The 112,979-nt window shown below is 71.1% G+C and carries 102 protein-coding genes and 1 pseudogene; 44 read left to right on the top strand and 59 right to left on the bottom strand.

Features of this window, described 5'->3' with window-relative positions:
- Nucleotides 1–298: 298 nt before the first annotated feature.
- On the bottom strand, nt 299–1,096 hold the full coding sequence (locus ACFXGX_RS04055; protein ID WP_384784412.1) for a maleylpyruvate isomerase family mycothiol-dependent enzyme: 798 nt from the start codon (nt 1,094–1,096) through the stop codon (nt 299–301).
- A gap of 139 nt (nt 1,097–1,235) precedes the next feature.
- Nucleotides 1,236–2,810: an MFS transporter gene (locus ACFXGX_RS04050; protein WP_384784411.1), complete on the bottom strand. Its 1,575-nt coding sequence runs from the start codon at nt 2,808–2,810 to the stop codon at nt 1,236–1,238.
- Between the two features lie 113 nt (nt 2,811–2,923).
- Between ACFXGX_RS04050 and ACFXGX_RS04045 the strand changes: the two genes are divergently transcribed.
- The 5 genes and pseudogenes from ACFXGX_RS04045 (at nt 2,924) to ACFXGX_RS04025 (ending at nt 6,926) form a co-directional block, all read left to right on the top strand.
- Nucleotides 2,924–3,373, top strand: coding sequence for a MarR family winged helix-turn-helix transcriptional regulator (locus ACFXGX_RS04045; RefSeq protein WP_384784409.1), 450 nt, complete (start codon nt 2,924–2,926; stop codon nt 3,371–3,373).
- 67 nt (nt 3,374–3,440) lie between these two features.
- Nucleotides 3,441–4,106, top strand: a complete 666-nt coding sequence (locus tag ACFXGX_RS04040) for a DUF4328 domain-containing protein (RefSeq protein ID WP_384784407.1) — start codon at nt 3,441–3,443, stop codon at nt 4,104–4,106.
- Between the two features lie 7 nt (nt 4,107–4,113).
- Nucleotides 4,114–4,797, top strand: a pseudogene (locus ACFXGX_RS04035) (DUF3626 domain-containing protein); the annotation flags it as partial.
- A 315-nt stretch (nt 4,798–5,112) separates the two neighbouring features.
- A complete protein-coding gene (locus ACFXGX_RS04030; protein ID WP_384784405.1) occupies nt 5,113–6,186 on the top strand; it encodes a glycoside hydrolase family 19 protein in 1,074 nt (357 codons plus the stop codon).
- Nucleotides 6,187–6,389: 203 nt separating this feature from the next.
- A complete protein-coding gene (locus tag ACFXGX_RS04025) occupies nt 6,390–6,926 on the top strand; it encodes a DUF2231 domain-containing protein (RefSeq protein ID WP_384784403.1) in 537 nt (178 codons plus the stop codon).
- A gap of 61 nt (nt 6,927–6,987) precedes the next feature.
- Here the strand turns inward: ACFXGX_RS04025 and ACFXGX_RS04020 are convergent, their stop codons facing one another.
- The 3 genes from ACFXGX_RS04020 to ACFXGX_RS04010 all read right to left on the bottom strand — a co-directional run bounded on the left by ACFXGX_RS04020 (nt 6,988) and on the right by ACFXGX_RS04010 (nt 8,716).
- Nucleotides 6,988–7,338, bottom strand: a complete 351-nt coding sequence (locus ACFXGX_RS04020) for a hypothetical protein (protein WP_384784401.1) — start codon at nt 7,336–7,338, stop codon at nt 6,988–6,990.
- Nucleotides 7,339–7,436: 98 nt separating this feature from the next.
- Nucleotides 7,437–7,883 (bottom strand): hypothetical protein, encoded by a 447-nt coding sequence (locus tag ACFXGX_RS04015; RefSeq protein WP_384784399.1) that lies wholly within the window; start codon nt 7,881–7,883, stop codon nt 7,437–7,439.
- On the bottom strand, nt 7,880–8,716 hold the full coding sequence (locus ACFXGX_RS04010) for an RNA polymerase sigma factor SigF (RefSeq protein WP_384784398.1): 837 nt from the start codon (nt 8,714–8,716) through the stop codon (nt 7,880–7,882). The genes ACFXGX_RS04015 and ACFXGX_RS04010 overlap by 4 nt, the downstream gene beginning before the upstream one ends.
- 476 nt (nt 8,717–9,192) lie before the next feature.
- On the opposite strand from ACFXGX_RS04010, the gene ACFXGX_RS04005 reads away from it, so the two are divergent.
- The gene (locus ACFXGX_RS04005; RefSeq protein WP_384784396.1) at nt 9,193–10,677 is read left to right on the top strand and encodes a PepSY-associated TM helix domain-containing protein; all 1,485 of its coding nucleotides are present in this window, start codon (nt 9,193–9,195) and stop codon (nt 10,675–10,677) included.
- 102 nt (nt 10,678–10,779) lie between these two features.
- Here the strand turns inward: ACFXGX_RS04005 and ACFXGX_RS04000 are convergent, their stop codons facing one another.
- Both ACFXGX_RS04000 and ACFXGX_RS03995 read right to left on the bottom strand, forming a co-directional pair.
- Nucleotides 10,780–11,862, bottom strand: a complete 1,083-nt coding sequence (locus ACFXGX_RS04000; protein WP_384784394.1) for a protein kinase family protein — start codon at nt 11,860–11,862, stop codon at nt 10,780–10,782.
- Nucleotides 11,863–11,919: 57 nt separating this feature from the next.
- Nucleotides 11,920–12,921 (bottom strand): methyltransferase, encoded by a 1,002-nt coding sequence (locus tag ACFXGX_RS03995; protein WP_384784392.1) that lies wholly within the window; start codon nt 12,919–12,921, stop codon nt 11,920–11,922.
- 225 nt (nt 12,922–13,146) lie between these two features.
- On the opposite strand from ACFXGX_RS03995, the gene ACFXGX_RS03990 reads away from it, so the two are divergent.
- From ACFXGX_RS03990 to ACFXGX_RS03970, 5 genes are all read left to right on the top strand, one after another.
- Entirely contained in the window at nt 13,147–14,145 is a 999-nt protein-coding gene (locus tag ACFXGX_RS03990) for a hypothetical protein (RefSeq protein ID WP_384784390.1), read from the top strand.
- A 130-nt stretch (nt 14,146–14,275) separates the two neighbouring features.
- The gene (locus ACFXGX_RS03985; protein WP_384784388.1) at nt 14,276–15,766 is read left to right on the top strand and encodes an FAD-binding oxidoreductase; all 1,491 of its coding nucleotides are present in this window, start codon (nt 14,276–14,278) and stop codon (nt 15,764–15,766) included.
- A 164-nt stretch (nt 15,767–15,930) separates the two neighbouring features.
- A complete protein-coding gene (locus ACFXGX_RS03980) occupies nt 15,931–17,820 on the top strand; it encodes a GAF domain-containing SpoIIE family protein phosphatase (protein WP_384784386.1) in 1,890 nt (629 codons plus the stop codon).
- 106 nt (nt 17,821–17,926) lie between these two features.
- The gene (locus ACFXGX_RS03975) at nt 17,927–19,432 is read left to right on the top strand and encodes a cryptochrome/photolyase family protein (protein WP_384784384.1); all 1,506 of its coding nucleotides are present in this window, start codon (nt 17,927–17,929) and stop codon (nt 19,430–19,432) included.
- Between the two features lie 295 nt (nt 19,433–19,727).
- Entirely contained in the window at nt 19,728–21,059 is a 1,332-nt protein-coding gene (locus tag ACFXGX_RS03970) for a Rieske 2Fe-2S domain-containing protein (protein ID WP_384784382.1), read from the top strand.
- Between the two features lie 119 nt (nt 21,060–21,178).
- Here the strand turns inward: ACFXGX_RS03970 and ACFXGX_RS03965 are convergent, their stop codons facing one another.
- The 3 genes from ACFXGX_RS03965 to ACFXGX_RS03955 all read right to left on the bottom strand — a co-directional run bounded on the left by ACFXGX_RS03965 (nt 21,179) and on the right by ACFXGX_RS03955 (nt 26,085).
- Entirely contained in the window at nt 21,179–22,393 is a 1,215-nt protein-coding gene (locus tag ACFXGX_RS03965; RefSeq protein WP_384784380.1) for an MFS transporter, read from the bottom strand.
- A 658-nt stretch (nt 22,394–23,051) separates the two neighbouring features.
- Nucleotides 23,052–25,157, bottom strand: a complete 2,106-nt coding sequence (locus ACFXGX_RS03960) for a glycosyl hydrolase family 28-related protein (RefSeq protein ID WP_384784378.1) — start codon at nt 25,155–25,157, stop codon at nt 23,052–23,054.
- A gap of 385 nt (nt 25,158–25,542) precedes the next feature.
- Nucleotides 25,543–26,085, bottom strand: coding sequence for a GNAT family N-acetyltransferase (locus ACFXGX_RS03955; protein WP_384784376.1), 543 nt, complete (start codon nt 26,083–26,085; stop codon nt 25,543–25,545).
- A gap of 111 nt (nt 26,086–26,196) precedes the next feature.
- On the opposite strand from ACFXGX_RS03955, the gene ACFXGX_RS03950 reads away from it, so the two are divergent.
- A complete protein-coding gene (locus tag ACFXGX_RS03950) occupies nt 26,197–27,084 on the top strand; it encodes a GNAT family N-acetyltransferase (RefSeq protein WP_384784374.1) in 888 nt (295 codons plus the stop codon).
- Between the two features lie 77 nt (nt 27,085–27,161).
- Nucleotides 27,162–28,775: a multicopper oxidase family protein gene (locus tag ACFXGX_RS03945; RefSeq protein WP_384784373.1), complete on the top strand. Its 1,614-nt coding sequence runs from the start codon at nt 27,162–27,164 to the stop codon at nt 28,773–28,775.
- A gap of 33 nt (nt 28,776–28,808) precedes the next feature.
- Here the strand turns inward: ACFXGX_RS03945 and ACFXGX_RS03940 are convergent, their stop codons facing one another.
- From ACFXGX_RS03940 to ACFXGX_RS03915, 6 genes are all read right to left on the bottom strand, one after another.
- Entirely contained in the window at nt 28,809–29,126 is a 318-nt protein-coding gene (locus ACFXGX_RS03940) for a hypothetical protein (protein ID WP_384784371.1), read from the bottom strand.
- Between the two features lie 207 nt (nt 29,127–29,333).
- Nucleotides 29,334–30,353 (bottom strand): 3-oxoacyl-ACP synthase III family protein, encoded by a 1,020-nt coding sequence (locus tag ACFXGX_RS03935; protein WP_384784369.1) that lies wholly within the window; start codon nt 30,351–30,353, stop codon nt 29,334–29,336.
- Nucleotides 30,350–31,003 (bottom strand): SRPBCC family protein, encoded by a 654-nt coding sequence (locus tag ACFXGX_RS03930; protein ID WP_384784367.1) that lies wholly within the window; start codon nt 31,001–31,003, stop codon nt 30,350–30,352. Before ACFXGX_RS03930 ends, ACFXGX_RS03935 begins: the two co-directional genes overlap by 4 nt.
- A complete protein-coding gene (locus tag ACFXGX_RS03925) occupies nt 30,975–32,867 on the bottom strand; it encodes a thiamine pyrophosphate-binding protein (RefSeq protein ID WP_384784366.1) in 1,893 nt (630 codons plus the stop codon). The genes ACFXGX_RS03930 and ACFXGX_RS03925 overlap by 29 nt, the downstream gene beginning before the upstream one ends.
- Nucleotides 32,864–33,880, bottom strand: a complete 1,017-nt coding sequence (locus ACFXGX_RS03920) for a GlxA family transcriptional regulator (RefSeq protein WP_384784364.1) — start codon at nt 33,878–33,880, stop codon at nt 32,864–32,866. Before ACFXGX_RS03920 ends, ACFXGX_RS03925 begins: the two co-directional genes overlap by 4 nt.
- A 274-nt stretch (nt 33,881–34,154) precedes the next feature.
- Nucleotides 34,155–34,784, bottom strand: coding sequence for a class I SAM-dependent methyltransferase (locus tag ACFXGX_RS03915; protein ID WP_384784362.1), 630 nt, complete (start codon nt 34,782–34,784; stop codon nt 34,155–34,157).
- Nucleotides 34,785–35,240: 456 nt separating this feature from the next.
- Here ACFXGX_RS03915 and ACFXGX_RS03910 point away from each other — a divergent pair, with 456 nt between their 5' ends.
- From ACFXGX_RS03910 to ACFXGX_RS03895, 4 genes are all read left to right on the top strand, one after another.
- Nucleotides 35,241–35,453 carry a hypothetical protein gene (locus ACFXGX_RS03910; RefSeq protein ID WP_384784360.1) on the top strand — a complete coding sequence of 71 codons (213 nt, stop codon included), beginning with the start codon at nt 35,241–35,243 and terminating at the stop codon, nt 35,451–35,453.
- Between the two features lie 369 nt (nt 35,454–35,822).
- The gene (locus ACFXGX_RS03905; RefSeq protein ID WP_384784358.1) at nt 35,823–36,485 is read left to right on the top strand and encodes a DUF4328 domain-containing protein; all 663 of its coding nucleotides are present in this window, start codon (nt 35,823–35,825) and stop codon (nt 36,483–36,485) included.
- Between the two features lie 34 nt (nt 36,486–36,519).
- The gene (locus ACFXGX_RS03900; protein WP_384784356.1) at nt 36,520–36,966 is read left to right on the top strand and encodes a hypothetical protein; all 447 of its coding nucleotides are present in this window, start codon (nt 36,520–36,522) and stop codon (nt 36,964–36,966) included.
- A 140-nt stretch (nt 36,967–37,106) separates the two neighbouring features.
- Nucleotides 37,107–37,838 carry a tetratricopeptide repeat protein gene (locus tag ACFXGX_RS03895; RefSeq protein WP_384784354.1) on the top strand — a complete coding sequence of 244 codons (732 nt, stop codon included), beginning with the start codon at nt 37,107–37,109 and terminating at the stop codon, nt 37,836–37,838.
- Between the two features lie 9 nt (nt 37,839–37,847).
- Here ACFXGX_RS03895 and ACFXGX_RS03890 read toward each other — a convergent pair whose 3' ends face one another.
- Complete coding sequence (locus ACFXGX_RS03890) at nt 37,848–38,900, bottom strand: hypothetical protein (protein WP_384784352.1); 1,053 nt, start codon at nt 38,898–38,900, stop codon at nt 37,848–37,850.
- Nucleotides 38,901–39,058: 158 nt separating this feature from the next.
- On the opposite strand from ACFXGX_RS03890, the gene ACFXGX_RS03885 reads away from it, so the two are divergent.
- Nucleotides 39,059–39,409 (top strand): PRC-barrel domain-containing protein, encoded by a 351-nt coding sequence (locus tag ACFXGX_RS03885; protein ID WP_384784351.1) that lies wholly within the window; start codon nt 39,059–39,061, stop codon nt 39,407–39,409.
- A gap of 85 nt (nt 39,410–39,494) precedes the next feature.
- Here ACFXGX_RS03885 and ACFXGX_RS03880 read toward each other — a convergent pair whose 3' ends face one another.
- Together ACFXGX_RS03880 and ACFXGX_RS03875 are read right to left on the bottom strand one after the other, a co-directional pair.
- On the bottom strand, nt 39,495–40,319 hold the full coding sequence (locus ACFXGX_RS03880; protein WP_384784349.1) for an SDR family oxidoreductase: 825 nt from the start codon (nt 40,317–40,319) through the stop codon (nt 39,495–39,497).
- Nucleotides 40,320–40,478: 159 nt separating this feature from the next.
- Entirely contained in the window at nt 40,479–41,750 is a 1,272-nt protein-coding gene (locus tag ACFXGX_RS03875) for a phosphatase PAP2 family protein (protein ID WP_384784586.1), read from the bottom strand.
- A gap of 379 nt (nt 41,751–42,129) precedes the next feature.
- Between ACFXGX_RS03875 and ACFXGX_RS03870 the strand changes: the two genes are divergently transcribed.
- Complete coding sequence (locus tag ACFXGX_RS03870; RefSeq protein ID WP_384784347.1) at nt 42,130–42,930, top strand: class I SAM-dependent methyltransferase; 801 nt, start codon at nt 42,130–42,132, stop codon at nt 42,928–42,930.
- A gap of 34 nt (nt 42,931–42,964) precedes the next feature.
- On the opposite strand, the gene ACFXGX_RS03865 is transcribed toward ACFXGX_RS03870, so the two are convergent.
- Both ACFXGX_RS03865 and ACFXGX_RS03860 read right to left on the bottom strand, forming a co-directional pair.
- On the bottom strand, nt 42,965–43,993 hold the full coding sequence (locus ACFXGX_RS03865; RefSeq protein ID WP_384784345.1) for a DUF6745 domain-containing protein: 1,029 nt from the start codon (nt 43,991–43,993) through the stop codon (nt 42,965–42,967).
- 135 nt (nt 43,994–44,128) lie between these two features.
- Nucleotides 44,129–44,455: a hypothetical protein gene (locus tag ACFXGX_RS03860; RefSeq protein ID WP_384784343.1), complete on the bottom strand. Its 327-nt coding sequence runs from the start codon at nt 44,453–44,455 to the stop codon at nt 44,129–44,131.
- A gap of 323 nt (nt 44,456–44,778) precedes the next feature.
- On the opposite strand from ACFXGX_RS03860, the gene ACFXGX_RS03855 reads away from it, so the two are divergent.
- The 5 genes from ACFXGX_RS03855 to ACFXGX_RS03835 are packed head-to-tail and all read left to right on the top strand — an operon-like array spanning nt 44,779 to nt 50,069.
- Nucleotides 44,779–45,747, top strand: a complete 969-nt coding sequence (locus ACFXGX_RS03855) for an STM4015 family protein (protein ID WP_384784341.1) — start codon at nt 44,779–44,781, stop codon at nt 45,745–45,747.
- A 37-nt stretch (nt 45,748–45,784) separates the two neighbouring features.
- Nucleotides 45,785–46,948, top strand: coding sequence for an STM4014 family protein (locus tag ACFXGX_RS03850; protein WP_384784339.1), 1,164 nt, complete (start codon nt 45,785–45,787; stop codon nt 46,946–46,948).
- Nucleotides 46,949–47,006: 58 nt separating this feature from the next.
- Entirely contained in the window at nt 47,007–47,813 is an 807-nt protein-coding gene (locus ACFXGX_RS03845; RefSeq protein ID WP_384784337.1) for an STM4013/SEN3800 family hydrolase, read from the top strand.
- On the top strand, nt 47,810–49,165 hold the full coding sequence (locus tag ACFXGX_RS03840; protein WP_384784335.1) for an STM4012 family radical SAM protein: 1,356 nt from the start codon (nt 47,810–47,812) through the stop codon (nt 49,163–49,165). Before ACFXGX_RS03845 ends, ACFXGX_RS03840 begins: the two co-directional genes overlap by 4 nt.
- Nucleotides 49,166–49,172: 7 nt before the next feature.
- Entirely contained in the window at nt 49,173–50,069 is an 897-nt protein-coding gene (locus ACFXGX_RS03835) for an STM4011 family radical SAM protein (protein WP_384784333.1), read from the top strand.
- A gap of 40 nt (nt 50,070–50,109) precedes the next feature.
- On the opposite strand, the gene ACFXGX_RS03830 is transcribed toward ACFXGX_RS03835, so the two are convergent.
- Nucleotides 50,110–50,835 carry a spermidine synthase gene (locus ACFXGX_RS03830; protein ID WP_384784331.1) on the bottom strand — a complete coding sequence of 242 codons (726 nt, stop codon included), beginning with the start codon at nt 50,833–50,835 and terminating at the stop codon, nt 50,110–50,112.
- Nucleotides 50,836–51,063: 228 nt separating this feature from the next.
- Entirely contained in the window at nt 51,064–51,714 is a 651-nt protein-coding gene (locus ACFXGX_RS03825; protein WP_384784584.1) for a hypothetical protein, read from the bottom strand.
- A gap of 20 nt (nt 51,715–51,734) precedes the next feature.
- Here ACFXGX_RS03825 and ACFXGX_RS03820 point away from each other — a divergent pair, with 20 nt between their 5' ends.
- Nucleotides 51,735–51,908, top strand: a complete 174-nt coding sequence (locus ACFXGX_RS03820) for a hypothetical protein (protein WP_384784329.1) — start codon at nt 51,735–51,737, stop codon at nt 51,906–51,908.
- Nucleotides 51,909–52,078: 170 nt separating this feature from the next.
- Here ACFXGX_RS03820 and ACFXGX_RS03815 read toward each other — a convergent pair whose 3' ends face one another.
- The 14 genes from ACFXGX_RS03815 to ACFXGX_RS03750 all read right to left on the bottom strand — a co-directional run bounded on the left by ACFXGX_RS03815 (nt 52,079) and on the right by ACFXGX_RS03750 (nt 65,872).
- A complete protein-coding gene (locus ACFXGX_RS03815; protein WP_384784327.1) occupies nt 52,079–52,822 on the bottom strand; it encodes a class I SAM-dependent methyltransferase in 744 nt (247 codons plus the stop codon).
- Nucleotides 52,823–53,143: 321 nt separating this feature from the next.
- Complete coding sequence (locus ACFXGX_RS03810) at nt 53,144–54,124, bottom strand: patatin-like phospholipase family protein (protein ID WP_384784325.1); 981 nt, start codon at nt 54,122–54,124, stop codon at nt 53,144–53,146.
- A gap of 151 nt (nt 54,125–54,275) precedes the next feature.
- Entirely contained in the window at nt 54,276–54,935 is a 660-nt protein-coding gene (locus ACFXGX_RS03805) for a TetR/AcrR family transcriptional regulator (RefSeq protein ID WP_384784323.1), read from the bottom strand.
- A 261-nt stretch (nt 54,936–55,196) separates the two neighbouring features.
- Nucleotides 55,197–57,152: an FHA domain-containing protein gene (locus ACFXGX_RS03800; protein WP_384784321.1), complete on the bottom strand. Its 1,956-nt coding sequence runs from the start codon at nt 57,150–57,152 to the stop codon at nt 55,197–55,199.
- A 254-nt stretch (nt 57,153–57,406) separates the two neighbouring features.
- On the bottom strand, nt 57,407–58,210 hold the full coding sequence (locus ACFXGX_RS03795) for an SAM-dependent methyltransferase (protein ID WP_384784319.1): 804 nt from the start codon (nt 58,208–58,210) through the stop codon (nt 57,407–57,409).
- A gap of 79 nt (nt 58,211–58,289) precedes the next feature.
- Complete coding sequence (locus tag ACFXGX_RS03790; protein ID WP_384784317.1) at nt 58,290–58,520, bottom strand: DUF397 domain-containing protein; 231 nt, start codon at nt 58,518–58,520, stop codon at nt 58,290–58,292.
- A gap of 557 nt (nt 58,521–59,077) precedes the next feature.
- Nucleotides 59,078–60,079: an ACP S-malonyltransferase gene (locus ACFXGX_RS03785; RefSeq protein WP_384784315.1), complete on the bottom strand. Its 1,002-nt coding sequence runs from the start codon at nt 60,077–60,079 to the stop codon at nt 59,078–59,080.
- A gap of 111 nt (nt 60,080–60,190) precedes the next feature.
- On the bottom strand, nt 60,191–60,913 hold the full coding sequence (locus tag ACFXGX_RS03780; protein ID WP_384784313.1) for an alpha/beta hydrolase: 723 nt from the start codon (nt 60,911–60,913) through the stop codon (nt 60,191–60,193).
- Complete coding sequence (locus ACFXGX_RS03775) at nt 60,910–62,223, bottom strand: beta-ketoacyl-[acyl-carrier-protein] synthase family protein (protein WP_384784311.1); 1,314 nt, start codon at nt 62,221–62,223, stop codon at nt 60,910–60,912. The genes ACFXGX_RS03780 and ACFXGX_RS03775 overlap by 4 nt, the downstream gene beginning before the upstream one ends.
- Complete coding sequence (locus ACFXGX_RS03770) at nt 62,220–63,548, bottom strand: beta-ketoacyl synthase N-terminal-like domain-containing protein (RefSeq protein WP_384784309.1); 1,329 nt, start codon at nt 63,546–63,548, stop codon at nt 62,220–62,222. Before ACFXGX_RS03770 ends, ACFXGX_RS03775 begins: the two co-directional genes overlap by 4 nt.
- On the bottom strand, nt 63,538–64,344 hold the full coding sequence (locus ACFXGX_RS03765; RefSeq protein WP_384784307.1) for an SDR family NAD(P)-dependent oxidoreductase: 807 nt from the start codon (nt 64,342–64,344) through the stop codon (nt 63,538–63,540). The genes ACFXGX_RS03770 and ACFXGX_RS03765 overlap by 11 nt, the downstream gene beginning before the upstream one ends.
- A complete protein-coding gene (locus tag ACFXGX_RS03760; protein WP_384784305.1) occupies nt 64,344–64,817 on the bottom strand; it encodes a hypothetical protein in 474 nt (157 codons plus the stop codon). The genes ACFXGX_RS03765 and ACFXGX_RS03760 overlap by 1 nt, the downstream gene beginning before the upstream one ends.
- A 25-nt stretch (nt 64,818–64,842) precedes the next feature.
- Nucleotides 64,843–65,610: an SDR family NAD(P)-dependent oxidoreductase gene (locus ACFXGX_RS03755; RefSeq protein ID WP_384784303.1), complete on the bottom strand. Its 768-nt coding sequence runs from the start codon at nt 65,608–65,610 to the stop codon at nt 64,843–64,845.
- Nucleotides 65,603–65,872 (bottom strand): phosphopantetheine-binding protein, encoded by a 270-nt coding sequence (locus ACFXGX_RS03750; protein ID WP_384784302.1) that lies wholly within the window; start codon nt 65,870–65,872, stop codon nt 65,603–65,605. The genes ACFXGX_RS03755 and ACFXGX_RS03750 overlap by 8 nt, the downstream gene beginning before the upstream one ends.
- 441 nt (nt 65,873–66,313) lie before the next feature.
- Here ACFXGX_RS03750 and ACFXGX_RS03745 point away from each other — a divergent pair, with 441 nt between their 5' ends.
- Nucleotides 66,314–66,928, top strand: coding sequence for a helix-turn-helix domain-containing protein (locus tag ACFXGX_RS03745; protein WP_384784300.1), 615 nt, complete (start codon nt 66,314–66,316; stop codon nt 66,926–66,928).
- 141 nt (nt 66,929–67,069) lie between these two features.
- Here ACFXGX_RS03745 and ACFXGX_RS03740 read toward each other — a convergent pair whose 3' ends face one another.
- Together ACFXGX_RS03740 and ACFXGX_RS03735 are read right to left on the bottom strand one after the other, a co-directional pair.
- On the bottom strand, nt 67,070–68,386 hold the full coding sequence (locus tag ACFXGX_RS03740; protein ID WP_384784298.1) for an alpha-amylase family glycosyl hydrolase: 1,317 nt from the start codon (nt 68,384–68,386) through the stop codon (nt 67,070–67,072).
- Between the two features lie 11 nt (nt 68,387–68,397).
- On the bottom strand, nt 68,398–68,901 hold the full coding sequence (locus tag ACFXGX_RS03735) for a MarR family winged helix-turn-helix transcriptional regulator (protein WP_384784296.1): 504 nt from the start codon (nt 68,899–68,901) through the stop codon (nt 68,398–68,400).
- Between the two features lie 171 nt (nt 68,902–69,072).
- On the opposite strand from ACFXGX_RS03735, the gene ACFXGX_RS03730 reads away from it, so the two are divergent.
- From ACFXGX_RS03730 to ACFXGX_RS03715, 4 genes are all read left to right on the top strand, one after another.
- A complete protein-coding gene (locus tag ACFXGX_RS03730) occupies nt 69,073–70,623 on the top strand; it encodes an FUSC family protein (protein WP_384784294.1) in 1,551 nt (516 codons plus the stop codon).
- Nucleotides 70,624–70,698: 75 nt separating this feature from the next.
- Nucleotides 70,699–70,830, top strand: a complete 132-nt coding sequence (locus tag ACFXGX_RS03725) for a hypothetical protein (RefSeq protein ID WP_384784292.1) — start codon at nt 70,699–70,701, stop codon at nt 70,828–70,830.
- Between the two features lie 31 nt (nt 70,831–70,861).
- Nucleotides 70,862–71,530 carry an alpha/beta fold hydrolase gene (locus tag ACFXGX_RS03720; RefSeq protein WP_384784290.1) on the top strand — a complete coding sequence of 223 codons (669 nt, stop codon included), beginning with the start codon at nt 70,862–70,864 and terminating at the stop codon, nt 71,528–71,530.
- 248 nt (nt 71,531–71,778) lie between these two features.
- Nucleotides 71,779–72,498: a hypothetical protein gene (locus ACFXGX_RS03715; RefSeq protein ID WP_384784289.1), complete on the top strand. Its 720-nt coding sequence runs from the start codon at nt 71,779–71,781 to the stop codon at nt 72,496–72,498.
- A 35-nt stretch (nt 72,499–72,533) separates the two neighbouring features.
- On the opposite strand, the gene ACFXGX_RS03710 is transcribed toward ACFXGX_RS03715, so the two are convergent.
- Complete coding sequence (locus tag ACFXGX_RS03710; protein WP_384784287.1) at nt 72,534–73,028, bottom strand: DUF4188 domain-containing protein; 495 nt, start codon at nt 73,026–73,028, stop codon at nt 72,534–72,536.
- A gap of 79 nt (nt 73,029–73,107) precedes the next feature.
- Here ACFXGX_RS03710 and ACFXGX_RS03705 point away from each other — a divergent pair, with 79 nt between their 5' ends.
- The gene (locus ACFXGX_RS03705) at nt 73,108–73,743 is read left to right on the top strand and encodes a MerR family transcriptional regulator (RefSeq protein ID WP_384784285.1); all 636 of its coding nucleotides are present in this window, start codon (nt 73,108–73,110) and stop codon (nt 73,741–73,743) included.
- Nucleotides 73,744–73,942: 199 nt separating this feature from the next.
- Here the strand turns inward: ACFXGX_RS03705 and ACFXGX_RS03700 are convergent, their stop codons facing one another.
- The 4 genes from ACFXGX_RS03700 to ACFXGX_RS03685 form a co-directional block, all read right to left on the bottom strand.
- Nucleotides 73,943–75,862 (bottom strand): glycoside hydrolase family 5 protein, encoded by a 1,920-nt coding sequence (locus ACFXGX_RS03700; protein ID WP_384784283.1) that lies wholly within the window; start codon nt 75,860–75,862, stop codon nt 73,943–73,945.
- A 180-nt stretch (nt 75,863–76,042) separates the two neighbouring features.
- Nucleotides 76,043–77,593, bottom strand: a complete 1,551-nt coding sequence (locus ACFXGX_RS03695; RefSeq protein ID WP_384784281.1) for a peptidoglycan-binding protein — start codon at nt 77,591–77,593, stop codon at nt 76,043–76,045.
- Nucleotides 77,594–78,279: 686 nt separating this feature from the next.
- A complete protein-coding gene (locus tag ACFXGX_RS03690) occupies nt 78,280–78,615 on the bottom strand; it encodes a hypothetical protein (protein WP_384784279.1) in 336 nt (111 codons plus the stop codon).
- 113 nt (nt 78,616–78,728) lie between these two features.
- Entirely contained in the window at nt 78,729–79,040 is a 312-nt protein-coding gene (locus tag ACFXGX_RS03685) for a WhiB family transcriptional regulator (protein WP_384784277.1), read from the bottom strand.
- 254 nt (nt 79,041–79,294) lie between these two features.
- Here ACFXGX_RS03685 and ACFXGX_RS03680 point away from each other — a divergent pair, with 254 nt between their 5' ends.
- Nucleotides 79,295–79,660: a nuclear transport factor 2 family protein gene (locus tag ACFXGX_RS03680; RefSeq protein WP_384784275.1), complete on the top strand. Its 366-nt coding sequence runs from the start codon at nt 79,295–79,297 to the stop codon at nt 79,658–79,660.
- Nucleotides 79,661–79,680: 20 nt separating this feature from the next.
- Here ACFXGX_RS03680 and ACFXGX_RS03675 read toward each other — a convergent pair whose 3' ends face one another.
- On the bottom strand, nt 79,681–80,694 hold the full coding sequence (locus ACFXGX_RS03675; RefSeq protein WP_384784273.1) for an Lrp/AsnC family transcriptional regulator: 1,014 nt from the start codon (nt 80,692–80,694) through the stop codon (nt 79,681–79,683).
- 180 nt (nt 80,695–80,874) lie between these two features.
- Between ACFXGX_RS03675 and ACFXGX_RS03670 the strand changes: the two genes are divergently transcribed.
- Nucleotides 80,875–82,317 carry an MFS transporter gene (locus tag ACFXGX_RS03670; RefSeq protein ID WP_384784271.1) on the top strand — a complete coding sequence of 481 codons (1,443 nt, stop codon included), beginning with the start codon at nt 80,875–80,877 and terminating at the stop codon, nt 82,315–82,317.
- A gap of 246 nt (nt 82,318–82,563) precedes the next feature.
- On the opposite strand, the gene msrA is transcribed toward ACFXGX_RS03670, so the two are convergent.
- Nucleotides 82,564–83,076: a peptide-methionine (S)-S-oxide reductase MsrA gene (msrA, locus tag ACFXGX_RS03665; protein ID WP_384784269.1), complete on the bottom strand. Its 513-nt coding sequence runs from the start codon at nt 83,074–83,076 to the stop codon at nt 82,564–82,566.
- 334 nt (nt 83,077–83,410) lie between these two features.
- Here msrA and ACFXGX_RS03660 point away from each other — a divergent pair, with 334 nt between their 5' ends.
- Together ACFXGX_RS03660 and ACFXGX_RS03655 are read left to right on the top strand one after the other, a co-directional pair.
- A complete protein-coding gene (locus tag ACFXGX_RS03660; RefSeq protein ID WP_384784267.1) occupies nt 83,411–84,382 on the top strand; it encodes an MHYT domain-containing protein in 972 nt (323 codons plus the stop codon).
- Nucleotides 84,383–84,725: 343 nt separating this feature from the next.
- On the top strand, nt 84,726–85,541 hold the full coding sequence (locus tag ACFXGX_RS03655) for an alpha/beta fold hydrolase (protein WP_384784265.1): 816 nt from the start codon (nt 84,726–84,728) through the stop codon (nt 85,539–85,541).
- A gap of 54 nt (nt 85,542–85,595) precedes the next feature.
- Here the strand turns inward: ACFXGX_RS03655 and ACFXGX_RS03650 are convergent, their stop codons facing one another.
- Nucleotides 85,596–86,204, bottom strand: coding sequence for an ATP-binding protein (locus ACFXGX_RS03650; RefSeq protein WP_384784263.1), 609 nt, complete (start codon nt 86,202–86,204; stop codon nt 85,596–85,598).
- Nucleotides 86,205–86,447: 243 nt separating this feature from the next.
- Between ACFXGX_RS03650 and ACFXGX_RS03645 the strand changes: the two genes are divergently transcribed.
- Nucleotides 86,448–87,044 carry a TetR/AcrR family transcriptional regulator gene (locus ACFXGX_RS03645; RefSeq protein WP_384784261.1) on the top strand — a complete coding sequence of 199 codons (597 nt, stop codon included), beginning with the start codon at nt 86,448–86,450 and terminating at the stop codon, nt 87,042–87,044.
- 82 nt (nt 87,045–87,126) lie between these two features.
- Here the strand turns inward: ACFXGX_RS03645 and ACFXGX_RS03640 are convergent, their stop codons facing one another.
- Nucleotides 87,127–88,779: a sigma-70 family RNA polymerase sigma factor gene (locus ACFXGX_RS03640; protein WP_384784259.1), complete on the bottom strand. Its 1,653-nt coding sequence runs from the start codon at nt 88,777–88,779 to the stop codon at nt 87,127–87,129.
- A 271-nt stretch (nt 88,780–89,050) separates the two neighbouring features.
- Here ACFXGX_RS03640 and ACFXGX_RS03635 point away from each other — a divergent pair, with 271 nt between their 5' ends.
- Nucleotides 89,051–89,389 (top strand): DUF2516 family protein, encoded by a 339-nt coding sequence (locus tag ACFXGX_RS03635; protein ID WP_384784582.1) that lies wholly within the window; start codon nt 89,051–89,053, stop codon nt 89,387–89,389.
- Between the two features lie 141 nt (nt 89,390–89,530).
- Here ACFXGX_RS03635 and ACFXGX_RS03630 read toward each other — a convergent pair whose 3' ends face one another.
- The 3 genes from ACFXGX_RS03630 to ACFXGX_RS03620 form a co-directional block, all read right to left on the bottom strand.
- Nucleotides 89,531–90,859, bottom strand: coding sequence for a PP2C family protein-serine/threonine phosphatase (locus ACFXGX_RS03630; RefSeq protein ID WP_384784257.1), 1,329 nt, complete (start codon nt 90,857–90,859; stop codon nt 89,531–89,533).
- Nucleotides 90,860–91,369: 510 nt separating this feature from the next.
- Nucleotides 91,370–92,512, bottom strand: coding sequence for an NlpC/P60 family protein (locus tag ACFXGX_RS03625; protein ID WP_384784255.1), 1,143 nt, complete (start codon nt 92,510–92,512; stop codon nt 91,370–91,372).
- Between the two features lie 253 nt (nt 92,513–92,765).
- Nucleotides 92,766–93,578 carry a class I SAM-dependent methyltransferase gene (locus ACFXGX_RS03620; RefSeq protein ID WP_384784253.1) on the bottom strand — a complete coding sequence of 271 codons (813 nt, stop codon included), beginning with the start codon at nt 93,576–93,578 and terminating at the stop codon, nt 92,766–92,768.
- Nucleotides 93,579–93,972: 394 nt separating this feature from the next.
- Here ACFXGX_RS03620 and mshA point away from each other — a divergent pair, with 394 nt between their 5' ends.
- The 3 genes from mshA to ACFXGX_RS03605 all read left to right on the top strand — a co-directional run bounded on the left by mshA (nt 93,973) and on the right by ACFXGX_RS03605 (nt 97,879).
- Nucleotides 93,973–95,310 carry a D-inositol-3-phosphate glycosyltransferase gene (gene mshA / locus ACFXGX_RS03615; RefSeq protein WP_384784580.1) on the top strand — a complete coding sequence of 446 codons (1,338 nt, stop codon included), beginning with the start codon at nt 93,973–93,975 and terminating at the stop codon, nt 95,308–95,310.
- A gap of 142 nt (nt 95,311–95,452) precedes the next feature.
- The gene (locus tag ACFXGX_RS03610; protein ID WP_384784251.1) at nt 95,453–95,944 is read left to right on the top strand and encodes a YbjN domain-containing protein; all 492 of its coding nucleotides are present in this window, start codon (nt 95,453–95,455) and stop codon (nt 95,942–95,944) included.
- Between the two features lie 174 nt (nt 95,945–96,118).
- The gene (locus tag ACFXGX_RS03605; protein WP_384784249.1) at nt 96,119–97,879 is read left to right on the top strand and encodes a glycosyl hydrolase family 28-related protein; all 1,761 of its coding nucleotides are present in this window, start codon (nt 96,119–96,121) and stop codon (nt 97,877–97,879) included.
- Nucleotides 97,880–97,989: 110 nt separating this feature from the next.
- Here the strand turns inward: ACFXGX_RS03605 and ACFXGX_RS03600 are convergent, their stop codons facing one another.
- A complete protein-coding gene (locus ACFXGX_RS03600) occupies nt 97,990–98,781 on the bottom strand; it encodes an AraC family transcriptional regulator (RefSeq protein WP_384784247.1) in 792 nt (263 codons plus the stop codon).
- 138 nt (nt 98,782–98,919) lie between these two features.
- On the opposite strand from ACFXGX_RS03600, the gene ACFXGX_RS03595 reads away from it, so the two are divergent.
- On the top strand, nt 98,920–99,381 hold the full coding sequence (locus tag ACFXGX_RS03595) for a DUF2000 family protein (RefSeq protein ID WP_384784578.1): 462 nt from the start codon (nt 98,920–98,922) through the stop codon (nt 99,379–99,381).
- An 89-nt stretch (nt 99,382–99,470) separates the two neighbouring features.
- Here ACFXGX_RS03595 and ACFXGX_RS03590 read toward each other — a convergent pair whose 3' ends face one another.
- Nucleotides 99,471–100,811 (bottom strand): MDR family MFS transporter, encoded by a 1,341-nt coding sequence (locus ACFXGX_RS03590; RefSeq protein WP_384784245.1) that lies wholly within the window; start codon nt 100,809–100,811, stop codon nt 99,471–99,473.
- A 195-nt stretch (nt 100,812–101,006) separates the two neighbouring features.
- On the opposite strand from ACFXGX_RS03590, the gene ACFXGX_RS03585 reads away from it, so the two are divergent.
- Nucleotides 101,007–101,768 (top strand): phosphoglyceromutase, encoded by a 762-nt coding sequence (locus ACFXGX_RS03585; RefSeq protein ID WP_384784243.1) that lies wholly within the window; start codon nt 101,007–101,009, stop codon nt 101,766–101,768.
- A 428-nt stretch (nt 101,769–102,196) separates the two neighbouring features.
- On the opposite strand, the gene ACFXGX_RS03580 is transcribed toward ACFXGX_RS03585, so the two are convergent.
- From ACFXGX_RS03580 to phoU, 6 genes are all read right to left on the bottom strand, one after another.
- The gene (locus tag ACFXGX_RS03580; RefSeq protein ID WP_384784241.1) at nt 102,197–103,834 is read right to left on the bottom strand and encodes an alpha/beta hydrolase; all 1,638 of its coding nucleotides are present in this window, start codon (nt 103,832–103,834) and stop codon (nt 102,197–102,199) included.
- 76 nt (nt 103,835–103,910) lie between these two features.
- A complete protein-coding gene (locus ACFXGX_RS03575) occupies nt 103,911–104,072 on the bottom strand; it encodes a hypothetical protein (RefSeq protein WP_384784239.1) in 162 nt (53 codons plus the stop codon).
- A gap of 234 nt (nt 104,073–104,306) precedes the next feature.
- Nucleotides 104,307–104,831 carry an HAD domain-containing protein gene (locus tag ACFXGX_RS03570; RefSeq protein WP_384784237.1) on the bottom strand — a complete coding sequence of 175 codons (525 nt, stop codon included), beginning with the start codon at nt 104,829–104,831 and terminating at the stop codon, nt 104,307–104,309.
- 110 nt (nt 104,832–104,941) lie between these two features.
- Nucleotides 104,942–108,799, bottom strand: coding sequence for an ATP-binding domain-containing protein (locus ACFXGX_RS03565; protein WP_384784235.1), 3,858 nt, complete (start codon nt 108,797–108,799; stop codon nt 104,942–104,944).
- Nucleotides 108,800–109,085: 286 nt separating this feature from the next.
- Nucleotides 109,086–109,238: a hypothetical protein gene (locus tag ACFXGX_RS03560; RefSeq protein WP_328451008.1), complete on the bottom strand. Its 153-nt coding sequence runs from the start codon at nt 109,236–109,238 to the stop codon at nt 109,086–109,088.
- 764 nt (nt 109,239–110,002) lie between these two features.
- Entirely contained in the window at nt 110,003–110,692 is a 690-nt protein-coding gene (gene phoU, locus ACFXGX_RS03555) for a phosphate signaling complex protein PhoU (RefSeq protein ID WP_384784233.1), read from the bottom strand.
- Nucleotides 110,693–110,934: 242 nt separating this feature from the next.
- On the opposite strand from phoU, the gene ACFXGX_RS03550 reads away from it, so the two are divergent.
- The gene (locus ACFXGX_RS03550) at nt 110,935–112,215 is read left to right on the top strand and encodes a sensor histidine kinase (protein WP_384784231.1); all 1,281 of its coding nucleotides are present in this window, start codon (nt 110,935–110,937) and stop codon (nt 112,213–112,215) included.
- The gene (locus ACFXGX_RS03545; RefSeq protein ID WP_037622332.1) at nt 112,212–112,892 is read left to right on the top strand and encodes a response regulator transcription factor; all 681 of its coding nucleotides are present in this window, start codon (nt 112,212–112,214) and stop codon (nt 112,890–112,892) included. The genes ACFXGX_RS03550 and ACFXGX_RS03545 overlap by 4 nt, the downstream gene beginning before the upstream one ends.
- The last annotated feature ends 87 nt before the right edge of the window (nt 112,893–112,979 follow it).

The raw sequence follows: 112,979 nt of genomic DNA, 5'->3' as shown, positions 1-112,979 counted from the left end.
CGGGGGTGGGGGGGGGGGGCGGGGGGGCGGCCGCCCGGCCCCCGCGGGCGGCCCCGGCGGCGGGGGGGCCCGCCGCCCCGCGCGCCCCCCCCCCCCCCCACGACCGCGCCGACACCGGCCATCGTCAGGGCGGCAAGCACCGCCATGGATCGTCTCGTACGCATGGTTCCCCCTTGGGGTCGCGGCTCTCGGTCTGCCTGCCATGTACGACATGACGGTCACGGTTTTGGTTGTACGGACCGCCCCGAATCGTGGACTGTCGCCCGGGCCCCGCCGATCACTCGCCCCAACGGGTCTCTCAGAAGGCCGAGTTGTCGAACCAGAGGGTCAGAAGGTCCTCGTCCCCGTCGTGTTCGACGGCCTCCGCTTCGCGGTCGAGGCGGCCGTAGACGAGGAGCAACAGGTCGGCCGCGGTTCCCCGAACGGTCGCGTCGGCCGCTCCAGTTGCCGCTCCGGACCTGTCGAGACCGAAGCCGTCGGACCGCAGGCGCACCAGCCAGTCGCCGTCACCGTCGGTCGTCCGGAAGCGGATGGTCCGGTCGGGACCGCGCAGGTTGGCGACATCGGGTGCGAACGATGTGGCGAAGGGCAGATTGACGAGGAACTCGTCGATGCCGTCGACCGCGACCGCACGGTCGATCGTGGCCGGCAGGCCGAGTGCCAGCTCGGCGTCGACCCGGTGCACCAGGGTCTCGAAGAGCATGCGGCGCGCCCAGAAGCGGGCGTGCTGGTCGACGCCCCAGGCCCACATGGGCAGGTCCGGGCCGGTGGCCGCGAAGGCCTCCGCGGCCACCGTCGCGCTCTCGGCCAGCCAGTCCGCGTATCCGTCCCACTGCTCCGGAAGTCGCAGGTCCACGTCGCGAGTTCGCGGCGGTGCCTGGAGGCGGGCGTGCAGGAGGGCCGAGAACCAGCGCTGGACGCTGCCGGTGTGCCGGACCAGGTCCGCGAGCGTCCAGCCGGGGCAACTCGGCACCGCGGTCGCCGGATCGGCGTTCTCGAGCGCCGTCACGAATCGCGCGGTCTCCACCGCGATCGCCGCACGGTGGTCGAGCGGAGTCGCTCCAAGTTGGTGACGGTCCGAGGACATCATCGTCATGCCTTTCTACGAGGGTACGGACGGTTCCGCCGAGCAGCCGGTCCCGCGGTGGCGCCGGACCGGCGACCTCGGACGGATGCCGGTCCAGCGCTGCCGAACAGGCCGATTTACTAGGGGTGTTGAGCGAGGAGGGACCCGATCACACGGACGCGGTCTCGGACTTGGTCTCCGACTCGGACTCGGATTCGGCCTTGGTCTCGGACTCGGACTCGGACTCGGACTTGGTCTCGGCCGTCACGAGTTCCTGGGTCTCGGGGTCGGCACTCTTGCGCACCACGGGAGTACGCGGCGCGTGGGCCGCCTTGAGCCCGAGCAGGGCGACGACGACGACCAGGACGAAGGCTCCTCCGGCGATGGCGAAGCTCAACGTGAACTGGCTCTCCTGGGGGAGGGTGGGCATGCCCGCCGGCAGCGGTACGGACTTCGACGCCAGGAGCGAGGTGATCACCGCGCTCGCGACGGCGCTGCCGACCGAACGGGAGATGGAGTTGATGCCGTTGGCGATACCGGTCTGGTGGGCCGGGACGCCGGCGACGATGAGGGCGGGCATGGAGGCGTAGCCGAAGCTGATCGCCAGACCGATGAGCATGCCCGCGCTGATGACGGAGGCGCTGGTGTCATGGGCGGCGGTGAGCCAGGCGAAGCCGAGCACTCCGAAGCAGGCCCCGGCGGCCAGCGTGACGCGTGCGCCGAGCCTGCGCACGAGCACCCCGCCGAACTGGGCGCCCGCCAGGGAGACGAGCGTGGTCGGCAGCAGATAGACGACGGAGGCGGCGAGCACCGAGGCGCCGAAGCCGTAACCGACCAGGTCGTCGGGCATCTGCACGAGGTAGGAGACGCCGATGAACTGGGTGAACATCGCGAAGCCCAGCAGCAGTCCCGCCAGGTTGGTGAAGAGAACGGGCCGGTGGACGAACATCTTCATGTCCACCATCGGTTCCTTGACCCGGTTCTCGGTGAACACCCAGACGCCCGCCATGACGACCGCGCCGGCGAACGCGCCGAGGGTCCGGCCGGACGTCCAGCCCCATTCGTGTCCCTGCGAAATGGGCAGCAGGAGGAGCACCAGCAGCAGCCCGAGGGTCAGCGCACCCAGCCAGTCCGTCCGTCCACCCGTCTTCGTCCGGGAAGCGGGCACCATGAACAGCACGCCGACCAGGGCCACCACCGCGAGCACGACGGCCAGCCAGAAGGGCCGGTGGTAGTCGGGGTGCGAACCCTGGGTGAGGAGGCCCGCACCGACCAGGGCGAGCCCGCTGCCGAACGCGAGCGTGCCGCTGACCAGGGCCATCGCTCCGTGCAGCTTCTCCGGCGCGATCTCCTCACGCAGTACGGAGAGGGCGAGCGGGAAGATCGCGGTCGCCGCTCCCTGCATCACGCGCCCGACGATCAGCCAGGTCAGCGAGGTCGTGGTGGCGGCCAGCACCGATCCGGCGATCATCACGACGAGCACGCCGACGAGCGTGGGCTTCTTGCCGTGCTGGTCGCCGAAGCGGCCGAGCAGCGGGGTGAACACGGCGGCTGACAGCAGGGTCGCGGTGGTCACCCAGCTCACGTTGGCCGTACTGGCCTTCAGGTCGCTCTGGATCATCCCCAGGATCGGGACGACCAGGGTCTGCATCATCGAGACGACCATGGCGGCGAGCCCGAGCACCAGGACGATCCCGGTCTGCCCGGAGGACCTCGTCGACGCCGCTTGCTGTGTGTGAGACACGGAAAGTCTGCCCTAACTAGTTAACAACCTCGATGCTTGAGAACTTCAAGCAATAGCTGACCGTAGCCGTGAATATTTGAGATGGTCAAACTTCCTGGCGTAGGGTGACCCACATGACAGGAACCAGCGGTGTGGACACGGACCAGCTCATGGAGCTCCTGTCGGTCTCACTCGGGGCCTACTACGGCGACTTCACGGTGGCCGCGGCGAGCGAGAACCTCACGGCGAGCCAGGGCAAGACGCTGAACGTGCTGCGCCGGGGACCGGCCGCGATGCGGGCCCTCGCCACCATCCTGACCTGCGACGCCTCCAACATGACGGGGATCGTCGACCGGCTGGAGAAGCGCGATCTGGTGCGGCGCGAGCCCAGCCCCACAGACCGGCGCGTCAAGAACGTCGTCCTCACCACCGAGGGGCAGCGCGTGATCGACGTGATCCGCGCCAAGATGGACACCACGCGTGCGGGGCTGAACAGGCTGAGCGAGGAGGAGCGGGACACGCTCTACACCCTGTTGCAACGCGCCTTCACCACGGAGCCCGCCACGCTTCGACCGGGCGCCTGAGGAAGCCCGGTCCCGGCGCAACGCCGAGCCGCCTGGATACCGCACGCGCGTGCGATGATCCGGCACTATGATCACTCCGCCCCAGCACCCGCCGAGCGCCCTCGCACGCACTTCCCGGACGGGCCACACGGACAGGGCGCGTACCGCCCGCAAGGCTCCCCTGACGCTTGCCCGCTGTGCGCAGGCGGCGATAGCGGTGGCCACGGTCGCGGACGTGTTCCGGGCGGTGGCCCTCAGGGACCACAGGCTGCACCCCTTGGACGCGTCCAAGGACTCGGGCTCCGTCTCCAGAGTGTTCGTCGATCTGATGGCGCTCGCGATCGTGCTGTTCCTCGTGTGGCTCGCCCGGACCCGGCGCAACGCCGAGCTGTTGTCCCCCCACAGCCCCGTCCCGACCGCGGGCTGGACGATCGGCGCCTGGTTCATCCCGGTGGCCAACCTCTTCGCCCCCCGCGAGACGGTCCTCCACATCGGGCGCGCGAGCTCCCGGTCGTGGGACGAGAAGCGGGACGTCACGTTGGTGAATCTGTGGTGGGGCGCCTGGATCGCCCACGGGCTCACGGCCGTGACGGCGACCCAGGTGGCCCCGAAGTCGATGGCTCTGCTCGTGGTGACCGAAGCGCTCATGATCGCGGCGGCTGTCTCCCTGGGACTCGTCATCGAGCGCATCACCACACTGCAGACCGACGCGATCCGCGCCGCCGCCCACGCCGAATCCCCGCCCGAGGGATGAGCGAGCCCGCTCCCCGACACCAGTAGGTGGCGAGCACGGCGGAAGCGACGTTCCTGATGCCGGCCGAAGACGTCTTTCGTCCACCACAGGGCCGACTGGCTTTGCCGGCGCCTACGACGACGCCGCTCCCGAACTGCGCCCCGTCTACGGCGCGTTGAACTACCACCGCACCCCGGCAGGCGGCGCTCCGCGCTTCGGTTCCTCGTACTTCAGGCTCACCTCCGAGACCCTTGCGCGCGCCACGTTCTGCTACCCGGACAGTTCCGCCGAGCCGTCCGCCTTCGCGATCGCGGACCGCTGTTCGCTCGTGGACCTCGCCGAGGCGGCGAACGCGGACGCCCTGGACGACCACATCGAGGCACACCTCCACGGGCCCGTCAGATTCGACCGCGACGTGGAAGCCCTTGTGCTGGACCCCAGCTATCGCGGGACCGAGGTACATGACGCGGCGCGACGCCTCCCGTGTCCCGTCGAATGGCATCCCGGCTTCCGGCTCGGGGTGGCCGAACTGCGGCGTCATCCGCACTACCGGGGCGGGGAGTACGTGGATCTGGGAGCCGAGATCGCCGTCGGCGGCCGGCTCACTCCCCGGGTCGTCGGAGACGCCGCCCGCACCGGCCGGTACGAGCCGCAGGATCTCAAGAAGGTCTGGCACTGCCTCGCCCGGTTCGGGAACCTCGGCACCCGCTGATCCGGGCGGCCACGGGCCCGATCGAGCGGTCCTCCTGGTCGAGAACCACCGCCGACGAGAGATCACGGCCACCGGGCCCGATCAACTGCCGAGGCTCGTACAGCAGTTGGGCGTCTGGCGGCACGTGGCGCTTTTTCGCCAATGACCCGAACCCCGATTGGTCTACACCTTGACTGGTACAGACCAAAGCGGTTGAGTGTGGTCCACACCCCCCACCACGGTCGCCCGGACTCCGCGGCACCGGCGTTCCGTCGGCGTACGCGCATGGCTCCCCCCGCCTCCGCAGCGGCCCCCGCTCCGCAAAGGACTGATCCCGTGTCACAACGCCGCGCCGCTTACCTCCTGGCCGCGATACTGATCGGAGGCTCCGCACCGGTGCTGCTGCCGGCCGCCGGCGCCTCCGCCGCATCCTGTTCGAGCTACCCGGACTGGGTGGCGGGCAGGTCCTACGCCACCGGCAACATCATCCGGTACACCGACGGCAAGACCTACATAGCCGAACACGACAACCCGGGCTACGACCCCACCATCAGCACCTGGTACTGGGACCCGTACTCCTGTGACAGCGGCCCGACGAACCCGCCCGGCGGGTCCTGTTCGAGCTACCCGGACTGGGTGCCCGGCAGGTCCTACGTGACCGGCAACATCGTCCGGTACACCGACGGGAAGGCCTACATAGCGGAGCACGACAACCCGGGGTACGACCCCACCATCAGCACCTGGTTCTGGGACCCGTACTCCTGTGACGGCGGCACGACCAACCCCTCCGACGGATTCGTCGTGAGCGAGGCGCAGTTCAACCAGATGTTCCCGAACCGGAATTCCTTCTACACCTACAACGGCCTCAAGGCGGCGCTGAGTTCGTTCCCCGGCTTCGCCAACAGCGGCAGCGACACCGTCAAGAAGCAGGAAGCCGCGGCGTTCCTCGCCAACGTGAACCACGAGACCGGCGGTCTGGTCTACGTGGTGGAACAGAACACCGCCAACTACTCGCACTACTGCGACTGGAGCCAGCCCTACGGCTGCCCGGCCGGTCAGTCGGCCTACTACGGGCGCGGGCCGATCCAGCTCAGCTGGAACTTCAACTACAAGGCCGCGGGTGACGCGCTCGGCATCGACCTGCTGGGCAACCCCAACCTCGTCCAGACCGACGCCGCCGTCGCCTGGAAGACCGGCCTCTGGTACTGGAACACGCAGTCGGGCCCCGGCACCATGACGCCCCACAACGCGATGGTCAACAGCGCCGGCTTCGGCCAGACCATCCGCAGCATCAACGGCTCGCTGGAATGCGACGGCAAGAACCCCGCGCAGGTGCAGAGCCGTGTCGACGCCTACCAGCGCTTCACGTCGATCCTCGGTGTCACGCCGGGAGCCAACCTCTACTGCTGACAGACCGAGGGGTGAGCGCGGAAAGCCGGAGGTGCGTCGCCGCCGCGGCGCGCCCTCGGTCTGCCGGGCCCTTCCCCGACCGCGGCACCACTCGGAATCACCCCACGCCACACGAGCGGCGGGTGGGAAAGTGCCGTCGCTCCGGGTAGTCGTTTGGTATGAACGCATACGATCCGGATACTTCCCTGGATTCTCGGACGATTTTGGCGTCGGACGGCGTCTCGGCCCGATGGCTGGCCGGGCTGGCCCGCATCGAGCGGTCGGAAGCGGCGGACGCCGTGATCCGGAAGCTGCAGCGGGGAATCCGTTCGCTGCCGCTGGGCACGGCCCGCGATCTGCTGCACGGCCGGCCCTTGGGCCATCCGGTGCATCCGGTCCTGGTGCAGGTCCCGATCGGCTGCTGGCTGTCGGCCGCCGTCATGGACGTCACGCCGGCGGGGCAACGCGCCGCGACGACGCTGACGGCCGTAGGACTGGCCGGGATCGCCCCGGCGGCGATCACGGGGTGGGTCGACTGGGCGGACCTGCCGCCCGAGCAGGCGCGTGTCGGACTGGCCCACGCCGTCGCGAACGTGACCGCGGTGGCGCTCTTCGCCGCCTCCCTGACGGCGCGGCTCCGCCACCACCCGGCGAAGGCGAGGCTGTGGTCGCTGGGCGGGCTGGTGGCGGTCGGCGTCACCGGCGCGCTGGGCGGACACGTGGCCTACCGACAGGCCGTGGGAGCCTGGCCGGCGGACTGAAGGCCGCGGCGGGCAACGCTTGCCCGCCGCGGCACTGGCGATGCCCGCGCCGGTGAGCCGGTCACGCCGTGACGGTGTACGCGGTGGTCACGGCGACGTCGATGCGGGAGTGGACGACGAGCCGGGAGCCGCCCCGGTCCGCGGCGACCTCGAACAGCCTCCTCGCGGACGCGCTGTGGGTGGCCACCGACGCGAGGACACCGAGGTCGCCGCACTCGCCGAAGGCGTCCACGAGGGCACGGACCACACCGGGTGTGGCCGCGGCCTCGTCGATGACCACGACGACCGGCGTCGGCTCGTGCGCGCGGACGAGGTCGCGGACTTGCGCGGTGAACTCGACCCGCAGCCCTGTGCCGGGGTCCTCGTGGACCGTGACGACCAGGACACCGTGGTCGAGGCTGCGGGACAACATCAGGGCCTCCCTGTCGGGGCCTTGGCCGCGGAACGGCTTCCGCGTATCAACAGCGGGTTCCCATGTGCTCGTTCTCCATGCGGCACCTGGCCCACCCGTCAGGCCTCAAGTGGACCTCGGCGCTGTTCCTTCAGCCGAGCTTCGAACAAGTGGTCCGCGCCGTCGGCGAGTTCCTCTCGGATCTCGGCCTCGACGCTCTTGAAGGCCTCGTAATAGGTGGCGTTGTAGGCCTCGATGATCTGGAATGTCCAGTGCCCGGGGATGACATTGCGTCCCAGGATCTCCCGTTCGACGCGGTCGGCGCACCCGGCATGTCCGGCCTCGCGCAACAGCCGCACGGCGCGGTCCAGTTCGAAGTCGGCTCCACCCGTGAGCTGGTGGAAGTCGTACAGGTGCCCGCGGGCCCGTTCGGTCGTCTCCAAGGCCTTCGACAAGGCGCCCAAAGCCTCCACGGTGGCGTCCGAGACACCATCGTGAGGCTGGTGCGCCTCATCGCTCCCGTGTCGGCAGTCCGCCTCATCGGGGCTCCCATGCCGCTGCTTCATGAGCGGGAGGAATCTCCGGCCCCGGACGCCTCCGCGGTCCCGGACGTCTCCGCGAGAACGTCCTCGCGCAGCGTGGCGCAGCAACTGCTGAGCAGGCGCGAGACGTGCATCTGCGAGACGCCCAGCCGCTCCGCGATACGGCTCTGCGTCATGTCGCGGAAGAACCGCAGGTAGAGGATCGTCTGCTCGCGCTCGGGCAGCCTGGCCAGGGCGGGCTTCAGGGCCTCCCGGTTCACGACGAGGTCGAAGCCCGTATCGGCTACTCCCAGTGCGTCCGCCAGGGAGTAGCCGTCGTCGCCGTCGGTGAGCTGGGCGTCCAGCGACAGGGTCGCGAAACTGTCCAGGGCCTCCAGGCCGACGCGTACGTCGTCCTCGCTGAGCTGCGCGTACTCGGCTATGGCGGCGACGCTGGGCTGTCGGTCCGCGTTGGTGGGCGTGAGGTCCTTCACGGCGCCGCGGACCCGGTTGCGTGCCTCCTGGACACGGCGGGGTACGTGCACGGCCCACATGTGGTCACGGAAGTGGCGCTTGATCTCGCCGACGATGGTCGGGACCGCGTAGCTCTCGAAGGCGTTGCCCCGACCGGGGTCGTAGCGGTCCACGGACTTCACCAGGCCCAGAGCGGCGACCTGGGCCAGATCCTCGACGGATTCACCCCTGCCGCGGTACTTGCCGGCGATGCGTTCCGCCATCGGCATCCAGGCCTCGACGATCTCCTCGCGCAGCGCCTGCCGCTCGGGCCCGTCGGGAAGCCCCGACAGGTGCGAGAAGGCGGCGTCGGTGTCGGGGGCGTCGTCGTGCCGACGGCGCTGCGCGGCAATAGTGCAGGTCATGTACTGACAGCTCCCTCAAGGGTTGCCGACTGGGCGAAACACCATGGGGGCGCGCACACTTTCGGTGACACGTGCTGGAGCGAACGCTCTCACGGACGTGCCTTTTATCCGAAGCACTGTTGTGTAACTCCCCGGACACCGGGACGATAAACCCATATCTGGACAATATGCCCCTGTGTGAACGGCTGGTCGTGAAGCGTGACGCCAAAGCCGTTCTTTGGCGTCGCTTCGTGTCGGACCGGCTCGCTGCCGTGACAGGCCGTGCGTGGTGTCCGCGAGGCCGATGTCCGAGGGATTCCTCGCGCACATTTCTGGATCGTCACGGGAACTGAACGGGCCGCCTGTCCGACTGCCTCACCACACGGCCACAAGCAGGCCGCTGGAGAGACGCCGCGGCTCGGTCGTCGGCCGGGGCGCCCGCCGCCCCGGACCGAGGAGCGGCGTCGCGCGCGGCCGACACAGAACGAGGTGGGATTTTGTCCGTCAACTCCGACGCCCCCGAACTGCCTGCTCCAGGCGAACAGTTCACCGATCCGCCCGAGGGCGCGGAATCCGCGGCCGTGACGCCCGGACCGGAGCGACGGCCTTCGGGCTTCGGGCCGTTGATGGCGCGACTGCACTTCTACGCCGGTGTTCTGGTGGCACCGTTCCTGCTCGTCGCGGCGGTGACCGGACTGCTCTACACCTTCACCCCCCAACTGGACTCGTTCGTCTACGACAAGGAGCTCACCGTCGCGCACAAGGCCGACGCCACCCGGCCGCTGGCCGAACAGGTGGCCGCAGCGCGGGCCGGTCATCCGAAGGGCACGCTCGTCGCCGTCCGCCCGGGAAGCGGGGAGGAGACGACGCAGGTGGACTTCGCGCTGCCGGAACTGGGCGAGCGGGCGCACACCGTCTACGTGGACCCGTACACGGGCAAGGTGACCGGACAGCTCACCACCTGGTACGGATCCACGCCCTTGAAGACCTGGCTGGACGACCTGCACCGCAATCTGCACCTGGGCACGACCGGCCGCTACTACTCGGAGATCGCGGCGAGTTGGCTGTGGGTCCTCGTCCTCGGCGGCCTGGTCCTCTGGTGGCGCCGGCAGCGTCGCAACCGGACCGCGCGACGCCTGCTGCTGCCGGACCTCGCCGCCAAGAAGGGCGTGCGCCGCACCCGAAGCCGGCACGCGGTGACGGGTGTGTGGCTCGCGGTCGGTCTGCTGGTCCTGTCCGCGACCGGTCTGACCTGGTCCCGTTTCGCGGGCGCTCACTTCGGTGAGGCGCTGGACGCGCTGCGCTCCGGCACGCCCGGAGTGTCGACCGCCCTGCCCGGCGGATCCGCCGACGAGCAGGGCGGCCACCACCACAGCGGTGGAACAGGCGCCCACACCACGCGGGTTGCTGACCCGAAGGCCATCGACGGGGTCCTCGACGCGGCGCGGCGCGACGGTCTGTCGGGCCCCGTGGCCATCAGCGTGCCGCAGGACGCCACCACCGCGTGGACCGTCTCGCAGACCCGTAATCTCTGGCCGGTCGGACGCGACAGCGTCGCCGTCGACGCCTCGACCGCGAAGGTGGTCGACCGGGTGGACTTCGAGGACTGGCCCGTCCTGTCGAAGCTGACCCGTTGGGGCATCAACGCCCACATGGGCACCCTGTTCGGCCTCGTCAACCAGATCCTGCTGGCGGTGCTGGCCATCGGCCTGACCTGCATGATCCTCTGGGGCTACCGCATGTGGTGGCAGCGCCGCCCCACCCGCACCGGCCGCGGTGCCCGTCTCGGCGCCCCGCCGGCCCGCGGTGCCTGGCGCGGAATGCCGTACGGGGCCCTGGTGCCCGGCGTCGTGGTGGTCGTCGCGCTCGGCTGGGCGCTCCCCCTCTTCGGCATACCGCTGGCCGCGTTCCTGGCCGCCGACCTCGTCGTGGGGACCGTAGGCCGCCGCCGGCCGGCGCCCGAGCCCGACTCCGCCGGCTGACCTCACCACGGCTCCGGAGGACGGCATTTGGCGGGACCGCACCACCAAGCGGTCCCGCCGGCGGCCGACTTGCCCGGCGGGACCGTGGATCCGTGTGTGGCCTCAGGAGGCCGCCACAACCCCCGCGGTTTCCCAGGCCCGCTCGAACTCGGCGACCGGATACGGCGTCCGCCTGCTCTCGGTGAGCAGACGCCGGGCGAACTCCCCCATGGTCACGGCGGCCCGGGCATTGCGGTCGATGATCCCGGCGAGCTCGCGCGGTATGCCTTCGGGACGGTGTCCGGCGATCCATGCGCGAAGGAACGCCTCGTACTCCGTGTCGTCCCTCGGTCCCGCGGGCAGGTGATGGCGCAGCAGGTGGCGCGCGGTGTGGCAGCGGTCGTAGTGGCGGTGGTCGGAGAGAAACTCCGCCTCGGCCGACGTCAGTTCGAAGCCGGAGCTCAGCGCGAGCCCGAAGTCCGCGAAGTACAGCCGCCGGCCGTCGGTCAGCACATTGGCGAAGTGGGCGTCGAAGTGGACGAATCCGTGCGAGGTCATGAAGGCGGTGCCGTGTGCCAGTGCTTGCTCCGCCCACCGGAACGGCGAGCCGTCCCCTCCCTCCGCCGCGGCGGTCCGGTGGTCGTGCAGCCAGTCGGCGAGTGTCCGCGGGATGTGTTCCAGGAAGAGGACCAGGCTGGCCGAGGAGCGCCCGATGGCCTCCAGACGCTCCCGCACGGCCGATGAGCCCTCCCAGTGTTCGACCGCCTCGTCGACGCCCCCGAGCGCGTCGGCGAACCCCTCGGGAGGCGAGTCGGGCAGCACGCGCCAGTGGTACATCAGCGGGAAGCCCTCGTACGCGCCCCCGAGGACCCAGTTGGTGGTCATGACGTGCGCGGCCAGCTCTCGCCAGGCGCCGAACCCCGCCGAGCCCACCCCGTACTGGTAGAACATCGGCAGCCCGAAGAGGTTCGCCGTCGACCGTGCGTGCTCCGGCCGCATCTCGGTGTCCGTCAGCGGGACCTTCTTGACGAACACGCGCGTGCCGTCGATGACCAGTTCCGCGGACCTGCCGCCGATGCCGGACCCCAGCGGGGAGGCCTCGGCCACGACCTCGCCGAGCCTGCGGTCGCTCAGCAGGGACAGATGGGAGGCCACCCTCCCGTACGTGGCGAGCCGTACGGCGTGGCTCGGTTCCGGGGTGTGCATCGACGACTCCTCGGTGCCCAGGACCGGGCTTCGGCGATCTTGTGGACGCGGTCGAGCCTATCCGCCGGTCCGGCGGGCGACGAGGGCCGCGTTCGCGCCCGCGGCGTCCAGCGGGGCCACCGTGATGTCGGTGAATCCCGCGTCGGTGAGCCAGCGCCGGTACTCGCCGTAGGTGTAGTTGTGGCCCGAGCGCGTCTCGACCAGCATGTTGAGCCCCATGAGCGCGGCCGGCGCGGGGCCGGTCTCGTCGTCGTCGAGGACGAGTTCGCAGATGATGACCGCTCCGCCGTCGGGCAGCGCCGCATGGCATTTCTCCAGGAGTCTGCGCCCGGTCGTCTCGTTCCAGTCGTGCAGGATCATGCTGAGCAGGATCACGTCGTGCCCCTCGGGCAGCGGCTCCCCGGACAGGAAGTCGCCGTCGTGGGTGCCGATCGCGCCGGTCAGTCCGAGCGCGGCGACCTTCTCGCGGGTCATCTCCGTGATGTGCGGCAGGTCGAGGACGGTCGCGCCGAGATGGGGGTACCGACGGCACAGCCCGATGGGGAAGGCTCCGGTGCCCCCGCCCACATCGAGCAGTCGGCGGTGCGCGGTGAAGTCGTAGGCGTCGGCCAGGGCCTGCGCGGTGAACGACGACAGAGTGAACATCGCCTCCCAGAACCCTTCGAGGATCTCCGGGTCGGTGGTGACGAACGCCGAGTCCTGGAGGTCCGGGTCCCAGGTGGTGGGCCGGTTGTCACGGATCGCCTCCTGGAGCCGGCCCCATCCGGGATAGCCGTGCCGGTCCGAGTAGCGCACGAAGCCGCCGAAGTAGTTCGGCCGGCCCTCGACCAGGAACTCCTCGGCGATCGGCGCGTTGCCGTAGCGGCCGTCCTCGCGGGTCAGCAGCCCGAGGGCCGTGCAACAGGCGAGCAGCATCCGGGCGGGCCTGGGGTGCAGGCCCAACTCGGTGGTGACGGAGCGCGCGTCCAGGGGGCCGGACCGGGACAGGACCGAGAAGAGTCCGAGGTCGACTCCGGCGGCCAGCACCTTGAAACGCCAGAAGCCGGTGGTCAGTTCCATCAGCGGGACAGGTGTGTTCCCTCCTGGTTCAGCCGTGGTGGCCGGTCGGCCCGGCCCCGGTCGCCGGACGGGCTCGTTCGTCGCCGTTTCCATCGTCTGATGCATGGCATTGCTCCCGCTTCGCGGTGGTGTGTGGCAAAAGCACCCTTCTTGAACACCTAGAGTAGTTGATCACTGACTCCCTGTTGCCAATCGATAGCTGAGAGACTTGTGACGAACGACGCCGTGCCCCGCAGCCCCAGCGTTCTGACCCTGCCGCTGCCCACGGATCTTCCCGCCACCGCCACCCGGGTCGGCGCACAACTGGCCCTGCTGCACGAGGGTTTCCCCCCGGGCCTCTACACCGCCGCCATGCAGGACGGCACACCCGCCGCGGCGGCCCGCGCCGGCCTCCTGGCCTGGAGTTCCGGCCGTCTCGGGCAGGGTGAGCCCGCCGAGGGCTCGCGCCCCGCCGGCAGCGACATCCATGACCGCTTCTTCTCCGTACGGCGGGCCACGGGCGACAGTGCCGCCCTGCTCGCCGCCGCTCTCGTCGTCAGCGACCTGCTCGTCCGCGACGACATCGCCCGCAACGGCAGCACACTCGACGAGGACCCCGACGACCTGCTGCTCGGGGTGGGCACCTTCCTCACCGGCCTGCCGAGTCCGGCCGGCAAACACACCCGGTGGCAGCCCGCCGACCCCGCGGCGGCCGCCCAGGAGCGCTGGCTCGTGGGCCATCAGCGCTTCTTCGTCATGCTGCAACTGCTGATCGTCGCCATGCGCGACCTCGATCACGGCACCACCGCGCACGAGGAGGAAGCGCTGGTCCGCGCCTTCGGCTGGATCTGCCGCAGCACCGCCGCGTCCATGCGCTACGCCGCCGACTTCCCGCCGGACCTGTACGGCCCGGTCCGCGACACCATGACCCCGCCCACGGTCAACGCGGGCTTCAGCGGACTGCAGACCCGGGACCACCACGCACTCGTCAACTGCATGCGCCAGTCCAGGAGCAGCGGTGTCTTCGACCGGCTGGCCCCCGCCTCCGTGACCGCCGCGGTCCAGCATCTGTACGACGCGCACGTCTGGGTGTGCGACCGGTTCGGCGGCGCGACGGACCAGAGCCTGCTCATGGCCCAGAACGCCCAGCAGCCCGGCCCGCAGCGGCCCGAGACCGGGGTCGAGGCGGCCGAGCGGCTCGCACGGCAGCGGCTCGGCTACCTCGCTCCCGACACCGCCCGGTAGCCCGGGCAGCCCCGGTGGCCGAGCCCGCACGCGTCGAGGAAACGCTCCGCCCCCGAACCCCGGCGGCCGCGACCGCGCCCGTCCCACCCCGGCCCCACCCGGCCGGAGTTCGCGTCCAGGAGAGAACACGATGACCACTGTCCCGGGGAGATCCGCCCCTTCGTCCACCGCTCCCGCCGTCATCGGCGACCCGGGCGGACATGGGTGCCTGCGGTGCGGGGGAAACGGGGCGGGGAACGGGGCGGCGCGGGCCGAAGGGCTCGCCCCCGAGGACGCTCCCGCGCGAGCGGGAACGGACGACGCGGCGGTCGAGTCGGGGCGTTTCCGCGCCCGGAGGGTCGCCGCGGTGCTGCGGCCCGAGAGCGTCGAGGACGTGGTGCGCATCGTGCGGGACACGGCCGTACGGGCGGCCACCGGGGCGCACACACCACTGCACCCGGTGAGCACCGGCCGCAACTGGGGCCTGGGCTCCGGCCGTCCGGTCGAGGAGGGCGCAGCCGTGCTCGACCTCTCGCGGCTCGACCGCGTCCGCGCGATCGACCTCCGGAAGGGGTACGCCGTCGTCGAACCCGGCGTCACCCAGGGCGAGTTGGCCGGACAACTCGTCGGCTCGACGCGGATGTTCAATCTCACCGGCGCCTCGCAGCACACCAGTGTCGTCGGCAACGTCCTGGAACGCGGCGTCGGCCTGCACCGCGGCCGCGCGGACGACCTGGCCGGCCTCGAACTCGTGCTGCCGGACGGCACGCTCACGCGCTGCGGATGGTGGCCGGACGAACACTCCAGCACGGTCCAGCCACACGGCCGGGGCCCTTCCCTGAACCACCTCTTCACCCAGTCGGCGACGGCCGTCGTCACCGCGGCCGTCGTCCGTCTGCTGCCCCGGCCGGAGGAGGTGCGCGTCCTGCCCCTGGCCTTCTCCGAGACCGAACTCCCCGCCGCCGTCGACACCTTGCGGTCCTGGACCGCGCAACGGCTGATTCCCCCCACCACCAAGATCTACAACTCTGTCGCCGCCCGGACCTACGGGGTCCAGGACCGCTTTCTCGCGCACGTCTGCCTCACCGGCGACACCGGCCTCGTCGAAGCGCACGCCCGCCTCGTCGCCGAACGGGCCGATCGGCACGGCTCCCCCTTCACACCCGCTCCCCGCCACACGGCCGACGAACACGTACACCGCGCCTACGCCGGTCTGCCGGACCCCGACGACACCCTCTTCCTGCGCAAGACCGGCCACTGCGCCCGCTGTCTCGACACCGCTCGGGGCCTGTTGATGTTCCTGCCCGTCGTCCCGTTCCGCGGATCCGCCGTCGCGCGGGCCGCCGAACTGATCGGCGCCGCGCTCCAGGGCCGTACCGGCGCGCCCGGCGTCACCATGAACGTGCTCGACGCCGACACGGTCGACCATGTCGTCACCCTCGGCTTCTCCCCGCGGGACGCACAAGCCGTCAGCGACGCGCACCGCACTCTCGATCGCCTCCACCAGGCGTTCGCCGCCGAGGGCCACCACCCCTACCGCCCCGACATCGATCACCCTCTCCCCCGTCCCCGCGGCGTCCTCCACGAGCGCCTGAGCCGGGCTCTCGACCCGGACGGCGTGTTCGCACGCGGACGGTACTGACGGAGACCGTCCCGCACCGCCGACGGCGATACTGGACAGGTCCCCGCGGCGGTTCTCCTTTCCGGCCGGGGCAAGGGACGTATCGGAGCAGGAGGTCGGTCGCCTCCGTCCGGTGATGGTCCATGGCGTCTGTGAGAGGACTTCGGGAGCGAACTGTGGCAAGGGTGGGAGAGCCGTCTGAGGTCGTGGCCCGCGGGCGGCTGGCGGCTTTGCGCGAGACGGGACTGTCGGCTGCGGCGGACGCGGGGATGGACCGGTTCGCCCGGCTCGTGGCCGAGGTGATCGGTGTGCCCGTCGCGCTGGTGTCGCTGGTGGAGTCCTCGCGTCAGGTGTTCCCGGGCATGGTCGGTCTGGCCGAGCCGTGGGCGGACACCCGCCGGACACCGTTGACGCACGCGCTGTCCCGGCACGTCGTGACCACCGGCAGGCCGCTCGTCCTGACCGACGCCCGCCTGGATCCCCTGGCGTGCGCGAGTCCGGCCGTCCCCGACCTCGGAGTCGTCGGCTATGCGGGGATGCCGCTGACCGACGGGGCCGGACATGTACTGGGGTCGCTGTGCGCGATCGACACCCGTCCGCGGGAGTGGACCGAGCGTGAGCTGGGACTGCTCCAGGACCTGGCGGCGGCGTGCAGCGCGGAGCTGCGGCTGCGGATCGTCTCGCGCCACCACGAGCAGGCCCGCGCGGACGAGGCGCGGGCGCGGGCAGAGGCGAACGAGGCGACCAGACGGCACCGCGCCGCGCTGGAGCGTTCCCAATTGCTGCTGCGGGCCGCGGACGCGCTGGGGGACACCACCGGCCTCGCCGACGTCCGGGAGCAGATCCGGGAACTGGTAAGCAGCGACCTCAAGCCCGTGTACGTGGGGCTGGTGCTGGTGGAGGGCAGCTCCACCAAGCGGCTGCGGCGCATGGTCGACGTGATGGGCAGCACGTCGATGGAGCGCACCTACGAGACCTACACGCTCGACGCGGCCTGGCCGACCGCGCGGGCGGCCAGGGAGAACCGGACGATCACCATCACGGACCCGGCGCAGCTCGAGCGCGACTACGCACCCGAAGCGGCCCAGACGTTCACGGCTCTGGGGCTGCGGACCGCGGTGTGCGTGCCGCTGCCGGGCACGGTTCTCCCGCTCGGCACGCTGGTGCTGGGCTGGGACCACCAGCACGAGATCGACATCGTGGAGCAGGCGGTGCTCGCCTCGCTGGCCGGGTACACCGCGAGGGCGGTGGAGCGGGCGCTGTTCGTGGACAGCCGTGTCGACGCCGCGAGGGAGATGCAGGAGGCCCTGCTCACCGATGTGCCCTCGGTGCCGCGTCTGGACCTGGCCGCGCTGTACCGGGCGGCCGCGCGTACGGATCTCATCGGGGGCGACTGGTACGACGCCTATCCGCTGCCCACCGCGGCTCAGGGCGGGGAGGAGTCCGTCGCCGCCGCCGTGCTGGCCCTGTCGATCGGCGACATCACCGGCCACGACATGAGGGCGGCGACTCTGATGGGGCAGGTGCGCAGCATGCTCCGCCAGGCCGATCTCGACCACGCGGGCTGCGGGCCCGCACGGGCGGTCAGCGCGCTGGAGCACGCGAACGAATCCCTGAACCTCAACGCCAGCGGCACCCTCGTCCACGCGCACCTGCGCCCCTGCCGTTCGGCCGAGGAGGGAAGCTGGGAACTGACCTGGACGAACGCCGGACACCCGCCCCCGCTCGTCGTACGGCCCGACGGTGCCGTCGAGCGGCTGACCGCGCACGACGTCATGGTCTTCCCCGGGCTGAACACACCGCCGCGCAACCAGCACCGGCTGCTCCTGGAACCCGGCAGTGTGCTCATGCTCTACACCGACGGCCTGGTCGAGCGCCCCGAAGAGGACATGGACCTGGCCATCGAGGCGGCCGGCCGCATGCTGGCCGCCCACGCCGGCCGTTCCCTGGACGCGCTGCTGAACGAGATCGCGGACGAGATCGCCGGTCCCGACGCCATCGACGACATCGCCCTGCTCGCGTTGCGCATCCCCCCGCCCGGCGATCACGCGGCCCCTCCGCCTCGGGCGACCTGACCGGCCACCCGAAGGCGGTGCCGGTCGTCACCCCTTCGGGGGCGGAGACGCGGACTCGCCCCCGGAAGAGGAACCCTTCGGCCGACGGCCGTGTAGAGATCCGCTCATGACCACAGCCCACTGGCTCTTCGGTGACCAGCTCGGACCCCACTTTCTCGCTCCTGGCGAGAACGGGCCGGACCGTGACGCACCGGTGGTCATCATCGAGGCCCGCTCCGTGTTCCGCCGTCGGCGTTTCCACCGGGCGAAGGCCCATCTCGTCCTGTCGGCCATGCGGCACCGCGCGGCCGAGCTCGGCGGACGCGTCCGCTACGTCCGCAGCGAGACCTACCGCGAGGGACTGCGCGAAGCGGTCGGCGACGACGCGGTGACGGTGCACCACCCCACCTCACACGCGGCCCTGCGGCTGGTCGAGTCACTCGACACGGTCACCGTGCTGCCCGCCCGCGGGTTCCTGGTGCCGCAGCCGGCCTTTCACGCCTGGGCCGACGACCGCGGCGGCCGGGCGTTGCGCCAGGAGGACTTCTACCGCTGGGTGCGGCGCGAGCACGATCTGCTGATGGACGCCGACGCCCCGGCGGGCGGGCGATGGAACCTCGATCACGACAACCGTGAACCCCCGCCCCGGGGAGAACACACCCTGGGCGCGCCGGCGCCGTACCGGCCCCGCGAGGACGAGATCGACGAGCGGGTGCGCCACGACCTGAACCGGTGGGAACGCGAGGGCGCGGTGCGCTTCGTCGGGCGGGACGGCCCCCGCGGGTTCCCGGCGTCGCGGCGCGAGGCGCTGGCCGCGCTGCGACGGTTCGCCGAGCACCGGCTGGCCGGCTTCGGCCCGTACGAGGACGCCATGCTGGAGGCCGATCCGGTGATGAGCCACAGCCTGCTCTCCTCGTCGCTGAACCTCGGTCTGCTGCACCCGCTCGAATGCGTGGAGCGGGCCGAACGGGCCTGGAGAGCCGGACAGGCGCCGCTGAACAGTGTGGAGGGGTTCGTCCGGCAGATCGCCGGATGGCGCGAGTACGTCTGGCAGGTCTACTGGTATTTCGGCGACGACTACCGGGACAGCAACGCCCTGCGGCACGACGCGCCGCTCCCGGACTGGTTCCTGGAACTGGACGCGGACGCCGTGACCGCGCGCTGTCTGGCCACGGCGCTGGCACAGGTCCGCGACACCGGCTGGACGCATCACATCCCCCGGCTGATGCTGCTCGGCAGCTACGCGCTGCAACGCGGCTGGGATCCGAGGGCGGTGACGGACTGGTTCCACCGCTGCTTCGTCGACGGCTACGACTGGGTCATGCTGCCCAACGTCGTCGGAATGTCCCAGTACGCCGACGGCGGGAGGATGACCACGAAGCCGTACACCTCGGGCGGCTCCTACGTGAACCGCATGAGCGACCTGTGCAAGGGCTGCGCCTACCGGCCTACGGAACGCTCGGGCGAAACGGCGTGTCCCTACACCACCGGGTACTGGGCGTTCCTGCACCGTCACCGCCGGCGGCTGGCCGGCAACCATCGGACGGCACAGGCGGTCCGGGGACTGGACCGGCTCGCGGACCTGGACGAACTGCTCAGCCGGGACGGAGAGCTCGGGGACGCACCGCCCTGACGGAAACGGGGCCTGCCCGAGCAACGCGGGCCGGGACACACCCCCTGACGCGACCGGCCGGCGGGGCCGGTCGTCGTAACACCAACGCCCTCCCGCGGTTGACGGCCGTCGCGCACGCGGTGACGGTTGGAAGGTGGAGCCCCGCCGCGGCGGGGCCGAACCGCCTACTGCCGCGGGGTGAGTTCCCTGGCCGGGGTGGCGACGCGGCGGGACGCGGACCGTGGACCTGCCGCGCGGTCTCCCCGCCGCTGCCGCACGACGCGACATCGCGCCCCGATGCAAGGGAGCACCGCACATGACCGAGGCCCGGCACGACCACCCCGCATCGGACCCGCATCCCCGCGCCCGCCCGGAGCCTTCGGCGGCGCGTCACTCGGACAGCCGCCCGGCGGACCGGCCCGGAAGGATCTCCGACCTGCGCCGGGTCGGTATCTCCCCCGATCACTGGTATCCGGTGGCCACCTCTCGGAAGGTACGGCGCAACCGGACGTTCGCGGCCGTCTTCGCCGGTGAGCGGATCGTGCTGTACCGGGGGCGCAGCGGTGCCGTGCACGCGTTGGAGGACCGCTGCGCACACCGGCAGGTACCGCTGAGCATGGGCGTGGTCGAGGGTGACATCCTGCGCTGCTGCTATCACGCGTGGGCCTATCGGGGCGACGGACGCATCTCGCAGATTCCCTATCTGCCCAAGGGCTGCGAGCGTCCGCCGCGCGGGGTGCGCTCATATCCGGTGCGCGAGGCCTATGGGCTGGTGTTCGTGTTCCCCGGTGACCCGGCCCTCGCCGAGGACGCGCCGTTCCCGTTCCTTCCCGAGTACCACTCCGCCACGCACCGCACCATGACGTTCTCCCGCACCGTGCGCTGCCACTACTCGTTCATGCACGAGAACCTGCTCGACATGAACCATCAGTTCCTGCACCGGAGTGTGCTCGGCCGGATCCAGCCGGAACTGCTCGGGTACGACGCCGGGCCACGGCACGTCGAGGCGCGCTATCTCTTCGTCCCCGCCGGAGGGCGCAAGGACCGGGGCGCGGGCCTGCTGTCCGCGGAGGGGATCGGGGGGAAGGACCGCCCCGATGTCATCACGATCCGCACCGAGTATCCGTACCAGACCCTGCGGGACGTCCCCGAGGGCGGCGACCTGCCCGTGTTCTCGCTCTGGGCGGCGTACGTGCCGGAGGACGCGGAGCAGCGGATCAATCACGCCTACGGCCTGCTCACGATCGCGAAACCGTCGGTGCCCGGGGCGCTGCATCTCGCCTGGCCGCTCATCCGCCGCTTCACCGAGCGGGTCTTCGCGCAGGACCGGACGGCGGTCGAGGCCGAGCAGCGCGCCTGGGACGAACAGGGCGAGGACCACAACCACGAGGTGTTCCCGCTCATCCTCGACCTCCGCGAGGTGCTGCGCGACAACGGCGTACCGCTGCGCCCGGAGCAGGCGGCCGGCTGCGCGCCGTGCGGGATGGCCGCCCCGGCGCACCACACCGCCGGGGCGGGTGCCGCCGGGGCGGGTGCCGCCGGGGCGGGTGCCGCCGGGGCGACGGGCCATGCCGGAGGCGCGCGGTCCGCCGGCCCGGCCGTGGAGGGCGCCGGCCCGGCCGTCGAGGGCGCGGGCCGGTCCGAATAGTCGCGCCGGGGTGCCGAACGCCCCTACTCGGACGTCCGGCCGAGCGCTCTGCGGGATGCCGCATCGGAGGATGCCATGTCGGATGCCGTGCAGGCGGGCACCGCGTCCGGGTCGACCGGTCAGTCCGCGGTGGTGACCCGCGTCTCCTGTTCGGCGACGGGCGACGCCTGTGTGATCACTTCGGAGCGCCGCCGGCCGCGGTCCATGACACCGCCGGTGAAGGCGAGGCCCAGACCGGCCACGGCGAGAGCCGCGCCGACCAGGTTGGGCGCGGCCCAGCCCCAGCCCGCCGAGATGACCAGGCCGCCGAGCCAGGCTCCGCCCGCGTTGGCCAGGTTGAACGCCGAGTGGTTGGAGGCCGCCGCCATGGTCGGGGCGTCCTTCGCCTTGGCCATGAGGAGCATCTGGATCGGTGTGGTGATGAGGGAGCCCATCGCGCCGATGAAGATGATCGTCAGCAGGGCGGGCACGGTGCTGTGGACCGCGAAGTAGAACGTCACCAGGGCCGCGGCCAGCAGGACGAGCCCCCAGTACATCGTCGGGCGCAGCGCGCGGTCGGTGAGCGGTCCGGCGATCAGGGTGCCGAGCGTCATGCCGACGCCGTAGAGCGCGAGGACCCAGGTGGTCGAGGTGCCGGAGAGGCCGGTCAGGTGCGTGAGCATCGGTACGAGGTAGCTGTACACGGCGAAGAATCCGCCGAAGCCCACGACGGCCGTGGCCAGACCGATGACGACCTGCTTGTTGCCCATGGCCCGCAGCTCGTGCCGGACACCGGACTGCCCCCCGCGCGGCTGGTGCGGGACGAAGGCGGCCAGCGCGGCCAGGGCGACGAGGCCGATGACCGCGACCGCGCCGTAGGCGGAGCGCCAGCCCAGGTGCTGGCCGAGGGCGGTGGCGGCCGGGACTCCGACGATGTTGGCGATGGTGAGTCCGAGGAACATCTTCGAGACGGCGCGTGCGGCCCGGTCCGGGGCGACCAGGCGCGAGGCGACGACGGCGCCGACGCCGAACAGCGCGCCGTGCGGCAGACCGGCGAGGAAACGTGCGGCGAAGAGCGTGCCGAAGTCGGGGGCGACGGCGGACGCCATGTTGCCGATCACGAACAGTCCGGTCAGGAGGAGCAGCAGCCGCTTGTGCGGGACACGCGCGCATATGCCCGTCAGGAGCGGCGCGCCGACGACGACACCGAGCGCGTACGCCGACACGACGTTGCCGGCGTCCGGTACGGACACACCGATTCCGTCGGCGATCTGGGGCAGCAGCCCCATCGTGGCGAACTCGGTCGTGCCGATACCGAACGCGACGACGGCCAGGGCCAGGAGAGCCAAGGGCATGGTGCAGGAGAACCTTTCGAAGACAACGAGCCGGGGACCGGTGAGCGGGGCGATGCGGGCTCGCCCACGGTTTCCACGTCCCGTCGCGCCGGGCCGCGTGACCCGGAACACCCCGGGAAGAGGGTGAGCCCATGGGGAGTGCAGCAACTACGCGAGGGCATCCATTCCAAGATCACCCCGCGGTTACGGCATCGGGCCGGGCCCGCTCCCCCTGGCTTCTGCGGCGGTCGGCCCGGGCAAGTGAGCAAGGATAGCCGCTGTGGCTCGTGCGCCGTCCGGGCAGGGGGCGGCAAGGGCCCTCGGTCCACGCGGCCTGTCACGCGGCACGCCGATGTCGGTGACGTACTCGTACTGGCCCCACTGGCCGCCGAGGTCTCCACCACCCGCCGGCGTGGCCGGTCGACCCGGGAACTGGTTGAGCGGGTGGACATCGACCGGGGTGCCGCGGTACGCCCGGGGGCGGGGGGCGCGGCGTCTGAGGCCGGCGGGCGGCGGCGCGGGGGAAGGTGGGGGGCGCCCCACACCCCACCCGGGCGGGGGGGGGGGGGGGGGGCCGGCCCCGGGGACGTCCTGGGGGGGGGGGGCGGGCCGGCGGGGGGGGGCGGCGCGTCGTGTTGGCGCCGCGGGCCCGGCAGTGCGCGTCAGTGGCCGGCGTCCCTCACCAGGGCGCCGGGGCCGGTGGCCGGACCACTGGCGGGCGGTCGTCGCAGGTGATGGTGTTGGGCAGTTCCCAGGACGCCATCCACGGGCCGGTCGTGCCGCCTCCGTCGTTGCCGCCGAGGTCGTTCACCGCGAACTCGGATCCGGAGGCGGGGAAGTTGAAGGATCCGCAGTTGTTGACACCGACCGCGCCGACGTTACGGGCGTCCACGTTCTCGAAGGACGCCGAGCCGGCGGAGCGGGCGCTGAGCACGGAGGTGCCGGTGCCGTCCACGCGGATGTCCTTGAAGCGGACGCCCCGGATCGCGTACTCGTCCTTCACCGGGAAGTCGGAGACGAGCATGATCGCGTTGTAGGTGTTGTCGAGGAAGTGGTCGCCGGTGACCTCGATGTCGGCGTCGATGTCCCGCTCCAGGGCGTAGAACCAGATGGCGCCGAGGCCGATCTTCCAGTTGAGCTCGAACGGCCCCGAGCGGACCGTGGTGTTGTCCGTGATCCGCAGGTGTCCGGCGAACGGTTCCGCGCCGAAGCGGGAGCCGACCTGGATGGCACTGCCCTCTCTGACGGGGTCGGCGATGAGGTTGCCGGTGACCGTGTTGTCGGTGCCGCCGTACAGCGCGATGCCGTTGGCGAGGACGGGGCTCTGCACGGTGTTGTGGGCGAAGACGTTGCGCGCGTCGCCGGTCTTCTCCGACCACATGGCCAGGCCGTCGTCGCCGGTGTTGCGGACGAAGGTGTCCGAGACGCTCGAATCGGTGACGCCGGTATGGAAGTTGAGTCCGTCGGCGATCTGGTCGGCGATCACGGTACGGGTGACCCGCAGGCCCGTCATCGGACCGTCGAACCACATGCCGACCTTGGTGTGGTGGAGGTAGAGGCCGTCGATCGTCGAGTCGCTCAGCGCCCCGCCGATGGCGTTGACCTGATCGGTGTCGACGCGTTCGCGGACATCGCCCTCGACGGTGAAGCCCGACAGATGGACGTCGTGGCTGCCGCCGTCGGCCGCGTCCCTGCCGTAGAAGCCGACACCCGTGTGGACCGAGCCGTCGGGCGCGGGGGTGCCGAGGGTGACCTGGTGGCCCTTGACGATCGTGTACCAGCTTCCCGCCCCGACGATCGTCACGTCGTCCACGACGATGTGCCGGTCCACCTGGTACGTGCCCGGCGGCAGGTACACCTTGAGGTGCCGCTTCTTCGCGTAGGCGATGGCCCGGTCGAACGCGTCGCCCGCGTCACGCCGGCCGGTGGGGTCAGCGCCGAACGCGAGGACGTTCGCGGCGTTCTTCTCGACGTGCGGCGCGCCGACGAGTCGGGTGTCGAGCAGGTCGATCACGGTCCAGGCGGCGCCGCTGTTCCTGGGCGCGGTGAGACGGACGGTGTCGCCGGCCGCGTACCGCTTGCCGAGCAGGAGCCGCTGTTCGTCGTAGAAGTGGCTGGGCCTGAACGGCTTGTCGATGATGGGCGCCGGGGTGGTGGCGGCCGGGACGCAGCCGCATTCGGTGATCCACCAGTCGGGGTGCAGCAGGTCGCCCCGGGGGTCGTTGCTGAACGGGTACTGGTTGTAGAGCCAGGAGTACCGCGAGGTGAGGGTCGCCGTGGTGCGGTGCCGGCCGTCCACGGAGACGTCGAGGGGCGCGGTGATGCCGCCACCGCCGGGGGCGTCGGGGATGCTGTAGCGCACAGTGAGGGCGTTGGCGGCGCGCGGCAGGGTGAACTCGACGTACTGGCCCGGCTTCAGGCGTACCGCCGTACGTCCCGACGCCTCGGACGGCAGGGTGTAGGCGGTGCGGTCGGGGCCGATGACGGTGCCGTTCGTCGACGCGCTCTCCGCCTCCTGCTCGACGAAGTCCACCGCGGCACCGCGCCCCGCGACCAGGCCGGGCTCGAGCCCGGCCCGTGTCACCGCGGGGGCACCCACACCACGACTGTGCGCGGAGGCCGTCGGGCCACCCTCGCCGGCGTCGTGCCCGGAGGCCGCCGGGGCCGGAGCGCCGAGCACGAGTACGAGTCCGGCCGCGGCGGCGGCCACCGCGACCGTCCGGACCGGTCTTCGCACGCGACGGCCGACCCGCTCCGCAGCCGCGTGATGGGTGTACGGCGCCATCGGCTTCTCGTTTCTCTCGGGGCGGAGGACACCGAGGGCCGCTCGGTGCGCGGCGGCACGGCGGGAATCAGCCGTGCCGCTGCGTACCGGGACATTAGGGCGCGACGGGACACCCGGACAAGACGTCGAACACGTCTTTCCGTGATTCAGTTCAGATCCTGCAAGTCGAAGTCGATTTTTTGCAGGTGAACTCATCCGCCTTCGCTGTCGGACCGTGTCGTCCTCGGCGTCCGGTGCGGTCAGGGCACCCGAGTTCCAGGCGACGCGGACGGTGTCCCCGTCGACGTCGAGCGCGGTGGCCGGATGATCGGTACGGTGCCGCCACCTCGCCACGCCGTCGAGCGACGGGATGTCCATCGGCCCGCTCGGTGAGGAGGCCCGCCGGTCAGGGGCGGTTCAGGCCCCACGTCTGCAGGGTGAAGGGGCGGCCCTTCTCCTCGCCGGTGATCAGCGGCACGTCGAGGAGTTCGAAGCCCGCCTTCGTGGCCACGGCGACGCTGGCGGCGTTCTCGGCCTCCAGTTCCAGGATCACCTGCTCCGCACCCTCCTGTTCGAAGGCGTACGCGGCCATCACCCGCACCGCCCGGACCGCCAGGCCCTGGCCGCGGTGCGCCGGGCCGACCGAGTAGCCGATCTCCATGCCCTCGGGGGCGCGCCGCAGCATCACCTCGCCGAGCGGTGCTCCGCCGTCGACCGTGATCGCGAGCAGGACGACCGTGCCCTGCGCGCGCATCTCCCGGTCCCGGTCCAGGCGTGCGCGGGCGGCGGCTTCGTCGAAGGGGGAGACGAGCGGTGTCCAGTACGCGATGTCGGGGTGGTCGAACAGCTCCGGCATGGCCGTCAGGTCCGCCTCCGTCCAGTCACGAAGGACGAGCCCCTCCCCCGCGAGCTCGATCCGCTCGGGAAACGATGACGTGGTGCTGCTCATGGTGCGGGACCTCCCTGGCCTTTTCGGAACGAGCCAGGATAACCGGGACGGAGAGCGCCCCATCCTGGCGGAAAGCCGCCGGGGGTGCCCGCGGCACTGGGATCATGAGCCATGCGACCGGACGACTGGCACCTGACCGAAGACGTCGACGACTTTCTCGCCCGCGCCGGACACTTCCTGCGCTCACAGCCGGGCCGGAACATCATGCAGCTCACCTGGGCCGAGCGAGTTCGACAGCGTGGGGCGGACGCGTTCGGCGCCGAAGCACCCCTGTTCGGTGTGCTGGAGCAAGGGGGCGAGGTCCACGCCACGTTCTATCGACTTCCGCCCAGGGGTTTCAGCCTTTCGCCACTCACGCCCGAGCAGGCAGACGCTCTCGCCGTCCGCCTTACCGCCCTCGGGAACCCCGTTCCCCACGTCAGCGCGGATCACCGCACGGCAGCCCTCTTCGCCGAAGCCTGGCAGCGGCACACCGGCGCGACCCCGAAACCGCGCGAGACGCGGCTACGTCTGTACCGCCTCGAGACACTCACCCCACCGGAGCCGATGCCGGCGGGCCGCGGCCGCGTCCTGGGCGAGCGGGACCTCGGCCAAATCATCTTCTGGTGCGGCGAGTTCGCGCGGGCTGTCGGGGAAGAGGTGTCCATCAGCGCCGACACCTGGGCCGGCACCCGCTTCGCCGACAAGCGCTACACGCTCTGGGAAACCCCGGACGGCACTCCCGTCTCCGTCGCGGGCATGAACCCTCTGATCGGCGGCCAGATCCAGGTGGACATCGTCTACACACCGGCCGAGCAGCGAGGTCGCGGATACGCGGGCGCCGTGACGACGGAGGTGAGCCGCGCCGCGCTCGCCGCGGGCGCGAGGGACGTCGTGCTGTTCGCGGACCTGTCCAACCCCACCAGCAACGCCCTCTATCAGCGCCTCGGCTATCGCACGCTCACCGACTGGGCCGTGTACGACTTCCCTCGCGACACGTTGCAGAGCCCCGCGGCATAGCACCCCCGTTCGGGACCGGAGACAGACGTGGTTGTGCCGCCCGGGCTTCCGGTCGAGTTGATCTAAATTGGCTGATCATGGGGCGAAGTGGTGGAATCAGCCGTCGATCCGTACTCAAGGCCATCCCCGCTGCCGGTCTCGCGGCAGCAATGGACGAGGCCTCGGCCGGGCAGCGCGCGACGGCGGCGACGGCGGCGACCTTTCCGCAGCCGGCCGTCCGCGCCTCACGGCCGGTGCCCGGCTCGGCGTCGCCGCCGGTCCTGGCACAGACACTCGACGTCCGGTTCGCGGACGTCTCCGTCCCCGGCTACGGACCGGTGACCACGCGCACCTACAACGGGACGATCCCGGGGCCGACCCTGCGCGTGCGCGGCGGGGACATCCTGCGGCTGACGCACATCAACGGTCTGCCGCCCAACGCGCCTCACACCGGCGGTCACAACACGCCGCACCACGCCAACAGCTTCAACCTGCACACCCACGGAATGCACGTCTGCCCGTCCGGGCACGCCGACAACGTACTGCGCGAGTTCGCGCCACGCACCGCCGAACAGGCCGCCGCCGGCGCCCCGGAGCCGCGGTATGTGACAACCATCCACGTCCCCGCCGACCACCCGGCCGGCACCTACTGGTACCACCCGCACCTGCACGGATCCACCGCCGAGCAGATCCTCGGAGGCATGGCAGGAGTGATCATCGTCGAAGGCGACATCGACGAGATCCCTCAGATCGAAGCAGCCGCCGACATCGTCGTCTGCATCAACGAACTCAAATTCAAGGACGGCAAAGTCCCCGCCTTCACCTCGGGCGGCTGGACGGCCGGCATCCCCTCCACCTTCACCGTCAACGGCACGGTCGATCCCACTCTCCACCTGCGCCCCGGCGAGGTCCAGCGGTGGCGGCTGGTGGCCGCGACCGCGTTCACCGCCCTGCGGCTCCAGGTCACTGGCGACCGTGGGAGCCTGACGATGCACCAGATCGCTCAGGACGGCGTCACGTTCGCCCGACCCGTCGCCCTGGAACGGGTGGACCTGGCCATGGGCAACCGCGCCGACGTCCTGATCCGCGGCGGCACACCCGGCAGGTACGAGCTACGGGACCGTGCGGTACCCGGACCCCTGATGACGATCGAGGTCGGCGGAGAACCCGTGGAACCGTCGATGGCGCTGCCGGTCTCGCTGCCGCCGGGCCGACCCTTCCTCGACGAGCGGGACATCGCCAACCCCGACGCCGACCGGGAGGTCGTGTTCCACACGGACGCGGGCGCGTTCACCGGGGCCTTCCCGAACGCCTTCCGCATCCTGGGCAGCAACCCGACCCCCGCGGCACACCCCGGCGACGACCTCACCCGCGACCCGTCCTACGGTCTGTTCGACCCCGGCTACACCAACCACACCCTGACCCTGGGCACCGTCGAACGCTGGACCGTCCGCACCGACGAGACCGTGCCGGCGCACAGCCATCCCTTCCACCTGCACACCAACCAGTTCCTGCTCACCCACCGCGACGGCGAACGGCTTGATCCGCCCGTCTGGTACGACACCATCGGCCTGGACGGCGGCACACCCGGCGACCGGGTCACCTTCCTGGTCAGGTACGAGGACTTCACCGGGCACACCATCGCCCACTGCCATCAGCTCCACCACGAAGACCTCGGCATGATGCAGGCCGTCCACTACGTCGAACCCTGAGAGCAGGACATCCCCGGGCTTCGCCCTTCCCTGTCACAGGGTGTGGTGCAGCCAGCGCTGCAGGACTTCGTTGACGTCCGCCGGGAGGGAGCTGATCTGCTCGATGACCGCGCGGTCCTCGGGCATCGGCGGGATGCCGGCGGCCGTGAGGGTCGCGTGCAGGGCCAGACGTCGCTGGTCCCGCGGGTCGAGGGTGTAGCCGAGGCGGTGGGCGGGGTTGGGCGGCGCCAGAACGAAGTCGCCGTCGTCGCGAGGCCGCGCCTGAGCGGGCACGGCGGTGTCACGGGGGTGTACCGCATAGGGGTCGACGAAGGCGCGGGAACCAAGGGTCTCACTGTTCCAGGGGGTCATCTCTGTCTCCTCATCGACGAGTTGTGAACCACCTGTCGAGATCTCCGCGAGGGCCCCTCCGGTTGCGTTCGCGGCCGAACATCACGCTGACGGCGTCATCGGCGGCTGATCACTTCGTACGACGGGACGACGGCCGCCGATGCTACGAACCCGCGCGGCGATCCGCCACGGAGTCACCCCCGGCCCGCGCGGCGACTGGCCACCGAGTCACCCCCGCCCGCCGGACCAGCGCACGGCGGCGGCTCCGGCGAAGTCGCCGGCGTGGGCGAATCCTCCCAGTATCACGAGGTCACCGTCCTTCACCCGGCCCGAGGTGATCGCGTGGTCCAGGGTGACCGGGATCGCCGCGCCGAAGAGATTGCCGCACTGGTCGAAGGTGTTCACGTGCCGGTCGGCGGGCAGTTCCAGCGCCTCCGTCCAATTGCGCAGGAAGGTGCGGTTCGGCTGGTTGGTGACGAGGACGTCGATGTCGCCGGTCGGCACGCCGAGCCGTCGGCACAGGTCCGCGATCACCTCCGGGACCAGCCGGTTGCCGCGTGCCAGCACCTTGGCGACGCTCGCGTCGGTGAACCCGATCCGGAGCTGGGACTCCCCCGGCTCCCAGTACTTTCGGCCGTCGTCGAGCGCCAAGGTCATGTCGCCGGCGTGCTCGCCGATGTGCCGGGTCTCCACGTCGAGGACCGGGGCGCCGGCCGACGTCGTCACCCATCCCACGCCGCAGCCGTCACCCGGGATCGCGGCCTGCGCGAGCCGACGCACCTCGGACTGGGTGAAACACTGCCCGGCGGCGCTCTGCGCGTTGCAGATCAGCGCGGTCTTCGCGTCGGTGGTCGTGAGGATCTGCCGGGCCAGCTTCAGCATGTACACGAAGGAGGCGCAGCCCGCGTTGGCCACGTCGACGAGCCACTCCGGGTTCAGGCCCAGTCGGCGCGCCACTTCGGTGCCCGCGCCGACGAACGGAAGGTCCGGGAGCTGGCTGTGCACCAGGAGTACGTCGACGCCGCGGATCTCGTCCCTGCCGTGGCGTTCGATCAGGGGCTGTACGGCGCGCTCGATCATGTCCGTGTTGGTCTCGTCCGCGGCGACGTGGTGCCGTGACCGCGGGACCTTGAACATGGGGTGGCCGCGGAGCTTGTCCTCCGCGCCCGGGTACTCGGTGTAGTACTCGGCGGGGACCGGATCGCCCGGAAGGTAGGCGGCGACATCGGTGAGGCTGACCGTGGTCACGGTGCCACCGCCCTCGCGGGAGCCACGCTCACCGGCTGGCCGTTGCGGTGGCGATGTTCCAGGATCGCCTTGAGGTTGTTCATCTCCACGGTGTGGCCCGCGTAGAACAGGTCCCAGTAGTCGCCCACCCAGGGCCGGTCGGTGCGGGGAGCGAGGCCGGGGTGCGGGTTCGTGTCGTAGTAGGGATGACGGCAGTTGGTCCAGGTGATCACCGATCCCGGCTTGTCGAGCACGAGCCGGGCCGGCACGACACGCATGAGGTAGATCATCCACAGCTTGTCGCCCTGGTCCCAGGAACAGTGGTAATCCACGGTCATGGCCTCGGGGTTGGCGACGGTCCTGCAGTAGATCCTGGTGTCGTCCTCGAGCCGGTCGCGTCCCAGCCACAGTCCGGGTGTACCGGAGGGCTCGAAGTCCCGCAGGCTGCAGGTCCATTCCTCCAGGTGGTGCCCCTGGCGGAGGTAGTCGTAGGTCAGTTCGGGCGGACAGTCGACGTATTCGTGGATGGTGCAGTACTGCCCGTAGACCTGATGGTGAGGATAGACGGAGTGGGTCAACTCCACGCAGTGGGCCGTCAGTTCGTCCTTGCCCGGGTTCTCGATCCGCATCAGGCCCGGGATGTCAGCCGGCGCGGACGACTCGTCGCTCATCTGCGTTCTCCTTGTTGTCGGCGTGTTCGGCACGGCCGGCTCGACCGGTGGCCTCGGCGAAGGGCTGGAAAGGCAGGAACGGGGGGATCTCCTTCGGGTCGCAGTCCAGTGCTACGAAGGCGGGCCCGGCGCCCGTGTTTCCGCGCAGCAGCGCCTCGCGCAGGTGCGTCGCGCTCTCGGCGCCGGTGACGTCGAGGGACGGGAACGCGGCGGCCACCCCGGCGGCGATGTCGGTCCGGCCGAACACGTCGTCGTCGCGGACGCCGCCCTGAAGGAACTCCTCACGCAGCGCGCACATGGCGTGGGCGTTGTTGTTGAAGACGACGAAGGTGACGGGCGCGGAGTGCTCCACGGCGGTGTGCACTTCCGCCCCGTGCATGAAGAAGGCCCCGTCGCCGGCGAGTACATAGGTGCGCCGCCCGGTGGCGAGCGCGGCACCGATGCCCGCGCCGAAGGTGTAGCCCATGCCTCCCATGCCGAGGGCCACCACGAAACGGCCGTGGCGCGGCGCCGGAAGGAGGTGGACCGCGCTGGCACCGGTGTTGCCGGCGTCCACGAAGACGTGCGCGTCCTCGGGCAGCGCCGCCTCCACAGCGGCGAGCGCCTGGGAATAGGGGACGATCCGCCCGTGGACGGCTGGGGAGTCCGGGGTCGCGACGGTGACGGGGCCGGGGTGCCGGGGGCAGGCACGCGGGCCCGACGCGAGCCTGTCGGTCACCGCGCGCAGCGCGTCCCGCAGGTCCCCGACCAGCGCCGTGCCCGGCACGAACGGCTCTTCGGAGTCCAGGCATACGACATCGGTGGTGGCGAGAGCCCGCTCCAGCCCGCCGCGCGCCAGGAGCGGCAGCCGGGTACCGACCAGCAGGCACACATCGGCCCGCCACAGACAGTGTTCGACGTTGGCGTGGCCCATCACCCCGGCCACACCCGCGAACCGCGGATCATGGTTGTCGAAGACGTCCTTGGCGTCCGGGGTGACGGCCACCCACGCGCCGAGTCTCCCTGCCAGCCGGGACAGTTCCGCACGAGCGTCCGCCGCGGCGACGCCCTCTCCGGCGATGACGAGGACGGTGCTCGCGCCGCGAAGGATGTCCGACACCTCGGTGACAGCGGCCGCCGAAAGCGCGGCCGGTTTCGGCGCGGGTCCGGTCCCGGCCGGCGTGGCGCCTGTCCACACGGCCTCTGCCGGCGTGGCCCCTGACCGCAGGGCCCCTGGCTGCGCGGCCTCTGCCCGCACGGCCCCCGTCCGCGCAGTCCCTGTCGGCGCAGTCCCTGTCGGCGCCGGATCATCCTGGCCGGGCAAGCGGATCCGTGCCTGTTGTACGTCCTTGGGCAGCAGCAGCACCGCAGGACCGCGCGGCTCGGTCCGCGCCGCCGCCATCGCCAGCGGCAACAGCTCCACGAGCGAGTCCGCGTCCTCGACCCGGGCACAGAACCGGGAGATCGGGGCGAAGACCTCACCCGCGTCGAAGGAGTCCCCCTTTCCGCTGGTGTCCTGGAACGCGCCGTGGCCCTCCTGGACCGTCGGCGGCTGGCCGACCAGGGCGAGCAGCGGCACCCGGGATGCGTACGCCTCCGCGAGGCCCGGCACCAGGTTCATCGCGCCACCGCCCGAGGTGGCGGCAACCACCCCCAGACGCCGGGTGGTTCGGGCGTAGCCGTCGGCCATCGTGACGGCGGAGAACTCGTGCTTGGCGACCACACCGCGGACGGCTCCCCCGCGGTGCACGGCGTCATACAGGTCCTCGATGTTCGCGCCACCGACACCGAACATGTGGGTGACCCCGGCCCGGGCGAGCTCGTCGGCCAGGTAGTCGACCATGCGTATCGTCCCGGTTTCCGGCACGTCCGCCGTGGTGGTCATACGAGGCTCCCGTCCTTCTCGTGACGCCGGTCGACGAGACCGGACGACGTGATGACCTGAAAGCGGTGCCGGTACTCCTTCGGGGTGACGCCCAGCGTTCGCCCGAAGGAACGGAAGAAGGTCTCGGGGGCACCGAACCCACAGCGGCCCGCTATCTGACTGATCGGCAGATCGGTCGTCTCCAGCAGCTCGCGGGCGCGGGCGATCCGGGTGCGCTGGACGTACTGCCCGGGAGTCGTACCCACCTCGCGCCGGAAGACCCGGGCGAAGTTGCGCGGGCTCATGTTGGCCCGCTCGGCAATCTCGGCCACGGGTAACGGGTTGTGGAGGTTCTCCAGAATCCACTCCTGCGCCGTCCGGATAGGCGGATGGTCCGCCAACTGGGCGTCCAGCAAGGCGCTGAACTGGGACTGCCCGCCGTGCCGCTTGAGGAACAGCACCAGAAACCGTGCCGTCTCCAGGGCGAGCGCCGCTCCGTGATCGGCTTCCACCAGGGCCAGCGCCATGTCGATCCCGGTGGACACGCCCGCCGAGGTGACGAAGGGTCCGTCCCAGATGAAGATCGGCTCGGCGTCCACCTTCACCGCCGGATAGCGGCAGGCCATCGCCTCGCTGTACGCCCAGTGCGTGGTGGCGCGTCTGCCGTCCAGCAGGCCCGCCTCGGCCAGCAGAAAGGATCCGCCACATACGGAGGCGACTCTGCGCGACCGGGCCGCCGCCGTACCGATCCACGAGATCAGCGCCTGGTCCCGCAGCGCCTCGCCGACACTCCATCCCCCTGGCACGAGCAGCGTGTCGACGGGACCCTGCCCCGCCTCCAGCGGCATGGCCGCCACGCTCACACCTGAACTCGTGCGCACCAGTGGCGCGTCGGCGGAGACCAGCTCGATCCGGTAGGGGGCGGACCCCGGGTCGAGCAGCCGGTTGGCGATGTCGAACACTTCAATCGGCCCGGTGATGTCCAGCGCCATGGCCCCCGCGTACACCACTACAACAACACGTCGCTCTGCCACGGTCACAGCCTGTATCGGATCTCCGACTGACTGCAATGACAGTTCACTGACGCATCCGGCCAACAGACGGCAGCCCGAGGGGAGTTACAGGCGGCTGGCCAGGCAGTTCACGTACAGCCGCCGACGATGGCGGGTGAGGTAACTCACAGGCACATGACGGTCACCGCGGCCCGACCCCCGGGCGTCCCGAAGGCCCGACCCACAGGGCGTCCCGAAGAGTTGACTCAGAGGGCGCCCCCAAGCGGTCGGGGCGTCCGGATGCCGAGGGCGCGCTCTAGGGACGGCGGGCCAGCAAGTGGGCGTCGAGGAAGCCCCGTTCGGAGGCCGGGTCGTGGCGCAACTCGGCGACCACGACGAGCCCGGCTCCGGTCAGCAGCTCGGCGAACCGGTCGACCGGCCAGCTATAGGCGGGCGCCACCTTGTGGTCGAAGCGGATCGGCTCCGGCCCCTCGGTCCCGAAGAACGAGACCAGGAGCAGGCCCCCTGGTGCCAGGACACGCACCTGCTCGCCGAGCAGCGCGGGCAGTTCCCCGGGCGGGGTATGGATCATCGAGTAGTGGGCCAGCACCCCGCCGAGCGCGCGGTCCTCGACGGGCAGGGCCTCCATACGCGCCTCGTCGAACGGCAGTGCCGGATGGGCCCGTCGGGCGTGCTCGACCATGGCCGGGGAGAGGTCGAACCCGAGGGCGTCCAGGCCCAAGTCGTGCAGCATGGCAGTCAGATGGCCGGGTCCGCATCCGACATCGGCTGTCCGCAGATTGCCCGTCTCACGCACCAGCTCCGCGAAGGCGCCGAGCATGGCCCGCGCGAACGGCCGCGTCTCCAGCCGATCGGCGAACATCGACGCGTAGAGCTCGACGATCCCGTCGTAAGCCGTCCTGGTCTCGTCCTGGTGTTCCGTCACGCGGATGAAGCTAACACCCGTTCCACTCAAGGCAGTTGACAGGCGACGCTCGGCCCGGCCACCGCCGCCCGGCGCCTTCGTCAGCCGAGGTCCGCCTGCCAGAGGTCCGGTCCGAACACCTCGTCCTGCAAGTCGTAGGGTGCGACGCCACGTCCGAGCGGTGCGCTCCGCAGCGGTCGACGCCGGCGGGCCGCCGATGATGGACGAGAACGCGTCCCACCTGCCCATGGTCCCAGCCGTGACGGACGAGGCGGCGAGAGGGCGAGGGGCTCCGGTGCACCCGCACGCCACCGGGCCCCTCGCCGACTCCTGGCCGGGGCGAGGGTCAGCCGGCCTCGGCGCAGATCGCGTAGACGGCGGCGGTGTACGTGTTGCTGCCGCCGTTCAGGAGGCCGGCGGTCCAGCCGACGGGTGTGGTGCCGGAGACGATCGGGTTGGAGTGCGGCGGCGGCGTACGTGTTCCTGCCGCCGTTCAGGAAGCCGGCGGTCCAGCCGACCGGAGTGGTGCCGGAGACGATCGGGTTGGAGTGCGGCGCCGGCCCGTTCGACATGGCGGTGCCGCTGGGCATGTACCAGCCGCCACCGGTGGCGATCCCACCGGCCGGGCACCGTGCCTCGACGTCGACCATGTCCAGTTCGCCGACGGCCTTCGTGGTGGTGACCACGTGAGCCCCCGCGACCCCGTCCGCCCCCGCGGGCCCCTGGGCCCCGGCATCCCCCTGGTCGCCCTTGTCTCCCTCGTCGCCGGGCTCCCCCTTGGCCCCGGCCTCGCACCCTGCTCTCCCTGAGCCCCCTACTCCCCGGCACCGCCTTCGGCGCTCTGGTCACCCTGGTCCCTGGTCGCCCTGGCCGCCCTTGGGGCCCGCGGGCCCCTAGCCGACTGCCCCTGCAGAAACACATGTTGCCGGAAGGCGCAGCAGTCCCACCGTGTCCCGGCACCGCGCGACGCACCCGTGCCGGGTATGGCGCGCTCATGCGTGAGTTAGGATCGCCCGCCGACCTGCGGAAAGTCCGAACAGGGGCTTGCGGAGGTGCGTCGTGAACAGGACCCTGAAGTCGCTGGGCGGCCTGGCCCTTTGGACCTGCGGTGTGCTCACGGTGCACGCACTGGTGACCGTCGCGACCGGGCTGGCCGCCTGGCACAAACACCAGGTCCTGCTGGCACCACCGCTGCCGCCCACACCCGATGGCAGCGAGGCTCTCCCGCTGATCAACGCCGACATATGGTTCGGAAACCTGCTGGGCTGGTGGCAGGCCACGACCCTGGCGACCCTGGTCGTCCTCACGGTCTGGATGAGCGGCATGCGCGACCTCGCCGAAAGGCTCTGGCCCGAAGGACAGCGTCGCCGTCGCGCGTGGCTGTTCTTCGGCTGGATCCTTCCGGTGGCCGACCTGTTCGTCCCCAAGATGATCGTCAACGACCTGTGGGCGGCCGCCGAACCCGGCCCACGGCGTCGGCGCGGCCATCCCCTGCTCGCCGTCTGGTGGCTCTCTGTTCTCGCCGCCGGCGCGGCTGGCGACAAGGCCCTCTCCACGATGAAGAAGGCGGACACCGCGGCACAGTCCAGCCGGGTGCTGGAGCAGGTGATGGTGAGCGACGGCCTGTACGTGTGCGCCGCCGCGCTGTCCATCTGCGTGGTCTGGCAGCTCAGCGGCCGGCTGAGGAACGCCGTGTCGGACCCGCCCGCGTTGCTGACGTGACGGCATGGGACGTCGTCGGCATCGGCACTTGGTCATGGGCTCCGATCGATTCCGGTGGTGGGTCGGCCATCGCCATGTGCCGGACCCGGACCCGGACACCGACAGCCGGACCGGATACTCCTGCCAGGAGGTCCTTGTATTCACGCGCGAGGGCTCGCCCGGTGTGATCCGTATCGTCTTCGCCTCGGGCCCCGGCCGCGTGGTGGGCGGCGGGGGCTGGGGGGCTCACGAAGGCGGCGTCAGCCGTGTGGGCGGCGGCTATCTCAACCTCCACCGGCCCGCGACGGTGTGGGGGTTGATCGAAGCGGCTCTGGCGGACGGCCAGTGCTTCGGGCGTGCCACCCATGTCGACGGATGGCGGTTCTTCGACGCCGTGGCCGCAAACGTGCCACCCGCTCGCGAACCACACCACGAGCCCGCCTCCGCCGCGGGGAAGATCGCTGTCCGATCACCGGGGCGTAGTGACAGTGAGTCGGTGTGACAAGTCTGGTCCTTCTTCGAGCTGCTCCAGGACTGGGACCCGGACGAATAGGGCGTCCGGGTCCCGTCGCGGACCGAAGCCCTGGCCCTACGCGCCCCTTGTGCCGGGTGTCGAGCCTTACCATCGGTTGAGGCCACGACGTGAAAGGCAGCGACATGGTGCAGTGGCAGGGGACCAACTTCACCGTGGACGGTCACGAGCCGACCAGTGCCGAGGAGTACTACCGGATCGGCCTGCACTGCTGGAACAGCGGGCAGCACGCCGGTGCGGAGGTCTACTTCCTCGAAACCGCGGCGTCCACCGGCCACAGTGCCGCGATCGAACTGCTGGGGCACATCGACTACACACAGGGGCGGTACGCGAGCGCGGTGCCACGGCTGCGGCACAGCGGTGGTTCACCGCGGGCGGCCTTCTACCTCGCCTCGCTGTACCACCACGGCTGCCCGCAAGCGGGCATCGTCGAGTCGCTGGACGAAGCGGCCCGCTGGTACGGCAGGTCGGCCGAACTGGGCGAGCCCGAGGCGATGCTCGTGCTGGGCGACCTGTACCTGGAACGGCTGATTCCGGTCACCCGGACTCCGGCGGAACACGCCCTCGAACAGTTCCTCGCGGCAGCCACACGCAACCACCCCTACGGCCAGTACCGCGCCGCGGAGATCTACCGCAGCCTCTATCAGGACAACGAACGAGCCGCGGTGATGTACCAGTCCTGTGTGGACAACCCGATGACCGCGCGCCACGCTCTGGGGTCGATGATGACGCTTCAGAGCCAGGCGCACCTGCGGGAGATAGGGGCCCTGAGGGCAGCCCGCCGGTCGCAGCAGCGGCGTGACATCGTCAACCCCACGCAGCGGCGAAGCGACTTCTACTGACGTCCTCGGTCAGCGGAAGGCCAGGACCCACAGGTAGGCGGCCAGCACCCGCATCAGATCTTCCGTCTCCTCGGTCTGCTCCAGCAGTGCGCCCGGTACGTGGGACAGCTCCCAGGAAGCCCGGTCCGAGGGCTCATGCGGCCCCTCCGCCTCCCACAGGCGCCCGATCTCCTCGGTGCTTGAGCTCAGTCGGGCGCACGCGTCGGCCGCGGTGCCGAGGACCCGCACCAGGGGGCCCGCGTCGTCCCGCCCGTCGCTCCCCCACCCGGCGTCGTCCCGCCTCATGCCGTCCCGCGTCGCCTCCTCCCGCCCGGCGCCGAGCAGTGTGCCGGCCGCGCCGGACAGTGCGGCGGCCGTGGCGGCCAGGCGCGATGCCCGCTCCAGCCAACTGGGTGCGGGGTGACCGGAAGCGGCGGGTGTGCGGAGCGATCGTTCCAGGTCGTGGCCGAGGCGTCCGCCGGCGGACCGTTCCTGGTCGGTGGGCCGCCAAGCCCCCCGCTCCCGCAGATCGTCCGCCTGCCCCATGGCCCGGCGGGCCCGCGCGAGAGCCCCCGGCCAGTCGCCGAGATCCCAGTCCGGCGTCGCCCGCGACTCCCGGACGCGGTAGCCGAGCGTCAGCCGCACCCCGGCGGGGCGCGGCCGCGGGAGGTCCGCCTCGACATGGGCCTGTAGTACGTGCCTGATCCCGGCCACCGACGCCGCGCTGCCGACGCCGATCCCGGACTTGCGGGCCGCGTCGGGCACGGGCCCCGTGTCCAACGGCTCGGCTCCCTGGGCGCAGTAGCTCAGGGCGTCGGCCAGGGGGACCTGGTCGACCAGAATCCCCGCGTCGTAGGCCGCGCGCCAGAACAGCAGACCGAGCGTGTTGTGCCTGGCGCTCCCCCACGGCCACTTCACCCGCGCGCCGGGGCCCGCGGAGAACCACGGGGAGACCCCTGGTCCCAGGCCGCCGTCGCGCTCGTCGTACCAGGCGACCAGCAGGCGCGCCTGGTGACCGGCGCGCTCCCACGCCCCGCAGCCGTAGGCGACCTGGTGCCCCGGCTCCCACCCGTTCCTGTCCACGGCGCGAACCGTACCGGGCCCGGGTGCGGGACGTCCGGGCAGGCATCCGGGCCGCTGCATCCGCCATCGCGCGCGGGCTTCGTCTAACGTGGATGACGCCTGCGCGACTCCCCGGTTCCGCTGCGGACGAGCGTGGATTCTCGATGAGGGAGCCGTTCATGACTCACAGCATCTGGGGCTACCACCCGGCCGCCGGGCACGTCGCGGGTACGGATCTGGTCGGGTTCAAGGTGGAGGCCGTCGACGGCGCCATCGGCAAGGTCGACAAGCATGCGGATGACGTCGGCTCCTCGTATCTCGTCGTCGACATCGGTGTCTGGATCTTCGGCAGGCATGTCCTGCTGCCCGCGGGCACGGTGAGGCGGGTCGACCGGGACGAGCGGAAGGTCTACGTCGCGCTCACCCAGGAGCAGATCAGGGAATCCCCCGAGTTCGACCGGGTCAAGCACGTCGGCGACGCCGATTACCACGAACAGGTCGGCGGCTACTACCAGAGCCACCGCGCCTGACCCACCCCTGACCCACCGTCGCGCCGGTGGGTCAGGTGCCGGGTCTCCCCCGGGCTGCCGGGTCTCCCGCGGGCCGCGGGCGGGCTCAGCCCTGAGCCAGTTCCGCCACCGGCTGCCACTTCTCCCAGGACTCCAGGCGCTTCTCGTAGTCCGCCTTCGCGATGCCCAGCGGCGCGGAACCGAAGAAGCAGCGCAGCGGCGGCTCCTCAGCGTCCACGATCTCCAGCACGGCCGCGGCGGACGCGCTCGGGTCGCCCGGGGTGCCGACGCGCTTGCGCCGCTGTTCCTGGACTTCCTTGTGGAACTCGGCGTACGCCGGCAGTTGCTCGGACGTGCTCGACGAGGAACCGGCCCAGTCGGTCGCGAACCCGCCGGGCTCGATCAGGGTGACCTTGATGCCGAACGGCGCCACTTCCTGCGCCAGCGCCTGGCTCATTCCCTCGAGCGCCCATTTCGAGGCGTGGTAGATGCCGACCAGCGGGAAGGCGCTGATCCCGCCGATGGAGGAAACCTGCAGAATGTGGCCGCTTCCCTGCTCGCGCAGGAAGGGCAGCGCCGCCTGGGTGACCCACAGGGCCCCGAACAGATTCGTCTCCAACTGCGCGCGAGCCTCGGCTTCGGTGATCTCCTCGATCATCCCGAAATGGCCGTAGCCGGCGTTGTTGACGACCACGTCGAGCCGTCCGAACCGCTCGTGCGCCAGCCGCACGGCGGCGAAGTCGGCGTCGCGGTCCGTCACGTCGAGCTGCAGGGGCAGCAGCCGCTCTCCGTAGGTCTCTCGAAGATCGCCCAGCGTGGACAGGTCGCGCGCCGTCGCGGCCACCGAGTCGCCGCGCTCCAGCGCGGCGCTCGCCCACTCCCGTCCGAAGCCGCGGGAGGCGCCGGTGATGAACCAGATCTTCTGTGTCATGGAGTGCTCCTCGGGGAACGTGTCGTCCGCTCGGTCGCCACGTCACCGCGGCGCCACTCCTTCCACCCAACACCTTCGAGTGCGCTCCAGGGCAAATCCGGCTCCCGGGCGCGGCCCGGCACCGGCTCCGGCCCCCGCTCCGGCGGGGACGCGGAGCGGTCACACCTGTACGAGTTGAGGTTCCGGCTGCTGCACGGGCGCGGTCTGCGGATTCCACTGCCTGGTGGTCCGCAGATATCCGTAGATCACGGACGCCATCGCCAGGAGGAGGGTCGGTCCGAACACCCAGGGATACCGGGCCATCTCCACCGGCAGATAGCGATACGACACCACGAGCACGGCGAAGACCACAGAGCCGTAGGCGACCAGCGTGACTCCCGCCCGGTCCCATCCTCGGGCGAAAGCGCGCATGGTCGCCTCGACCGTGAGCGCGAACACCACACCGGCGACGAGATCCGCGCCGTAGTGGTACCCGAATCCGAGCGTCGCCGTGAGCGTGCCGACCAGCCAGAACGTGCCCGTGTTACGCAGGAGCCGCGAGCCCTCGCGGGTGTGGATAAAGAGCGTGGTGGCCCAGGCCGTGTGGAGGCTGGGCATGCAGTTGCGCGGGGTGATCTCGTCGAACGGGAACGCCTGCGGGGCACCGGTCGACAGCGGGGTCTGCGGCCACAGGTTGGCCGCCGCCCACTGCCCGCCTTCGGCGCCGTAGGCGAAGACCGGCCCGACCACCGGGAAGATCATGTAGACGATGGGCCCGACCAGACCGATGGCCAGGAAGGTGCGCACCAGATGATGGGCCGGGAAGCGGCCCTCCCGCGCCACGTTGCGCAGTTGGTAGAGCGCGAAGACGGCCGCGGCGAGCGGGAGCTGGCCGTAGACGAGATGGAGGGCGTGGTAGCCGATCGGGCCGGTGGCCTCGACCATGCGGCCCATCACCCAGGACGGGTTGCCCAGTGCGTGATCGGCTGTGGCCACGTACGCGTCGAGCACGGACGGACGGGTCTCCGATGTGATCATCAGCCAGGTGTCGCCCGTCTTGTGACCGGCCACCAGGAGCAGGCCCAGTCCGACGCCCTTCAGGAGCAGGACGCGTTCCCTGCCCGCGCGGCGGGTGACGGCGATGAACGCATAGCCCAGAATCACCCACAATGCGCCGTTGCCGAACATCATCTTGGCGTCGACCACCCAGCGCACCAGGAAGAAGACGACGTCGATACCGGCCGCGATTCCCAGCGAGATGAACCGTTGCCGCCAGGGGAGGACGACCATCATCAATGCCAGGCCGGCATACAGCAGAGGACCTGAGGTGGGAGTGAATATCACTTCCCGGGCCTGGTTGGTGATCGGCCCCGGCATGCCGTAGTGGCGCGCGACGATCTCCATCGCGACGAGGAAGCCGAAGGTCACCACACCTGCGACGGCCCACAGAATCACCCGTGACCGACGCCGCTCATCCAATTCAATTATGTTGTTTATTCGTGAAATTACTCGGGATGCTATAGATATCAATTGTTCGGCCGATTTGTTTAGGTATTGGTCATCCGGCTCACCCTTCGCGCTAGACAGCGTGTTCTTCTAGTGAAGGACGGACGATCAGGGCAATCGTCGTGAGTTCGATCATGTTATGAGCGTTACAGGTGGGTTTCAAGGGTCACAGCCGGTGCAAAGGTCGACGGATCCTGTGCCCGACGATCTGCCGAGGTTACCGAAAGCTGCCACGCTGTCTGTGAATCACTCTTCGACGCTGAGGGGTTTTCATGACGCGGACGGACCGGAGACCCATCGCGGGACCGAGGCCGTGGAGCTGGCCATGACCGGCTCCACGGCCTCCGGCGGCCACTACGGACAAGATCTGTTCGAGCCCGAACACCCGCAGGAGGCCGAGCGTATCGACGCGGCTGCCCTGGTCTACGACCCTGTCACCACGGGCCGGCTGCGCGCGCTGGGCACCGGACCGGGCAGCCGCTGCCTGGAGGTGGGGGCCGGGACCGGGACCGTGGTCCGCTGGCTGCTGGAGGAGGCGGGAGCCGCGGAGGTGGTCGCGCTGGACCGGGACACCAGCGGCCTGGAAGCCCTCGCGGGCCCGGGGGTGCGATTGGTCACTACCGATCTCCGGGACGAGAATCTGGACCTGGGCACCTTCGACCTCATCCATGCCCGGTTCGTGCTCATGCACCTGCCCGAACGCCGTCAACTCGTCTCCCGTCTCGCCCGATGGCTGAACCCGGGCGGCTGGCTGGTGCTCGGCGACGCAGTGGAGGTGCCGAATCCGCTCGACTCCTCGTCGGCCTACCGGCGGACCATGGACGCCATGTGGCAGGCCCTGAGGACGACCATCGGCACCGACACCTCCGGCATCACGGCGTATCCGCACTTCCTGAGAGAGGAAGGGCTCCAGAACGTCGCCGGCGAACTGATCTGCCCACCTCTCGTCGCGGACGGCCCGCTGGCCCGCTTCTGGTCCGAGACCTGGAACCGGATGCGCCCCGCCCTCGAGGAAACCGGACGCGTCGACTCCGCCGTCATCGACGAGGCGGTCGACTACCTGGCCTCACCCCGGCTCGCCGAACTCGGGCCCGGCATGATGATCGCCTGGGGGCAGCGGCGCTGAGCCCTGCCAGGCCCTCGGGCAAGCATGGTCGTCCTCACGTCTGCTGGGACGGCTCGTACGTCTCGGCGGCGAGGCCGAACGTCCACGCCACTCCCTCGCGAGCCGTACGCGTCGTCGGCGGGACGCGCAGCCAGTACGTACGGCTCGTACCGTCCGGCTCGGGGGTCGAGTTCACGACCTCGACCATGACCACGTCCTCGTCCCCGACCAGCTCGACCCGCCACAGCACGCCCGTCTCGTCGCGGTGCACGGGAACGGCCCCCGACTCGTCCAGGTACCGGTCGTAGCCGTAGTGCTCCAGCATCACCCGGCGCAGCTCGGCGTTCTCCTCGTCGCGTATCCGCTCGGGCGTCAGCGCGGTGAGCTCGTCGAGGAAGGTGCCCGGGACCGGCATCCCGCGCCATGCGTACAGCTCGAAGCCGTCCGCGTATCGCAGCGCCGGGCCGTCCCCCCGGTCCAGGCGTCCCGCTTCGTCGCGGTGCAGGCTCAGCGGCCGCTCGCTGACCACCGCCACCTTCTCGTACGGCCACCACCAGCCGGCTTCGCGCGCCACCGCCGCGATCCCGGCCAGGGCGCTCGCCTCGTCGGGGTCGAAGGCGCACAGCCATGCCGCGTCGTGCTGGCCGAGGGTCGCGTCCAGGAGCAGCAGCCGCACCCGGCTCTCCTCGTGCCGGTCGGTGCCGAGGTCCTCGACGATGCCCGCGCGCACCCGGTCGGCCAGCATGCGGGCAGACTCCCACAGCGCCGCGCCCGTGGCCCGCCAGTGTCCGCTCCAGCCCTCCGGGCCCAGCCGTTCGTGCGTTCGCGCGCGTTCCGCGGCCCAGGGCCCCGCGACGACGGTATTTCGGACGCTGGGTCCGGTGTCCCCCAGCACCGCGCCCTCGACGGGCGCCGTGCCCATGAGGATGCGTACGGCCTCGTGCGGTGACCGCGCCCACACGATGCGCTCGGGCTCGTCCAGCCCGGCCTTCCGGTAGGCGAGCCGGACGCCCTCCTCGGCCGCCGCCCGGTCGCCCGCTCCCGTCCGGGTCGCGGTGGCACGCCAACTGCCCTGTTCCATCACACCGTTCCTCTCCGATTTCCCCTGTGCCCGAGCGGCACGGCACCCGTGGTGCCACCCGGTCCCGCCGTCGAACGTCCTGTCCACGCCCCGGTGCGCGCCGCTCCGCATCCGGAGCCGCGACCACCGGCGAACCCGTCAGTCGGCGACGATCCGCACCGAACCCGGCACGTACTCACGCTGACGGATCACCCGGTACCAGCCCTTGTGGAGGGAGATCGCCGCGTGCTCCTCGTGCACGACCCGCGCCCCGTCCGGAACGTGCACGAGCATCGGGCCGAACACCCCGCCGTCCCGTATCAGCCGCCCGGGACCGACCACGGCGTGGGCGTGCCCGGTGACTTCCCCGAGGGCCAGCACGAGTCGTCCACGGCCGTCACGGGGCTCGGAAGCCGCGTCGAGGGCGTCGTCCGGCACCGCCTTCTCGTCCAACGGCACGATGAGCACGTCTCCTTGGCGGAACATGGGTCTCCCTCCCGGCACGGCACGAGGTGTGCCATGGGAAAAACCGTAGAGGCGACCACTGACAATCGGCCTCCGGGCCGGCCGTGCACCCCCGGTGACCAGGTGTCATGTCCCACAGGTCCGGTCGTCGTACCCACTCGGACGGCTCGGGGCCGTGTGCCCGCCAGCCGTTCCGCCCGCGCCCCGTCCACAGGTACCGACCCTGTTCGCCGTGATGTCAGAGGGGCTTGGTAGAACTCGTCTGTCTGGGTGCGGACCGCGCGCTCCGGACTCGGCACCACGACCGTCGATCCAGCGGAATCAGCACGAAGGAGCGGGCGCGCATGACCGTCAACAGCCATCTCGAGGAGTTCCACGGCCTGCCGGCCTTCACCTTCCCCGACGCGGGCGACAAGTCGCCCCGGGCCACCTCGCTTCCCGCGCCCGAAAGCGTCGCCTGGCGCATCGCCGTGGACGCCTACGACAGCGAGGAGGAGTGGGAGGGCGCGTTCGCGCGTTTCCTGGCCGCCGTGGACACGGAGCAGGTGCGGGCGCTCATCGTCGGCGCGTGGAGCGATGTCTACGACACGTCTCCGCACGCGGTGATCGAAGCCCTGGTCGCCGCGCGCGACCGACTGCCCGCGCTGCGGGCCCTGTTCCTCGCGGACATCGTGATGGAGGAGTGCGAGATCTCGTGGATCGTCCAGGGTGACGTGTCGCCCCTTCTGGAGGCCTTCCCCTCCCTGGCCGAGTTCGGCGTCCGCGGCGGCAACGGCCTGGTCTTCCCCGCCGTGAAGCACGAGCGGCTGCGCACGCTGACCGTCGAGAGCGGCGGACTGCCCGCCGAGGCGGTGCGCGGCATCGCCGCCAGCGACCTGCCCTCGCTGACCGCACTGGACCTGTGGCTCGGCACCTCCGAGTACGGCGGCGACGCCGATGTCGCCGACCTGGAACCGTTCTTCGCGGGCAGCCGTCTGCCCAGCCTGGTCCGTCTGGCCCTGCGCAACAGCGAGATCCAGGACGCCATCTGCACGGCGCTGGCCTCGGCCCCGGTCGTGGCGCGCCTGGAGCACCTGGACGTCTCCATGGGCGTGCTCACCGACGACGGCGCGACGGCCCTGCTCTCGGGCCAGCCGCTGACCCACCTCAAGGTGCTCGACCTGCACCACAACTACCTCAGCACGGCGGTGCGGACGCGCCTGCTGGAGACGCTGGAGCCCGCCGGTGTCGAGGTCGACGCCGACCAGGACGAGGCGGAGTCCGACGAGGAGGAGGACGGCACGGTCTGGCGTTTCGTCGCGGTGGGCGAGTAGCGCCGACCGGTTCCGGCAGAGAGAACGAGGAGGCGGGATGGGCGGGTTGCGGCTGCGGGGCGCGCCGGTGAGGTGGGCGGTCGTCGCGAACGGGGAGAACCGCCGGGTGGACCTGTTCAGGGCGGCGGCCGAGAAGGCGGGCCCCGGCACCCTGCGCGTGGTCGAGTGGCGGGACGTCCTGCGGGACGGCGGGCACGACTTCGCGGGCGACGAGGTCGTCCGGCTGGACTCCCCCGGCGAGAACGCCGAGGTGGACCGGCTGTTGCGCGGCACCGACGAGCCGACCAGGGTGGAGGGTTCCGCGCGCTGGTACGCGGGTCTCCTGGACTGTGTGGGTTCGCTGCGCGGGGGCCGAAGGCTGGACGACCCGGCGGATCTGGCCGTCCTCTTCGACAAGAGGCTGTGCCACGCCCGGCTCGACGCGGCGGGTGTACCGGTGCCGCAGTCCCCGACCTCGGGGGCCCTGCGGGCCGTGGAGGACTGGAGCGGCGTCCGGGACCTCATGGCGGAGGCCGTGCTGAGGCGGGTGTTCGTCAAGCTCGCCCACGGCTCGTCCGCGTCGGGTGTGCTGGCCGTCGAGACGACCGCCACCGGCCGGATCCGGGCCACCACCTCGGTCGAGCGCACGGCTGACGGCGACCTCCACAACTCGCTGCGGATCCGCCGCTACACGGACGAGGCGCGGATCGCGGCGATCGTGGACGCGCTGGCACCCGACGGGCTGCACATCGAGCGCTGGGTGCCGAAGGCGTCGCTCGGTGGCAGATCGGCCGACCTGCGGGTCGTGGTCGTGGCCGGCCGCGCGACCCACGCCGTGGTCCGTACGAGCCGTTCTCCTCTGACGAACCTGCATCTGGGAGGTGCCCGCGGCGATCTCGCGGCCGTGCGCGCACTGGCCGGCGACCGGTGGGCGGAGGCCCTCTCGATCAGCGAACGGGCCGCCGCCTGCTTTCCCGGCACCCTGTGCGTGGGCGTCGATCTGCTGCCCGCCGTCGGCTGGCGCCGCTTCGCCGTCGGGGAGGTCAACGCCTTCGGAGACCTGCTCCCCCGTCTGACCGGCCTGCCGGGCAGCGGCGCGGAAGGCCTGGACACGTACGCGGCGCAGGTCGCGGCGGTCCGTTCCCGCTCCCCCGAACATTTCCCCGTACGACCCGCACTTCCGCTCGACACTCCTGCCAGGACAGAACATGCCTCAGCCTGATCCCGACCGCGCACCGGCCCTGACACCCTCCGCCCCCGGACCGGCGGGGACGCCGGACATGAACGAGGTGGTGGGACGGGACGACCTGCTCCTGCTCACCCTCGACACCCTGCGCTACGACGTGGCCGCCGAACTCGCCGCGGCCGGCCGCCTGCCGAACCTGACCGCCCATCTGCCCGGCGGCACCTGGGAGCGGCGGCACGCGCCGGGGAACTTCACTTACGCCTCCCACCAGGCCATGTTCGCGGGCTTCCTGCCCACCCCGGCCGCTCCGGGACCGCACCCCAGGCTGTTCGCGGCGCGGTTCGCGGGCAGCGAGACGACGGCGGACCGCACGTTCGTCTTCGACACCCCGGACCTGGTGTCCGGCCTCGCCGCGCACGGCTATCGCACGGTGTGCGTCGGGGGCGTGGGCTTCTTCAACAAGCAGGGCGCGCTCGGCGGCGTACTGCCCGGTCTCTTCCAGGAGAGCCACTGGGAGCCGGAGTTCGGGGTGGCGTCGCCCACCTCGTTCGAGGCCCAGGTCGCGCGGGCGGAGAAGATCGTTGCCGAACTTCCCGGTGAGCAGCGGCTGTTCCTGTTCCTGAACGCGTCGGCGCTGCACCAGCCGAACTGGTTCCACCTGCCCGGTGCCACCCGTGAGGCGGGCGACAGCCGGGTCACCCACGCGGCGGCCCTCGAGTACATCGACGCCCATGTCGGCCGGCTGTTCCGCGCGATGAGCTCGCGCCGCCGCTGCTTCGCCATCGTCTGCTCCGACCACGGCACCGCCTACGGAGACGACGGCTACACGGGTCATCGTCTCGGCCACGACAGCGTGTGGACCGTGCCCTACCGCCACTTCTTCCTGGAGCCGACCGTATGACGCTCGCCCCCGTGGCCGCCCCGACCGGCCTGCCGCGCCCGTACCAGAGCTATACGTACGCCTATCCCCACAAGACCTCCTACCGGCCTCTCACCCCGCGCCCCGCGCTCAAGGACGTGTGGGCCGGCGAGTCCCGGCGGTCGCTCTCGCTGTATCTGCACGTCCCGTTCTGCGAGGTCCGCTGCGGCTTCTGCAACCTGTTCACCCGCATCGGGGCTCCCGGCGATCTGACGGGACGCTATCTGGGCGCGGTGCGGCGCCAGGCATCCGCGATGCGGGAGGCACTGGGCGACGAGGAGACCCCCCGTTTCGCCAACGCCGCGTTCGGGGGCGGCACACCGACGTTCCTGGAGGCCGCCGAGCTGGAGCGGCTGTGCGACATCGCCGAGCGGGAGATGGGCGCCGATCTCCGCGCGATCCCGCTGTCCGTGGAGGCCTCGCCCTCCACGGCCACGGCCGACCGGCTGGCGGTCCTGGTCGAACGGGGCACGACCCGTCTCAGCCTCGGGGTGCAGAGCTTCGTCGAAGAGGAGTCCCGTGCGGCCGTACGTCCGCAGCGGCGCGCCGACGTGGAGGCGGCGCTCGCGCGGATCCGTGAGGCGGCCGTCCCCGTCCTCAACATCGACCTGATCTACGGCATCGACGGCCAGACCGCGGCCAGTTGGCGCCACTCGCTGGACGCCGCCCTGGCCTGGCGGCCCGAGGAGATCTACCTCTATCCCCTCTACATCCGGCCCCTCACGGGCCTCGGCCGGCACTCCGACGCGCGGACGGCCGACCTGGAGTGGGACGAGCAGCGGCTGCGCCGGTACCGGGAGGGCCGAGACCACCTGCTGGCCCACGGCTACGAGCAGGTGTCGATGCGCATGTTCCGGCGGGCGGACGCGCCTCCGCAGGGACCTGACGACTACGCCTGCCAGACCGACGGCATGATCGGCCTCGGCTGCGGTGCCCGTTCGTACACCTCCACGCTGCACTACTCCTTCGACTACGCCGTGTCGATGCGCGAGATCCGCGGCATCATCGACGACTACACCGCGACCGAGGACTTCTCGCACGCGCTGCACGGCCGCCGTGTCGACGAGGACGAGGCACGGCGCCGGCACCTGCTCCAGTCGCTCCTCCAGACGGAGGGCCTGCCCGTCGCGGACTACCGGCTGCGCTTCGGATCGGATCCGTACGACGACTTCCCGTCCGAGATCGGCACCCTCGCGGCACGGGGATGGCTCGCCGACCGGGACGAGGGCCAACTCCGTCTGTCCGCGGAGGGACTCGCCCACTCGGACGCGATAGGCCCCGAGTTCTTCTCCCCGGCCGTACGGGACGCCATGGCCGCCTACGAGACGAAGTGAGGCTTCCGTGGACCTGACGATCCTGTACCGCGGCCCGCTCGCGTCCTGCGACTACGACTGTCCGTACTGCCCGTTCGCGAAGCGCCGCGACGCCACCGCACAGCTCCGGGCCGACCGCGCGGCCCTGGAGCGGTTCACCGCGTGGGCGGGCGAGCAGCGCGAGGACCGGCTGTCGGTGCTCTTCACCCCGTGGGGCGAGGGGCTGGTCCGCTCCTGGTACCGCCGTGCCCTCGTGGAACTGTCGCACCGGTCCCACGTCAAGCGGGTGGCCGTCCAGACGAACCTCAGTTGCCGCACCGACTGGCTGGAGGCGGCGGACCGGGACACGGTGGCGTTGTGGTGCACGTACCACCCGGGGCAGACACCGCACGAGCGGTTCGTCGCCAAGACCCGGGAGCTCGGCGAGCTGGGCGTCCGTTTCAGCGTCGGCGTCGTCGGTCTGCCGGAGCACCGAGAACCCGCGCGCAGACTGCGCGCGGAGCTCCCGGAGCACGTGTACCTGTGGGTGAACGCCGCCGAAGGACACACCTACACCGACGAGCAGGCGGACGAGTGGACCGCGCTCGACCCGCTGTTTCCCTTCAGCCGCCATCCGCACCGGTCGGCGGGACTGCCCTGCCGTACCGGTGAGTCGGTCATCTCGGTGGACGGCGAGGGGAGGGTGAGCCGCTGCCATTTCGTGCGGGCCGAACTGGGCCGGCTGTACGACGGCTCCTACCGTGCCGCGCTCGCCCCGCGCCCCTGCCCCCTGACCATGTGCGACTGCCACATCGGCTACGTACACCTGGAGACCCTGCCGCTGTACGACGTCTTCGCGGGCGGTGTCCTGGAACGTGTACCGCAGGTCCTTCCGGACCGGGGCCGGGCGCTGCTTCCCGTGGTCCCCGCGGCCGGCTCCGTCTGAGAGCCGGCCGCGCGGTGGCGGCCGTCCGGTCCGGGTGGTGTCAGTCGTCGCGACGTCGGGCCACGTAGACGGTGTTGGTGGCGGTCCCGCCCTGGAGCGGGTTGTCGAAGTCCACCACGTGCGCCGCGGTGTCCGTGAAGACCTCCGCGAGCACCGAGCCGAACTCGTCGTCCGGCGGGTCGTTCGACCACAGCGCGAACACACCGCCGGGATGGAGCAGTTCGGTCAGGGCTGTCAGACCGGCTCGGGTGTAGAGCACGGCGTGGCCGGGGTGCAGCACATGGCGCGGCGAGTGGTCGACGTCCAGGAGGATCGCGTGGAACTGGCGGCCGGGGGTGTCGGGGTCGAGGCCTCGCGGTGTGCCGGTGGTCATCGCGAAGAAGTCCCCGCGCACGAGCCGGCACCGGGGGTCGGACGCCAGACCGGCGCCGAGAGGTACGAGCCCACGCCGGTGCCAGTCGATCACTTCGGCCAGGGTGTCGACGACGATGAGCGAGCGCACGCGCGGATCGTCCAGGGCCGTCCTGGCCGTGTATCCGAGGCCGAGGCCGCCCACGACGACGTCGAGCGGGCCCTCGGACAGCTCCGCCAGGCCGAGCCGGGTCAGCTCGATCTCCCCCGTGGTGAAGAGGCTGGACATCAGGTACTCGTCGCCGAGCTTCACCTCGTACACGTCGTCGCCCGAGAGCGGGTCCCGTCGACGGCGCAGGCTGATGTCGCCCATGGCCGTCGGCTGCCAGTCGATCTCCTCGAAACGCGCGCTCATCCGATGCCTTTCTCCCCAGCCTCGCCCCACCCCCGCGGGCGGAGGAACGGCCACCGGCACCGGGCGCCCCGACGTGGCGATGCGGGCGAATGGAGGCACCGCACAGTCCGGCTCGGGCCCGACGCTGTGGAGGATCTTGACACGGGAACGCCACGGACAGGTGGCCAAACGGTCGTACGGCACCGGATCGAGTCGGTGGCGGACTCGCCGTTCGTACGCCCTACCGGGTCAGGCTCGCGCGGCGGCCTCGCTGATGTCCCGGTGCATATGGCCCATGAGTTCGCCCATCTCGCGGACATCGGCGCTCGGCGACTCGGCGTTCTCCGCCGCGCCGCGCAGCCAGTCGGCGGTCGCCAGGGCGAGTGCGACGGCATCGTCCACACGGTCGTCGCCGAGGAGTCCCTCGACCCTGAAGGCGAGACTGCCCAGGGTCTCGGCGTTCGTATCCGGCGTCAGATAGCCGCGCAGAGCGACGGGGAAGGGGTCCTGGGATCTGGCCTGCCGCACGGCCTCGAGCACCGCGGGGTCCTCGCTGTACTGGTCGAGATGGCCGAGAAGGACGTAGATCCGCGCGATCAGCCTCGGTCGGCCGGGGTGGCCGTCCAGCCAGGCCATCAACTGCTGCTGGCCTCCGAGGTGGTCGACGACCGGGGTGAGCGCTTCCACCGACTTGGTGGGGAGATCCCAGTGATGAGGAAGCAGCCGGGCGATTTCGTCGGCCAGGCTCGCCTCGTCCTCGGCGCTGAGCGTCCCGGCGGTGAACCCGCTGACCTTCGCGCTGTCCAGGGTGAACCCGTCGGGCAACGCCGCCTGGCGATCACGGCTCGAGGAACCGTGCCGTCGGCGCAGCAGTTCGCCGACGCTCTTGAGGAGCGGCATGTCGTGCACGAAACCTCCTGATGAACGCACTCGAAGGCGAGCCTCAAGTCCGGGACGGCGACCGCGGCCACCGACGCGACGGTCCGGCCGGCGATTCCGTCGCCGCTCCCGGCAGCGACACCATCACCCTGCCGCCCGCCCGCCGGGTCCGCGCGCCCGGTGACCCGGACGGGTGCGGGGCCCGCACTTTCTGATGCGCCGCGCGAGCCGCGAGGCGGGCGCTCTGTTCCGGATCGGCTGCCGGCACCAGGTGGCTCGTGGCCACGGCGCCATCGGCGGGCGGGCGCGGACGCGGATCTGAGGCAGGCACCGAGCCGGGCAGTGACGTTTCGCCGTAGCGCTCGGCCAGGGTGTCCCGCGAGGGTCAGACGTCCGCCACCAGGAGCCGGTAGCCGACGTCGAAGGTGTCGAGCGCGAGGAGGCCGGCTTGACGCCGGTGCCAATGGCCTGTCGCGAGGTCTTCGGTGAGTGCTGCCAGACCCGGTGCGAGGGCGTCCTCGCCGGTCTGGGCGAACATGGAGATTCCGGCGCGTACTTGGGGGTCGAGATAGGCGTGGGGGCGGCGCCAGAACGCCGCGCCGAACCCGTCCGTGCAGTCGTGCGGGACCTTGACGGGCTCCTGCCGCGCCCCGCCGAGCAGCGCCTCCAACCGTGCGATGGGGACGGCTCGGTTGTCGTCGAACGCGGCGGCCTGCGGGAGGTATTCGCGTACGAGCCAGAACTTCTCGCGGAACATCTCCTGGTCCCAGGTCAGGATGACGATACGGCGGCGTGCGACCCGGCGGAGTTCGGCGATGCCCGCCGCGAGGTCGGTCCAGTGGTGGACGGTCAGCAGTGCCATGACGGCGTCGGCGGCGTTGTCACGCAACGGAAGATGTTCGGCGACCGCGCACACGGCGGGCGCGGAACCGCGCGGCCGCTGGGCGATCATGATCTGGCTGGGTTCGACGGCGAGAACCGTCTGCTCCGGTTCGTAGGAACCGGTGCCCGCCCCTATGTTGATCACCGTCCTGGCGTCCCCGAGCGCCGCATGCACCTGTCTGGCAATCCGCGGATCCGGCTGCCGGGTCCGGCCGTACGTCGCGCCGAGCGTGTCATAAATGGCCATGCCCCTCAGTATGCGAAGAAGTCGCCCACACCGGGACCGCTCCCGGCAACTGGTGACCTTGGCGAGGGACATCGGCTCCGCCGCGTTCACCGTGGCGTCGGGCAGAAGAAAAAGACCCTGTCCCGTAGGGAACGGGACAGGGTCTTCATGGAGCGCCGGGCAGGCCTTGCACCTGCATTTCCCCGCAGGAAGCGGGGCGTCTTTCCTTGGACCACCAACGCATCGCTGACCGGGGCAACCTCTCCCGATCGGCTCAAGATCAATACTATCAGACGATCACGTGTGCCTCGTCGAGGGCTCCGGCGGGCGAAGCCCGAACGCTCACGTGCCGTACAGGTGGCCGTAGGCGTCGTGCACGGCGGTGCGGCCCGCTTCCAGTGCGGTTTCGAGGAGGTCGCCCTCGCGTGCCAGACGGCTGACGGTCGGCGAATCCGGGGCGGGTCGGATCGAGACGACGGCCGCGTGGTCGATCAGACGGGCGTCGTCCTCGGCCAGCCGCGTTTCGCGGTCGAGGAACACCTGCCGCAGGGCCGCGGGCTCACGCCGCAGCACCGTCCTGGCGATGAGCGGGGCGGAGCGCGACGGTCGCGCGACGTCGGTCGCGCGCCGCGAACGCAGCACCATGACGTGGGTCGCCCCCTGGGCCAGCGCGGTCCGGTAGGGAATGGACTCGGAGACGCCCGCGTCGTAGAACCGGCGTCCGCGCAGCGTCACCGGTTCGCCCGCCAGAAGGGGCAGGGAGGCACTGGCCCGCAGCGCGAGGCGCAGTTCCGCGGCGTCGACTATGAAGGGCCGCAGGTCGGTCGACTCCCCGGTCTCGGCGTCGGTGGCCAGTGGGTGGTACTCGATACCGCTGGCGAGGATGGAGTCGAAGTCCATCGGCGCGCAGTCCTGGTCGCCGTAGCGGTAGAGCACCTCGTAGAAGGCGTGCAGGTCCACGAGCGGTCTGCCGCGCAGCGGGTTGGAGCGCCGTATGAGTGTTCTGGCGTACTTGGGAACCGCCCAGAAGCGCAGGGACTGCGGGCTCGTGCTCAGCAGCCACGCGGCGGAGGCGGCACCGGCGGAGGCGCCGTAGACGGCGTCGAAGCTGTTGGTCAGTCCGAGTTCATGGAGAGCCAGGGCCATCCCGCCGGCGATTATGCCGCGCATTCCGCCGCCCTCGACGGCCAGAGCGACGCGATGCCCGTCGGCGCGCGCTCCGGGGTGGCTGCCTGTTCGCGCACGCTCGGTGAGGACGCGCCAGACCGCGTGCGGCTCCTCGGGGTCGGGCGTGGCGGCGGAGGTCGTGGCGGTCGTCGTCATCGCGGTCAGGGCTCCAGGGGACAAGCTCGGGGGTGTTCCGCCGGGGGTGACACCGCCCGCCGGACATTCACTTTACCAATGAACAGCCACTCACTAGCCAGCGGCTAGCCAAATCGGGCACCGCATCGAAACGCCACATCACAGTGGAGCGTCAATGGGCCCCGTCACCCCCTGAAGCCCCTGAGGCCCCCGGGACTTGCTGGGCGCCCGAGGCTTCCGGGACGGCGAGGAGACCTCGGACGGTCAGGAGCAAGGTGGCCCTCAGGTCGTCGTCCGAGAGGTCGGACAGTTCACCGAGACCTTCCACCATCCACAGGCACATCACATAGGCCATGCGCTCCGCGGGCGTGGGCGAGCTGCCGAACAACACCCGCAGAACGCGCCGCCTGCGCGCGTCGTTCTCGGCGTAGATGCTGGCGGCCCGGATCTCGGGATCATGCAGGAGCGTGGTCCCGAGTTCGCGGTTGCGCACCAGGAAGTCGGCCCAGCCGACCGCGAACGCGTCCAGCTTCTCCTGGCGTGACGCCATGCCCGCCAACTCGTCCAGGAGTGCGGTCATCTCCTCCACCGCCGGATCGAGCGAGGCCTGGAGGATCTGCGCCTTGGTCCGGAAGTGGTAGTAGACCGCGGCTTTGGTCAGTCCCATCTCGTCGGCGATGGCCTGCAACGAGGTCGCCTGGTAGCCGCGGCCGGCGAACAAGCGCTGGGCCGTCTCGACGATCTGCTGTCTCGTCGCCGCGGCCCGGGCGGCTCGACCGACCACCGGGGCGCCCGGCTCCCGCTCGCTGGGCACGCTCGTTCGCTCCCGCATGGTCTTGCCTTCGTGGGCTCCGGTGGCATGGGACTGGCCGCTCACTTTACCCTCGCTGTCCGCCGGCCGGCGGAGGGCAAGCGACCGCGGACGCGCCTGGTCGACCGGTACGGGACGCGGTACGGGACGCGGTACGGAACGCCGGTCATCCGCCCGCATGGACGCCCGTGGCCGACCGGTCCGGACGGGGATCGTCAGCCCGCCCGGACGGCGATCGTCAGCCCGTCCGGTCAGGAGCGTCAGCCCGCCCGGTCAGAAGCGTCAGCCCGCGGCCACCGCCGGATCTGCGGGGGCCGTCGGATCAGCGGGGGCCCTCGGATCGGCGGGGGCCGTCGGATCAAGGGCCTCGACGGCCGCCGCGGCGGCGGCGGAGTCCGGGCCGTAGAAGATGTCGATGTCGACCTCCTCGCCCCCCATGGTGAGGGTGTCCCAGGCGCCGCTGAGCACCAGCATGCGGAGCGTCCGGTCCTCCAGGGTTCCCAGCCGTTCCAGGATCGCCTCGTCGTCCGGCAGGCCGGACATCCGCGTCGCCAGGCGGGTACGGATCCCGCGCAGCCGCTCCAGGAGCGTCGCGGTGTCGGCCTCACGGTCCGGCTCCTCGGCGATTCCGTCGATGCCGTGCGCGATGATGTCCTTGATGGCCCAGGTGGCACCCTTGTCGTCGGTGGTCACCATCGCCTTCCAGGCGCGGCTCTTGTGGCGGTACTGGAGCATCGACATGGCGGCCTCGTGGCGCAGGAAGTCCGCGTCCCGGAAGGGCTTGCCGTTCCAGGCGCCGTTGAGGGACCGGGCGAGCGAGATCGCCGAGGCCAGGCCGCTGTTGAGTCCCCGGCCCGGCCAGAAGTGGATGGCGTTGGCGGCGTCGCCCAGCAGGAATCCGTACGTGCCCGGGGAGTTGGCCGTAGGCGGCAGCAACTCGGCGGTGAAGCGCGGGCGTTGCACCATGCTCAGTCGGAACGACGTGACCGCGCTGAGCTCCCCGGGCTCGACGCCGAACAGGCGCAGCCCCTCGCCCACCCGCTTCCAGAGGGCGGAGCCCCTGATGAGGGCCGGCAGGAACAGCGTGCTGTGCGTGGAGCACCGGAAGTCGCCGTGCTCGTCGCGCCCCATCAGACAGGGGCGAGAGGCGATGCACTCCTCGAAGACGCGGCGGACCGGATCGATGCCGACGACCTCCGCGGCCTCCGCGTCCGTCAGGCGCATGTTGAGAAAACCCTCGCCACGCAGGGAGTTGAGCAGGAACCGGTTCTGCCCGACGGTCAGCAGGACGGCCATGGGGTCGGCCAGAGCGGATTTCACCCGCAGGCCGAGGACGACGTCCTGGAGATGGCGGTCGTTCAGCGAGTAGATGGATTCGTCCGCCTTGCCGAACTTGGCGGCGAAGTGCTCGCGTGTGTGCGACCGCCCGCCGTCGCAGATCGCCAGCACGTGCCGGCCGGCCACCCCCTCCCGCTGCTCCTCGACGCTGAACCGGGCGGGAACGAGCTGGATGCGGCTCCGCTTCTCGTTCGCCACCTCCAGGAGCCGGTCCTCGATGTAGGCGATGCGCATGTTGCGCGGGTGGTGGTCGCCGATGGAGTCGGGACCCGACGGCCACATCTCGGTGTAGCTGTCCGGGTCGAAGAGCCGGGCCTGCACCTCCGCGGGCAGGCTGAGGTACTGGCGGCTCTGTACGGTGACCACCTGCTGGCGCCGCACATTGCCCTGGCTCGCGTCCTTCCAGACGATCTTGCGGCCCTGCTTTCGCCACCGGCTGTCGTAGACGGTGATGTCCACCTGGGCCCCGAGGAAGTGCTCCAGCAGCAGGGCGAGCGACAGGCCGACGGGGCCTCCGCCCGCGATGGTGACCCGCAGCACCGGCCCGCGTTCCATCTCCTCGTCGCCGTGGGTCAGTGACCTGGGCAGGGAGAGCGCCATGATCGTCTCCATGGCGTCGGCGACCTCGAACCGGAACTCCTGGTCGCCGATGGTGATGTCGTCCCCGGGCTTCAGGAGCCGGGAGTCGATCTCCTCGCCGTTGACCAGCGTGCCGTTGCTGCTGCCGCAGTCGCGCAGAACGTAGCCCTGGGTGTCGTCCAGGACGATTTCCGCGTGGAAGCGCGACACGCTCAGACTGGAGACGACGACGGTGTTCTCGGGGTTGCGTCCGAACGTGACCCGGGTGCCGATCACCGGTATCCGTTCTCCGGCCAGTAGTCCTTCGCGTCCAACAAGCACCGGCGCCACTGCATTTCCTCCCCAGGCTGAGACATTGCTGCTGTCGCGGCGCCACCCGCGCGCATCTCCGGGCGGGCGTGACCGGGCAGCGTGACGGGTGGGGCGGGGCGACATTCACTCGACGTACGGGAGCGGTGAGCGGTTCAGTCCGACAACGGCGTAAGGTCACTTGACCGGTACGGATGCCTCATCATGCCCGATTCCGGAGCCTTTCGGGAGAGGCCGTCCGGCCCCGGAAACAAGGACCGCGCGCATTACGGCTTGCGCGCGACGCCCACGTACAGCGGGATCTGTTCGCCCTCGGTGCGCGCCCGCTCTCCCTCGGGATTCCACCGGGCGGCGAGTTCGATGCCGGGGTCGAGGAGTTCGAGTCCGGTGAAGAACCCGGCGAACTCCTCGCGCGACCGGACCTGCGCCGTCGTTCCACCCTTGCGGTAGACCTCGACGACCCGCTCCCACGCTTCGGGGTCGAAGTCTCCCGTCGCGTGGGAGAGCGCCAGGTGGCTTCCGGGAGCGAGGGAGCCGACGAGCTCCCTGACAATGCCGTACGGGTCGTCCTCGTCCCCCACCAGGTGCAGGAGGGCCACCATCGACAGGGCGACCGGCTGGTCGAAGTCGAGGGTCTGCCGTGCCGCCGCCAGGATCTTCTCGGGCTCCTGCGCATCGGCCTGGATGTACGCGGTGCGTCCCTGCGGGTCGCTGTGCAGGAGCGCCTCCGCGTGCCGCAGGACGATCGGATCGTTGTCGGCGTACACCACGCGCGCGGAGGGGCTGATGGCCTGGACGATCTGGTGGAGGTTCGGCTCCGTCGGGATCCCGGTGCCGATGTCGAGGAACTGGCGGATTCCCCGCCGTGCCAGCAGGCGGGCGGCGCGATGCATGAAGTCCCGGTTGGTACGGGCCATTTCCCTGACCGCGGGGAAGAAGGAGATGACCTGCTCGGCGGCCTCCCAGTCGACGGGGTAGTTGTCCTTTCCGCCCAGGAAGTAGTCGTACATGCGCGCCGACTGGGGCTTGCTGGTGTCGATCTCGTCCGCGCCTGTTCCGGTGTCTGTCACTTCGGTCCTCCGCCGCTCCGGGCATGATCGTGGGAAAGGGTCGGGTCGGTGCCGGGCACCGGTGTCCGGCGGACGCGCGTCAGGCGACGAGGAAGTCCGCTCGTCCCTCCTTGGCACCGCCGACGAACTCGGCGATGACCGAGGAGGCACAGATGAGGGCTGGGCCGTCCGGGTCGGTCGCCTGCCTGACCGCCACGACGCCGCCGCCGAGTTCCTTGATCTCGACGCAGCCGTCGTCGCCGCCGGCGCTCCAAGGCTTGCTCCACCCCTGGGTTCCCAGCTCTGCGGCGGCGTTCACGGCGTGCTTCATGGTCTTTGTCTCCTTGCGGACGTCACCAGGGACTCCCCGGTCACGTCGTGTGGGCTTGGCTTGGACACTCGTCCGGCCGGACATCACGCGTTTCGGGCGGACTTCGTCGCGGTGCGGCGAAACCCTTCGCGGCACGGGGGACTCGCTCGCGCTCCTCGCCGCACCGGCAGGGTCGAGGCCGGTGATGCCGACGGTGTCCGGGACGGGGGAGGGCGGGAGGTGGGAGAGGGACCCGGGCACTTCCGGGTACGGCGGAGCGGCGCGCGGGCAACTCACCTGTAAGACGCGGGGATTCGGCGATTCATCCGTCACCGCTGAAGCGGCCGTACGCCCGGCACCGCATCGCGCACGGTCGGAGCAGACCGCGGTGCGCTCACGTCTCACGCCTCATCGACCCCCTGAACGCCGAGCAGTCTGCCATGACCTTCGCCTTCACGGACAGGTTTGCTGATCCCCGCGCCACCGCACACCACCGCGAACTACCCTCGTGGCTCCGGAAGTTCGCGGTGTGGACGGAGTTGTCACAGGCGTCCGGAGCCGCACGTCGGAGGCCTCGGTCACGGCCACCACTCGGCGGCAAGAGCCTCCACCTGTTCCGGAGTCGCGACGGAGCGGACCGGGACCGCGTCGGGCAGGGCTCTGCGGGCGAGGTTGGCCAGCGTGGAGCCGGGGCCGACCTCGATGAGGCGGAGACGGCCGCGGGCCGTGGCCGCGAGCGTGCGCATGGAGCCGGCCCAGCGCACCGGCGTGACGAGCTGACGGAGCATTCTCGCTCGCCATTGCTCGTGATCGTGGAGGTGGGCGCGGGCGTCGACGTTCGCGATCACCGAGCAGCGCGCGGGGTGAAGGGGAGCGCGGTCCACGGCCTCGGACAGGCGCTCGGCGGCCGGAGCCATCAAAGGGGTGTGGAACGCGCCGCCGACCGGGATGCGGATCGCGCGTGCGCCGTCGCGGGTGGCCTCATCGGCCAGCGCGGCCACCGCCTCGACGGTGCCGGAGATCACGACCTGTTCGGCGCCGTTGACGTTGGCGACCCACACCTGGGCCCGGCGCAGGGAACGCATCCGGGCGGCGAGTCGCTGCGCCCTGGGCACGATGTCGGTGCCGACGAGGACAGCCATGGTGCCGGGCGTGAGCCGGTTGGCCTCTTCCATGGCCGCCCCGCGTTCGGCGACCAGTCGTACGCCGTCCTCCGGGTCGAGCACCCCGGCGGCGGTCAGGGCGGCGTACTCGCCGAGGCTGTGTCCGGCACACACCGCGGGCGACAGGCCACCCACCGCCGCGCGCAGCGCGTCGAGCACCACCATCTCCAGGGTGAAGGTGGCGAGTTGGGCGCTGTCGGTGCGGGTCAACCGCTCGGCTCCGGCGTCGAGAAGCAGCCGGCCGAGATCCTGTCCAGAGATCTCGGAGAGACGTGTGACGACTTTCCAGTGCGGGCTGTCGCGCCAGGGCTCACCCATGCCGGGGCGCTGGGCTCCCTGACCGGGAAAGAGCAGGCCGACGCCGAACGGCACGGTCTCCGTACGGTGAGCAGTTCTCAGGGAGGACTCCTGTGACATCGGTGCGGACACCTTTCCGGTCGGCGTGCGGGTGGCCCGGACTTCCGGAACCGGGAGGGGGAGGTCGGTTCCGGAAGTCCGGGCGGTACGGAACCCGTGCCGGAGCCCCGGTCAGCGGGCGTGTGCCGCCGGTCCCGTCCCGGGAGCCTGCGGCACGTGGACGTCCAGGACGTCGCTCAGATAGACGGGCAGCGACGCCCGTACCCCGGCGAACGGTTCGTGCCCGCCTGGATAGCGCTGCCAGGTCACCGGGTGCCCCCAGGAAGTGAGCAGGTCCCTCAGCACGGCGCCGCTGCGCTCGGGGACGACCCAGTCCCTGGCCCCGTGCCCGATCCACACGGGCAGGCCGCTGTTGGCGGGCGCGGGCCGGCCGGTCGGGAGCAGCGCGGGCAGGTCGGGAGGCATGAAGGGCGCGTACAGTGCCACGCCCGCCAGCCGTCGGGCGTACGTGAGGGCCATGGTCAGGGCGACCGTGGCGCCCTGGGAGAAGCCCGCGAGCACGATCCGCCCGGCACCGATCCGGTCGGCCTCCGCCTCCAGCAGCGTCGTGAGCGGCCGGTGTGCCGCCAGCAGTCCCTCGACGTCGATCCGGTCGATCGCGAGGAGGTTCTGCGGGAACCAGCACGGCACCGCCAGGCCGCTGAGCAGGCTGGGAGCCGTGACGGGTGCGCGCGGGAACACTCCGCGCACTCCCGCCTCGGCGAGCCGGAACCGCTGGGTCACGGCCATCAGATCACCCGGCGCCTGGCCGATGCCGTGCAGCCACACGACGGTGCCACGGTGCGGTCGGGTGGGCTCGGCCGTCTCGTACTGCAGCCGGTCCACCGTGCTCATGCGGGCTGGGGTGCCGGCCGTGGCGTGGCGGGCCGCCGGAAGAGCATCGAGGCGTACTGGCCGCCGAAGCCGAAGGAGTTCTTCAGCACGGTGGCGACCGGTCGCCGGACCGGGGTGAGGGAGGTGCGCACGGCACAGGCGGGATCGGGCTCGGTGGAGGTCGTGACGGGCGGGATGACCCCCCGGCACATCGTGAGGGCCGCCGCCGCCGTCTCCACCACTCCGGAGGCCGCGGAGCCGTGCCCCGTCAGGGACTTGACCGCGCTGACGTCGAGGTCGGCCATCCGTTCGCCGAAGAGCCGGTGCAGTGCTCGGGCTTCGGTGACGTCGTTGAGGCGGGTGGAGGTGCCGTGGGCGTTGACGGTGTCGACGTCGTCCGGGTGCGTGTCGGCCTGTTCGAGGGCGGTCCGCATGACGCGTTCGATCATGTCCACGCTGGGAGCGGTCATGTGGCGGGTGTCCACGGCGAGGCCCCAGCCGCCGATGACGGCGTACGGCTGTGTCATCCCGCGCCGGGCGGCGTGCTCGGCGGTCTCCAGGACGAGGGCGCCCGCCGACTCGTTGATGACCATGCCCGTACGGCGTTTGTCGAAGGGCATGGAGGCCAGCGCGGGGTCGCCCTTCCAGCGCGAGAGCGCCATGAGCTGGCCGTACTGGGAGAGTACGTACGGTGTGTTGCGGGAGACGGCCGCCGACACCACCGCGTACTGCGCGCGTCCCGAGCGCAGCAGCCGTGCGGCTTCGGCGATGGCGCGCAGGCCGCCGGAGCAGGTGGCTTCCAGGCGGACGGGGATGACGGCCGTCCCGAGGCGGTCGGCGATCTCGGTCGGATAGGCCGACAAGTCCCGTGTCTCGGGCGGGAGATGCCTGCCGCGCAGGGATTCGAGGACGGCCGAGGGTTCGTTGCCGATCCGGTCGTAGCGTTCGGCGAGGTCTTCCATGTGGGTGATGTAGTCCTGCGGGAACGAGCCGGTGGGGCCCGGCCACACGCGGGCGTAGACCAGGGCGGCGGGCCCGTCCTGTGCGGGCAGTTCGTCGAGGCGGGCGTCGCCGAGCGCCTGGTCCACCGAGGCGAGCATGAGGGAGTCGCCCCAGGACCTGTCGGGTGCGCCGTAGCCGGCGGCGACCTTCGCCTTGACGTCCTCCGGGATCAGCCCGGCCGTCCAGCCGCAGGGCAGTCCGGTGGTGTCCATCCGCTCTTCGCGGACCACTCCGGAGCGGCCTTCGAGGTTGGCCGACCAGAACGTCTCGACGTCCCCTCCGACGGGGGTGATCACCCCCATGCCGGTGATGACGATGTCGTCGCTCATGCCCCTGCCTTCCCGTCGTCGGCCGTGATCCCGTGCGTCGATGCGATGACGAGGGCTCCGGCCGCCGTCGAGTGCTGTCCCTGGTTGAACGCCGTGATCAGCGCGGTCGGCGCCGGTCCCAGGGGGCGGGTCTCCCCCATGACCGGGTCGAGACCGCCGAGTCCGGGGTCGGGGCGGCGCAGCAGGCCCACGGGGGGCAGTGCGCCGCGTCCGAGGCTCTCCACGACCAGTGCGGTGTCGATGAGCGCCGAGCATTCGAAGGCGTTGCCGATGGTGCCTTTCGAGCCGGTGACGGGCAGGCTGCCGACGCGGGGCAGTACCGCCCGGGTCTCCACGCGGTCGAGGCGGCCGGAGCCCGCGCCGTGCGCCCACCAGACGGTGGGTGTGGTGTCCGCGTCGGCGAGTACGGTGTCGACGGCGAGTTCCGCGGAGGCCGCGACGTCGGCGGCGACCAGCACCTCGCAGCCGGCGAGCCGGGCGCGGGCCGTGCCGCGCGCGGTGTCGGCGCGCTCCAGGAGGACGGCGGCGGCACCCTGGCCGAGCAGGGTCCCCGACCTGTCGGCGTCGAAGGGTCCGGCACCCGCGGTGGCGCGTGTGCCGAGGGGGTCGTCCTGGTCGAAGGCTGCCATCGCGGTGATCGTGAGGGGCGCTCCGACGCCCACGACGAGCATCCGGTCGAGTTCGCCGCTCTCCAACAGCCGTACGGCCAGGGCCAGTGCGCCCGTGCCGCCGGCCGCGGACTCGCCGTAGACGGCGACGTTGGAGCCCCGGAATCCGCTGGCCATGGAGACGAACTGGCCCAGCTGGGAGGGGATGCCGCGGATGTAGGAGTAGTCGGGAACCTCGTCGTGGAGGAACTTCGCGAGGGGCCTGGGGTCGTTGCGGAAGCGGGAGGCGAGTTGCGGGATGACGTCGCTCAGTTCGTCGCTGCTGCTGCCCACGGCCATGACGGTGCCGCCGCGTACGTCCTCCGTGTCGCCGGTGATCCCGGCCTGTTCCAGTGCCTGGCGGGCGACGGCGACGGCCCAACGGGCCGACTGGTTGGCGTACTTGCCGGCGTTGGCCCAGTCACGGCCGGCGGGCCAGGTGATCTCCGTGGTGTCGACGGAGGCCGACGGCCACGGCAGTGCGGGGGCGGGCCCGTCGTGGCCGCCGGTGTCGAAGAAGGTCTTGCCCGCCGCCATGGCCTCCCACAGCCGGGCCGCGCCGAGGCCCGCCGGGGAGATCACGCCGATCCCGGTGACCACGATGTCGGGACGGTCCGGCCGTCCGGCGCGTTCTCCCGTCACGCCGGCGGCCTCCGCGGTGACGCGTTCACTCGGCACGCCGGCCTCCGCCGCTGATGCCGCCCCACAGGCGGTATCCGCCGTCCACGGTGATGGTCTGCCCGGCGATCCAGGACGCCTCCTCCAGACAGAGCAGGGCGACCACGTCGGCGCTGTTCTCCGGCGTGGTCATGCGGTCCCCGGGCCACGGGGAGACGGACAGTTCCTTGGTGACGCCGTGGGCGAAGTCGGGGCGGACCTTGAAGACGCCGGTCTGGACGAGTCCGGGGCGTACGCAGTTGGCGACGATGCCGTACGGCGCCAGCTCGAAGGAGAGGTAGTCGGTCAGCGCCTCGAGTCCCGCCTTGGCCGCGGCGAAGAGCCCGGCGCGCGGGATGATGCGCGTGGTCGTGGAGTTGGTGATCGTGATGAAACGGGCTCCCTCGCGCTCACGCATCAGCGGAAGAGCGTGCTTGGCGAGCAGCCAGGTGGCCCGGGAGTTGGTGTCCTGCACGAACTGCCAGTCGCCCAGGGAGGCTTCGGTGAGCCGGGCGAACTTGGTGGCGGCCGCGTTCTGGACGAGGATGTGGAGGTCCTGGTGGATCTCGCCGATCTCCGTGATCAGGTTCTCGATCTCGGCGGGCTCGCTGAGGTCGGCGCGGTGCAGGGTCACTTCCGTACCCTGCTCGCCGAGTTCTTCGGCGAGTTCCTTGGCCGGGCCCTCCCGGTCGACGTAGTTGATGGCCAGGGTGGCTCCCCAGGCCGCGAGTTTGCGGGTGATGCCCGCGCCGATGCCGCGCGATCCGCCGGTCACCAGGGCCACGCGCCCCTTGAGGGGCTGATACTGACTGTCCATCACTGAACCCTTTCCACGGTTGCGGTCCGCTGCGCGGCGTGCCGCAGCACGACGACGCTCATGCGTCCGATGGCGTACGTCCGGTCGTTCTCGTCGAACACCCGGCGTGTGGTCTCGACCAGGCCGATCCGGTCGTCGATCTCCTCGGCCCGGTCGGTGGCGGTGGTGAACCAGAACGGGGTGTCGGGGTACAGCGGCCTGACGAAGTCCCAGCTCAGCCTGCGCAGGCCGACGATGGCGGCCGGGGAGCCGTGCTGGACCACCCAGCCCGAGGTGATGGAGTGGATGAAGCCTCCGGGCACGATGCGCTGCCGGCGGTCGGTGCCCCGGGCGAAGTCGTCGCTGTCGTGCACCGGGTGCTTCTCCCCCATCAGGTCGAGGAGCTGGTCGAGCAGCGCGCCGCCGAACACCACGGGTCCGAACCGGCGCACCGGTGCGTGTGCCAGGTCCTCCCAGTACTTCACGGCCCCCACGGCTGTTCCTCCGTTCGCCCCTGGTTCACCGGGATCGCCGGCCCGGGCTGCGCATGACCATGCGGCCGCCGTCCACGGTGAACGTCTGGCCCTGGATGTAGTCCGCCTCGTCACGGGCGAGGAAGGCGATGAGTCCGCTGATGTCCTCGGGCAGCCCCCAGCGGGTGCCGTCGCTGTCGGAGCCGAGCTGGTCGGCGACGGCCGCGGTCATCTCGGTGCGGACCTTGCCGGGCGCCACGCAGTTGACCCGGATGCCTTTGCGTCCGACCTCGACGGCCAGGGCGCGGGTGAGGGCTTCGAGGCCGCCCTTGGACGCCGCGTAGGCGCTCTGTCCCGGTCCCGGGGTACGGGCCGAGTTGGAGGAGATGTTGATGACGCGGCCCCAGCCCTGGTCCAGCATCGTCGGCAGGACCGCCCTGCTGGTGAGGAAGGGGCCGGTGAGATTGGTCCGCAGGACGTTCTCCCAGCGGTCGGTGCGGGTCACCGCGAGGAGCTGGTCGTCGATCACGGCCGCGTTGTTGACCAGGACGTGCAGGGCGCCCTCCTGTGCGGTCACCCGCTCGACCAGGTCCTCGACCTCGGCCTCGTGGCCGATGTCCGCCTGGTGCAGGACCGCGCGGCCGCCGCCTGCCTCGATCTCCTTGACCACACGGCGTCCGGCGTCCAGGGCGCTGCGGCAGACGAGGTGCACGGTGAGTCCGTCGGCGGCGAGGCGGTACGAGACGGCGGCGCCGATCCCGCGGGAACCACCCGTGACGAGCGCGACGCGGGCGGCCGCGGCCGGCTCAGGCACGACTGCCGGCGGCCACGACGGCCACGATCGAGGCGATGCTGCGGTGGTGCTCGTCGGCTTCGGCGTTCCACTGGTCGAGGTCGAACTCGACGCCGAAGCGGCGGTTGATGCGGCGGGCGAGCTGCAGCAGGTCCAGCGAGTCGAGGCCCAGGTCCTCGACCACGGACTGTCCGGGCTCGATCGCCTGGTCGGCTATGCCCGGCTTGATCTCCTTGAGCAGCTCGATGATTTCGACCTGGGCGGCATTCGACACGGTGGTCATTGCATTCCTCCGTAGATGTGACAGGAGCAGGACCGGCTGGCACCTCCGGCCGGGCAAATCCATGTCACCAGAGCGGCGAATGAGCCAGCAAGGCCGTTATGCAGCAGGATTCGGGACACCCACTGGGCCGCTTGGGAGACGCTCGCGTAAAACCCCATGTCGACGCACGGATCCCAGTACTCCGCTTCTCGGACAAAATGAACCAAAAATCCACCGAAAGGAAAGGGATCCCCATGCAGAGTAAAGTAAAGTAAAGCCTCCTTGACTCTTCATCGAGGCCATCCATAGCGTCGATCTATGTGAGCCCGAGTAAAGACCAGAACGGGCCCTCCCAGTGGTGCGCAATGCCCGGGTCCCGGCATCGACCGGATCAGTGGGCTTCGTCGATCGACATACCCTCGGACGCGTCACGCGTCCGGCAGTCTCGACATCCAGGGGGCAATGGTGGGGCGGAGCCGAACACCGATCCCGCAATCCGCGCAGTGTTATGAACTGGCTCAATGGCTGCGCTCGCTGCGCCAGCGATCCGGACTCACCTACCGGCAGATGGCGGAGCTCACCGAGGGGCTGCGGATCGCGGATCCCGCCTGTTCCGCCGTCACCCTCTCCCGCGCCGACCGTGGCACCTTCCTGCCCCGTCGCCATGTCGTGGAAGCGTATGCCCAGGTCTGCGGGGCCACGCGGCGCGAGGCCCGGCTGCGCTGGGAGCAGGCGGCGCGGCGATCCGGCCACGCCCCCGACGGCCGCGAGGTCGCGTCCGCGCCACGCGCCGGACGCAGACTGGAACTCGTGTACCACCCGGCCCACCTCCTCGAAGCGATGCACCAGGCACGGCTCGCCGCCGGCCAGCCGTCCTTGCGCGAAATGGAGAAGAAAGCCCGCGATCTCGGGGCAGGACCGTTGCCGCGCAGCACGGTCGCCGACATTCTGGCCGGTTTTCGTATGCCGTCGGAGGAACTGCTCGTCGCCTATGTACAGGCATGTGGACAGCATGGGCGTCGACTCACGCTCTGGCGCAATGCATGGGCTCGCGCATTCGGTGCGGACGCCGCGTGATTCGTCTGTCCGAAATCGACTTCCGAGAACATTTCAACAATGTGAACCCATTTCTTGTGCGCCCTGTTGTCATGACGGGCGCACGACCCTCGATTCCTCGCCATGGTCGCTGTGGGGAAACGGGGGTCGGCCGGCTCGGAATCAGTCGTGGCTTCCCGGTGTCGTGGCGATGAACCAGCCCGCCGGGGGGAGCGAGACCGTACCCGTGGCGGAATCGACGGAGGCGTCACCGGCGAGGGACGTCCACGCTGCGGCCGGAATGCCGGCGGTCGCCGGACCGGCTCCGAAGTTCAGGGCGACCGCGAGAGTGGAACCGGCGTCGGGCGCGGCGAGGGTGTAACTGAGGACGGTGTTGTCCAGGCTGTGGACCCGGGTCTGGGCACGTACGAGCCAGGGGTGGCGGCGACGCACGCCCACCAGGGTCTGGTGGAGCCGCTGCACGGCCAGCCCTTCGGCGCCGAGATCCGCCGGGGTGGCAGGGAACGCGGGACGAATCGCGTCGTCCCCGCCCACCCGGTCCTCCTTGACACCCTCCCGGGCCCGCTCGTCTCCCGCGTAGACGGAAGGCGTTCCCCCGACGGTGAAGAGCACGGCGAGCGCGTGCGCCAGGTGACGGGGCTCCTCCAGCCGGCTGGCGACGCGGGTGACATCGTGGTTGCCGACGAAGGTCTGCGGGGCGAAGGTGTCGAGCATGGCGTTGTGACGCTTGAGCGCCCAGGCCAGTTCGTGCGGATTGCGGTCGTTGAGCGCGCTCCAGATCGCCTTCCACAGTTCGTACTGCGTCACGGTGTCCAGTCCGCCCTCGACGACGTACGACGCGTAGTCGCCATGGATGACCTCGCCGCTGAACCACGCGCCGGGATGACGTGACCTGACCCTGTCCGTGACGGTCCGCCAGAAGGGCCGGGGCACCGCGTAGGCCGCGTCCAGCCGCCAGCCGGCGACACCCCGATCGAGCCAGTGGCCGAGGACGTCGACGACATGGTCGGCGACCGCGGGGGACGCGTGGTTCAGCGTGACGAGATGACGGTGCCCCTCGAAGGTCCGGAAGTCGTCGCCCTCGGGGACGAACCAGTCCGCGTACGGGGAGGCGGCACCGCGCCGTGCCACGTCGGCGAAGGGTGCGAAGGACCTTCCGACGTGGTTGAAGACGCCGTCGAGCAGGACGCGGACCCCGCGCGACGCGGCCCGGTCGATCAGTTCGGTCAGGTCGGCCTCGGTGCCCAGGCGCGGATCGACGCGGAAGTGGTCGGTCGTGTCGTAGCCGTGGGTCTCGGCGGCGAAGACCGGCCCCAGGGCGAGGCCGTTGCAGCCGAGCCTCACCAGGTGGTCGACCCAGTCGACGAGGACCGGCAGCCGGTGCCGCACGGGTGCGCCTGCGGGCAGGGCGTTCGGCTCCGCGCCGAGGAAGCTCAGGGGGTGGACGTGCCACCAGATGGCGTGGTCGGGCCAGGACACGGGAGCCTCCGTCAGTGGGGTCGGGTCGTGGATCCGGACACGGCGGCCGGGGAATCGGCGAGGTGGTTCATCAGACGGGCTGCGAGCACGAGGACCTGACGCTCCGTCTCGGTGAGCTCGACGAGGGCGATGTCGAGCCAGGCGTCGCGTTGGGCCATGTCACGGGCGAGGGCCGCACGGCCCGCCTCGGTCAGCTCCACCACGCGCTGCCGCCCGTCCTGCGTGTCGCGTGTCCGGCTGATCAGGCCCTCTTGTTCGAGGTCCGCGAAGACCCGGGTCAGGGACTGCGGCTGCTGATGGTCCGCGGCGGCCAGCGCGCCGGCCGACATCGGGCCGTTGCGCCGCAGATGGCCGAGGACGCTGCTCTTGTTGAGGCTGAGCCCGTCCGCGGGGCGCTCCGCGCTCAGCCTGCGGGCGAGCCGGATGACGCCCTGGCGGATCTCGGCGGAGGCCCGGCCGTCGCGCGCCTCGGACCAGGATCGTTCCGCGTCCTCGTGTTCTGTTCGCTCTCCCATCACATTGCTAAGGTATCACTTATTATTCGGCTGGAGGGTTCGACTCCAGATGGCTTGCTCCAGCGGTCTCCTTGGGGGTGATTCTACGTGTTGCGTAGTTTTCTGAGGTCGACACGCCGTGCGCTGCACTTTGATCCGCGAGGAACGCACCTCCGGACGACGGCCGTGGCCATGGCCACGGTGCTGGGCGCGTACGGCTGGGCGCTGCTCGTCGAGCACGAGGCCGGGCTGCGCGTGGACAGTGTGGTGCAGGCGGTGGTGATCGCCTCGGCGCTCGCTCGCGTACAGCGCCTCTTCGACCGGACGGACCGGCTGGTGGCCTGTGTCGTGCTGCCCTGCGCGGCCGCGGCGGGCACGGAGCTGAGCACGTTGATCCAGGAGCACCCCCTCGCCGGTGACGCCGCGTTCGTCGTGGGGGTCGCCGGGGCGATCTGGGTACGCCGCTTCGGTGCCCGCGCCACGCGAGCGGGCACGCTCGTCGTTCTACCGCTGATCGCGGTCCTGGTGGTGCCCGCCGGCATGGTTCCCGCCGACGGGCACGAGGGCACCGCCTGGGCGGCGGTGACGGCGCTGGCGGCGGTCGTCTGGGGAACCGTCGTGACGTGGACCGCCCAGCGCGCCGGTCTCGTGAAGCGGCCGCCCTCGGCCAGGGTGACGACGGCACTCCGCTCACCGCGGCGCCGGCCGGGCGTGAGCACCCGGATGGCTCTGCAGATGGCGGCGGCGCTCACCGCCGCGTTCGCGATCGGCCGGAATCTGTGGCCGGACCACTGGGCGTGGGTGGTCCTCACGGCGTTCCTGGTGTGCAGCGGTGCGCGCAGCCGCGGCGACGTACTCGTCAAAGGGGCCTGGCGCACACTCGGCGCCGCGGCCGGCACGGTGGTGGCGACCGCCGTCTCGGGAGAGTTCGGGCCACGGTCCGACACCGCCGTCGTCGTCATCTTCGTCGTGCTCGCCGTGGCCACGTGGCTGCGTGAACTCAGCTACGCGTACTGGGCCGCCTGCGTCACCGCCGTCCTCTCGCTGCTCTACGACTGGTTCGGGCAGAGCCCCGGAGACCTGCTGCACACCCGGCTGGCCGGCATCGCGGTCGGCGCGGTTCTCGGCGTGGCGGCTTCCTGGCTCGTGCTGCCCATCCGGACCGAGGCGGTGGTACGGGCCCGGACCGCCGCGGTGCTGACGGGACTGGGCGAGTTGATGGAGGCGGACTGGCGGAACGGCCCGGCCGTCCGCACGGCACAGGCCCGATTCACCTACCGTGTCGAGCAGTTGGCGACGGCGACGGCCCCGATGCGGATCCTGGCCGCTGTACCCGTCCCCCGGGCCCTGTCCGCCCAACGGCACCCGGACCACTTCACGCTCCGGTCCGTGACGGCCCTACGGCGCTGCGCCGACCCCGTCGACGACCTCACCGACGCCGCCGGACGGGCTCCCGACGCGCTGACCGCCGACCTCGCGGTGACCCGGCGGCGCGCTCAGATCGCGGCGCACGCACTCACCGTACGCCGCGCGATCGGCCGCCGCCCGGCCCCGCCCCCCGCCCCGGAAGCGCCCCCACAGGACCATCTCGCCGCGCCCGGGCCGACCAGTCCTCCCGACCGTTCCGTCCCCACCGCCCTGGCCGCGCTCGATGCGATCGACACCCAACTCGCCGTCCTCAGTGCTCTGTTCGGTCCACCACCGGTCCTCACATCCGAAACACCGGCGGCAGCGGGCGGCTGACGGGGCGGACTCGGCGACTGGTTCACCCACCAGGTGGTGTTCCGGCCCCGTGTGGCGTGTCGGGAGGTCGATGTCGTGCGGGAGGACGAGTTCGTCCGCGTGTTCTGCGACGAGGCGCTGCCGTCCGGATGGAACATCGATCGAGATGGCCGCCAGGTCGTCACCGCCACCGATGACTTTCGTCGCTCCCGGCGGTCTGCATCGTGAGGGTGAAACGGACACGGAGGCGAGGACGAGGATGTTTGTCTTGATTCCCGGGGCCGGGGGTTCGGCCTGGTACTGGCATCCCGTGGTGTCCGAACTGCGGGCGAGGGGGCACGAGGCGGTCGCGGTCGATCTGCCCGGCGCCGACGAGTCCGCGGGGCTGCCCGAGTACGCCGACGCCGTGGCCGCGGCGATCGGCGGCCGCGCCGATACGGTGCTGGTCGCGCAGTCGCTGGGCGGCTTCACGGCGCCGATGGTCTGCGCCCGTGTTCCGGTCGGGCTGCTGGTGCTCGTCAACGCGATGGTGCCGCTGCCGGGCGAGACGCCCGGACAGTGGTGGGGCGACACCGGTTCGGAGCCGGCCCGCCTCGCGGCCGCCGAAGCGGGCGGCTACGGCACCGAGTTCGACCTGGACACCTACTTCCTGCACGACGTCCCGGCCGAGGTCGCCGCCGCCGGAGCGGGCCATGAGCGGCCGGAGGCCGACATCGCCTTCAACCAGCCCTGCGACATCGAGCGATGGCCCGACACCACCACGCGGGTGCTCGCCGCGACCGGGGACCGCTTCTTTCCCGTGGACTTCCAGCGCCGAGTGGCCCGCGACCGCCTGGGGATCGAGGCCGAGACCATTCCCGGCGGACACCTGGCGGCGCTCTCCCACCCGTCCGAGCTCGTCGACAGGCTGGTCGAGCGGCTGACTTGAGTGGTCCTCGGACCCGCCGCGGACCAGGGCCGCCGGGCCCGGCGGCGAAAACGTATCCCCCGGACACGAAGCTCGTTGAAGTGGTCAGCGCGCAAACGCCCCCGACGGATGCGCGACACGTGAGGGCCCGAATCCCTGCCCGGTCTCGGGCCCTCACCCCCTCCAGAACCCTGTCCCTCCGGGCGATCGTGTCCACCCGGAGGGACAGGGCGAGGAGGAGCCCGGCGGGCATGCCATGATCCACACTCATGAAGACGCCGACCCCACCCATGGTCCGGGCCGCCGCCCGCAACAACGCCGAGTGGTGCGCGGCGATGAGCCGATCACACGGTGTGGAGGGCGAGTTCACGAAGCAGACGTGGGCGGCACCGGCCCGTACCCCGCTGTACTACCCGGACGCGGTGACACTGGTGCCCGGCGCCGACCCGGCCGTGCTGCCGGCCCGGATCGACACCTCCACACCCGGTGCCTCCGTCAAGGACAGCTTCGCCGACCTCGACCTGACGGCGGCCGGCTTCCGGGTTCTCTTCGAAGCGCAATGGATCCACCGGCCGGCGACCGAGCCCACCGGACCCCCGGAGCGTGCCTGGAGCGTGGTGGCTGATCCGGGAGCGCTGCGCGACTGGGCGTCGGCCTGGGACGACGGGAACGGCGACGCCTGTCTGTTCCGCCCCGAGCTGCTCGACGACCCGGCCACCTTCGTGCTCGCCGGACGCGCGGCCGACGACCGCGTGGCCGCCGGAGCGGTGGCGAGCCGCAGCGACCACGTGGTCGGCGTCTCCAACGTCTTCGCACGCGACGGCGGCCCCGAAGCGGCCTGGCCGGACCTGCTGAACGCCCTCCACGCGCTGTTCCCCTCCCTGCCCGTGGTCGGCTATGAGCAGGGCGACGACCTGGCCGCCGCCCTGCGTCACGGCTTCGAACCGGTCGGCCCGCTGCGGATCTGGACCCACCCGGGGCGGGGCTGACGCGCGCGGTACCGACTCGTGCCGCCGGTCCGCCGCTACGAGGCCTTGCCCGCCAGCCGCTGCGCCGCGCGCTCCCCGCGTCGCTCCACGGGTTCGACTCCCCACGCCGCGCCCAGACCGCTCGGCGGCATGTCGACGTAGATCGACTCGTACGAACCGGCCGGAACGATGTACGTCTCGTGCCAGATCCCCACGCTGCCCTTGCTGTTCCGCAGCCGGCGGTTGAACGCCGCCCACGCGGGGCGGTGCTCCTGGGTCTGGTCGGAGGCGTAGGCGAGCAGCTTCTCGCGCGACTCCCAGTACTGCGCGACGGTGAACACGCGCGGACCGCCGCTCAGCAGCCGGTGGTCCAGCAGCCCGCTGTCACTGTCCCGCGCGAGTTCCTTCAGCATGCGCGGCATCGCGCGCAGGGTCGGCAGCCAATGGCGCACGGCCCGCCAGCGGTTGATCCGCATACCGATAAGGAAGACGACGACGTCGCCCTCGGCCGCGGCCGTGACCCGTTGCCCGGATGTCGGTGCATTACCCATGAGACTCCCCGTTCCCGTGTTGGATAGTGGCACGATCCATGTTTGGATAGTGTCACTGTCCGATGGAAGGTGCAACAGGATGCGGCTGGCGGAACTGAGCGAGCGCAGCGGTGTGTCGACCGCGACGATCAAGTACTACCTGCGCGAAGGACTGCTCCAGCCTGGCCGCCGCGTCTCCGCCACCCAGGCCGAGTACGGGGAGGACCACCTGCGGCGGCTGCGCCTCGTACGGGCGCTGATCCAGATCGGCGGGGTCTCCGTGGCCGACGCGCGCGAGGTGATCGCCGCGGCCGAGGACGAGTCGCTCGACCACCATCTGCGGCTGGGCGCGGCGACCCGGATGCTGCCCACCGCCGAGAAGCCCGACGAGGACGATCCGGCGGTGGCGACCGCCTGCCGCTCGGTGGAGGAGCTGCTGGAGCGGCTCGGCTGGTCCTGCGAGCCCGGCGTGGACCTGCTCAACCCCGCCCACCGGCGGCTCATCGACTCGGTCGCCGCGCTGGTCCGGCTCGGCTACCCCTGCGACACCGAGTCGTTGCTCCCCTACGGGCGGCTGGCGGCGCAACTGGCGGTCACCGACCTGGACCTGGTCGAGGAGCAGGCGACTCCGAGCGAGCAGATCGAGGCGGCCGTCGCGCTCACGGTGCTGTACGAGCCGGTGCTGCTGAGCCTGCGGCGCATGGCCCACGCGGAGGAATCGGCCCGGCGGTTCTGAGGCCGCTCAGGTCACTGGACGGGAATCACCGCCGGGACCCGGTCGGCCCATGGACATGGCATGGGCATGGGCATGGACACGGGCTCGGGCCTCTGGGTCCCGGCGGGTTCGACGCGCTCGTACGACGGTCACGGCGCGGCGCGCACCCGGGCAACGTCCGCCCGGGTGTGCGCCGCGCGTCGAGGCGGCCGGGTCGTGCTCAGCCCAGTTTGCGGCAGAGCAGTGCGGCCGGGCCCTGGCCGGCGCCGAACCGAGTCGTGAAGGCGATTCCGGCGGCGTACTCGTCATCGGCGCACTGGCCCTTGTAGTCACCGTTGGCGAAGTCGCCTCCGGCCGCGCCCGCGGGCCGGTTGTCGGAGCGGTCGAACCAGACCGTTCGCCCGGCGCCCGCCAGCGAGGTGGCGGCCGGAACGCAGAGCGCGGCGGATGTACGGCCGCCCCGGCGGCTGTAGCCGATGAGGAAGTTCCCCGACGGACACTGCAACTTGGTGTACCCGGAGGCCCAGTCGCCGCCCGAGGGCACATGGCGCTCGTCGGTGACGACCGTCTGGGTGTCGGCCGAGGAGCGGAGGTCGCCGGTGGAGACGTCGGTGCACAGCGCGCGAACACCGCTGTGACCGAGCCCGATCAGCCGCTCGCCGTCGGGGCACGCGGCCTTGGAAGCGCCCGAGTTCCAGTCACCGCCCGCGCGCACCCGCAGCGACTGCACGTAGTCGCCGTGATCGGTGGCGAGCATGTTCCGGCTCGGGACGGCGTCCACGGACCCGGTGCGGGTCGGGGCGGTCATGAGCCGGTTCCACGCGGTGCCGCGCCAGTCGGACTGGTCGAGGATTCCGTACCGGTTGCCGGAGGTGTCGTAGCGCAGCAGGGACCAGTCGTCGTGGCCTTCCCAGCTGACGAGCGGCCAGTAGGCGAAGTCGACGTCGTGGTCGGCGAAGTAGTCGGTGATGTTGCCGAACCAGGTCCGGGCCGCCGTGCCCGTCTCGCCGGCGCCGATACCGAACTCGCTGATCCACACGGGAGCGGTGAAGTGCTGGTTCGCCTCGGACGAGACGAAGAAGGCCTGGTCGTTCAGGACTTGGTAGAGCTGGTCGCGGCTGAGGTCCTGGTAGCGGGCGTCGTGGGTCTCGCCGATGCCGGTCGCCCCGCTGTGGTTGGGGCCGGTGTATCCGTAGAAGTGCGCGGAGTACACCAGCTTGTGGGCGGCGACGAGGGTGTGTGAGAGGTTGCGCGCGGGGGTGAGGGTGGGACGGCCGTGCGCGAAGCCGTCGACCGGGATACCGGTCCAGTTGATCCCCTCGATGACGATGAGGAGGTTGCGGTTGGCCTCCGAGAGGATGCGGTCCGCGGCGAGTTGGGCGGCCGCGTACCAGTCGTGTGCGTCACCCAGGCCCCAGTTGGGGTCGTCGAGGATGTCGCGGCGTACTTCGTTGTAGAGATCGGCGCCCACCACGCGCGGGTCACCGGCGTAGCGGCGGGCCATGAAGACCCAGTCGTCCGCCCATTGCTGGGTGGACTGACTGCTGTTCCAGCGCTCGTTGCCGTCGACGCCGCAGCACCAACGCGAGTTGTTGGTGTGGTTGTTGAGGATGACGGCGAACCCGCTCTGGGTGAGGGCGGCGACCACGGCGTCGTAGACCTGCAGCGGTGTTCTGCCGCGCAGCCCCGGGTTGGCCGTGACGGCGGCGTCCGGCACCGGGGTCGTCGAATGGATCATCTCGTTGGAGAAGGGCAGCCGGATGCTGTTGATGCCCAGCCGGTGGAAGTCGTCGAGCAGTTGGGGCAGCGACGCGCGGTCCAGGCCGAGAGGGATGCCGTAGGAGTTCTGGCCGGCGTGGTGGTTGGCCGGGTCGTCCGTGCTGCCGCTGCCCGTCCAGGAGCCTTGTGCGCCGTCCCAGTTGGCCGACTTCAGCCGGAAACGGTTGCCGTCGGCGTCCACGATGTACCGTCCGCGGGTGGAGAGCGGCGCCTTCCATGTCTCGGCCGCCGCGGCGGTGGCGGTGGTTCCCTGGGCGCCGCCCGCGGGATCGGAGGCGGCGGCGACCGCCCCCGGAGCGGTGGCCAGCAGCAGGGCGGTTGCCGCTAATGTCAGGTACTTGCCAAATCTGAGGGTAGGCATCGGACCTCTGTGAGGGGTGTAGGTAAGCGAACGTGAGTGTCGGTGCCCACCGGCGCCCGAGAAGGGGGTGCCGGTCGCCGGGGTTCCGGCGTGACGGGGCGAGTCGGGCTCATGCCCGCCGGAGCCTAGCGGGAAGCCCCGGCCATGGTGAGAGTTCCGGTGAGCCGGTCGGGCGGCCGGTCAGCGGACTCGGATGAACGTCACGTCATAACCGCTGTTCGTGCTGCGGGACTTGACGTACACGCCGTCGGACCCGCCGTTGGGGTTGCCGGTGTTGCCTTCGACAGTCGTGAAGCCGGCGCCGCCGCTCACCGTTCGCACGATGCCTATGTGTTCCTGCCCACCGGTGTAGTTGTTGCCCCCGTTCCAGTCGAAGGCCACGATGTCGCCCGGCTGCGGGTTCGTCGTCACGGAGAGGTGGTAGTTGCCGGCCCGCGCCTGCTTGACCCAGCCCGAGACATAGGTGTTGCGGTAGGAGCTGGCCCCGGTCTGCTTGGCCACCCAGCTCACGAAGGTCGCGCACCAGGCGTAGTTGCGGGTGGACAGCGACAGGCCCACGGCCGATCCGTAGCCGTTCGCCCGGGAGCTGCCCTCGACCGTGCCGACCTCGGCCGCGGCCACAGCGAGGATCTTGCCGTAGCCGCCACCGGGCGGCGTCGAGGAGGGCGGGGTGACCGCGCCGTACAGAGCGGCCTTGGTGTTCGGGCCCACCTGGCCGTCGACGGACAGCCCCTTCTCGGCCTGGAAGTCCCGCACCGCGCTGTCGGTCAACGACCCGAAATCGCCGTCGACCGCGAGATCCGCTCCGTGGTGGTTGAGCAGGCTCTGCAACTCGGTGACACAGCCGCCTCGCTGGCCCTTCACGATGTTGCTCGGGCACGAGGCGGAGTTCAGGTTGACCGGGGCCGGTGCGCCGCTGCCGCCGCCCGTGCTGATGTTCGCGTACAGGGCGGACTTGGTGTTCGGGCCGACCTCCCCGTCGGCGGAGAGCCCCGCCGAGGACTGGAACGACTTCACGGCGGCCAGCGTCAAAGGCCCGAACTCGCCGTCCACGTCCAGGTGTCGCCCCTTGCCGTTGAGAAGGGCCTGGAGCGTGGCTACACAGCCGCCGCTCTGCCCCTCCACGATGTTCGAGGGACAGGAGGTCGATCGCAGGTCCAGGGCGGTGGACGCCGACTCGTCGGTGTCGTAGAGCTCGCGCTTGGTGTTCGTGCCGACCTGGCCGTCGACCGACAGGCCGTGCGCGGACTGGAAGCCGCGGACCGCACTGTCCGTCGCCGGCCCGAAATCGCCGTCCACGTCGATCGAGTAGCCGAAGTGGCGGAGCAGCCGCTGGAGTTCCGTGACGCAGCCGCCCTTGCCGCCCTGGACGATGTTCGCCGGGCACGAGGAGGACGTGAGGTTGATCGGCGCCGGAGCCGAGCCGCCGGTCGCGTACAGCTTGGCCTTGGTCTGGGGCCCGACCAGCCCGTCCACGGCGATCGCGGTGGAGGACTGGTACTCGCGTACCGCGTAGAGGGTGTTCGCTCCGAAGACGCCGTCCACCAGAAGGCCGGCGCCGTGGGCGTTGAGCAGGTTCTGCAACTCCGTGACACAGCCGCTCGTCTGGCCCTGCTGGATCACGCCCGGACAGGAAGAGGAGGTCAGCCTGACCGCCGCGGGCGCCGCCGCCGCGGGACCGGCACCGATCAGGGTGCCGGCCGTGAGAAGCGCCGTCGCGGCGGCGAACACCCCGGTTCTGACTCTCCAGCCCTGTCGCGCGCTCGTGGCGCCTCGATGCCCGATGGGCAATTTGTCATCGTGCACACGAAATGGACTCGTCTTCATGACCGCGAAACGTCTCCTTCGCTGGGTATACGGATCCGCCCGGCAGACGCTTGCCTCGGGCCTGCGGCCGACAAAGGGAGGAGAAATCGGCATTTTGACCGGGTCGACACGCTTACGGACCAACACCCCTACGCGGCAACGGAGTTGAGGCTGTCGAAAGTCATGATCGGGCTGTCATTCCGCGCACGACGGTGACAGTTCACGCCCCTGCGCACAATGCCGGACCACACAACTGGCTTGATTCAAGCGATACTCGTGGCCGAAAGAAACGCACACATGACAGCCTTTGTAAATTCAGTCCTTTTCGGCTGTCTGTCTCATTGAGGCGCCTCCGGCCTCATTTTGTCCGGTCAGGCATCCCGGGCCCCAACACGCCTCAGCGCTTCCCATGCGGGGCGCAGCAGCGAGAACACCGCGAGGTAGCGGCGGCCGCCACGATGGAGGCAGGCGCCGCGGCTGACGCCCTTCGGGGCGAGGCCCGACGTGCCGAGAACGGCCGGAGCGCGGCCGTTCCCGGTTGGTGAGTTCGCTCACCGTCCGCAGATATCTGGCATACGAACGGTGAATTGCAGGGCACACGCAATTCCGGCTCAACCGTCGGCGGTGATCCCGGAGAGGCTTACCGTGGGTCGATCGAATATCCCCGTCAGTACACGCCGCTGTCGGTGCGTCAGGGAGGTGGCGAAGACCACCAGATCGGCTTCGGTCTCTTCGCAGTGGACTGCCACCTCGACGACCTTTCCGGAACTCAGCAGCGTGCGTGAGGAATACGGCAGGGCCATCTTCCGGGCCCCGCCGTCCGAGACACCACGCCGTTGCGTGATCCGCCCGACGACCCGGGCACCGCGTGCTGTCAGTTCCTCCGCCGCCGCGTCCATGAGCGCGACGAAGTTCTTCTCCCTGGCGGAGAAATAGCCGACGAGCACGACATCGGCGCCTGTCACGCTCACGGGTCCGGCCGGGCGCCCCGCGGACCCCGCTCGCCCGCGACGAGCAGGGCGGCGGTCGCGCCCGCGGAACCGGCGCATGGGCCGGGAGGTCAGCTCGCCCTGGGTGCGACGGCCGCGGTGTCCTTCGAGCGTTCGTGCTCCACCCGGGCCGTTTCCAGGAGATTCAGCCAGGAAGTCACCGTGGGCCGGCGGCGCAGCAGCGCGCGGCGCTCGCGCTCGGTCATGCCTCCCCAGACGCCGTGCTCGATGCGCTGGTCCAGTGCGTAGGCGAGGCATTCCGTGAGCACGGGGCAGCCGACGCACAGCATTTTGGCGCGGTTCTGCGCCGCGCCTTCGACGAACAGGTCGTCCGGATCGGCCGTACGGCACAATCCTCGATCGCTCCAGTCGGTGCTCGTCATCTCGTGATGCCGTCCTCTCCCCTGGCCCCCGCCTGCGAGTTGCCCACCTGCCCTGGGCAACAGGCATATGACACTACGCCTTTCGAGGACCGCCACTCTATCTGCCGTGCGGCACCACACCTTCGAGTGAGTCCGGCTTGCCTCGCGCGCGCGGCGGCGCTATGGAGGTGCCTCGACGGTTCACGGTCCCGATCAGTGCCTCCGACACACGGTGGGCCGTCTTTCACCCCTCCTTCCGATGGAAAGCAGGAGACATGTCCCGGAACAAACAGACCGTCGAGACCTACTTGGACGGCTTCCGTAAGAACGATCACGCGCAGATTCTGAGTTGCCTCACCGATGACATCGAGTGGACGGTTTTCGGCGGATTCCATCTGACCGGCAAGGAGGCGTACGACGCCGCGATCGAGGGCCCCGGCTTCGTCCCGCCTCCCCGGCTGGAGGTCGTCCGCATGGTCGAGGAGGACGACGTGATCATGGCCGAACTCACCGGAACGGTGATGCGTGAGACGGGAGAGCCGATGCGCATGTCGATGGCCGAGGTCTTCCGCATGCGCGAAGGGAAGATCTGTGAACGCCGGGCATGGGTGATCGAGCTCAAGCGGAACGACTACGTCTGATCCGCCGGGGCGGTTCGGGGTCAGCCCGCGCGGAGGGTCGTGGCCGCCTTGTACGTACGCAGCACGGGGGCCGTCTCGATCCGCGTGACGGCGTCCCAGGCCACCCGCCGCGTCAGATAGTGGTGCAGTGCCTCCGCGTCGCGGCACAGCGCCTGGGCGACGAGGTTCGTCGGGCCGGTCGTCGCCGCGACGACGGCGAGTTCGTCATGACCGGCCAGCGCCGTCGCCACGGTGTCCAGATGTGCGGGCGCAACCTGCATCCAGAGCAGCGCGGACACCGTCACGCCCAGCACCACCGGATCGATGTCGAGGTCGAAGAACAGCGCGTCGCGCGCCCGCAGTTCGGCCAGCCGGCGGGCCACGGTGGACGCCGTGGTGCCGGTGGCCGCGGCCAGTTCCGCGTAGCTGAGACGCGCGTCCTCGCGCAGCGCGGACAGCAGCAGGCGGTCCGCGTCGGTGAGGAGATGGGCCGAGCCCGCGGTGTCCGGCACGCCTGCCGCGTCCGCCGCGGAGGACTCCGCACGCAGCCGCGGGGACTCCGCGCGCAGCCGCGCCTCCTGGACGGCGTCCAGGGCATCGATCCGTCCGCGCCACGCCGTCGGACCGCCCAGATACGTGTGCAGCAGGTAATGCGCCGACACGGCGGTGATCCCGGCGGTGCGGGGAATGTCCCGCAGCAGCAGCGCGTGGGCGTCGGGACCGGCGGGCACGGTGTGGATGATCGCGACGATCTCCGTTCCTCCGGAGGTCAGTCGCACCCAGGAGGTGTCGGGGCGCCTGGCGAGCGCCACCGCGATGTCGTGAGCGGTGCGGGTCGCCGCGGTCAGGCGTACGAACCACTGGTGCGTGCCGGAGCTTCGCGGTGTGGGCAGAGCGACGACGCGCAGCCCCGCCTGCGCGTACAGCCGGCGATAGCGGCGGACCACTGTCTGCGTCGAGGTGCCGAGGACCTCGGCCACGAGGGTGAACGGCGCCCGGGCGTCCACGTGCAGGGCGTGGATCAGACCCCGGTCCAGCTCATCCAGTACGACCATGTCCGCCAAATTAGTCGATGCCCATGGAAGAAATCATCGAGCTCTGCCGACGAGATGGAAGTGACGGGAGGTCCGGCGGCACGGTGGTCACCGGTCGCGGGCCCGTGCTGCGGCGGCTGCTCCGTCCGCGGCCGGGCCACCGGCGGCACGACACACCCGCGCAGTACCGGGGGGAGACCCATGTCCCGCATCACGAACCACGCCCACACCGCCGGTCGCGGCCGGACCGGCACCGTCGCCCCACCCGGCCCGGGCCACCGCGGGCTCGCCCTCGCGGCGGTGCTCACCGCGGAGGCGATGAACCTCCTCGACGCGACGATCGTCCAGGTCGCCGGGCCCGTCATCCACACCGACCTCGGGGGTGCGCGGGCGACGATCCCGTGGTTCAGCGCCGCCTACACCCTCGCCTTCGCCCTCGGTCTGCTGACCGGCGCACGGCTCGGCGACATCGCGGGCCGCAGGCGGGTCTTCCGCGTCGGCGTCGTCGTGTTCGCGGCCGCTTCCCTCGCCTGCGCGCTCGCGCCGGGCGCCGGGATCCTGATCGCGCTGCGTGCCGTGCAGGGTGCGGCGGCGGCCGCGGTCATCCCGCAGACCTTCGGGCTCATCCGCGCCATGTACGAGGGCGGTGAACTCACCCGGGCTCTCGGCATGATCGGCCCGGTCATGGGCCTGTCCGCGGTGCTCGGGCCGGTTCTCGGCGGCGTCCTGACCCATGCCGATCTGTTCGGCTCCTCGTGGCGTGCGGTCTTCCTCGTCAATCTGCCGCTCGCCGCCGCGGTCCTGGCCGCCTCCGTGTTCCTGACCGAGGACCGTGCGCCGGCCCGGCCCCGCCTCGACCCGGCGGGCACCGGCCTCGCCATGCTCGGCACCGCGCTGATCGTCTGCCCCCTGGCCTCCGGGAGCCCCGGACCCGCCGGATGGGCCGTCGCCGCCGCGGGAGCCGTACTTCTGGGCGTGTTCGTCGCCCATCAGCGCCGCGCCGGCCGCCGCGGCCACGCGCCGCTGATCGAGCCGGCCCTGCTGCGCGGCCGCGCGTTCCCCGCCGCCCTGGCCACGTCGACCCTGTTCTTCGCCGTCATGAACGGCGTCATGATCACCGTCGTGCTGCACCTCGAACTCGGCCTCCACGACGGCCCGCTCAGCGCGGGGCTCACCCTGCTGCCGTGGTCCGCGGGGCTCGCGGCCGGCTCCTGGGCCGCAGGCACCCATCTGGTCACGCGGTACGGCACACGCGTCATGCACACGGGCCTGGCCGTCCTCGCGGTCGGTCTGGCGGCCGCCGTCCTCGCGTACCGCGGTGCGGACCCCGGCACGTATCCGGCCCTGCTGCCCGCCGCTCTGGCCGTCGCCGGGCTGGGCACGGGCCTGTTCACACCGCCGTTCTTCAGCTCGGCACTCAGCGGTGTCGGCCCGCAGGAGACGGGTTCGGCCGCCGGTCTGCTCAACGCCGTCCAGCAACTCGGCGGCACACTCGGTGTCGCGGTCGTCGGCGGCATCTACCTGGACACGGCCCGCGACGCCCGCACGGCGGCCCAGCACGCGCTGGGAGCCACCTCGATGATCCTGGCCGCCACGGCGGTGGCGGCCGCGGTCATGACCACGCGCCGCCGCGCACCCCACTGACGACCACGCGCCGCGCACCCCGCTCACGACCACGCGCCGCGCACCTCGCTGACGACCGGCCACCGCCGTCCCGTCGCCGACGGCGCAACACTCATGCGGGCAGCCCCGCGAGCGGCGCGCAAGGGTCGCATCCGCAACGAACTCTGGGCGCGGCCACGGTCCCGGGCCCGGCGGACCGACAGCCCGCGGCCACACAGGCCGCGGGCTGTCAGTCCCCGTTCAGCTCAGGACCCGATCAGGTCCCGCTCAGGCTTCCGCGCGCCTCGGCAGCCGCCAGTTCGGGCGGACGAAGTGGCAGGTGTAACCGTCGGGGTAGCGCTGCAGGTAGTCCTGGTGCTCCGGCTCCGCCTCCCAGAACGGACCGGCGGGCGCGACCTCGGTCACGGCCTTCCCGGGCCACAGTCCGGAGGCGTCGACATCCGCGATGGTCTCCTCGGCGACCCGCTTCTGCTCGTCGTCGACGTAGAAGATGGCGGACCGGTAGCTGAGACCGATGTCGTTGCCCTGGCGGTTCTTCGTCGACGGGTCGTGGATCTGGAAGAAGTACTCCAGGATCGTCCGGTAGTCGGTCTTCGTGGGATCGAAGGTGATCTCGATCGCCTCGGCATGCGTGCCGTGGTTGCGATACGTCGCGTTGGCCACGTCGCCGCCGCTGTATCCCACCCGCGTGTCCAGAACACCCGGGAACGTCCTGATCAGATCCTGCATGCCCCAGAAGCAGCCACCGGCCAGCAGCGCCTTCTCCTCGTTCCGGCTCATCGCACGCACCCCTTCTTCCTAGTCCTCGTCAGACTCGCACAGGCGCGGTCTCGCGCGCCGCCCGCGGTCCGTCCGCCCCGCCCTCACCAGGACGAGGCACCGCACTGCACAAGGCCGAAAGGGCCGGTCGAAATTCCCGGCCGGGCACCCGGGCCGGGACGAAGGTCCGGACACCATCAGGACCCGCGCCCGCCCGCGCCCGTACGAGATCGATAACGATCGCGCAAGATTCAATCAACTTCGGCTTGAGGATTTGCTATCGCTACCGGGAAACGGGCTCAATGTCCTACGTATGTCCGCGGTAAGCGGCAAGCGGTAGAGGGATAGGGAGCGGATGAACGGCACGATCGACGGCTTCAGCTACGGGCTGGTCACACCAGTGGCCGCCTACGTCATGGCCTGTGTGGGCTCGGCGCTGGGGCTGCGCTGCGTGGTGCGCACGGTGCAGCACGAGCCCGGGTGGAGACTCGGCTGGCTCGCCCTGGGGGCCAGCGCCCTGGGCTGCGGCATCTGGACGATGCACTTCATCGCCATGACAGGCTTCTCCGTGGCGGAGACGCCCATCACCTACGACGTCCCGCTGACCGTGCTCAGTCTCGCCGTGGCGATCGTGGTGGTCTCCGCGGGCGTCTTCATCGTCGGGCACCGCGGTGCCACGCGAGCGGCCCTCACCGTGGGCGGCGCCATCACCGGCCTCGGCGTCGCGACCATGCACTACCTGGGCATGTTCGCGATGCAGCTCAACGGAGAGCTGAGCTACAACGCGTTCACCGTGACCCTGTCCGTGATCGTCGCCCTCGTGGCGGCGACCGCCGCGCTCTGGGCCGCCGTCTCCGTGCAGGGCTTCATCCGCACGCTCGGCGCCAGCCTCGTCATGGGCCTGGCGGTCACCGGCATGCACTACACGGGCATGGCCGCCGTGAGCGTCCATCTCCACAACAGCATTGAGTCGGCCCCGACCATCAGCGGCCAGGAGGGCTCCTCGCTCCTGCTGCCGATGCTCCTGGGCCCGATCATCTTCCTCATCCTCGCCGCGGCCGTCGTCATGTTCGACCCGGTCCTGATCCTCGGCGAAAGCGCTCAGGACAAGCCGGCCAAGGAACGTTCCAAGGTCGTCGCACGCGGAAACGCCATGCCGGTGCGGGTGGCGGGCATCCAGGACTCGCCGGCACCGGTGGTCCACAGCGTCCCGCAGGCCGACCACTGGCCGTCGGCAGCGCCTCAGCGGTCCGCCGCCGACGAGCGTGCCCAGTACCGCGAGACAGGCGCCGGTGACCCCTACGGATCCCGGTACGAGGCGGAGTAACCCCTCCCCCTGCCTGTCGAGGGGGGGGGCCGCCCGCGCGCGGGGTGGGGGCGGGTGCGGCGGTGTGCCCGGGGGGGGGGGGGCGGGGGGCGGCGGGGGGGGCGCGCGCGCGGGGGGGGGGGGGGGGCCGCCCCCCCCCCCCGGTGCGGCCCGCCGGCGGGCCGGCGCGCTCCCGCGCCGCGCGCCCGCCCCCTCCGCGCGTCCGCGCCGGTCTCCTTGTCCGTGCCCGTCTCCGTGTGCGGCGGACGGGCCGTTCCGAACCGCCGGGTCCGTCCCCGTCTCCGTGTCCGGCGGACGGGCCGTTCCGAACCGCCGGGATGATCTTGAGACTAGGGTGCCTGGCATGACCTCCATAGGCTTGCGCGGTACGACGCTCCACTACGACGACACCGGCTCCCCGGCCGGGCTGCCCGTCCTGCTGATCCACGGGCATCCCTTCAACCGGACCCTGTGGGCCCCTCAGGCCGAAGCGCTCGTCGCGGCCGGACACCGTGTCATCACCCCGGACCTGCGCGGCTACGGGGCCAGCGGAGTGGAAACCGGCCCCGTCCATCTCCACGACTTCGCCGACGACCTCGTCGCGCTCCTGGACCACCTCGCCATCGACCGGGCCGTCGTGGGCGGCGTCTCGATGGGCGGCCAGATCGCGATGGAAGTGCAGCGCACCCACCCCCGGCGCGTCCGCGCGCTCGTCCTGTCGGACACCTCGGCGCCCGCCGAGACGGACGAGGGCAAGGCCTTTCGCAACCGGCTGGCCGACCGGCTCCTCGCGGAGGGGATGGACGGCTACGCGGACGAGGTCATCGGCAAGATGCTCGCCGACTACAACGTCACCGCGCTGCCCGGCGTCGCCGAACACGTCCTGGGCATGATGCGCGCCACCGATCCCCGCGGTGCCGCGGCAGCCCTGCGCGGCCGCGCCGAGCGCCCCGACTACCGGGACACGCTCGCGGCCGTGCGGTCCCCGGTGCTGATCGTGGTCGGCGCCGACGACGTCTACACCCCGGTCGCCGAGGCCGAGGCCATGCGCGAGCTCGTCCCGCACGCGGTCCTGACCGTGATCGAGGGCGCCGGCCACCTCCCCGGGGCGGAGCAGCCCGGCCGCTTCAACGCCGCGCTCCTGGAGTTCCTGGCCACCCAGGTGGCCGGCCGCGCCTGAGCGCAGGACCTCGCCGGGCGAGGGGCACTCTGCCGGTGCGTTTCCCGGCCGGTCCTACGACGGGTTCTGGGTCGGCACTTCGAACCACATGGTCTTGCCGGTGGGCGTGCAGGTGCTGCCCCAGCTCTCGGCGAGCAGGTCGAGCAGTTCGGTGCCGCGGCCGCCCTCGGCGTCGGCGTCGGCCTCGCGCCGTACGGGGCACAGGGGCTCCGTGTCCTCGACCTCGCACAGCAGACGGTCGTCGCGCAGACACAGGTTGAGCCGCAGCGGGCCGCGCGTATGACACAGGGCGTTGGTGACCAGCTCGCTGACCAGGAGCTCCGCGGTGTCGGCCAGCTCCTCCAGGTTCCACTCGGCCAGTTGTGCCGTCACCAGACGGCGGGCCCGGCGGGCCGAGGTGAGCTCCCGCGACAAGGGCCAGGAGGCTTCCCAGGGGGTGACACGGGCGCGGGGCGCGTCGAACGGACGTATCGGCTGCAGCGCGCGCGCCCAAAGAGCCATGTTCCTGGCGAGCCACGACGTGGGTGCTGCCTCCACGGATGCCCCGTTCTGCTGATCGCGTCTCGTGGCCCCCTCGCGTCCCGATTCCTCGGGCCGGCGGTAGAGCCGGGTGAAGCGCCCTCGGCGTGGTGCCGCCCTGAGGTCGATGGCCCCCGGGGCCATGGGAATCAGTCCTTCCTGCGCTGCTGGCAACCAGACCGCCGGAGCGGCAGGGACCCGTCGACGACCGGTCCGGTCCGGACATGTGTCAGGTCACGCGTTCACGTAACGCCCGTCACGATAACAAATATGCATGTAGCGGTCGCTACGGTAAACATTCTTTCCAAGAGTACTTATCAGGACATATGGAACGTGTTCGGTGTCACACGACCCCGTCACGGCGACGCCGCGACCACCGGAGCCCTCATGCCACGACCGCCCGACCAGGGCAAACGACGCGAGCTGGCCGACCGGGTCCGCGCGTACCTGGTGCGCAACGGCCTCGCCGAACTGTCCCTGCGCCCCCTCGCCCGAGCCCTGGGCACCAGCGACCGCATGCTCCTGTACTACTTCGGGACCAAGGAGGCCATGGTCGCCGAGGCGCTCGCCCTGGACGAGCGGAGACCGCTCCTGCACGCCCGGGACACGCTCTCCTCCTCGGAGGCCCCACGTGACCCGGCGGGACTCCGCCGCTTCATGGAGGAGACCTGGCAGCGGTTCAACGCCCCCGACCTGCGCCCGGCCCTCCCCCTCTACGTCGAGATCATGGCCGCCGGCCTGATCGACCCGGACCGCTACGGGCCCCTGCTGCGTGACGTGCTGACCGAGTGGACGGACCTGCTCACCTCCGTCTTCCGGGACCTCGGCATGGCGCAGGTCCGGGCCCGGACGGAGGCCGCCCTCCTGGTCGACGCGACCTTCGGCCTGGTCGTCGCCTCTCTGACCGAGGACGGCCGGGAGCGGGCGGACGCGGCCTTCCTCGCGCTCCTCGAGCGCCTCGAACCCGGCTGGCACGTCACCTGAGGTGTGTTCGGCCCCCGTGGTGTGTCCGAGGCGTCCGCGACCGGCGAACCTCACGCCCGGGACGGAGTCCCCTTGTCGGGCCTCACAGTTTGGCCCCGAAGTCCTGTGTCCACCAGGGACCGCCCGACCCCTTGTGCACACCCACCCCGATGTTCTTGAACGAACAGTTGAGGATGTTCGCGCGGTGGCCCGGGCTGTTCATCCAGGACTCCATCACCGATGCGGGGGTCTGCTGACCCATGGCTATGTTCTCGCCGTACGTGGACCACTGGTAGCCCGCGGCGGTGATGCGCTTGCCGGGGTCGACGCCGTCGGGGTTGTTGTGGTCGAAGAAGTCGCGCGCGGCCATGTCGTCGGAGTGGGTCTGAGCCGCGTCCTCCAGTTGCGGGTCCTCCGTGAGTGGTCCGCAGCCGGCCGCCGCCCGCTCCTTGTTCACCAGCGCGACCACCTGCGCCACGGTGGTCGTGGGGGCCGACTGCGCCTGGGCCAGCCCGGAAACCCGCCGGGTCGGCGCGGCCGAGGAGGCACCGGCCGATTTGCTCGGCTCGGCGGCACGGGCCGTCTTGGAGGCCTTCGCCTTCGCCTTCTTCGACGCGGACGCCGACGGCGAGGCCGATGCCGTGGCGGACGCCGAGGGCGAGGTGCGGGAGGCGTCCGGTGCCGAGAGGTCCGTGACGGGGTCGCCCGCGGTGCGCGAGGGAGCAGCCGCCCCGTCGGTGCTCGTCCCGGGTCCCGTGTCCAGGTACCAGAGGCCGCCGCCCGCCACACAGACCGCCACGAGGGCGCCGCCCAGCGCCCGGCGCCGCACCTGTCGGCGCCGACGCGCCTCGCCGCGCGCGGCCGACCGTGCGCCCGGTGCCCGGTGTCCGGCTCCCGACGCGCCCGCGTCCCCGTGGCCGGCGGCCGACGTCTGTGACGCCGAGCCCGTGGCGGCCATCCCGCCGGAGGCATCGCTCAGCGCCGCGGCCAGCCCCGGCGACACCGCGACCAGCGCCAGACCGGCCAGCAGTCCCTCCGCGGGCATCAGTCCGCTCCACAGACCCGAGCAGCGCACGCAGTCGCGGGCGTGCCGGGCGATCCGCTTGCGCCACAGCGCCGAGGGCCGGCCGTCCCAGGATGCGAGGACACCCCGCAGTTCCTCGCACGGCGGGCGGGCGGCGAGCGCCCGTACCACCACACGAGCCGTCTCCAACTGCGCCTTCATCCGCTGCACCCGGACCGCCGCGTGCTGCGGCGACAGCTCCAGGGCCTCGGCCACCTCGGTCCGGGTCACCTCACCGGCGCATTCCAGCCACCACAGTGAGAGCACGCCCCGGTCGTCGGGTTCGAGCCAGCGTGTCGCCAGCGCGGTCTCCCGGCGCTGGCCGGAGAGCTGGAGCCGCATCATGGTGAGGTCCACGAAGTCGGAGCCGGGGTCGGCGAGATCCTCCGCCTCCTCCACTCCGTCCGGGGCGAGCTGCCGGTCCCGCCAGTGCGCCCGGACCTGGTTCATCGCGATCGCCACGAGCCAGGAGCGGAAGCTCTCCGGCGTACGCAGCCCGTCCAGACCGTCCAGGGCGCGGAGCATGGTGTTCTGCACGACGTCGTCGACATCGACCGAGCCGTTCAGCGCGCGCCCGACGATGTTGTAGACCAAGGGGAGATAGGCGCTCACCAGGGCGTCCTGAGCCGCCGAGTCGCCCGACCGGGCGGCGGTCACCAGTGCCGCCGGCTCCACCGCGTGCTGTCTCCTCATGAAATCTTCCCCACCCTCGACTCCGAACGATGCTGCCGTTGCCTGGGAGACCGCCCGCGGAACCTCGAATAACAGTTCTTCGGAGACTCGTTGCCGAGATGCTTGCCATACGGGGACGCCGATGGCAATGAAGAAGGTCACATCAGAGGGCGTCGGCTTCCGGACCCGCGGCCCGGCCGGGGGCGGGGGCGGGCGCGCCAACTGGCGCTCCCCGCGGCCCGTTCTCCGGGTACGGTGGCCGTAGAGACGACTCGAACGGGCGGTGGACATTGTGCTGATGACGGCATTCGGCGGTCTGATGTGGCTGATCTTCACAGCCATGCTCGTGCTCGCCGTGGTGGCGCTGGTCATGGCCGCGATCGCCCGCGAGGACGCCTACCGCGCCGCCGACAAGCAGAACAAGGTGTTCTGGCTGATCATCCTCGGCGTCACCGTGGCGGTGAACCTGCTGGTGCCGATGCTCTTCCTCCAGCTCGCGGGCCTGGTCGCCACGATCGTCTTCTTCGTGGACGTCCGCCCCGCGCTGCGCCAGGTCTCCGGTGGAGGCCGTGGACGCCGAGGCGGCAGCAGCAGTGACGGCCCGTACGGCCCGTACAACGGCGGCAGGTAAGCACCCCCGGGCAGTCACGGCCGCAACCCACTCACATCCGGGATCCGGAGGGCCGGACCGGCATGGCCCCCGTGATGCACCCGCGGCCGGCCCCGACCCGGCCGCCGAAGCGGAACCGCGACCGACACAGGCGAGCGCCCGCTACGGGGCCCGGTCCAGCAGCAGGACCGCCACGTCGTCCGCCAGCTCCCCACCGTTGAGTTCCCGCGCCTCGTTCACCGCCGCGCGCAGCAGATCCTCGCCCTGGAGCCCCAGCGCGAGCTGCCGCCGGACCATGTCCACCATGCCGTCCAGGCCCAGACGTTCCTTGCCCACGCCGGTGTGACCCTCGATCAGACCGTCGGTGTAGAGCATCAGACTCCACGCGGCCCCCAGTTCCACCTGCATCCGCGGCCAGCGGGCGTTCGGCAGCAGACCGAGCGCGGGTCCGTTGTTGTCGTACGGCAGAAGTTCGGCGGGCCGGCCCGGACGGGCGATCAGCGGGGACGGGTGACCGGCCAGGCAGAGCCCGGCCCGGCGCCCGTCCGGCGCGATGTCCACGGTGCACAGCGTCGCGAAGATCTCGTCGTTCTCGCGCTCGTGCTCCAGGACCTGCTGCAGCGTGGACAGGAGCTCGTCGCCGCACAGACCCGCGAACGTCAGGGCGCGCCACGCGATGCGCAGCTCCACGCCGAGCGCCGCCTCGTCGGGTCCGTGCCCGCAGACGTCGCCGATCATCGCGTGCACCGTGCCGTCGGCCGTGCGCACGGTGTCGTAGAAGTCGCCGCCGAGCAGCGCGCGGGAGCGTCCCGGTCGGTAGCGCGCGGCGAAGCGCAGCGAGGAGCCCTCCAGCAACGGGGTCGGCAGCAGCCCGCGCTCCAGGCGGGCGTTCTCCTGGGCTCGGAGCTTGGACTCGGTGAGCCGGCGTTCGGCCTTGTCGGAACGTTTCCGCTCCACCGCGTACCGGATCGCCCGGCTCAGCAGCCGGCTGTCCAACTCGTCGCGGAAGAGATAGTCCTGGGCGCCGACGCGCACCGCCTCCGTGCCGCGCTCGGCGTCACCGGACGCGGTGAGCGCGAGGACGGCGTGGCCGGGCGCGAGCCGCAGGACGTGCTTGAGCGTCGCCAGCTCGTCGGTGCCCTCCGCCGCCCGGCCCGGCGCGGGCAGCGCGAGGTCGAGCAGGATGCAGTGGACGTCGTCGGTGAGGAGCCGCTCGGCCTCGGTGAGGTTGCGGGCGGTACGGACCCTGACCGGCTTGCCGGTCGCGTCGAGCATCTCGGGCACACCGAGCGAACCCGCCGGGTCGTCCTCGATGACCAGGAGCGTGAGCTGGGTGGTGCCGGGGTTCGGGGTCGTGGTGCGGGCTTCCGGTGCTGTGCCGGCGGGGCCGCCGGTGGTGTCGCCGGTTGGGCCGCCGGGTGAGAACACGGCTTGAGCCTGACCACTCTCCACGGCCGGGATCGCTCTCTGCCGCGGTACGGGTACGGGCATCGTCTGGGTTCCTTCCCTCCCCCCGAGGGCGTGGTGGGCGAAGGACCTCGACCCACCGACGGGGACCATAGCGCCCGCCGGTGCCGCAGCGGAATGGCCGACGGCGCGCCGTGGGGCAAAGGGCCACCGTCATATGCCGCATCCCGTAACGCATTTGGACAGGACGCGGTCTCACCGGGGATGACGAAGGTCACGTCCCCGGGGTCGGGCGGCCGGGGCAACCGTGCGGTGGGTCACGTGCGGCGCGTCACGCGTACGCCGTCCCGCAGGACGGAGCGCGCCGTGCACGGCGCCGGATGCCCGCCACGCGCGGCGCCGGATGCCCGCCACGCGCGGCGCCGGATGCCTGGCGCGCGCGGCGCCGGATGCCCGCCACGCGCGGCGCCGGATGCCTGGCGCGCGCGGCGCCGGATGCCTGATGAGACGGCCCGCGCCACCATGTCGCCTCGCCCGGCACACCACCCAGCCGGAAGCACGGGCCTGTCTCCACGAACCGCCGACGGAACGCCGTCACGAGTGACGGCGCACCTCCTTCGTGGCGTCGCCGCCCGACGAGGCGGCATCCCCGTCCGGCCGTACGACGCCCAGGATCCGCATCGAACCCGCGCCCGTGATCGTCACCGTGCGTCCGGGGCGCGGGGCGTGCACGATCGCGCCGTCCCCTATGTACATCCCGACATGGCTGGCGTCGTCGAAGTAGATGATCAGGTCGCCGGGACGCATGTCCTTGATGTCGATGTGCCGGAGCTGCTTCCACTGCTCCTGCGAGGTGCGGGGGATGGGGTGACCGGCGGCCGCCCAGGCCTGCGAGGTGAGCCCCGAGCAGTCGAACGTCTTCGGACCCTCGGCGCCCCACTCGTACGGCTTGCCGATCTGGTCGGTCGCGTACTTCACGGCCTTCCTGCCCTGTTCGGACGCGTCGCTCTTGATGTCGGCGAGGACACCGGAGCTCAGCCAGGCCGACTGCGCCTGGTGGGCGGCCTCCTCCTCCAGCTTCGCGAGCCGCTCCTTCTCCTTCTTCTCCAGCCGGGACTCCAGCTTCTCGGCGTCGGAGATCCGCTGCTCGATCTTCTTCTGGGCCTCGGCCCTGGCCTCGCGGTCGGCCTCCAGCTTCCGCCACTGCGCGGAGGCGTCCTTCGCGTACTGCCGCAAGTCCTGCTGGGTGCGCGCCATCTCGTCGAGCAGTCCCTTGGTGGCGTGCTCGCCCTGCCGCACCCGTCCGGCGCCGTCCAGGAACTCCTCCGGGTCGTCGCTCAGCCACAGCCGTGCCTCGGGCGGCAGACCGCCACCGCGGTACTGGGCGCGGGCCGCGGCACCCGCGCGGTCCTTCAACGTGTCCAGTTTCGCCTGGCCCTTGACGATCTGCTGGGCCAGCCCGACGATCTCGGCGGACTGCTTCTGGGTCTTCTCCTCGGCGGCGTTGTACGCGTCCGTGGCGACCGCCGCTTCGTGGTAGAGCTTGTCGAGCTTCTTGCGGACCGCTTCAAGGTCCTTGTTGCTCACGGGTGTCGGGGTCGCCGTGGGAGTCCTGGTCGGCGCCGGCTTCGGTGCCGGGCTCGCGTAGGCCGTCCCTGACGGCGCCAGCACCACGCAGGCGCACGCGCAGGCCAGGGCCATGGCCGCCGTGGTCAGACTCCACTTGCCGGATCGCATCTCCGCCCCCCACCTGATTTACCGTCAGTAACTTACGGACGCCTGAGGGATCGTGCCATGTCGGCGCGCAATGCGACAGAGCCGGGCAAGAACTCCCTTCCCTCGCGCGCGAGGCAGGCAGGAACTCCCTTCCCCGGAGCCCGCGTCGGCATGACGATCTCATCCCCCCGCCTGTGTGACGTGCGACTCACCGAGATCGTTCCCCCCAGGTCACACACTGGTCGCCTCCCGGTCGCCGGACCCCCACACTCCGTCAGGCGTGGGGCGCCAACGCCTCCCAGCGCACCGTCACTTCGCCCTGGCGCCAGCGGGCGGTCCCGTCCACGACCGGCCAGTCGGCCGTCAGATCGCGGACCGTGCGTATCCAGCGCTGTCTCGCGCCGTACGCGGCGTACGGCGCGGCGGCCGCCCAGGAGCGGTCGAAGTCCCGCAGGAACGCGTGCACGGGCTCGCCCGGCACATTGCGGTGGATGAGGGCTTTCGGAAGCCGCTCGGCCAGGTCGGACGGGCGGTCCAGGGAGCCGAGCCGGGTGGCGAAGGTGACCGTGCGCGGGCCTTCCGGGCCGAGGGCGACCCAGACGTGCCGGCGGCCGATCTCGTCGCAGGTGCCCTCGACGAGCAGTCCGCCCCGGGAGCCGGGGCCGGCGGGCGCGAGCCGCGCGCAGAGCCGCCGCCAGACCCCGGCGACCTGCTCCTCGTCGTACTGGCGCAGCACGTTCGCCGCCCGGATCAGATGCGGCCGGCCCGGCACCGGGACCTCGAAGCCGCCGTGCCGGAAGGCGAGGCCTTCGCGCTCGTAAGGGTGGGCGGCGGCGACCCGCGCCGGTTCGATCTCGATGCCGAAGACGTTGGTGCGGGGGGCGGCGGTGCGCAGCCGGGTCAGCAGCTCGACGGCGGTCCACGGCGCGGCGCCGTAGCCGAGATCCACGGCCACCGGCTCCGGTGCCCGGCGGAGTTCGGCGCCGTGCACGGCCGCGATCCAGCGGTCCATGCGGCGCAGGCGGTTGGGGTTCGTCGTCCCGCGCGTCACCGTGCCCACGGGCCGGGACGCTGCGCGGGTTGTCATGCGTACGAGAGTAGGCGGCCCGCGACGGACCGGGTGACCCTGTGGACAACCGACGCCCACCCCCACACCCCCTGTGGAAAACCCCGACGCGCCCGGGACGGCCCCGGACGGCCCGAGGCCGGCAGGGGCGGGCAGGGGACAGGGCAGGGACAGGGCAGGGACAGGGCAGGGACAGGGCAGGGACAGGGCAGGGACAGGGCAGGGACGGGCAAGGTTCGGGCGGGAACGGCTGGGGCGGCCGGGAAGGCAGACGCATCCCGTCATCGAACGGTTGAGCGATGCGGGGTAATGATTCGGCAAAGGGGAAATGGAGCGGACCCGTCCGGCGTTCCACCTCCTGGAGGGCGTGAACACGTCCTCCGACCGGCATGCCCGCAGCAAGGAGGAACGCCACGTGAGCCAGTACGTGAGCAGGCTCGGGCGTCGCTCCCCGGCAGCGTCCTCGCGGCTCAGGCTGCACCGCAGACCCCGCCGCGTGGCCATGCTCTCCGTGCACACCTCGCCCCTGCACCAGCCCGGAACGGGCGACGCGGGCGGCATGAACGTCTACATCGTCGAACTCGCCCAGCGGCTCGCCGCGATCAACATCGAGGTCGAGATCTTCACGCGGGCCACCACCGGGGCACTCCCGCCGGCCGTGGAGCTGGCTCCGGGCGTCCTCGTCCGGCACGTCGACGCGGGCCCCTACGAGGGCCTGGCCAAGGAAGACCTCCCCGCCCAGCTCTGCGCCTTCACCCACGGCGTCATGCAGGCCTGGGCCGGTCACCGCCCCGGCTACTACGACCTCGTGCACTCGCACTACTGGCTGTCCGGCCACGTCGGCTGGCTGGCCGCCGAACGCTGGGGCGCGCCCCTGGTCCACGCGATGCACACCATGGCCAAGGTCAAGAACGCGGCGCTGGCCGAGGGCGACACCCCCGAGCCCGCCGCGCGTGTCATCGGCGAGACCCAGATCGTGCGCGCCGCCGACCGTCTCATCGCGAACACCGCCGAGGAGGCCGACGAGCTCGTACGCCACTACGGCGCGGACTCCGGCAACGTCGCCGTCGTCCACCCCGGGGTCAACCTCGACCGCTTCCGGCCCGCCGACGGCCGTGCCGCCGCCCGCGCGCGGCTCGGCCTCCCGCAGGACGCCCTGATCCCCCTCTTCGCGGGCCGCATACAGCCCCTCAAGGCCCCCGACGTGCTGCTGCGCGCGGTCGCCGTACTGCTCGACGAGCGGCCCGAGCTGCGCCGCCGGATCGTCGTCCCCGTGGTGGGCGGTCCGAGCGGCAGCGGGCTCGCCAAGCCCGAAGGGCTCCAGAAGCTGGCCGCGCGGCTGGGCATCGCCGACGTCGTACGGTTCCGGCCGCCCGTCGGGCAGGACCAGCTCGCGGACTGGTTCCGGGCCGCGAGCGTGCTGGTCATGCCCTCGTACAGCGAGTCCTTCGGGCTGGTCGCCATCGAGGCGCAGGCGGCCGGTACACCGGTGCTCGCGGCCGAGGTCGGAGGCCTGCCGGTGGCCGTACGCCACCAGGAGACCGGCTTCCTCGTACAGGGTCACCATCCCGCCGACTACGCGCGCGTGCTGCGCGAATTCGCCGACGACGAGACGCTCGTGGCCCGGATGGGCGCCGCCGCGGCACGCCACGCGGAGCGCTTCGGCTGGGACACCGCGGCGGCGGCGACGGCGGACGTGTACACGGCGGCGACCCAGGACCACCGGCGCCGCCTGCGCGCCCACCACGCCTGACGCGTCCCTCCGTGCCCGACGCGGGTGTGCGTGCCGTGAAGGGGCGTGCGTGGATGTGCGTGCGCGGATGGGCGTGCGTGGGTGTGCGTGTGCGGGTGTGCCCCGTTCGGTGGGCCTCCCGCGGGTCACGTACGCTCGCCGCATGGCTGACGCAGCGTCGATCATCGAGCAGGTCCTCACCGAGGCCGAGCTGGAGTGGGAGAGCCCCGGCGCGGGCTCGTACGTCGTGAAACTGCCCGGCACCCGCAAGCTCTCGACGACGGTCTCGCTGATCGTCGGCCGGCACTCGCTGTCGCTGAACGCGTTCGTGATCCGCCACCCCGACGAGAACCACGAGGCGGTCCACCGCTGGCTCCTGGAGCGCAATCTCAAGCTCTACGGGGTCGCCTACGCCGTCGATTCCCTCGGAGACGTGTATCTGGTCGGCAAGCTGCCGCTGACCGCCGTGACTCCGGAGGAGGTCGACCGTCTCCTCGGGTCCGTTCTGGAAGCCGCCGACGGCTCCTTCAACACCCTCCTGGAACTCGGTTTCGCCTCCGCGATCCGCAAGGAGTACACCTGGCGGGTGTCCCGTGGCGAGTCGACGCGCAATCTCGACGCGTTCACACATCTGACTCAACGCCCTGCCCGCTGACGCGTCCTGTCCGACAGTTCTTCCGGCACTCCCCCTTTGCTGAGTTAGTCATTGCTGGACCCTTTCCCCGCCCGGGGTCCCCGTGGCATGCTCACCGCCGACGCAGATCTGAACGTCGTTCACATCCATGAATAGCCGCGCGGAAACGGGAAGCGCATGGAAGGGCGGACGGGCATGAACAGCAGGCACGGGTACACCGGGTACACGGGGATCACCAGGCGGGCCCTGCTGGGCAGCGCCACCGCCGTGGCGGCCGACGCCGTCACCGGCACGACGGCCGCCGCGGCGGCGCCGGGGGCGGCCGCGGTGTCCCCGCCACCCTCCCGGGGCGTCGGTGTCGCCCCGTCCGGCGGCGCGCCGGGCGCCTCCCGGACCGGAGAAGTCCCGGCGCTCTGGCGGGAGTTCACCCGCTCCCCGTTCACCCACCCGCAGATCCCGTACGTCGGCAGGTCCGGCGCGCACCGCGGGGCCGTCCGCCCGCCCCGCCGTCCCGTCGTGACCGACATCCGCGACCACGGTGCCGTCGCCGCCGACGGCACGGCGGACTGCGCTCCCGCGATCAACCGTGCCATCGCCGCCGCCGGAAGGGCCGGCGGTGGCACGGTCACCATCCCTCCCGGGACGTTCCGCATCGACGGCTTGATCCACATCGGCCACTCGAACGTGGTCCTCCGGGGCGCCGGCAGCGGCCGTACGACTCTGTACGCGACCAGGAACCTCACCGAACTGATCGGCGCCTACGGATCCCGCTACGGCGGCGACAAGTCGTCCTGGTCCTGGGCGGGCGGCCTCATCTGGCTGGCCCCCACGGCCCGTTGGGACTCCCTCGTCGCCGCAATCCAGGCGAAGGCCTGGCCCTTCGAGGGCTGGACCGGCAACACGCGCGACGCCTGGCGGACCCTCACGACCGTCGAGCCCGCGCGCCAGGGCTCCTGGACGGTGACCGTCGCGGACGCCTCCGGACTGCGCCCCGGCGCGCTCGTCCTGCTCCGCCTCGCCGACGACGCCGGCCACACGCTCCTGGAGCACATGTCGGGCGGCGGACCCGGACCGGAGGCGTACTTCTGGGACGACAAGACCAAGCTGACCTCGTACGTCCCCTACGAGTGGCCCGTCCGCGTCGCCCATGTGCGCGGCCGCAGGGTCACCCTCGAACGCCCCCTCCCGCTCGACGTACGCCCGGAGTGGGACCCCCGGCTGACCACGCACGTCGAGGCGCTCACCGGCTCGGGGGTGGAGGGGCTGACCCTGGAGGCCGTGGAGACACCGCAGTCCCCGCACCTCCTCGACAAGGGCTACAACGGAGTCGTCCTGCAGTGCGCCTACGACTGCTGGGTGGACGACGTCACGGTCCGCCACGTCGACAACGGCTTCGGGCTCGTCGCCGCCTCCGCCTGCACCCTGCGCCGTACGACCGTCGCGGGACGCGGCTCGCACCACCCGTACTTCTGCCGCGAGGGCTCGCACGACAACCTGATCGAGGACTTCACCGTCGAGGAGCGCACCGTTCCCGCGCCCGCCGGAACCCAGCTGCACGGCATCAACGTCGAGGGCCTGTCCTCGTACAACGTCTGGTCGCGCGGCGACATGCGGATGGGCACCTTCGACTCCCACCGCGGACTGCCCTTCGCGAACGTCCGTACCGACATCACCGTCGACAACGACGGCCGGCACGGTGGCGACGCCTCGGCGGGACCGCTCTTCGGGGCGCGCTTCACGCACTGGAACATCCGGGTCACCAACGGCAGGGCCGGTCTGATGAAGATCGACGGCCTCGCCCCCCACAGTGCCACCGTCGGCGTCAACGAGGTCACCGAGTTCGACCAGATCGACGTACCCGACTTCACCGGGGACCTGCGTTCCCGGCTGGAGCTGTACGGGACGACGGACGTCGTACGGCCGCGCAATCTGTACGAGGCCCAACGCGACCTCTAGAACACGGAGGCCGGCGTCGGCCCGTACCGCCCGGCTCACGACCGGGCGTACCGCCCCGGCTCACGACCGGGCGTACCGCCCCGGCTCACGACCGGGCGTACCGCCCCGGCTCACGACCGTGCGTATCGCCCCGGAGTCACCCCCACCAACCGCCGGAAGTGGCGGGTGAGATGGGACTGGTCGTAGAAGCCGGTCAGGGCGGCCACCTCGCCCGGCGGGCGTCCGTCGAGGAGCAGGCGGCGGGCGCGGTCCACGCGGCGGGACATCAGGTACTGGTGCGGGGCGATGCCGAACGCGCCGCTGAACGCCCGGACCAGGTGCGCCGGGTGGGCGTTCACGAGCCGCGCGGCCTCGTCCAGGGCGATGCCCTCCACCACCCGCTCGTCGAGGAGTTCGCGCAGCCGGCGGGCCAGCGGCCGGTCGGCGGGCGGGAGTTCCGGCGCCGACCGGGGGAGGAGCAGCCCGCGCAGCCGGTCCGCGATCAGCGTCAGTCTGCTGTCGGCCTCCAGCTCGTCCCCGGGGCGGGCGAGCGCCGTGTGCACCTGGGCGACGCGGGCCCGCAGTACGGGATCCGCGAGATCGGGGCCGTCCACCGCGGGGCCGATGAGGTCGTCGGCGAGACGCGAGCCGTCGAGGTACAGGACCCGCTTGCGGAAACCCTGCGCGGTGGCGGGCGCCCCGTTGTGCGGGATGTGCGGCGGCAGCAGCGTCACCGTGTCGCGCGGGGTGCCGTGCTCGTGCCGGTCGAGGTCGTAGCGGACGGCGCCGTCGTCGACGATCAGCAGGGTCCAGGCCTCATGCACGTGCATCGGGTACGCGTACTCGGTGTAGTGCGCGTGAAAGACCTCGACGATGCCCGGGACGCCGGGGCGCCAGGCGGTCGTCTCACGCTGGGGGGCCATGCAAAGAACGTACAAGACGAGGGGTGAGCGGCTCGGCAGTCTTCTCGTATGAGCAGCGAGACCGACACGAACCCGCCCGGCGAGACCGGGATGAACCCGTCCGGCGAGACCGACACGAATCCGTCCGGCGAGACCGGGATGAACCCGTCCGGTGCCGGCGGCGCGAGCCTTCCGGACGCCGCGCCGCCCGTGCGCTTCGACACCAAGATCACCGTCGTCCTGCGGGACGACCTGGAGCCCTGGCAGCGGCTCAATGTGACCGCCTTCCTCGTCAGCGGCCTGGGGACGACCGTCCACGAGGTGATCGGGCAGCCGTACGAGGACGCCGACGGGGTCTCCTACCTGCCGATGTTCCGGCAGCCGGTGCTGGTCCTCGAAGCGTCGAAGGAGACGCTGACCGCCGCCCACGGCCGCGCGCTGTCCCGGGCGCTGCCGCGCGCCGTCTTCACCTCGGACCTCTTCGCCACGGGCAACGACCGGGACAACCGCGCGGCCGTACGAGCGGTGCCGACCGGCGAACTGGACCTGGTGGGACTCGCGGTGCACGGGCCCCGGAACGCGGTGGACAAGGTGGTGAAGGGGGCGCGGATGCATCCGTGAGGTGCGGACGCGTCCGCGGAGGGGACTTCTGGGCCGGGGCGACGCCGGGCCGGGGTGTCCCGGGAGGGCCGGGTTCCTCGGGGCGGGGCTCAGGCCGGGGTGACCCCGGCTCCGGCTCCGGCGCCCTGGGCCGGCTCCCGCACAGAGCCGGGCACGGTCTCCCGTACCGGCTCCCGTACGGACTCCCGTACGGAGTCGGGGACCGAGCCGGATCCGGCTCCTCGGACGGACTCCTCCGCCGGGAGCCGTCGCATGAGCAGCCCGTACCCGAGGCCCGCCGCCGTGCCGACCACCGCGCACAGTCCCCAGAGCCAGGCCGCGCCGAAGCGGTCGATGACGACACCGGACATCACCGGGGCGACGAGCGAGGCGAGGGCCCAGGAGAGGGTGTACATGCCCTGGTAACGGCCCCGCCCGTGGACGGGGGAGAGGCGGACGACGAGACCGGTCTGCGTCGGGGCGTTGACGATCTCGGCGAGGGTCCACACGCAGACGGTGAGCATGAAGACCCCGACCGACCCGGCCAAGGCGGTGAGCCCGAACCCGTATCCGGCGACCAGCGACGAGATCACGAGCAGAGACTTGGGGTCCCGGTGCTCGATGAAGCGGCCGACGGGGATCTGGAGCACGACGATCATGAAGCCGTTGACGGCGATCGCCGTGCCGTAGTCGGCCGGGGTGAATCCGGCCCGGCCCATGGCGACCGGCAGTCCGACGGCGCCCTGCTGGAAGACGAGGGCGACGAGGAACGACAGCCCGACCACGCTCATGAACCGGCCGTCGCGCAGCACGGTCCCCAGCCCGACCGCGGCCTCCGCCTCCTTGGCGGCCTGCACCGGCTTGGACTCCGGGAGCTTCGCGAACACGACGAACGCGCAGACGAGGGTCATGGCCGCCTCGATGAGGAAGCCCGCGAGGTAGCTGTACTCGGCGATGAAGCCCGCGCCCATCGAGGAGACGGCGAAACCGAGGTTGATGGCCCAGTAGTTGAGCGAGAAGGCGCGGACGCGGTCCTCGGGCCGGACGATGTCGGCCATCATCGCCTGCACGGCGGGCCGGGAGGCGTTGCTGGCCATGCCGACGAGGAAGGCGACGCCGGCGATGGCCACGGGGTCGTGCATGAAGCCGAGCAGCGCGACCGAGGCGGCCGTCGACACCTGCGCGACGAGCAGCGTGGGGCGCCGCCCGAACCGGTCGGTCATGACGCCCGCGACGAGCGAGGAGATGACACCGCCGAGGCCGTGCAGGGAGGCGACCAGACCCGCGTACGAGGCGGAGTAGCCGCGGTCGAGGGTCAGATACAGGGCCATGAAGGTGGCGACGAACGCCCCGAGCCGGTTGACGAGTGTGCTCGTCCACAGCCACCAGAACTCGCGGGGGAGCCCTGAGACGGTCTCTCGGACGGCACGTCTCATGACGGCGGCAGGCATGGATCCCCCACGGATGTAAGCGGCTCGGGCGGTGCGCACAACTTACGAGCCGCCGGCCTCCGAGAGCCACTCAATTAACAGATGCCGTCAACTGAAGGGCGCCGGAGCGGGTGGGGGACGGCCGTCCGGGGGCTCCCGTGTCCGACTGATGGCCGAAGGCGCGAGCGGTCACGGGGTTCGATTACGCTCGGAGCCATGGCCGACGCACCGTACAAGCTGATCCTCCTCCGCCACGGCGAGAGCGAATGGAACGCGAAGAATCTGTTCACCGGTTGGGTGGACGTCAACCTCAACGAGAAGGGCGAGAAGGAGGCAGTCCGCGGCGGTGAGCTGCTCAAGGACGCCGGCCTGCTGCCCGACGTGGTCCACACCTCGCTCCAGAAGCGCGCGATCCGCACCGCGCAGCTCGCGCTGGAGGCCGCGGACCGTCTCTGGATCCCGGTCCACCGGAGCTGGCGCCTGAACGAGCGTCACTACGGTGCGCTCCAGGGCAAGGACAAGGCCCAGACGCTCGCCGAGTTCGGCGAGGAGCAGTTCATGCTGTGGCGCCGCTCGTACGACACCCCGCCGCCGGCGCTCGACCGCGACGCCGAGTACTCCCAGTTCGACGACGCGCGCTACGCGGCCCTGCCGCCCGAGCTGCGTCCCCAGACGGAGTGCCTCAAGGACGTCGTCGTCCGCATGCTCCCGTACTGGTTCGACGGCATCGTCCCGGACCTGCTGACCGGCCGTACGGTCCTGGTCGCGGCCCACGGCAACTCGCTGCGCGCCCTGGTCAAGCACCTCGACGGCATCTCCGACGCCGACATCGCGGGCCTGAACATCCCCACCGGCATCCCCCTCTCCTACGAGCTGGACGCCGACTTCAAGCCCCTCAACCCGGGCGGCACCTACCTCGACCCGGACGCGGCAGCGGCCGCGATCGAGGCGGTCAAGAACCAGGGCAAGAAGAAGTAGGAATAACGATCACGCCTCCCACCTGCGTATACGGCGCGGGTGGGAGGCGTTTTCATTGTTGTGGAACCTCCCCGCCGTCTGCCCCTTGCAAGGTCCCCAGGACGACATTCCAGGCGGGCGGGCAGGTCCGTCGCTCCTCCTGGGTTGCCGTCCTGGCGAACACGAGCAAGAGGAGCACCACGGGCGACAGGGGTGCTCCTCTTGCTGGTGCGCGGCGTTGCGCCGGATCGTCAACCCCGCCCGATTTACGGCGGTTGATGCCGCCTGTTGCGTCGACGGCGGCCGTGGTCTCCTGCAACCGTCCATTGACCTGAGGGTTTTCAAGTCGCCAAGGGGCGTGTGGCCGTAGGCCGTTCCTGACTGGTCTTCCTCCCCCGACGTACTGGCAGCCTGCCGGCACCCGCCGCGGCTCTGTTCGCGAGAACGGGTTATGGGCGGCCTTGGATGGTGCCGGCCATCCCGCCCCCGCCTGTGGTGACGCCGCCACGAGGCTTGGGCGCGGAGAATGGCGGCGTGTCCTGTCGGCACGTTGTTCCGGCCGGTGGGAGGGTGCCGTCGATGAGGTAGCGGCTCTCGTGCGTGTTGACGCAACTGCTGGGGTTGAACAGTGCCGTGTGCCCGTGCCCGCTGTTGGTGAGCAGGCGGGCGTCGGCCAGTTCTCGGGTCATGGCCTTCGCGGCCGAGTAGGGAGTGGAGGGGTCGTAGGTGGTGCCGACCACCAGGATGGGATGCGCTGTCGGTTTGTTCCACGGTCCGCGATAGGGGTCGGCGGCGACTCCCGGCCAGTCGGTACACGTCACGGTGGCCCAGGTCCAGTGGCGTCCGGTGTCGCCCGCACGGGCGGCGCTGGCCTCCTCCAGGACGTGGTAGGCGGCGGGGTCACGCGGGTTGGGGCTGTCGCCGCAGAACACGGCACCGGCCTGTTCTTCGCCCAGGTACGGATTCGGATCCGGGACCGCCGGGGCGGGTGGGAACGGGGACGGCTCCGGGACGCGGCCCTGCCACAGGCTCTGCAGTCTGACGGCGACGTTCGTCCATCCCGGGTGGACGACGTAGAAGCCGCTCACCATGTCGCTGACCGTACGGGCATAGGTCCACTCGCCCACGGGATGCTCCCGGAGGCGCTTCATCAGCTGGTGGTACTTGTCCCGGGTCGCTTTCGGGCTGCCGGCGGAGAAGGCGCAGCGGGCGGTGGTGGCGGACCCGCACAGGGTGAGGAACTGGTCCAGGGTCTCTGCCGCGGCGCGGTCCGCACCCAGGCGCAGCATTGCCGTGGACCGGGGGGCCTCGTTGGACCCGTGGTTCGTCCAGGCCTGCGGATCCCAGTCGCTGTCGAGGACCATGGCGCGGACGTTGCCGGGAAAGAGGTTGGCGTAGGTGGCACCCAGGAACGTGCCGTAGGAGATCCCGTAGTAGGTGAGCTGTGGGTCACCCACCGCCTGCCGGAGCTGGTCGAGGTCGTGAGCTGTGTCGGCCGTCGACACATGGCGCAGGAGCTCGGGGTCACGCTGCTGACAGCGCCGGCCCAGATCCTTGTACGCGGCGAAGTAGGCCGTCCGCTCCTGTTCGCCCACCGGGAAGCCTGCCACTTTGCTCGCATTCCAGGCGGCGGCTTCCTCGGGGCTCGCGAAGCAGTTCACCGCGGTGCTGTTGCCGATCCCGCGGGGGTCCCAGCTGACGATGTCGAACCGCTCCCGTACCTCTCGCGGGAAGGACTCGTAGTTCTGCGGCATCTGCACTGATCCGGGCCCGCCGGGGCCGCCGGGGTTGAAGAACAGGGTGCCGATGCGCCGTCCGGGACCGGTTGCCTTCCGTTTGACGACTGCCAGTTCGATGGTGCGGCCGCGGGGGGTGCGGTAGTCCAGTGGCACCCTCGCGGTCGCGCAGTCGAACGGGCTGCCCTGAACGCAGGGTCTCCAGTCCAGCTTCGGGGCGGGCACCGAAGGTGTCGGAGCACCGCCGGCGACGGCGGGGTTCGTTCCTATGAACACCGTCGAGCAGGCCACCACCGCGGCGACGACCGCGGCGCAACTCCGACGGCCCGCTGTCGATCCAGATATGTGCATGTCTCGTCCTTTCACGACTGCGCGCCGCGCCCATGCGCTGGACGTCGGCACGCATATGTGTCAAACAACACCGTGGTCAGACAAAACGCGCGAGCCATCCGCAGCCGAACGTGAGCCCGTGCCCGATAGCGATCCGGCCGCCCGACGGCAGGTCGGTTGAGGTGATCACCTCGTTGACCGGCCCCAAAAACCGGGCGGTCGAAACCCAGGGCGAGAAGAAGTAACCCGACACCAGCAAGCCCCCGACCTGCTGTTTCTTGGCAGGGTGGGGGCTTTTTGGTGGGGCTGGGCAGTCCCTGGGCCCTCAGCCGGACGGCAGGGGTCTGCAAGGGCCAGTCGGTGAGACGGCGTGGACGGTCACCCGCCTCGTGGCGGTTGCTGTCTGCCTCGCCTTGGCCGTACACGCGATAGTGATCAACCGGCGGCCCCGGAGCGAGAGCTGAGGTCTCCGGCCGGATCACCGGCGTCAGGATCACGCCCCCGGCCTGAACCTATTGGTGTGGAGCCAGTTGGTGAGGGTGGCGAAGTCGGTGTCGGTCAGGCCCTTGGACGGGGAGACGTGGTGCAGCAAGCAGGGGCTCTCGTGCTGTGCGGCCACCCACAGGCGGTCCATGGCGCCGATCTCGTCGTCGACCCAGATGAACGGGCGGCCCTCGGCCCATTCGACGATGGGGCGGGTCTTCCAGTGCAGGCCCCGCGGACCCGCCTCGGTGGCTTCGGGCCACTCCACCACAGGCAGCCGGGGCAGTCCGATCACTGGGCCCACTGACGCGTTCGCCTCCTCCATCCACGTCGTGGCCCACACCAGATCGCATCCGAGCGCCATCAGACGTGGGCCCACAGTCGGGTCGAGTCGCCTCAGCAGTGGGTTCCCTCCGTCGGGGAGTGCTTCGGAGACGGGGTCGGAGCCGGAGCCGGAGGTCTCGGGGTGGGTGGGTGACGCGCCGAACGGGATCAGGGGGCCGTCGACGTCGAGGAAGAGGAGGGGGCGTTCCATCAGTTCCTGGGTCGTTCCTGTCTGCACCGTCGGGGGCGGCGGGTGCCGTCCCCGACGGTGCAGTCAATCGACCGGTCGAGTCCTGGTCAATCGGTCAATCGGTCAACCGGTCAATCCGTCAGGCGCAGGGCCGTTCGTGCGTCCTGGCCGTGCCAGCCGGACGCGGTTCGCCATACGACGTGTACACCGAAGGCCTCCCGGATCGCGTCGGGAGCCCAGTCCTCCGTGGGCGGCTCGGACAGGATCAGGTACCGGGTGTCCGCGGTGCGTGTTTCCACCCGGTCGAGTTCGATGAGACGGGCGGCTCCCGCGCGCAACTGCGAGTAGCCGGAACGGTCGGCGCCGAGCACCTCGTAGCGGACGAAGCCTTCCGGGCCCTCCAGGGTCGCGTCGGAGACCCGGGAGTCCGAGGGCCGGAGTCCCGCTCGCAGGAGTGCGGCCTTCAGTTCGTAGCGCACGGCCTCGTGCGTGTTGCAGTCCCGTTCGGCCTGAGCCTCGACGTCCAGTCGCCGCGCGAGTGCCTCGCTCCACGCCGGCCCTACCTCGGACGGGGCGGGCTCGATTTCCAGGAGGGCGGCAGTGTTCATGGGGTCGGTGTCCTTCGGTTCGAGTGTTCTGCGCGGCTCGGTGGGTGAGGGCGTGATCGTCCCGGGGGGTGCCGTGTCCGGTTCCGACTCCGGTTCCGGTTCCGACTCCGGTTCCGACTCCGTGCCCGGTTCCGACTCCGGTTCCGAGTTCGTGCCCGTTTCCGATTCCGCGCCCGATTCGGTCGGCATTTCGGTTGGCGCTCCGTTCTCGTTCTCGTTTTCGGGCTCGGGCTCGGGCTCGGGCTTGTGCTCGATCTCCGGATCGGGCTCGGTCTCGGGCCGGGGGGCGGTCTCGGTCGAGAGGCCCGTCTCGGTCGGCGTCCCTGTTTCCGGGCCGGTGTGGAGCCGATGGCGGAGTTCGTCCCGGGCCCGGTCGAGGGTGTCGGTCCAGTGACGGAACGCCGGGTCCTCCGTCAGGGCGGTTCGCAGGCCGGGAGCGTCCGACCCGACCGCCTGCCGGGTGTGCTGGGCGAGGTCCGCCAGTTCGCTCAGCCGGTCGCGGTCGGCGGACCCCAGCAGACGCCAGACGCTCAGCCAGTCGACCCGGTCGCGTCTCAGACAGCGGGCCGCCATGCCCTTCAGCTCGGAGAGCAGGGCCGTCGTCTCCGGCGAGGGTGTGCCGTCCCCGTGGGCGATGTCCCGCAGGACGCCGAGCGCGGCCTCGTAACGGGGGACCATCCGGGAGGAGATGGGGCGGCGGCCGAAGTCGCCGGCCGAGACCAGGCTCAACTGGCCTTCGTTCCGGGTCACCCAGCCGTCCAGCCGGGAGCCCGTGGCCGGGGTGGGTTCGCCGTGGCGCGGGACGAGGAGGACGGTCCGCTCGGTGGCGGGCGCGAGGACCTTCACCTTCAAATGGGAACCCGGGCCGGGGCCGAGCACCCGCATCTCGACGGGCGTGCCCACCGGTAGGTCGTCGCCGGTGGAGCCGTTCGTGGTGGCGGCGCGGGAGTCGGAACCACTGGATATCGTCCCATGGGGCGACTGCGTCGCCGTGGGTGCCAAGTAGGCGTACGCGGAGCTGATTTCACCGTTCCTGTCGTCGTCCGGCCTGCCCAGTTCCGGCGGCAGCGGTGTCGTGTGGAGGACCGTCAGCGTCTGGGTGCTTCGGGACAGGGCGACGTACAACTGGCGCAGCCCTACGGGACCTTGGTCGGCCATGGCCGTGGGCTCCAGCACCAGGACGTGGTCGAACTCCATGCCCTTGGCCTGGGCGGCGGGGAGTACGGACACGGTTCGCAGGGTCTCCTCGGTCATGCCGTCCACGAGGTCGATGCGCCGTCGGACCTCCTCCAGCCAGCCGGAGTCGTCGGGGACGACGACGGCGATCGACCTGGGGGTGCGGCCGTCGTTCGTGCCCGCGAGGAGTGCCGTACGGGTCGCCGCGTCGTCCAGCAGTTCCCACGGGGTGGTGGGGACGAGCCGTACGGCTCCGTCGCCGGCCCTTCGTACGGCGGTGGGGTAGGGAAGGGAGGGGGCGATGGCCCGGGCCAGGGGCGCCACGAACTCCATGATCTCCGCGGGGACGCGGTAGCTGGTGTTCAGCTCGGCCACGCGCCAGTCGCCCTGGGCGGACAGGATTCCGCCCAGTCGCTTCCAACTGGTGTAGGAGTGCGGTCCGGTGGCCTGGGCCAGATCGCCGAGCACGGTCATCGAGCCCGTCGGACACCGTCTGCGCAGCGACCTCGCCTGCATCGGGGTGAGGTCCTGTGCCTCGTCGACCACGATGTGCCGGTACCTCCGGGGACTCTCGCCCGCGATGAGGAAGCGCAGCTCTTCGAGACAGACCAAGTCGTCGATCGTCCACGGTTCTTCGGCGGCGCTGTCGGCCTTCCGCCTCTGCAGGGAGGCCTGTTCGGCCTGATCGAGGATCCCCTCGGCGCACTCGCGCAGTCTGGTGGGGGAGTTGAGCAGGCCGCGCAGTGCCTCCTCGGCGCTCAGCGCGGGCCAGATCCGCTCCACGAGGGTGGTGACCTGCCGGTTGCGCTCCAGCTCGCGGCGCACGGTCGTGTCCCTGCTGCGGTGCGGGGCGATGCCTACGAGTTCACCCAGCAGCCGGTCCACCAGCAGCGTGCGGAACCGGTCCCGGCGCGCACGATGCCCCTCGGCCCCCTCGCGGGCGTCCAGGAGGAGACCGAGCACGTCCGAGCGCGCCAGACGCAGGGAGGTGCCGCCCACGACAACGACGAAGGCCGGTTCGTCCTGGGCGTGGGAGGGGGCGGAGACGACGGTGTCGAGGGCCTCGGGACGGCACTCGCTCTCCACCCGCCTGCGCAGCACGGCCGCCATCCGTTCGTCGGACTTCACCAGCCGGGCGGTGGGGGAGTCCGAGCCCCTGACCTCGCCTTCCCAGAGGCGGGCGAGCTGTACGGCGGTGACGTTCCGGGTGCCGAGGGTCGGCAGTACGCGCCCCACGTACTCCAGGAAGTTCTGGTGCGGGCCCACGACCAGGATGTCCTGTGCGCGGAAGTGGTCGTTGTTGACGAGCCAGGTCACCCGGTGCAGACCGACCGCGGACTTGCCCGTGCCGGGTCCGCCCTGGATGACGAGGATGTCCGTGGGGGAACCGGTGACCAGGGCCATCTGGTCGCGCCTGATCATCTCGACGATGTCGCGCATCCGGCCGCTGCGGGAGCGGCGCAGCTCCCGCAGGAGGAACTCGTCGACCGGCTGCGGCTTTTGACGGCGTCGGCCGGGGGGCTGCCGCTGTGCCGGGATCGCCTGCGGCCGGGCGTGGCGGCCTCCTGCGGGCGGGGCGGTGGTGCCGTCCGCGTCCTCCGGGGAGTCCTCGGCGCCGAGGGCGTCAGGGGTGTTCAGGACTTCGGGGATTCCGGGGATTCCGGGAAGGTCCAGGGCTTCGAGCGGTGCGGGCTCGTCCGTGAAAGCCGCCGGCAGGGCGCCCTCCGGTCCGGGCTCCGACGAGCCGGGGTACGGGCCGGCGGGCGGGCTGATCTCGTCGAGGAAGTCCTCGACCAGGCGTCCGGCGCAGCGTAATTGGCGTCTCAGGAGCACCTCGCCCGGTGTCTCCGGCCGGGCGTTGTACCAGCTCACGGCGATCGGGTTCGTCCAGGAGACGACCACCTGATCGCGGGTCTCGGTGTCGAAGACATGGCGTCGTCCGATGTAGAACGTCTCCGGCTCGGCGTCGCCCGTCTCCTGGACGTCGACACGGCTGATGACCAGGGCCTCGCCCCCGAGTCCGCCGTAGTCCGCCGCCGCGCTCTTCGCCTTCTCGCGGACCGCGATGCCGTCCTTGCCGCTCGCGGAAGCCGAGGCCGCCGACGGCGACGTCATCTCCGCGAGCCTGGCCTCGTAGCAGTCGTAGGCGCGGTCGACGGCCTTCTGTTCGATGGCGATGACCGCGTCGCGTGGTGTCGTGCTCACGTGTGTCCCCTCCTGGCGACGCGCTTCGCGCCGCCGCGGGCCAGGGCCCGCCTCCCCTGTCTCAGAGGTAGCAGAGTTCGCCGGTCAGACCACGGTCAATCGGACAACAGCACCACAATCGAGCAGATTTCGGTCGGGCCCGAGCACATCCGGTCCTCGCGCGTACGTCTTCGCGCGACGGGCAGAGCCGTGGATGACGGGCGGGGTCGGGAGGCGGGGCCGGCGGTGGACGAAGGACGAAGGGCCCCGTCGCGGTGACGGGGCCCTTCGGGACGTACGTACGTGATCAGCCGCACTGGCAGGGATTGCCCGACTGGCAGCCGCAGCCGCAGCCTGAGCCGCAGCCGCAGGCGCCGAACAAAGGGAGGTTCTTGATCTCGGCGGGCTGTTGGGTGTCGCGGTCCTGAGTCGGGTCGGGCGTGCTGGGGGATTCGGCCATGGGGCCCTCCTTCTGGCACGGAGGCGTCCGGCGCACACCGCGCCGCACGGCTTCTGTCGCCCATCTCATGCCCAGCCCGGCGGGCGCATCAACGGCGCACTGAGGCGTGTGCCGCGCCCAGGGCGCGAATCCCGCGCGGGGCGGGCCGGCACGGAGTCGCGCCGCTCCGCCTACGCGGCGGATCCGGGGGCCACCCCTGGAACGGAGCTCGCCGGCTCCCTCGGCAGGACCGGCACCCATCCAGAACAGACCGGCCACGGCCCGTCCCCGGAAGCCCGAGCACCCAGCGCCCTGCGCCGGGCAGGGACGACCACCGTCCCGTCCCGGGAAGCAGCCCGTACCCGGCAAAGCCGGCCACCGCCCTGGTCAGTGCCGACGGCTGAGCACCGTCCCACCCGCCCGGGGGCCAGGCACTGCCCCGCTCCCCGCTCGGCAGAGGCCGGCCACCGTCGCGGTCTGTGCCCGGCAGGGGCTGTCTGCCCGCGCCAGGGGACCAGGCACCGCCCGGTCCCCGCTCGGCAGAGGCCAGTCGCCGTCGCGGTGTGTGCCCGGCAGGGGCTGTCTCCCCGCGCCAGGGGACCAGGCACCGCCCGGTCCCTGCTCGGCAAGGGCCGGGCACCGCCCGGTCCCCGCTCGGCAGAGGCCAGTCACCGTCGAGGTCTGTGCCCGGCAGGGGCTGGCTCCCCGCGCCAGGGGACCAGGCACGGGCTCGCTCCCCGCCCGGCAAGGGCCAGGTGTCATCCCCGGTCCCCGCCCGGCAAGGGCTACGCGCCCTCGACCCCCGTGACCGGCTGGATGTCCGACTGGAGATCGTCGGCGTGTTCGCCGGTGACCAGGTACACGACTCGCTTGGCGACCGACACGGCGTGGTCGGCGAAGCGCTCGTAGTAGCGGCCGAGGAGGGTCACGTCGACGGCGGTCTCGATGCCGTGCTTCCACTTGTCGTCCAGCAGGTGCTGGAAGAGCGTGCGGTGCAGGAGGTCCATCTCGTCGTCGTCCTGCTCGAGCTGCATCGCCAGGTCGACGTCCTTGGTGATGATCACCTCGGCGGCCTTGGCCATCAGACGCTGGGCGAGCTGGCCCATCTCCAGGATGGTGGCGTGCAGGTCGTGCGGGATCGCGCGCTCGGGGAAGCGGAGCCGGGCCAGCTTGGCCACGTGCTGGGCCAGGTCGCCGGAGCGCTCCAGGTCGGCAGACATCCGCAGCGAGGTGACGACGATACGGAGATCCGTCGCCACCGGCTGCTGACGAGCCAGCAGGGCTATCGCGCGGGCCTCGAGCTCGTGCTGGAGATCGTCGACCCTCTGGTCGGCGGCGATCACGCTCTCGGCCAGCTTCAGGTCGGAATCGAGGATGGCCGTCGTGGCGCGCCCGATCGCCGACCCGACGAGCCGGGCCATCTCGACCAGGCCGTCGCCGATCGAGTCAAGTTCCTCGTGATACGCGTCACGCATGTGGTCGTCCCTCTCGTACGTCAGCTTCGGGGTCCGGGGTCCGGGACCTGCCCGTTCCGGCCGCCGGCCGGACGCCGGAGGGACCCTGGAACCCCACGCTCCCACGTTCGGGCCCGTACGCGTCCGTTTCCGGCATCTCAAGTGAATCAGTACTGGCTCCTGGGTGAACTCTGGGCGACGAGTGTTCGAGCTCGCACTCGGATGGCTGTGGCCAGGAGCGACGGCATGCCTAACCTGGGTGCATGGACGTGAACGCGGCGGTCGCCGCAGCGGCAGCGATCGCCGGAGTGCTTACCGGTGTCATCGCCATGCTGGCGTTCCGCTGGAGCGAACGCGACCAGAAACGCCCGACCCGCACCTCCCTGCACACGGACGCCGTGCTTCCGCCCGGCGTCGACACCGTGCTGTCCGTGCTCAGGTCGTCCGCGGTCGTACTCGACGAAGCGGACGCCGTGGTCAAGGCCAGCTCGGCGGCGTACGCCCTCGGACTGGTGCGCGGCGGCAAGCTCGCCGTCGAACCGATGCTCCACATGGCGCGTGACACCCGTCGTGACGGGGAGATACGTCAGGTGGAGCTGGACCTGCCGAGAAGGGGCACGGGACGGGGAGAGGCCCTCGCCGTCTCGGCCAGAGTCGCTCCCCTCGGATCCAGGCTCGTTCTCCTTCTCGTGGAGGACCTGACGGAGGCGCGCCGCATCGAAGCGGTGCGGCGGGACTTCGTCGCGAATGTGAGCCATGAACTGAAGACCCCCGTCGGAGCGCTCTCCCTGCTCTCCGAGGCCGTCATGGACGCGTCGGACGACCCGGAGGCCGTCGAGCGCTTCGCCGGACGCATGCAGATAGAGGCCACCCGGCTCACCAATCTCGTCCAGGAGCTCATCGACCTGTCGAGGGTGCAGAACGACGATCCTCTCGAGGACGCCGAGCCGGTCCGGGTCGACGAGCTGGTCGCCGAGGCGATCGACCGCTGCCGCCACCAGGCCGGCGCGAAGCAGATCACCATGGCCGCCGGCGGCACCGCCGACCTGAGCCTGTGGGGGAACCGGGGCCAGCTCGCCGCCGCCCTCGGCAACCTCGTCGAGAACGCCGTCAACTACTCGCCCGCCCGCACCCGCGTCGGCATAGCCGCCCGCCGGGTGACGGCACCCGGTGGCGAGCACATCGAGATCGCCGTGACCGACCAGGGCATCGGCATCTCGGACAAGGACAAGGAGCGCATCTTCGAGCGCTTCTACCGGGTCGATCCCGCCCGCTCCCGTGCCACCGGCGGTACGGGCCTCGGGCTGGCGATCGTCAAGCACGTGGCCGCCTCGCACGGCGGGGAGGTCACGGTGTGGAGCTCCGAGGGTCAGGGCTCCACGTTCACCCTGCGGCTGCCGGAGGCGAGTGCGGCCCGCGACCGTGTCACCACCGATCACCACATGCCCGGACTCGACGAAGAGGACGAGACCAGGCAGCCCGACGGGACGACCACCGTCACATCCCCGTACGAACCGCTTCCTGCCCCGGAGGTCCTTCCGTGACCCGTGTGCTCGTCGTCGAGGACGAGGAGTCGTTCTCCGACGCCCTGTCGTACATGCTTCGCAAGGAGGGCTTCGAGGTCGCCATCGCGACCACGGGGCCCGACGGACTGGACGAGTTCGAGCGCAACGGCGCCGACCTCGTCCTCCTCGACCTGATGCTGCCGGGCCTGCCCGGCACGGAGGTCTGCCGTCAGCTGCGTGGCCGCTCCAACGTCCCGGTGATCATGGTCACCGCCAAGGACAGCGAGATCGACAAGGTGGTCGGACTCGAAATAGGAGCCGACGACTACGTCACCAAGCCCTTCTCCTCCCGTGAGCTGGTCGCCCGTATCCGGGCCGTCCTGCGCCGCCGCGGGGAGCCCGAGGAGGTCGCCCCGGCCGCCCTCGAGGCCGGTCCCGTCCGGATGGACGTCGACCGTCACGTGGTCACCGTCTCCGGCGGCAAGGTCGACCTTCCGCTGAAGGAGTTCGACCTCCTGGAGATGCTGCTGCGCAACGCGGGCCGCGTGCTGACCCGCATGCAGCTCATCGACCGGGTCTGGGGTGCCGACTACGTCGGTGACACCAAGACCCTCGACGTCCACGTCAAGCGCCTGCGCGCGAAGATCGAGCCGGACCCGGGCGCGCCCCGCTACCTGGTGACGGTCCGCGGTCTCGGCTACAAGTTCGAGCCGTAGACCGGCCTCGTCCCCGAGCGGTACGACACGGCAGTACGCCGAAGGGCGGGATCCCCGGAGAGGGGGTCCCGCCCTTCGGCGTACTGG

Source organism: Streptomyces sp. NPDC059371, from assembly GCF_042751995.1.
Taxonomy (GTDB): Bacteria; Actinomycetota; Actinomycetes; order Streptomycetales; family Streptomycetaceae; genus Streptomyces.
The sequence above is the reverse complement of the archived record's forward strand: the minus strand, read 5'-3'. Positions and strand labels throughout refer to the sequence as shown.

Coding starts and splice junctions, on each gene's coding strand:
- ACFXGX_RS03940 (WP_384784371.1), bottom strand. CDS start 29,126: ATGACCCCCTGGAACAGTGAGACCCTTGGTTCCCGCGCCTTCGTCGAC.
- ACFXGX_RS03670 (WP_384784271.1), top strand. CDS start 80,875: ATGTCCCGCATCACGAACCACGCCCACACCGCCGGTCGCGGCCGGACC.
- ACFXGX_RS03825 (WP_384784584.1), bottom strand. CDS start 51,714: ATGCCGCTCCTCAAGAGCGTCGGCGAACTGCTGCGCCGACGGCACGGT.
- ACFXGX_RS03675 (WP_384784273.1), bottom strand. CDS start 80,694: ATGGTCGTACTGGATGAGCTGGACCGGGGTCTGATCCACGCCCTGCAC.
- ACFXGX_RS03950 (WP_384784374.1), top strand. CDS start 26,197: ATGCGACCGGACGACTGGCACCTGACCGAAGACGTCGACGACTTTCTC.
- phoU (WP_384784233.1), bottom strand. CDS start 110,692: ATGCGTGACGCGTATCACGAGGAACTTGACTCGATCGGCGACGGCCTG.
- ACFXGX_RS03585 (WP_384784243.1), top strand. CDS start 101,007: ATGGCCGACGCACCGTACAAGCTGATCCTCCTCCGCCACGGCGAGAGC.
- ACFXGX_RS03815 (WP_384784327.1), bottom strand. CDS start 52,822: ATGGCCATTTATGACACGCTCGGCGCGACGTACGGCCGGACCCGGCAG.
- ACFXGX_RS03965 (WP_384784380.1), bottom strand. CDS start 22,393: ATGCCCTTGGCTCTCCTGGCCCTGGCCGTCGTCGCGTTCGGTATCGGC.
- ACFXGX_RS03985 (WP_384784388.1), top strand. CDS start 14,276: ATGACCACTGTCCCGGGGAGATCCGCCCCTTCGTCCACCGCTCCCGCC.
- ACFXGX_RS03945 (WP_384784373.1), top strand. CDS start 27,162: ATGGGGCGAAGTGGTGGAATCAGCCGTCGATCCGTACTCAAGGCCATC.
- ACFXGX_RS03715 (WP_384784289.1), top strand. CDS start 71,779: ATGAAGACGCCGACCCCACCCATGGTCCGGGCCGCCGCCCGCAACAAC.
- ACFXGX_RS03705 (WP_384784285.1), top strand. CDS start 73,108: ATGCGGCTGGCGGAACTGAGCGAGCGCAGCGGTGTGTCGACCGCGACG.
- ACFXGX_RS03630 (WP_384784257.1), bottom strand. CDS start 90,859: ATGCCCGTACCCGTACCGCGGCAGAGAGCGATCCCGGCCGTGGAGAGT.
- ACFXGX_RS03560 (WP_328451008.1), bottom strand. CDS start 109,238: ATGGCCGAATCCCCCAGCACGCCCGACCCGACTCAGGACCGCGACACC.
- ACFXGX_RS03580 (WP_384784241.1), bottom strand. CDS start 103,834: ATGCACATATCTGGATCGACAGCGGGCCGTCGGAGTTGCGCCGCGGTC.
- ACFXGX_RS04010 (WP_384784398.1), bottom strand. CDS start 8,716: ATGACCTGCACTATTGCCGCGCAGCGCCGTCGGCACGACGACGCCCCC.
- ACFXGX_RS03955 (WP_384784376.1), bottom strand. CDS start 26,085: ATGAGCAGCACCACGTCATCGTTTCCCGAGCGGATCGAGCTCGCGGGG.
- ACFXGX_RS03750 (WP_384784302.1), bottom strand. CDS start 65,872: ATGACCACCGTGTCGAATGCCGCCCAGGTCGAAATCATCGAGCTGCTC.
- ACFXGX_RS03900 (WP_384784356.1), top strand. CDS start 36,520: ATGGGCTCCGATCGATTCCGGTGGTGGGTCGGCCATCGCCATGTGCCG.
- ACFXGX_RS03960 (WP_384784378.1), bottom strand. CDS start 25,157: ATGGCGCCGTACACCCATCACGCGGCTGCGGAGCGGGTCGGCCGTCGC.
- ACFXGX_RS03880 (WP_384784349.1), bottom strand. CDS start 40,319: ATGACACAGAAGATCTGGTTCATCACCGGCGCCTCCCGCGGCTTCGGA.
- ACFXGX_RS03720 (WP_384784290.1), top strand. CDS start 70,862: ATGTTTGTCTTGATTCCCGGGGCCGGGGGTTCGGCCTGGTACTGGCAT.
- ACFXGX_RS03645 (WP_384784261.1), top strand. CDS start 86,448: ATGCCACGACCGCCCGACCAGGGCAAACGACGCGAGCTGGCCGACCGG.
- ACFXGX_RS04055 (WP_384784412.1), bottom strand. CDS start 1,096: ATGACGATGATGTCCTCGGACCGTCACCAACTTGGAGCGACTCCGCTC.
- ACFXGX_RS03850 (WP_384784339.1), top strand. CDS start 45,785: ATGGGCGGGTTGCGGCTGCGGGGCGCGCCGGTGAGGTGGGCGGTCGTC.
- ACFXGX_RS03855 (WP_384784341.1), top strand. CDS start 44,779: ATGACCGTCAACAGCCATCTCGAGGAGTTCCACGGCCTGCCGGCCTTC.
- ACFXGX_RS03735 (WP_384784296.1), bottom strand. CDS start 68,901: ATGGGAGAGCGAACAGAACACGAGGACGCGGAACGATCCTGGTCCGAG.
- ACFXGX_RS03590 (WP_384784245.1), bottom strand. CDS start 100,811: ATGCCTGCCGCCGTCATGAGACGTGCCGTCCGAGAGACCGTCTCAGGG.
- ACFXGX_RS03780 (WP_384784313.1), bottom strand. CDS start 60,913: ATGAGCACGGTGGACCGGCTGCAGTACGAGACGGCCGAGCCCACCCGA.
- ACFXGX_RS03885 (WP_384784351.1), top strand. CDS start 39,059: ATGACTCACAGCATCTGGGGCTACCACCCGGCCGCCGGGCACGTCGCG.
- ACFXGX_RS03600 (WP_384784247.1), bottom strand. CDS start 98,781: ATGGCCCCCCAGCGTGAGACGACCGCCTGGCGCCCCGGCGTCCCGGGC.
- ACFXGX_RS03655 (WP_384784265.1), top strand. CDS start 84,726: ATGACCTCCATAGGCTTGCGCGGTACGACGCTCCACTACGACGACACC.
- ACFXGX_RS03925 (WP_384784366.1), bottom strand. CDS start 32,867: ATGACCACCACGGCGGACGTGCCGGAAACCGGGACGATACGCATGGTC.
- msrA (WP_384784269.1), bottom strand. CDS start 83,076: ATGAGCCGGAACGAGGAGAAGGCGCTGCTGGCCGGTGGCTGCTTCTGG.
- ACFXGX_RS03570 (WP_384784237.1), bottom strand. CDS start 104,831: ATGGAACGCCCCCTCCTCTTCCTCGACGTCGACGGCCCCCTGATCCCG.
- ACFXGX_RS03605 (WP_384784249.1), top strand. CDS start 96,119: ATGAACAGCAGGCACGGGTACACCGGGTACACGGGGATCACCAGGCGG.
- ACFXGX_RS03700 (WP_384784283.1), bottom strand. CDS start 75,862: ATGCCTACCCTCAGATTTGGCAAGTACCTGACATTAGCGGCAACCGCC.
- ACFXGX_RS03685 (WP_384784277.1), bottom strand. CDS start 79,040: ATGACGAGCACCGACTGGAGCGATCGAGGATTGTGCCGTACGGCCGAT.
- ACFXGX_RS03595 (WP_384784578.1), top strand. CDS start 98,920: ATGAACCCGTCCGGTGCCGGCGGCGCGAGCCTTCCGGACGCCGCGCCG.
- ACFXGX_RS03805 (WP_384784323.1), bottom strand. CDS start 54,935: ATGCGGGAGCGAACGAGCGTGCCCAGCGAGCGGGAGCCGGGCGCCCCG.
- ACFXGX_RS03860 (WP_384784343.1), bottom strand. CDS start 44,455: ATGTTCCGCCAAGGAGACGTGCTCATCGTGCCGTTGGACGAGAAGGCG.
- ACFXGX_RS03790 (WP_384784317.1), bottom strand. CDS start 58,520: ATGAAGCACGCCGTGAACGCCGCCGCAGAGCTGGGAACCCAGGGGTGG.
- ACFXGX_RS03765 (WP_384784307.1), bottom strand. CDS start 64,344: ATGGACAGTCAGTATCAGCCCCTCAAGGGGCGCGTGGCCCTGGTGACC.
- ACFXGX_RS03995 (WP_384784392.1), bottom strand. CDS start 12,921: ATGGAACTGACCACCGGCTTCTGGCGTTTCAAGGTGCTGGCCGCCGGA.
- ACFXGX_RS03710 (WP_384784287.1), bottom strand. CDS start 73,028: ATGGGTAATGCACCGACATCCGGGCAACGGGTCACGGCCGCGGCCGAG.
- ACFXGX_RS03745 (WP_384784300.1), top strand. CDS start 66,314: ATGGTGGGGCGGAGCCGAACACCGATCCCGCAATCCGCGCAGTGTTAT.
- ACFXGX_RS04040 (WP_384784407.1), top strand. CDS start 3,441: ATGATCACTCCGCCCCAGCACCCGCCGAGCGCCCTCGCACGCACTTCC.
- ACFXGX_RS03680 (WP_384784275.1), top strand. CDS start 79,295: ATGTCCCGGAACAAACAGACCGTCGAGACCTACTTGGACGGCTTCCGT.
- ACFXGX_RS03650 (WP_384784263.1), bottom strand. CDS start 86,204: ATGGCCCCGGGGGCCATCGACCTCAGGGCGGCACCACGCCGAGGGCGC.
- ACFXGX_RS04000 (WP_384784394.1), bottom strand. CDS start 11,862: ATGCACACCCCGGAACCGAGCCACGCCGTACGGCTCGCCACGTACGGG.
- ACFXGX_RS03810 (WP_384784325.1), bottom strand. CDS start 54,124: ATGACGACGACCGCCACGACCTCCGCCGCCACGCCCGACCCCGAGGAG.
- ACFXGX_RS03870 (WP_384784347.1), top strand. CDS start 42,130: ATGACCGGCTCCACGGCCTCCGGCGGCCACTACGGACAAGATCTGTTC.
- ACFXGX_RS03625 (WP_384784255.1), bottom strand. CDS start 92,512: ATGCGATCCGGCAAGTGGAGTCTGACCACGGCGGCCATGGCCCTGGCC.
- ACFXGX_RS03930 (WP_384784367.1), bottom strand. CDS start 31,003: ATGAGCGACGAGTCGTCCGCGCCGGCTGACATCCCGGGCCTGATGCGG.
- ACFXGX_RS03820 (WP_384784329.1), top strand. CDS start 51,735: ATGAACGCACTCGAAGGCGAGCCTCAAGTCCGGGACGGCGACCGCGGC.
- ACFXGX_RS03970 (WP_384784382.1), top strand. CDS start 19,728: ATGACCGAGGCCCGGCACGACCACCCCGCATCGGACCCGCATCCCCGC.
- ACFXGX_RS04045 (WP_384784409.1), top strand. CDS start 2,924: ATGACAGGAACCAGCGGTGTGGACACGGACCAGCTCATGGAGCTCCTG.
- ACFXGX_RS03620 (WP_384784253.1), bottom strand. CDS start 93,578: ATGACAACCCGCGCAGCGTCCCGGCCCGTGGGCACGGTGACGCGCGGG.
- ACFXGX_RS03830 (WP_384784331.1), bottom strand. CDS start 50,835: ATGAGCGCGCGTTTCGAGGAGATCGACTGGCAGCCGACGGCCATGGGC.
- ACFXGX_RS04015 (WP_384784399.1), bottom strand. CDS start 7,883: ATGAAGCAGCGGCATGGGAGCCCCGATGAGGCGGACTGCCGACACGGG.
- ACFXGX_RS03845 (WP_384784337.1), top strand. CDS start 47,007: ATGAACGAGGTGGTGGGACGGGACGACCTGCTCCTGCTCACCCTCGAC.
- ACFXGX_RS03610 (WP_384784251.1), top strand. CDS start 95,453: ATGGCTGACGCAGCGTCGATCATCGAGCAGGTCCTCACCGAGGCCGAG.
- ACFXGX_RS03640 (WP_384784259.1), bottom strand. CDS start 88,779: ATGAGGAGACAGCACGCGGTGGAGCCGGCGGCACTGGTGACCGCCGCC.
- ACFXGX_RS04020 (WP_384784401.1), bottom strand. CDS start 7,338: ATGTTGTCCCGCAGCCTCGACCACGGTGTCCTGGTCGTCACGGTCCAC.
- ACFXGX_RS03660 (WP_384784267.1), top strand. CDS start 83,411: ATGAACGGCACGATCGACGGCTTCAGCTACGGGCTGGTCACACCAGTG.
- ACFXGX_RS03775 (WP_384784311.1), bottom strand. CDS start 62,223: ATGAGCGACGACATCGTCATCACCGGCATGGGGGTGATCACCCCCGTC.
- ACFXGX_RS03785 (WP_384784315.1), bottom strand. CDS start 60,079: ATGTCACAGGAGTCCTCCCTGAGAACTGCTCACCGTACGGAGACCGTG.
- ACFXGX_RS03840 (WP_384784335.1), top strand. CDS start 47,810: ATGACGCTCGCCCCCGTGGCCGCCCCGACCGGCCTGCCGCGCCCGTAC.
- ACFXGX_RS03550 (WP_384784231.1), top strand. CDS start 110,935: ATGGACGTGAACGCGGCGGTCGCCGCAGCGGCAGCGATCGCCGGAGTG.
- ACFXGX_RS03730 (WP_384784294.1), top strand. CDS start 69,073: ATGGCCACGGTGCTGGGCGCGTACGGCTGGGCGCTGCTCGTCGAGCAC.
- ACFXGX_RS03975 (WP_384784384.1), top strand. CDS start 17,927: ATGACCACAGCCCACTGGCTCTTCGGTGACCAGCTCGGACCCCACTTT.